This is a genomic window from Sedimentibacter hydroxybenzoicus DSM 7310 (genome assembly GCF_013403245.1).
Classification (GTDB): domain Bacteria; phylum Bacillota; class Clostridia; order Tissierellales; family Sedimentibacteraceae; genus Sedimentibacter; species Sedimentibacter hydroxybenzoicus.
This window is the reverse complement of sequence record NZ_JACBNQ010000002.1, coordinates 173,015-288,357: the sequence shown is the minus strand read 5'-3', so window position 1 is coordinate 288,357 and position 115,343 is coordinate 173,015. Positions and strand designations below refer to the sequence as shown.

Genomic DNA, 115,343 nt, shown 5'->3' with positions numbered 1-115,343 from the left:
TTACGACCAGAAATCCTTCGATCAAATTGTGAAATTTCAAAATGATAACTTTTTGTATTCTTACGGAACGATAGACATTGCAACACAAAATGCATTATACAACGCATTGGTAAATCATACACATAAAGATGTTGAAGATTTACAGCTTAAAGAAGCAATTAAGGCACTGAATAAATAAAAATGAGATCCTTCGCTGACGAAGGATCTCTCCTTTTTTATTACATACTAATCGAAGCTTCACTTAACTCATTTATATTGTAATTTATATTCAATGATGTTAATATACCTTTACTTATTATTTCAGCCATTTCATAAACAAAGCACAATCGTGTATCCTGAACCAAATCATGGAAATCTTTATCACTGGAATCTACGATTCCTATTATCGATACATCCCCTATTTCAGGAAGCATTTTTCCTATCCCCTTGCCGGGTGTTATAGGGCCATCTCTTACTTCAATAATTCCTTGATTTTTTTTGTTGCTTAAGCAAGCATCTATGGCAAATACCTTATCGTATTTTTTCTTTTTGATTATTCTTATGTACTCATTGATATTTAATGCGTGCACTGGTTTTTCAAGCGTACCGTAAATATCAATATCTAAGCCTGCTTTCGACAGTAAGGTTCCTGTCAAAGGTCCTAAACTGTCAATTATACATTTATCGGTACCGATACATACGATTGCAGAGCTGTTATTCAATTGATGGCTTAAATAGTGACCTATTTTTAATGATGCAAAGCTATTTTTGTAATGAACTTCAATCGGATTCAAAGGCAACACCCCCCATGTATATTAGTATATACAGGCGGGGGGTGTTTTATGTGTTAAAAATCATCTCTTCTATTGTAATCATCTCTGTAATAATCATCAAAGTCATTGAACTCTCTTTTTAAGTTTAAATCTTCATATGTACAGTACTGTGCTTCCAAAGCATTTTTTCTGAGAACTAAGTAAAGCTGAGCTTCTGTAGCGTAGAAGTAAGGATATACAAAAAATATTCCAACTACAAAAGCCAGTATTCCCAATAGGTACCATCCAAGAAAGGATAAATCCAAAACAAAAGCGTTGGCTTTATGACCATCCATCATTTTTCTGCTGAGGGTTATTGCATTTTCAGCTCCTATATTAGGATTATCAGCTAATATATAAGGTACCATCCTGTATGAATACCCTTTTATAATACCGGGAATAATAAAAAGTAAGGTCCATAAAATCGAGAAAATATCTCTTAAAAGCATTGTAAATATAATTCCTTTGTAATTAGCTGCGTCAAAAGCAAAGCTGAAATAACCTTTAATTTTTTTAAATTGTGCTAAATTAGCAAAGTATCTTCTTGCGCCTATTTCTAACGAATAGCCTAACAACAATCTGAATGCTAACGCTAAAATTAATATGGCAAGAACAATAATAACCATCTCAGGATTCCTTGAGATATATTCACTGGTTCTATTACCCGAACCTCCGGAGCTACTGCCTCCACCACTACCGGATACCAGCGCTAAAACCAACCCTATTAAAAAAGCCTGCCAGTAGTTATCCTTGAGGGATTGTTTCGCCAGTGATTTAAGTTCTACTCTGTCCCACATAAATACCTCCTCATTTTTCTATTATTATAATCATATCTGAGCCGAGTGCAACGCAAGCTCGCTTGCATTGCCGAGGCGATGGTATGATATATGCATTATACCATATTTATGCCATATTGAAACTATTTTGTCACAATCTTAACGACAATAAATTTCGTCATTGACACTTAATCTATAAACAAATATAATACATCCATAACATTGAAAGCTGGTGACACTTTGAAAAATTATTTAAAAAGAACCACAAAATTATTATTTGGTTTATTTCTTTATTCGGTGGGACTGCAATTAAGTGTTCATGCAAATGTAGGTCTCGCTCCCTGGGATGCATTCAGCATGGGCGTATCCTATATTACAGGTATAACCTATGGGAATGTAAGTATATTGACAGGAATTGTAATAATAATAGTAGTGGCAGGATTTCTAAAGGAAAAAATAGGGCTGGGAACTATATTAAACACAATATTAATCGGGGTATTTTTCGACTTAATACAATCTATTAATTTGATACCGTTCATGACAAATTTCTTTTCAGGAGTATTAATGCTTCTTTCAGGTCAGGTAATAGTGAGCTTAGCTACATATTTTTATATAAGCTCGGGAATGGGCTCAGGACCGCGAGATACTCTTATGGTTGCATTGATTAAATTATTCCCAAAGGTGCCAATAGGTGTAATAAGAGGCTCAATTGAAGGAACCGTGTTGATTATAGGTTTTTTATTGGGAGCAAAGGTTGGCATAGGAACAGTTATAGCTGTATTTGGAATCGGCTTTATGCTACAAATAACATTTAAATTATTGAAATTTGATATAAAGGCAGTCGTACATGAAAATATTTTCGAAACTTTTATTAATGTAAAAAATATATTAATGAAAAATACTATTGAAAACAGTGAAAGCAATGTATAAATAAGCGAAGAGATTCTTCTCTGTGTTCAGAATGACTAAATTACTTATCATTCTGAGTTATGCGAAGAATCTCTTCTTAATTTTTTATTCCGTAAACTCTCTGCATTTTTTTATAAATATATCAATATTTTGTTTTTCTTTATCCACATCAGGGTCCTTCCTGCCCATTCTGTCACAGTAGCCTAATAAAGCAACCTCGTGTATATCTGTTTCCTCCTTCATTGCTTTTATATCAGCAAAGGGCATGACCTTCACAACATGAAGTATCTGCATGTGCCATCTTATCAAAGCCGTAACCTTTTTTATAAAAAGTTCATCAGTAATAAATTCACTTAAGAATTCACGTGCCATTACGGCACCGACTTTCTCATGGTCATAGGATGTAATTTTTCCTTTTCTTATTTTAGTAGTGTCCGGCTTACCTATATCATGCAATAATGCTGCCCACATAAAAATCTTCTGATTTTCGCTTTTATGCTTTTCCTTGGAAGCATTATCTATAACGAGCATTGTATGGTTCCAGACATTTCCTTCCGGGTGATGTATAGGTGACTGTTCCGCTTTTGTCAGGTTGTAAAGCATATAAAAAGGATGTTTTTTCATTAAGGTCACATCAACTATGCTTTCAAAAAATTCCGACGGTTTTTCATCCATTAATAAATGATTATTTATTTCGAATAAAAAAATTTCTTTATTATCTTCATTAAGTAAGTTGTAATTTATTTTCTTTTGTTTTAATAATTGCATTTTAAATACCTCAAATTAATTTAGTCAATTTTATCTTCCCACTTCAAAAATAAAATATACTTTTATATAAATGGCATTAAAACCAATGAATTATTTGCATAAAAATGGAATATTTTCAAAAATATGATATTGACAAACCGGAACTATTAGTTTAAAGTTTATAAAAATTAAATAAAAACTTCTTATCAAGAGAGATGGAGGGAACGGCCCTGTGAAATCTCGGCAACCTACAAATGTTGTAAGGTGCTAATTCCGTCAAAGATTACTTTGAAAGATGAGGAGACGGTTAATACAAATTTTCCTCTCTTCACTTAGGGGATTTTTTTATTTGATAAGAAAACAGGAGGAAAATATGAAAAAAAACTTTAAAGTAGAAACAAAATTAGTTCAGTCATTGGAAGAATTTAAAGAAGGGGAACCAAGAGTCTATCCTTTGGTGCAAAGTACTACATACAATTATAAGGATCCGGATTTTGTAGCAGATTTGTTCAATTTAACCGAATCAGGTTACTTTTACTCAAGAATCGGAAATCCGACAGTCCAGGCATTTGAAAACAAAATAGCTCAATTAGAAGGCGGTGTAGGGGCAGTTGCAGTATCGTCAGGTCAGGCAGCAACAACCATGGCAATTTTAAATATTTGCAATTCCGGAGACCATATAGTTGCTTGCTCAACCATATACGGCGGTACATTTACATTGCTTTCATCAAGCTTGAAAAAATTAGGCATAGACATATCCTTTTTTGGTCCCGACAGCTCCGAAAATGAAATATTGGCTTTGTTTAAGGATAATACTAAAGCATTATTTGGTGAGTCAATCGGAAATCCGGGGTTAAATGTATTGGATTTCGAAAAATTATCTAACGCAGCAAAAAAGGCCGGAGTACCATTTATTGTTGACAATACAATTGCGACACCTTATCTTTGCAGACCTATAGAACACGGCGCAAACATAGTTATACATTCGGCTACAAAATATATTGACGGTCAGGCATCCTGCTTAGGGGGCATAGTTGTTGATGCAGGGAATTTTAACTGGAATAATGGAAAGTTCCCGGGACTGGTTGAACCGGACCCAAGCTACCACGGCCTGAGCTATCACGAAGCATTTAAGGAAGCTGCATACATTGCAAAAGCGAGAACTCATATACTAAGAGATTTCGGTGCGGCATTGAGTGCATTTAATGCGTTTATTTATTTAAGAGGTTTAGAAACACTGCATGTAAGAATGGACCGACATTCTGAAAATGCTCTTAAGGTTGCTGAATTTCTTGAAGGTCACGAAAACGTGGCTTGGGTAAATTATCCTAAGTTAAAAAGTGACAAATATTATGCTCTTGCAGATAAATATCTAGAGAAAGGCGGCAGTGGGATAATTTTATTTGGAATTAAAGGCGGAGCTAAAGAAGGACTGGAATTTACAAAGAAGCTTAATTGGATCAATAACGTTGTTCACCTTGGAGACGTAAGAACGTGTGTACTACATCCGGGAAGCACTACACACAGACAACTTACCGATGAAGAGCAAATTGCAGCAGGTGTCAGACCGGAAGCAATCAGGTTAAACGTAGGTATTGAAAACGTGGATGATATTATAAATGATCTTAAGCAAGCTCTTCAATAAATTCACCCTGCAACAAATTCAATTGAAAGGAAAAATGTAAATGCCTGTTATTATACCCTCAGATTTACCTGCTTACAAAACAATGGAGAACGAAAATATCTTTGTTATGAGCAAAGAAAGAGCCGAAAGTCAGGACATCAGACCTCTTGAAATTGCCCTTGTTAATTTGATGCCTACAAAAATAGATACGGAAACCCAATTTGTGAGATTGTTATCCAATTCTCCTATTCAGATTAATGTTGAATTTATTCATACCGGCACACATGAATCAAAAAACACATCAGAAAGTCACATGAAAAGCTTCTACAAGAGCATAAGCGAAGTAAGAAGCAAAAAATATGACGGCATGATTGTTACGGGAGCTCCGGTAGAGCTTATGGAATTTGAAGACGTGGATTATTGGGATGAATTGAAAGAAGTACTTGAATTTTCACATAATAATGTCACCTCTGCAATGTATATTTGCTGGGGTGCACAAGCCGCATTAAATTATTTTTACGGGCTTCAAAAAAAGAAGCTGACCGCAAAGCTGTTCGGGGTTTTCGAGCACGAGAAGAAGCACCGCACATGTATGCTTTTAAACGGATTTGACGATATTTTTTATGTTCCTCATTCGAGACATACCGAAATTCAAAAATCAGATATAGAAGCTGTTAAGGAACTTTTTATATTGGCGGAATCCGAAAAGGCAGGAGTACATATTGCCTCTACGGATAATTACAGCAAAATATTTATAATGGGGCATTCAGAATACGACCCGTTAACCTTAAAAAAAGAATACGACAGAGATATCAGTCAAGGTAAGGAAATTAATATTCCTATAAATTATTATCCGGATGATAACCCTTTAAAAACTCCCTTTGTGAAATGGAGAAGTCATGCAAACCTGCTTTTTAAAAACTGGATAAATGTTATATATCAGGAAACACCTTATGACATCAATGACATAGGAAAGCAATAAAAAATGTCATCCGGGACTACTGTCATTCTGAGCCGCAGGCGAAGAATCTCAAAAGATGAGATCCCTAGCTGACTCTCAGAATGACAAATTCTCAGATGACCTTTATCATTCAACGATTTATATCGCGTATTCCGTGTCTCTTTCTTCCCGCAGCTTGAATGTTTTAAAAATATGTCTTAACAATTCAAAGCAATTTTTAACTGTCTTTCCGTCTTCATCATCTATAACAGGATTCAATTCAACAAAGTCCATAGATGTTATATCTAGACGACTGATAAACTTTGTAAATATTTCCTTCCCTTCGTTTAAGCTGAACCCTTCTGATACTGCTGTACCTGTTCCCGGTACGATTGATTTATCAAGAGCGTCAATATCAAAGCTTAAATGAACTCCGTCCACACTTGAATTGTTTATTTTTTCAATAACCTGTTCTATAATATTCGCTAATCCTTTTTCGCGAACTGTTTCCATCGTATATAAATTAAGTTTTGTTTTTTCTGCAATTTCGAATTCTCCGGAATCAATATCTCTTGCACCTATAATATAAACATTTTCAGGTTTTACTTTTTGTCCCTTGTAATAAATATTTGTTAAACGTGGATTACCAACGTTCATTGATGCAGCTAAAGGCATACCGTGTATATTTCCGGATGGTGATGTATCTTCTGTATTTATATCTCCGTGAGCATCTATCCAGATTACAGCTATCTCTTCAAAATGCCTGCTTACACCGGCAATGCTTCCCATTCCAAGAGAATGGTCGCCTCCTAATACGAAAGGAAATGTGTCATCATTCAATGTATTATAAACAACCTCAGCTAAATTGTGATTATATTCGGCAATCGGTTCTAAATATTTTAAGTTCTCATGGCCTGAATATTTTTCTTCAGGAGAAACTTTAGGTATTTTTACATCTCCTGAATCCTGTACTTTGTGACCTTCTTTTTTTATTAAATCAGCTATATTATGTTGTCTAAAAGCTTCCGGTCCAAATTGCGCCCCGTTTCTGTCACATCCATAGTTGACAGGAACACCTATCAGATTAAATTTCATGCTGCATCCTCCTGTTAATAATATGACCATTATAAGATATTTGCATATTTATGTCAATATGAAATAATTATGCAAATAATGCTACTTTGACAAGTTGATATTCATGGCTTTCTTATATGCTTACTGCATACAAATTAATAAACTTTGATTATTAAAGCAAGCGACAGGAAGGATCTCGTACGACAAAAGATGAGATCCTTCACTACGTTCAGGATGACAATGGTGTCGGTTGCTTATACTGTAAATGCAAAACGAAAAAACTTCAACCCATATTGGATTGAAGTTTTTTCGTTTTATGCATCTTAATAATTACATCAGGATACTAAGTATATGTCTTTTATATTTAATAAAGCTTTCACTTACTTTAAAATCTTTGTCTCTTGGCTTTGGTTCGTCGATTATCACTTCTTCCTTTATTCTTCCCGGCTTGCCTGCCATCACATAAATTCTGTCCGACAATATGATGGCCTCATCTATATCGTGTGTAATCAAGAGAGTGGATAACCTTATTTGCTTCATTACCTGAAGGTACCATTCATGCATGACACTTTTAGTTATGCTGTCAAGTGCACTGAAGGGCTCATCCAGAAGAGCAACCTGATCGGAAAACAAATATGTTCTTAACAGTGCAGCTCTCTGCCTCATACCGCCTGACAGCTGGAAAGGATACTTTTTTTCTGTTCCTTCCAGTCCGAATTCCTGAAAATATTTAGCAGTGATATCTCTTGCCTTTGACTTTTTTTCACCCCTGATAACAAGAGGAAGTGAAACATTGTCTATTATGGTTTTATAAGGCATCAACATATCCTTTTGAAGCATGTAGCTTACGTTTCCGGCTTTACCGGTTATATTCCTGCCGTCGAGCTCAACAATACCTTCGTCCGGATTGAGGAGACCGGATATAACATTGAACAATGTTGTCTTGCCAACGCCACTTACTCCTAAAAGGCATACTATTTCGCCCTTATTCAATTCTATTGAAATGTCTTCAATTATGTTGGCACCTTCATAACTTACCGTTATGTTTTTTGCAATAAGCTTATCCATTTTCTCCTCCGGTCTTACTCAAAATATTATTCAGGAAGATATTCGTTTGTAAATCCCATTCCCTCCGGTATTTCTTTCTCTATAAGATTGTTCTCAAACAGCCAGCCATAAAATGCATCCCATCTGCTTTGATCGATATAACCCCATCGCTCTACTTCAGCTTTATACTGTCCGGCTAACCATTTCTGACTCTCTTTCACTATTTCTTCATCCAGCTCCGGAGCAGCCTTCATCAATATGCCGGCAGCTTCATCGGGATTTTCAATAGCAAATTCATACCCCTGTTTGATTGCTTCCAATGATTTTTTAACTACTTCGGTATTGCCCTTGGCATAATCATCATTTACGATTATAACAGGATTGTAATAATCAAGTTCAACTCCAAAATCCGCAAAATTTAAATAGTTCGTTTCCAGATTTTTTACTTTTGTGGCTATTCCATCCCATGCATAGTAAACCCACACCGAATCCACATCAGTTTGCAAAGCAGTTACAACATCGGTTACAGTGCTGGGTATCAGCTTAATATCTTCAAATTTACCACCGTCATCGGTAACTATTTTATCGATTATTGCTTTTTCAACAGGCAAGTCCCAGGTAGCATATGTATGCCCGGCTAAATCTGCGGGGTTTTCAATACCTTTATCCTTTAAGGAAATTATACCTGAAGTATTGTGCTGAATTATAGTTGCTACTGCCGTAAACGGCATAGGATTATTTGATGCATAGTTAGGTGCTATATAATCCTGGAAACTGATGCCGAACTCTGCTCCGCCTCCGCCTACCAGCATTTCTGCTCCACCTTCGGGTGGCTGCATAATTTCAACATCAATTCCTTTTTCGGCAAAGAACCCTTTTTCTGCTGCAACGTATAACCCTGTATGATTTGTATTTGGTGTCCAATCAAGAACTATTCTGATCTTTTCATTTCCTTCTGTTTTGTTTTGTTCGTTAGGCTGAGAGCATGCGGTCAAGGCCAATAAAGCTATCAGCAGAACAGATATGACAGTCGATATTTTTCGTTTCATATAATTTACCTTTCTTATTTCTAATTATTTAAATTTGGTTTTTTCTTTCTGTTTTTTTACTTCTATCCCAGGGCATAACTGCATCTTTGAGTAAAGTTACCCCAAGCATTAATAATAAGCTGATTAAAGATATAAAAAATATAACAGCAAACATCTTATCAAATGAATAAGATTTTCTTACTCTTGTCATATAGACACCAAGTCCATAAAATCCACCTAACCATTCAGAAATAACAGCAGCCACCACAGAATATGATACTGAAATTTTTAATCCCGCAAAAAAGTGGCTTAAGCTGCTCGGCAGTTTAATGTGTGTAAAAACCTGTAATCGGTTGGCACCCATTGCCTTTAACAGGTTTATGGAGTCAGGGTCAACTGTATGAAAGCCATCCAAAAGGCCTATAGCAATGGGAAAAAATGTTGTCAGCACAATCAGAGTGACCTTAGGCAGCAGCCCATATCCCATCCATAAAACCAAAAGCGGTGCAATCGCAACGGTTGGGACAGTTTGAGTAAGTACCATCAACGGGTACACGGACTTATAGGCAATGGGATAGTAATCCATTATTACTGCGATTGCAAACCCTAATAAGGTACCTATCATCAAGCCTAAAAACGCTTCTGTCAATGTTGTCGCAGCATGCTGCATCAGCAAAGGAAAATCTCCGATGAACGCCATAACAACATCAACAGGAGATGGCAGCATAAATTTCGGAACAATACCGGTTGCCGATAAAATCTGCCACAATATTAAAATTGCAAATATTACTATGAATGACGAAATTTTATTGATGATGCTTAGAAATTTTTTCTTCAATTGTTAACACACCACCATCCGGATTAAAGAATATTTTCACGTACGAAATTACAGATGGAGCGCCTTCTCTAACAGCTATCAATTGACAATTTTTCACAATTTCCATTAATTCCTCATAGTTTCCTTCAATTGTTGTTTCAAAGGGTCCAACGTAATAAGTAAGTCCTGTACCTTTAATATAATCAATAACCGCATCAACTACGCTCAAAACCTCTTCTGTTGACTTTACTTGCGGTAAAACCTGAATTGCTACACTTGCTTGCATAATTAAACCTCCAACAAATTATTTATGTAAGCAGATGACACAAATCTTTGATTTGGTGTCAGTCGCTTATACTGTAAGTAAAAATAGAAAACCTCTCCGGCAATGGAGAGGTTATATGTATCGCAGTATACATTACCTACGCCAGCATTACCTGGATCAGGTTTAAAGCAGTTATTTTTCCTGCTTCAGGGTCAAAACATTGTAGTAGTTTTATCTCAGCCTAATTCATTAAGCTCCCCTATTCAAGTAAATACTATCACAGTAAAATACAACTGTCAATAGATTGAGCAAATAAATTTGTCAAGCCTGTAAAGCATGTATATTAAAGGATTATTTGAATCACCAAATCAGGGATTTTGGCCGTCTGCTTAAAAGTTTGGGTCATCTGCGTATATTTTCTTTTTAAGCATAGTGTTTTGTGGTATAATCAATATATATACAATTAACAAATAATAATAAAGGAGATGCTATGGGAATTAGAAACTTGTTAGAAAAGTTAATGAATTTGCAAAATAAAGCAAACGATTATAAAAATCAGTTTGCTGACCAGCAGGATTTTGGTGAAAGACCGCCTAAGAAAAAAAGAAGTTTAAAAGGACTGATAATTTTACCATTATTGATTATAATCGGAGGTGTTATACTCTCCTGCCAATACACTGTAGAAGAAACAGAACAAGCGGTTGTAACGACACTTGGCAAGGTAACAAGCGTAGAGACAGCGGGATTACACTTTAAGCTTCCCTATCCTATACAAAGTGTTACAAAGGTAGAGGTAAACAGAACTCAAAAATTGCAGATAGGCTATTCAGGTTCAAATGAGCAAAGCAATACCGCGGTAGCAGCAGAAGCCAAAATGATTACAGGAGATTTTAACATAGTAAACATTGACTTCTTTATTGAATGGAAAATATCTGACCCTGTAAAATTCTTATATCATTCAGATAATCCTCCTCAAATATTAAAGATGATTTCTCAATCCTCAGCAAGAGGCATAATCGGCTCAAAAAATGTCGATGGTGTTTTAACTACCGAAAAATCTATTATACAAGCTGAAATTAAAGAAAAAATAATAACTAAATTAGAACATTATGATTTGGGAGTTCAAGTACTGGATGTTAAAATACAAGACAGTGAACCGCCTACATCAGATGTAATCAAAGCATTCAAAGAAGTTGAGACCGCAAAGCAGGAAAAGGAAACAAGAATAAATGAGGCCTTGGCATATAAGAACAAAACATTACCTGCAGCAGAAAGCCAGGCTGACAAATTAGTAAGAGAAGCTGAATCCTATAAGGAATCCAAAATAAACGAAGCAAAGGGAGACGTTGCGAAATTTAATGCTATGTACACCGAGTATGCTAAGAATAAAGATATAACAAGAACCCGAATGTATCTTGAGGTTATCGAACAAATATTGCCGGATGTAACAGTATATATCGACTCATCAGAAGGCGGAGTGCAAAAGCTGTTACCGCTAAAAGGATTTACTGAATCCAATGTAACTCAAGGAGGTGGAAATTAATGCAGGAAACTAAGAAAAAAAGTAAAATAGGCGGAATATTTAAAGTATTACTGCTGATATTATTGATTGTTTCAGTAAGCAACGCCACATATATGGTAAGAGAAAATGAATATGCATATGTAACAAGATTTTCAAAACTTGTTACAATCCAAGACACAGCCGGATTGCATTTTAAAATTCCTGTGTTAGATAAAGTAGAAAAACTTCCTCAATACAGAATGATGTATGACTTGCCTCCGTCAGAGGTTCTGACCGGAGACAAAAAAACATTGGTAGTTGACAACTTCGCTGTTTGGCAAATCGATGACCCATATACATTTATGAGAACTGTAAGCAGAATTTCCGAGATGGAAAACCGTATCGATGCGGTTGTATATAATGCAGTTAAAAATACATTGGGAACAATGAATCAAACAGATATTATAAATTCTGACAACAGCTCAATTGATGATGTTAATTCAGTAATAACTGATATGGTAAACAATCAGCTTAAAAGTTACGGAATTTCAACAGTTGCTGTTGAAATTAAACGCCTTGATCTTCCTAACGACAACGAAACAGCAGTTTACAACAGAATGATTTCAGAAAGAACTCAGATGGCGGAAAGTTACAGAGCAGAAGGAAATTTGGAAGCAAGCAAAGTTACTAATGAAACTGACAAAGAAGTGGGCATACTGTTATCAAGAGCAAAAGCTACTGCCGAGGAATTAAAAGGTCAGGGAGAAAGTGAATACATGAAAATTATCGCTGAAGCATATTCCACGGCAGAAAGAGTTGAGTATTATGAGTTTATCAGAAGTTTAGAAGCGTTAAAAGCAACTATGCAAGGAGATAAAACTGTCATATTGCCAGCCGACAGTTATATTGTCAGAGTGTTAAACGGATATTAATATAGAAAGACAGGTGATTAAATGAACACAAACAATAAAAAATCCAAAGTCAGTTACATTGTAGTCTTTATAATCGGCACATTAATTGGTTTTTTTGGTGTTTTTAATTCGGTGTTTTCCGACGGTTCAACTTACGAAAGAGCAGTTACAATTTTAGTAGTTTTGATAATATACGCTGTATCAGGTGTTATTATCGGGTTTATAAAACCAATAAAAACCATGCTGTACCTGCCATGTCTAAGCATCACCGGTTTAGTTCTCCTGTTGTTTTATATGTATAAGGAATTTAATATACTGTACTTAGTATATTTCATTCTGATTCTGATAATATCATATTTTGGCTTAAAAACAGGCAGTTCATTTATACGTCACAAAAAATAATACCAACCACCCGTTAGGGTGGCTCAGATTGATGACAAAGTCATCAAGATGATAGGCTGTTGAAAAAGTTCATCCTGCAAGGCGCCGTAAGACGGGCAACCGCAGCGTATTCAGACATACGTGAGGATTGACCGGTGCAGCGGCAACGAAGCAGGGGGACTTTTTCAGCAGCCTGAGCCACCCATTCGGGTGGCTATTATTATTCAATCTCTCTATCACGATATGCGAACAAAGCAATTATATTTAAAATGATTGTAACAATGAGAAGAACTACAGAAGCCATAGTAGAAGCACCCGATGTATCTAATAAAGCCGACCAGTCTTCAATTTTAACTAAGTGATTATTATAGATAATTTGAAAACATAACGAAATAGCACAAGAACTTAAACTCATGAAAAAACTAATTCCATTCCTATTGTTGTGTTTTTCACATCTCTTAAAACTAACAACAGGTACTATCCAAGCAATTAAACCGAGAACCAAGCTCCCAAGCATAAGAAAACTAATCATAATAATACCTCCTTAAACATCTACTTCAACAACAATTTTTCCTTATTCCCTTCCAAAAGCTTCTTAGCCTTATCCGCAGATAGATTATAGCTCTGCCAGTTATATTCCTGATTGCTGAGGTATTCATACTTATCTCGAAGATAATTTCTCGCTTTATGTTTTATTACAAATTTAATATCATCATCAACCAGCCTCATAATTTCGGGAGCAGTATCAGCAGACAAGCTTGTAAGATAATCCATATCCAATGATTCGGTCTGACCCGCTAAATACATATCTATATTTCTTTTAGCAATTACGGTGTCTATTTTGACTATGTTAATAGTTAAATAAAATCCGATTCCTATAACCGCATATACAAACAATAAATTAAAATTATGCTTCAGTATATAAATCAGTGTTGATATTAACCCGGCAGCTTCGAAGAATAAGAATAAATAAACTAAAATTCTTAATCTTGTAAAACCGTATGCCCCATCATAAAGAGACATCCTGTAGTAAGAAGAAATCAGCAATGTACCGGTTATTATACACAAATAAATCAGCATCATTTTAGTACCTATGGCCCACTTGTTCTTTTCAATGTATATTTTATCCTTAAGTAAATATGTAATCAATAATATCAAGCCAATATTAAGCACACTTAAAAATACCAATTCGAAAAATCCGCGCCTTGCATATTCTGCATAATTTAAGCCGTTTGGAAGCTCACCGGCTGAAAATAAATATCTGAATTGTATAACCATGAATATTGTATATATAAACAATATTGAAACCAATAAAATATTTAAAATTATAATATCCCCTTTAACCTTAAAAGGATTGGAATTCAAAGTTATTATATTTTCTATGCCATTATCTTTTTCTTCGAATACTGAATATAAATGACCAAATAAGTACAAGCCCGCTATTGTTCCCACTATCAATTTGAAAAAATTAAAAGCTTCAAATACTTTTTCTATCCATATCAGATAACTGTCAAAATTATTTTTGAATATCATATCAGCGGAAGAAAGCATAAACACAAGAAACAATACGCTTGGCACCGATATTAAAATGCCAATCAGAATTCTTTTTATAATCAATGTTCTTTCTGTATCCTTAGACCTTTCCGCAATCCACCTGAAGGGTGTTATAAAATGAATTATAGGTGCAAAAACGTTCAGTATAACCAATAATATTCCTTTTAAATTCAACTTATTTATAATCAAATTTCCCTTCAGCATCAGTATCATAACGCTGTAAAGACCAACGATTACTAAAAAATTTATCGGTGCCCACAAACTACTCGTACTTATAAACCTATTCAGAGATATAATGAAAATTGGAACCATCAACAAAATACCCCTGAAATTTTTCACTTCTCCCCTGTTTCTTATTACAAAATAAACAGCCGCAAGCTGAATTAAGAAAAACAAGGGTATACTTATTCCCGGATTAGAAGTCATTATCAAAAAAATAAATGTAATTGCTGATAAAGCTGCATATAACAGCAAGTTAAGCCTCGTTCTGTTTTCCATCAATATCCTCCACATATTCTATAATATCACCCGGTTGACAATTCAATGCCTTACATATTTCATCCAATGTTGATAAACGAATTGCTTTTGCCTTATTATTTTTTAATATTGAAAGATTTGCCGGTGTTATATTTATTTTCTCAGCTAACTCCATAAGTCCTATTTTTCTCTTAGCCATCATTACATCAAGCTGTATTATAATTGCCATAACAATACCCCCTACACCGTTAAATCATTTTCATCTTTGTAGTAAATAGATTGTTTGAACAAATCCTTTAAAGTTAAACACAAAAGACATCCAACAACAAATATAGCAATTATAACTATAGTCGAAATGGTAGGCATAAAAATCATTTTAACTAAGTAAATAATCGATATAACTAAGCAAGATATAGATATCTTTCTAAGACACGCAACATTAGCATGAATAAATGGATTGCCTTCCAATAAGGTTTTAAATATCACTTTCAGCTGCCATAAAATATATACGCAGCAAATTCCTGAACACAGTAATATTACCTTAACAAATAATTCCGTTTGATTTGCTACTCCATAATAATTCCATAATAACCTTGATGAAAACGGAATATAAGCACAGCATATAATTCCTGCAAAAAATAAAATATCAATGCAAATTTTTGTCATATAATGAATGATGCTTTTCTGATACATAACTGCCTCCTAGTTATTTGTAATCATAATTATATCAATTTTTTTATATAAGTCAATAATTATTTATCGTTTTACGATAATATTTTATTGTTATAAGAATATTTGCGAAAAACAAAAACCCTGCAGCATTTACTGCAAGGTTATATTATAATGCTTAATTACAAATATTTTTCTGAAAAATCCTTTTTAAATCAAATCGTTTATTAAAGAAATTTTAGCTGTAGTATTTCCGTCCTGATAGTATTGATGAGCTTTAGCTATTTCCGAAAAGGAAAATTCATTTTCGTCCCTATAAATAGTTAAATCCCCCGTCTCAATAAGCTTTTTGATTTCATTTAATGTATTTCCTATTTCATATCGGTGTTCATTGTTTACAATCGGTAATACAATATAAATTGTTTTAAATGTTATTGACTTGTGATGAATCAGAGTTAAATCTAAAGAAACCCTCGAATTGGTTGTTAGCACAAGACCTTCCGGTTTTACCGCCTTAAAGCTGTTGATTAGGTTTTCACAACCTATGGTATCAAAAACTACATCAAATCCCTTTCCGTCTGTGAATTCTTTCACATATTGATCCACACTTACTTTTTTATAATTTATAACGTAGTCTGCGCCAAGATGTTCAGCAATTTCCGCTTTTTCATCACTTGAAACTGTGGCATAAACTGTTGCATTCAACATTTTTGCAAATTGGACCGCCATATGACCTACTCCACCTGCTGCTCCGTGAATCAGAACCTTATCATTGGGCTTAATGTTGGATTTTTCCATAATTGCCCGATATGCAGTGATGCTTACCAACGGAAATAATGCTGCAGTTTTAAAATCCACATTATTCGGCTTCATGCACAAAAGCTCTTCGTCAACTATAGCATATTCTGTAAGAGCTCCACTTTCATCTAACAAACCGCCTATGAACCCAAAAACTTCATCTCCCGGTCTGTATAGTTCAACGTTTTCCCCGTTCTTAATAACTATCCCCGAAAAATCTGCATTTAATACAGCAGGAAACGGTGGAGTAATCTCAGGTAAAAGTCCTGACCTAAGCTTTACCTCAAATGGGTTTACACTGCTTGCCATAACTCTTACCAACACGTATCCGGGCTTTAGCTCCGGTTTAGGCATATCAACCAGCTCAAATACTTCGGGTCCTCCAAATTTATTTATTACCATTGCTTTCATCGCATCACTCTCCTTTTAAATATTATATAATGCTTATACCCAAAATATATTTCTTAATCAAAAAAATATGAAAAAGTTACTTTCTTGCTTTAATTAAAAAGATTGTATATAATAATATTAAATAAAAAGGCATACCATAGCAATGCTTGGAGGAAAATTACATGAAAAACTTTAAGAATGCCTATGTAAGATTGTTATCCTTATTTAATTATCCTTATATATCAAAGGAACTGTTGAAAGATATAAAAGGACCTATACTATTGCATATAAGTGATACTCCTGTAGATATTTACAGTTATATTTATAGAATTGTTGATATATTAAAGCCTCAATACATTATACACACCGGTGATATGGCGGATAATATTAAGCTTGAAATTTATAAAAACCGGATTGATTGTTATTTTAAAGGTATTAAAAGGTTTATTGAGAGATTAGAAAAAAATGAGTTTACAAAAATCTATTATGTATTGGGTAACCATGATGATTATAAAACAGTCAGTCAATTAACCAAAAAAGGTACAATACTGGAAGATGATACCCTGACAATCAATGGTTGTAATATCTCAGTCAGCCATTATTACAAAGATAATTCATATAATAATATTGATTTCAATCTTTATGGTCATAGCTTCGAGCCTGCTCATTACAATGAAAATGGGACGATTGGTCTAAACGGATTATTGAATATCAATATAATTGATTTGTCAGACAAGAGGGTATTCCATTTAGAATATCCTGTTAATACAAATGTTTCAAGAGGAATGAAGTTAAAAAGAATCGGATTGTAAGAAAGGGGATATTATATGCTATTATTCAGAATGGGACCACGTTATTTATTTATCAGGAGTGAAAAAATTGATGAAGTTGCAAATTTTTTAGAAACAAGTCTCAATGGTGAATTCACAGATTACAAGGAAGGAATGGAAAAATCATCAGAATATAGCACTCTTTGCTTCATAACGGATATCAATCATGAAAAAACTTATGTAGAGGATGCAAAAAAAATTGTTCTTGTCAATAATGCTTCGACAGTTATACTTTCTTCAATAATAAACAGCCACGCATGTCACCTTGTTCAAAGGTTGGATATGGGACCTGCATCAATAGTCGTGCGTATACATAGTAACGAAAACAAGCTAATAGATAAGCTTAAAGAAATATTTGCCGGTAAAGAAGTTGATTTGATAGGTGGAATTGGTCTGGGAGAAAAGGATGATACTATCATTTCTTTTACCGATAAGGCACTTAGCGGTCCGGTTGCAGATCTTTTGGATATTAAGCTGCTTATTCAACAACCGATAAAGGAAGTTCAAGAAAGATTACGATTAGAGGGATTACGGCTTGTTACCCAAAGCTTAAATGACAGCCAGTGGTATGAGCTTAGAATTAATATATATGATGCTGCCGATAAATATAAAGAAAACTATGACAGATTAATGTTCGTGTTCTCAAAGTTAGAAGTAGGAATGATTTTAGGTGAAAGCTGGACCAAAGACTATGCTGTAATGCTTTATTTTGTACTAACCTATCAGGTAAGATTATTTACATTTTTTACACCACAAGAGGTTAAAAAGATTTTAATGGCATTAGAATATACAATTGATGGCAAAAGACTTGTTGACTTTGATTTATATTACAAAAATAAAAAGGTTTATTGGTATGACATCAATACCGCTAAGGGCAAAAAAAACAAGCCTGACGAATCTAAAAAGTATAGACAAATTTTGTATGATAAATTAAAAACAGAAGATATTAAAACTTTGGAATTGATGGAAAAATCACTTGTTAAGCAGTAGGAAGACTATGAGAAAACTAAACGATATAAAAAAACAAAAAAATATTGCGTTAATAGCCCATGATGGCAAAAAAGTTCAGCTCCTTAATTGGGTTAAAAAAAATAAAGAAATATTGTCAAAGCATTTTCTGTGCGGAACAGGCACTACGGTAAGAATGATAGTTGAAGAAACATCTCTTCCAATAATGGCATTTGAAAGTGGTCCATTAGGTGGCGATCAGCAAATCGGGGCTTCCATAGTAGAAGGTAAGATTGATTTCATGATTTTCTTCTGGGATCCTTTATCATCACAACCCCATGATCCTGACGTAAAGGCACTGCTAAGAATAGCCGTGCTTTACGACATACCAGTGGCCACAAACGTATCAACAGCAGATTTTCTGCTGAATTCCAACTATATGGATACAGAGTATATTAGGAAAAATCCTGAAGACGGTTCTGTTTAATAAATAACACGACCGTCTTCAGGTCTAATGTAACTATTACAATTTTGTCCAAGTTTGAAACAATATTAAATCTTGCTTTAAGCCTCCTTAACATTAAACACGTATTTATCCAAGCGTTCAAACGCCTCAATAACCTTTGATTTTGGCAAAGCTAAATTTAAACGAATTGTATAAGGACGATTGAAAGGTCGACCGTCCTGCCACGCAACTCCTACATCAGTTCCTGCTTTATATAGCTGCTCAAGTGTCATATCATGTTTTTTACACCACTCCTCACAATCAAGATACAGCATGTATGTGCCTTGAGGTTTTAAAAATTTAATTCCTTTATAGCTATTATCGATGTGTTCACTTGCATAATCAATATTTTCAGCGAGCACTTGACACAATTCATCAACCCATTCATGACCTTCCTGCTTGTAAGCTCCAATCAATGCATGAACAGAAAGAACATTTGCTTCATTATAATGAGGTTTGCTGCTCTGTGCTCTCACGCGATCACGAAGATACGCGTTGTAAATTATATGATACGCACCCACCAATCCTGCAATATTGAATGTCTTGCTGGGTGCATAAACAGCAATAGTACGATTGCGGGCATCCTCACTTACACTTTGAGTAGGAATGTGCTTGTTTCCGTATAAAATAATATCGCTCCAGATTTCATCGGAAATTACGACACAATCATTCCTTTTATAAATTTCCATTGCCCTTTCTATTTCTTCACGCTCCCATACACGTCCGCATGGATTGTGTGGGGAACAAAATATTGCAATATGAATTTTATGTTTTTTCAGTTTAGCTTCCATATCATCGTAGTCCATACGCCATATACCTTTTTCGTCCAACACAAGGTCGCTGAGAATAATCTTGCGTCCGCTGTTTTCCACGGATGATGTGAAGCCAATATATGTAGGAGCATGAATCAAAACACAATCACCAGGAGCGGAAAACGCATTAATCGTCGATACCACACATCCAAGAACACCATTCTCATACCCTATATGTTCTGCCTCCAAGCCTTTCACTCCGTGGCGTGCTTCATGCCATCTGATTATAGAATCATAATATTCATCCCTCAACTCAAAATATCCAAACATAGGGTGCTTCGCACGCTCAATTATCGCCTCCTGAATAGTCGGCACAGTAGGAAAATTCATATCCGCAACCCACATGGGAATTACATCAAACCCTTCTTTCGGTGCCCCCGGATTGCGACCCTCCATCAAATCCACGGCAATAGAATCTCTGCCCCTGCGGTCAATTATACTCGTAAAATCATATTTCATTGTTTTTGTTCCTCCGCTATCTTAAAGTCATTTATTAATCGGCAACCCATGATACAGCATATTCCCAATCATTAGGAGCATAATCATTCTTTAGTTTCTGCCATCTGCCCTTTATTCCCAATTCATTCAGCGTTAAATCAAAATGACATTTTGCTATGCCTATATCATTCAATTGCAGGTCATACCCTGTAATTCCATAACCCTTAGTCCTGCAGACAAAAAAATGAATTATATTTTCATCCTTGATAACTCTCCAAGGCTGTTTGTTGGATGCTGACGGACCTAATCTTACCATTTCAAGAGGTATCTTATATTCACCCGCATCCTTTTCATCTAACGGCTGCATATTTTTATTAAAAAACAATTCTCTCCACGTCTTTCTTTTATCGGCACCGACTGCCGCTCTCATTGCTGTCTCAAAAACGCGCCTTTTATCCTTTTTATATCCCACCGGCGATATTATTGCTATAAATTCACTGTCATTTAATTCTGATATCTGGTGAAAATTTTCTTTATTGAATGTTCCTCCCAGCCAACAGGTCTGTATCCCCAAATCAGCGGCAAACAGAACTATCCTTTCAAATATATTGCCAAACTCTAAAGCATCATTCTCATCCTTATCCATGATTCCTATAACATATGAACCAGCACCTTGAATAAATCCATACGTTCCTAATTTTTTAGATTCATCTTTGCCAATTCCCAGATTTGAAACAATTTTAAACCTTGCTTTGATTTTGTTTTCATTATTTACTTCGTCTAAATAGGAATTAAATTTCTTTAAATCCACTTCTTCCAAAGTTCTGCCGTCATAAGTCCTTGTAGATTTTCTTTCTTTAATTAAATCAATTACTGATTTTTTGTATTCCATATTTGTCACCCAACTTAACCTCATAAATTTAAATCTGCTTACTTATTTTTATTCTATCATACAAAATATAATTTTCAATTTTATTTTGCTTAAATTTTCCTTAAATCTCTCTTTCTTTTTAATCTTCATATGGCACTAAGCTTTACAATTGTTTAGATTGAATACTTAAGGGTATAATCTATCACATAATTTATAACTATGAGGATGGAATATATTAATGAAAAGAATTTTGATAATACTATTTATAGTGACAATAATTTTTACAGGATGTACTAGCATGAATGATAATACAAGTAAAACAGTTTATAAAAAAATCAGTGCAGAAGAAGCAAAATCCATAATTGACAGTGAGGATGTAATCATACTTGATGTCAGAACCCAGGAAGAATACGACAGCGGACATATTAAAAATGCTATATTGCTGCCGGTAACTGAAATAGCAAGTAAGACAGGGGAATTTGTTCCTTACAAGGATGCTAAGATTCTTGTATATTGCAGGAGCGGAAACAGAAGTGCCACTGCCGCAAAAGACTTAATTAAAATGGGCTATACAGATGTGTATGATTTTGGCGGTATTAACGACTGGCCGTATGGAATTGTTAAGTAGAAATTTAAATATTAAACACCCTCTGATATTTATGAATTCAGAGGGTTGTTTTTTCTTTCATATTTTCTGAAGCCTTTGTCTATCACTAATCTTATTTTGCCTGTTTCATAAAGATAATCTGTATGGCATTGCAGCATTCTTCTAATCATGTCATATTTATATATGTTGCTTAAATTAACATTAAATTTTATAGAAGCTTGCTTAACTATTTCTCCCATTGTCATTCTGCCGTTAATTAATTCATATGTTTTTTCTGCCCGATGGATGTAAAAGGCAATATTGTCAGCTATAAGATTTGTTATATCATCATATATTCCTTTGTGTGCAACAATGTAAATATCACAGTCATAGCTTAATAGCTTGTCCTTGCTTTTCAAGTCCTCCAGCAACACAAAATCAAAGGGTATTTTGGCTGTTTCAATTATTTCATAGCTTACCAGAGCGTCTGCTACATAGCCAACATTATCAGGAGTTGTAATGCAAATATGTGAGGGACTATGGCCTGGAGTATGAAATATTCTAAATTCTACTCCGCAAAAATTTATCTCATTTTGCTTATCTGTTATATAAAAGTCTGTTTCAAACAGCATATATCCATATTTATCTTTTATTTCCGTAAGGGTGTTGTCATTATAATATGCCTTAAGATTAATGGCCGAGCTGCAAATTTGTGCTTCATACATTGGTGCAGCAATAAGACAGTTGTATTTATTCTTTAAATACTGGTTGTTTGCCACGTGGTCAGGATGACCGTGGCTGTTAATTATACCTTTTATATTAAATTCATTTTCTTCTATAGCTGATTCTATCATTTCTCTTTCATGTATGTGTCCTGTATCTAACAGGATGATATCTTTTTCATTTAATTTATAAAATGGTATATAAGAATTGCCCACATCAATGCAATACGTGTCGCCCATCACTTTTATTGTATTCATTTTCATCTCCAAATCATTTCTTCCTGCTTGATATTATTATAATACATTTAATTTGTCAACGAAATATTATTCAGCACTCTTATCAAATCGCTGAACACCCCATAAGCCGTTTGTTCTATTTCCGGCTCATGCTCCACTATGGATACAGTGCCCATCAAATCCGTCGTAATGCTGACTATTGATGTTGTACCTGTTATGGCTGCAAGCATGGAATTTTTATCTACTTCCTCCGGTTTCACTCTTGCTGTGACCTTGCCGTTCTCGATACCTCCATAACAAAGGAGCTTAATCACGTTTCCTCTTTTTTCTGCTTCTTTTATTTGTTCATACGTTATGTCCTCTATACCTTTTCTGTCAACGTCGTATGGAGTTATGTCTGCTCCCATGAGGACATTTAAAAGTGCTGCCGTCTTGGCTGCCGCATCCCACCCCTCTATATCCATAGAGGGATCTTCCTCAACAAAGCCCCTTTTCTTCCCTTCCTCTATAACCTCATCGTATAATTTGCCCTTTGCAATTTCTTCTAAAACAAAGTTTGTGGTTGAGTTTAATATCCCCTTTACTTCTGTTACCTTGCAGAATTTCAGGGTTTCATCCACAAGATTGAATACCGGTGTCCCATCCATTACCGTTGTTTCATAGTAAAAAAGAACTTCATTTTTCTTAGCTAAATCACGCAAGGATTCAAATGACCATGCAATCGGCCCCTTGTTTGCACTTACTGCGTGTTTCCTTCTGTTTAGTGCTGCTTTTATATGATCTGTTGCCGGCTGACCTGAAAATATCTGAAGAGGGGTTAACTCAAAGAGAATATCATAATTAACATTTTCGGCAACTTCCATTGAACTTATTTCCTTGTAATCTCTTTTACCTTCATCAAAATGATTATATTTTTCCAGGTCATTTAATGTACTGATCAGATCAATTCCATCTTCATTGACCAAGCATCCTTTTGACCTTGTTGAAACAGCCGTTACATCAACATTTAAATTGAATTTATTAAATATCTCTTCCTGTTTTTCCGTTAAAAGCTTAGCAAATGCTTTTCCCACGTTACCGAATCCTAATATTGCAATTTTAATATTGTCAGCCATAATAAACTCCTGCCTAAAATCTAGTTTATATATTAATTATACCACTTATTTATAGCATTATAAAGAATCAAAATATTTTTATTCGGTTCATCAAACAAACGTCAAATTTAAAAAATATGCCAATGTTTGATTTATGGAAAGGATTGTTAATATGAACGAAAAACTAATACTCTCTGACTTAAAAAAACAATTTGAATATAGACCTTTTTCAAAACAAGAGCTATACAATTTTTATTTATTATATGAACCCGAGTTAAAAGAATCAACATTCAGATGGAGAGTTCATAGGTTGAGAAATGAAAATATTATTATAGACGTAAAAAGAGGTATTTACAAGTTACATGACAATAATCACCTATATTATGTTCAAAATGTATTTGAAAAAAATGAATACAATCCATATATAGAAAATAAGACAATGATTATATTCAAAAACATAAAAAACAACTTCCATTATGCAAAATTTAGTATTTGGAACACTAAATGGCTACATGAATTTATGATACACCAGCCAATAAATAATACTACAATTATTGAAGTTGAAAAAATAGCTGCAAAATCCGTATTTGAAAGTCTTCAAGATTTATATGAAAATGTATATTTAAATCCAAGTAAATATGAAATTGATAAATATCTTCTATCCGGTAAAAGTAATATACTAGTAATAAACTTAGTAATGGATTCCCCTTTACAGGTTATAAATAAAATAACGGTACCTAAGATAGAAAAAATAATAGTAGATTTATTTGCAAATAAAAGCTTATTTGTTATGTATCAAGGTAAGGAATTAGCAAATATCCTTGAAGGTATATTTGAAAAGTACGACATAAACATGGCAACACTAAAAAGATATGCTACCAGGAGGAATGTAAAAAACAAAATCATTGAATTTCTTTCTTTGAGCACAAACATAGAATATGAAAAGTATATGTATCTAAGAGGATAATATTATGATTGATAAAGCAACTTATGAAAAGGAATGGATATACCATATAAGCAAATCTTTAAATCAATAAGGACTTATGTGTTTTCTGAGAGTTATTATATTGAGAGAGCTGTGAATAGTGCATCGAAGTCAGCTTATCTTTCTCTTTTACTAAAAAATAATATTAATACAATTGAACGATATAATTCAAGAATGAATGTTGAGGAACTGAAAATGTCCTCTAAGCGTCATAAGATGTTCAGGAATATATATAAGTACGACAAATAGGCCTACTTTTACTGGTATAAGTGTTTTGAACTTATTGAGTTAACAGAAGGCATAAAATCCAAAGCAACCGCTATATAGCAATCTTATGTTAAAAACATGTTAATTCAACTAATTAACATGCTTTTTATAGTATAATAAAGATATTAATCTCTTCTGCTGAATCTTGATACTATTCTTAGTACATAAATAAATATGTTGATAAAATCAAGGAACAGATTTAAGGCTATAGCCGGTACATCACCTTCCGTAAATGGTCTGTTTTTTATCATTGAAATATCATATAGTACATATCCGCTGAATATCAATATGCCAAGCCACGCTATAGCAAGATGATATATATCAGACCTGATGAAAAAGCCTACTAAGCTTATTAATATTAATGCAATTAATCCTGCAAACAATGTGCCGCCAAGAAATGTAAAATCCCTTTTGGTTTGTGATGAATATAATGCCAAGCCGCCAAATATAGCTGTAGTTATACCCAACGACACTAAAACCAGAAATGAACCCATAACTGACCAATAGTACATGAGTGTGGGATATAAGCTTATTCCCATCAAAAATGCTACAGAGAAACAATTTAATCTTGAGAGCGGCTTAAATTCTCTTCTTTTGGTTACTGCAGCTATTATCAAAACTATAAGCGAACCGATACCTGCTATAAATGCAAATTGCGGCGGTACAAACATCAAGCCGAATACCATACCTACAGTACATATTAAAAGCAAAGCAAAAAATTCTACTAATACTTTATTTATTAAGTTATTATTTGAATATTCGTTGTAATAATATCTATCCATAATTCCTCCTATTCCTAAAGACTTACCATGTAATAAAAAGGTGTCTCCCATCCTATAAATCTTTCAATCTTTATTATAATATATATTTCTTAAGAAATTATAAATGTTTTACAAAATTCGTTTAAAATTTTATTAAATTGGTATAAAATTAGTAAATATAATAAATTTAGAAAGGGTGGATGTTATGGCTTTTTTAAATAATTTAGGCAAGAAAATTAGTGATGCGGCCGGTACCGCAACTGAAAAAGCAAAGGATTTTGCTGAAACTACGAAGCTTAATTCAGCGATATCTTCTGAGGAAAAGCAAATTAATCAATATTTTAGAAATCGGTAAAATGATATTTGAGCAAGATAAAGATAACCCTGACAGTCCGATGGCAGATTTGATAGGTAAAATAGTTAATTCATTGCAAACTATCGATGATCTGAAAAGAAAAATAGAAGAAATTAAGCTCTATAATAACTAAATCATAAATATAGCACCCGTTTGGGTGCTATTCAAATTGATGACAAAGTCATCAAGGTGATAGGCTGTTGAAAAAGTTCATCCTGCAAGGCGCTGGAAGACGGGCAACCGCAGCGTATTCAGACATACGTGAGGATTGACCGGCTGAACAGCAACGAAGCAGGGGGACTTTTTCAGCGGCCTGAATATAGCACCCGTTTGGGTGCTATATTTATGATAAGTCGTTTATTAAAAGTATTTTCCCTGTTGCCTGCCCTGATTCATAATATTCGTGCGCCTTGGCAATTTCTGAAAACTTAAACTCCTCTTTATCTTTTAAAATTCTGAGATTACCTGCTTCTATCAAGCTTTTCATTTCATTTAAAATATTGCCTATTTCATACCTGTTAGCATTTGTTATAACAGGAAGTACCATAAATATTGCTTTAAGAGCTATAGATTTGCTGTGCATTAAGCTTAAATCAAGTGTTACTCTTGTATTGGTGGTTAAAACGAGACCGCCTATTTTAACCGCATTGAAGCTGTTTAATAGATTATTGCCTCCGATTGTATCAAAAACAACATCAAAGCCGGAACCGCCCGTATACTTATTTACATATTGTTCAACATCCTCTGTCTTATAATTTATTATATAATCAGCTCCAAAGCTTTTAGCAATTTCTCCTTTTTCTTTATTTGAAACAGTAGCATAAACTTTTGCATTCAATAATTTTGCCAATTGTACCGCAATATGCCCCACTCCTCCTGCAGCACCGTGTATAAGCACCTTATCATTTGTTTTTATATTGGAATTTTCAATAATTGCTCTCCATGCAGTGATGCCCACCAAGGGAAACATTGCTGCCTCATTAAAGTCTAAATTGCCTGGCTTGATACATAATAAATCTTCATCCACCAGTATATATTCTGCCAATGCACCCCATTCGTTTTTTATTCCACCGACGAAACCATAAACTTCATCACCTATTTTAACCTTTTGCACACCTTCACTGACCCGCATTACAGATCCTGAAAAATCTGCATTAAGAACTGCAGGAAATGGCGGAATAATTGCAGGGGTTAAACCGGATCTTATTTTGGTTTCTAAAGGATTTAAACTGCTTGCAACCACCTTTACTAATACATATCCCGGTTTTAATTCAGGAAAATCTATATCCATCATTTCAAAGACTTCAGGACCGCCTGTTTTATTTATTACCATTGCTTTCAATTGCATCTCTCCCTTTTTAATAGTATATATGTGTTATACCCAAAATTTATTTGTTTAACAAAATATTAGTTGTTTTAAAATAAATAATTTTATGAGTATACAAAGAAGATTTCTTCCTAATACCCGAAATCACAAAACCGTATCATTCAATGGAAAAATCAACATTTTACGTTTTTAACAATGTATGTTATAATACATATATCAATTATTTAAATTAAAAGCAATATCAAACAAAACTATGAATGGATAAGTTTATGAATAATAAACAAAAAATAAAAATTATAAAGAATGGCCCTTACAGGGTTACAGGCAATGTTCCTTTAAGTGAAAAAATCATTGTTTTAAAGGGCAATCAATACGAATATAAGGACGGCGAGCAATTAATAGGTACTGACAGCTACTTGCTGTGCAGATGCGGACGCTCTGAAAAGCATCCTTTTTGTGACGGAACTCATAGTAAAATTAAATTTGACGGAACCGAGACCGCTTCAAAAAAACCGTTTAAAGAGCGTGCAGAAGTATTTGAAGGACCTGAAATTACATTGCTGGATGACGGCAGATGCGCCTATGCCCGGTTTTGTCACAGAAACGACGGAGACGCATGGGAGTTGACAGAAAATTCTGATGATGAACATCTTAAAGAAGAAGCAATCATTGCCGCCGTGGAATGCCCTGCAGGAAGATTGCTTGCCGTCACTAAAAACAATGAAGAAATCGAGCCAAAACTGGAGCCTTCTATAGAAATACTTCAGGACGAAGAATTGAACGTCAGCGGTCCTATTTACGTTAAGGGCTATATTCCTATAGAATCGGTTGACGGTGTTATATATGAAGTAAGAAACAGACAAACACTTTGCCGCTGCGGGAAATCTAAAATCAAACCATTTTGTGATTCTTCCCATGTCAGAATAAAATTCAGAGACAAGTGTTAGGGTGAAAATTTGGAGCAAACAATGGAATTAGTCAATATAACAGATAAAGACAGAAAAAATTTTATAAACTTTTATAAAAATCAATATTTAGATAATCCACTTAAAAGGGATTCAATGTCAGGATTGTTGAAAGGCTTGGTTTATGGAACCTCTGAGCTATGCAAATCAGTAGATTTAGAGCCGTTGATGATTATGGACAATGGTAGGATAATAATGATTTGCGTTTTGGCATTTGCTTATAGAATGCAGGATTTTGTTCAGATTGGTTTTTTTGAAGCCACTGAATTAAACCAAAACGCGTTTAAGCTTATTTTGGATAGAGCTGAACAATTTGCATATGCAAAGGGTGCTTACAAATTAAGTGCCTCTTTGAATATACACGTTAATTACGGGCTTGGATTTCTGGCAAGCGGCTATGATAAAAAACAGAGCTTTGGTATGGCGCACAATCCTGAATTTTACCATGAATTCTTTACATCAAATAATTTTGAAGCTATAGAAATGGTAAGTTACAAAAAAGACATGCGAAATACGGACAAACTGTTAAGTGATGAAATTGTTGATAGATTAAATGGAATTTACACTGTAAGAGAAGCCGATTTTAGTAATTTAAAGCGTGAAGCAGAAATATATACCGATATAAATAATTTAAGCTTTAAAGAACACTTATTTTATTATCCAAGAAAAAAAGAAGAAGATTACGAATTGTTTAAGGACTTAAGATTTCTGATTAAGCCTGAGAACTTGCTTTTTGTTGAAAAGAACGGTACTCCCGTTGGCTTTATGCTCTGGTATCCGAATTTTAATCAAATAATGAGTTCAAATGAAACAGTCGGATTAAAAACAGTTATTAAAAACAGGTTGTTTTCTCATAAAATAGACACCTTTAAAATTGTAGAAATGGGTGTAATTCCGGGTGAAAGAAGCAAAGGTGCAATACTTTGCCTGTTCAACTATTGCTTCAAATGCATTAAGGGTAAGTATGATTATATGGAATCAGGTTGGATTTTATCTGATAATACTAAGTCTAAAAGCTTCGGCATCAAATGGGCTGACTGTGAATCTAAACGCTATAAGGCATACATCAAGGTATTGAATAATGAGCAGATATAAAACTATTAATAATTTTGAATCGAATCATTATCACTTCATATATGAAAATCGAATGGAAGAGCTTCTTCCTCTTTTAAAGCTGCTGGAAAAAGTCAATCCCTGCAATCAGGAATATGAGTTTACAGACAGCTGTTTGTTGATTTCATATTCTCATAAATTAAACTTATTCAATTTCAGCAATTTGTTCCCCTTAAAAGCTAATGTTCAAATAATCGGCTTGCCTGTTTCAGTCTGTATGAAGGGTTATTTAGGCAATCATGTTGAAATTGAAAGCCTAATAAAAAAGAAGAAGGGATTAAAAATCATTCTTAACGGCGATAACATTTTTAGTAGCGGCGGAAAAACTTTATCATCCTTTGTTTTTGATAACAAATTTTCAACCTTTGATGATTATTTAAACAGCTTAAGAAGTCCGTACAGAAGGCGGATAAACAAAGCTCTCGTTTTCAGAAACAAATTAAATATAAGAAAAATAGACAATGATGAATTCAATGAAGATCATTACAAGCTTTATCTGAGCATAATGAAAAGGACCGAAAACCCATTAGAAACATTACCATCGGACTTTTTCAGAGAATATGACGCTGAAATATATGAATTTTCAGATGTATATACTAACGATATCATAGGTTTCATTCAGTTAAAGTCAATAAATGATACTCTTTATTTTTTATTTGGCGGTTTTAATAAAGAAGATATAAAGCTATATGATATATACTATAATATGCTGCTGAAGATTATCGAGGTGGGAATTGAAAAGCAGGTAAGGACAATAGAATTTGGTCAGACCGCCGAAGAAAGTAAATTAAAAATCGGCTGCAGGGAGCAGTATAAATATTTGTATGTCCATCACAGCAATTTTCTTTTGAATTCTATCATTCAAAAGTTGCTGCCGTTGTTTTCATATAAGCCGTACAGTATAAAACACCATGTGTTTAAAGATAACTTATGTACAAAGGGGTAGGTAAGGATGAGCAATATTAAAGTGTGGGACTTCTGGGCAAATAAGTATGAAGGATTATGGGTGCAAAAGTATTCTCTTGCTCCAACAAGAAGAGACATAATTAAAGAACTTAAAAGTATCTTAAATATAGATAAATCATATAGCATACTTGATATGGGATGTGGAACCGGTCAGCTTATAACAGATATGAAGAATGAATTCAAAGATTACAATATAAAATATACAGGGGTAGATTTATCGGGAGAAATGATTAAATTAGCTAAAAGCAAAGATTCTGAAACAACATATATAGTCAGCAGTATTGATGACTTCCATATAGAAGAGAAATTCGACATAATAATATGCACTCATTCCTTTCCTTATTATCAAGATAAAATTGCTTCCTTAAAGAAATTTCACACAATGCTGAAGTCGTCAGGAACTTTATTATTAGCACAAGCATCGGCCAATACAGTTTATGACCATATAGCAATGTTTTTTGTTAAGTTCACCACCGGAAGTGCAATATATCCTTCTATTAAGGATATAAGAAATATAACAAAAGATATTTTTATATTACTAAAAATTCATAAGATAAAAGAAAAGTGGTATATGCCTACGATATGCTTGTTTTTACTTAATAAGGAGGAATAAAAAGTAATGGATATATTACTTATACGCCCAAAACCAGATAAAAAAACAATAGGTCTTCAAAATGTAATGATTTGTGAACCATTAGAATTAGAATACATAGGAGCCTATGTAGAGCCTATGGGACATAAAGTAACTATAATTGATATGATATTAGAAAAGAAACCTCTATCTTATTACATCAAAAAACATAATCCAAATATTGTTGGTATTACTTCATATATAGCACATGTAAATGTTGTTAAAAATTATGCAAAAGAAATAAAGCAGGTAAATCCATCATGTAAGGTTGCTATAGGCGGTGTGCATGCGGAAGTTGTTCCAGAAGATTTTGAAGACGATAATATCGATTACATCGTTGCATCTAATGGACTTAAAACCTTTGCTGAAGTATTAACCTCATTGAACAATAACGATAACAGGAAAATAAGTGGTGTCTGGAATGATGGTTATCAATTATGTACAAAGGAAACAACATTCAACTATCCGCATCCAAACAGAAGGTTAGTAGAAAAATATAGAAATAGGTACTATTATATGTTTCACAATCCTTGTGCATTGATGAAAACTTCATATGGATGCCCCTATCAATGTAATTTTTGTTTTTGCAGAAAAATAACAGACGGAAAATATTTTACGCGGGATTTAGAAGATATAATTGAAGAAATAAAATTAATTTCAGAAAGAGAAATTTATATAGTCGATGATGATTTTTTAGTAGACAGGAACAGAATACTAAAATTCTTCAGGCTTTTAAAAGAAAATAATTTAAATAAAAAGTTTCTGATATATGCAAGGGCGGATTTTATAGCTGAAAATGAAGACATAATAGATAAATTTTCAAAGATAGGTCTAAGAGCAGTAATAGTAGGACTTGAATCAAGTAATGAAGAGGAACTCAAAAAATATAATAAGAAAAGCAATGTGGAAATAAATGAGAAAGCTATTAATATCCTTAAAAGATATAATGTAGAATGCTACGGCACACTTATACTTGGTGTAGACTGGGACGACAATGATTTTAACAGATTATATAAATGGATAAGAAAAATAGATATAAAGTTCATAAATCTCCAACCCTTTACTCCCATACCCGGTACAGAGCTTTATGAAGAATATAAAGATAAACTTATTATTCCAAGAAATGAGTCTGAAAAGTGGGACTTAGCACACTTAACAGTACAACCATCTAAAATTTCAATACGCAGATATTATTGGAATATAATAAAGCTATATTATAAGGTAACTATGAATCCGCGAAATTTAATTAAAATGATCAGGGAATACGGAATTAGGGAAAACCTTAAATTATCTGTGGGAGCTTCTAACATAACTATACAATATTTTATAAAAATGTTTCGAAATTAAAAAATGAGGGGTTTATATGAAGGTTTTATTGGTAAGACCATGGGTAAACAAAAATATAACAACAGTTAAAAACTTTTTGTTTGGCGAACCTATGGGGATAGAATGTGTTTCGACTATATTAAAAGAAAATAATACAGAAGTATTATTGGTTGATTTCATGGTAGAAACAAACGGAAGGCTTGAAACATACTTAGAGAATTTTAAGCCGGACATAGTAGGTGTTACATCTCAGTGTACTGATGTTGAAAATGTTGTTCAAATAGCTAAGATGACAAAGCAATTTAACGAAGGAATAACTGTCTTGGTTGGCGGAGTACAGGCAGCAACTTATCCGGATAGTTTCTTTTTGGATTGTATCGATTATGTATTTAAATCTACCACAAGAAAAAATATAGAGGAACTGATACAGAATGTTGCAAATGGAAATGAACCTGTATTAATTGATGGTGTATACAGCAAAAACCTGCAGTTTATAAATGATGGGGAATTTTGTTTTAATGAATACATTGTTCCGGATAGAGAGTCTACATCAAGGTATAGAAAAGAATACAGCTATATAGGATATAAGCCTTGTGCTGTATTGCAAACAGCTTATGGCTGCAGAAACAGGTGTAATTTCTGTGTAAGATGGAAGTTAGAAGGATCAAAGGTAAGAGAAATCCTCATTGATGAAATAGTAGACCAAATTGAAAGTATCGATGAACCATACATTATGATTTGCGATAATGACTTTTTAATAAATGAGAAAAGGCTTACCAGGTTTTGTGAATTATTAGAAGAAAGAAATATCAAAAAAGAATATATGTGTTATGGCAGCGTGAACAGCATATTGGAAAAGTCAGATATATTAGACAGGCTGAGAAAAAATGGTATAGTTGCGGTAATTGTAGGATATGAAGCTTTTGATGATAACAGATTGAAGTCTTACAATAAAGCAGCTACAGTAGACGACAATATAACAGCTACTGAATTGCTCAGAAAAAACAATATAGCTTGTTGGGGTTCGTTTATAATTCATCCGGACTGGGAAAAGTCAGATTTTAAAAAATTAATAGAATATATAAACATATTAAAACCGGAGCTTATAACATTTTCACCCTTGGTGCCTCACCCATTAACTCCATTATACGATGAATTCAAAGACAGATTGATATATGAAAAAGAAGATTATGATAAATGGAATTTTGGGGATGTTTTAATATATCCATCTAAAATGAGTCTAAAAGCATATTACTGGGAAGTACTGAAATTGACATTAAAAGTAAATGGAAACCGGCACTCGGTTAAATATACTTTTAAAACATTCCCGATAAGGAACACACTAAAAATGGTTTTCGGATTCAATTCATTGTTCAAAGTCTATATTAAAAATTTTCTGACAAGAAGGTAGGGTATAAAAATGAAATTACTATTGGTAAGACCCAAGTCCCTTAATTTGATATCAAATGTTAATGTAATAGATTTAGAACCTCTTGATTTGGAATATTTATATACAATAGCAAAAGAAGAGAATGTAGATTGCAGGATATTTGATGCTCTTCATGATAATAGAAAATTAAAGGATATGCTTATAAATTTTCAACCTGATATAGTAGCTGTCTCCGGGTACATAACTCAGGAACAAGTAATGATTGATTGTTCAAAAATAGTTAAAGAGTATAATCCGTCAGTAAAAGTAATGATTGGAGGAGTACATGCTGAAATTAATTTTGAAAGATTTTATACGGATAACATAGATTATATAATGCATTCAAGTTCCCTTGAACCTTTTAAACGCATTCTAAGATTAGGGTTGGATTTTGACATAAAAGAATTAGAATCCATTGATGGAATATGTTATCGGAAAAATAAAGAGTGGATTGAAAACAAAAAACTATCGGCAGATCCCAATGATTTACCTATACCTGACAGGTCCCACTTTAATGAAAATAAAAACTTGTACAGATACCTCGGATATAGTCCTTGTGCAATAGTGAAAACAGCCTATAGCTGTCCTTATGAATGCAGCTTCTGCTTTTGCAGAAAAATTAATGAGGGAAAATATATTGCACGCGATATAAATTTAGTTGTAGATGAGATAGAAGGTATCGAATGTGATAATATTCATATAGTAGATGATACATTCCTGGTAAATAAACAAAGGGTAAATACGTTTATATCTTTAATAAAAGAGAGAAATATTAAAAAGAATTTTGTTATATACAGCAGAGCTGATTTTGTTGTAGAAAACGAAGAAATCATAAAAGAATTAGGTTCTGCGGGAGTAGCAGGAATCATAGTAGGACTTGAAGCTATTGATGACAATACTCTGAATTCATATAGTAAGCAATCATCAAAAAATGTAAATGAGGAATGCGTAAGAATACTTAAAAAACATGATATAGACTGTTTAGCACTTTTTATTGTGGATATGCAATCTACAAAACAAGATTTTGCAAAGTTATATAATTGGATTGAACAAGCAGAGTTAAAATATGCATCAGTATCTATATTTACACCAATTCCCGGCACTCAACTATATGAAGAATACAAAGATAAGCTTACTACTGACAAAATACACTACTGGGACTTCATACATTTAGTACTGAAGCCAACAAATCTGACAAAACAGGAATATTATATGGAATATTATAAATTAATTGTAAAACTCACACTGCTTGGAAAGAAACATGGAGTTTACGACTTTGTTGATTTGCAATATATAAGGGATACAGCAAAGAATTTCTTTGCAAGTTTGATGGAAGAATAAAGGGGGAGGAGTAATCTTGAATAAAAAAATATTACTTATACAGCCGAGCCCCTATGACCGGAATCATAAGCCAATAAAGAAAAGCCGATTGTACTTTGTGGGACTTGCAATGCCCTTATTGGCAGCAATGATGCCCGATGACTGGGAGTCAGAAATTATACTTGAGATATTAGAGGATATACCCTGGGATACCGATGCTGATATCGTAGGTATAAGCTCAATGGGGCACGGTGTCATAAGGTCTATAGATATAGCGAAGAAATTTAAGGAAATAGGAAAAACAGTGATATTGGGCGGCTACATGGTAAGCATTATGGCTGAAGAGGCATTAAAATATTGCGATGCGGTTGTAGTCGGCGATGCAGAATTGATATGGTCAGAACTATTGGAAGATTTTGAAAATGGCAAGCTAAAAAACATATACGAAAAAAACTTGGAAAAAGGATTTTTTTCAACACCTTTGCCTCGATTTGATTTAATTGTCAACAAAAAAATCGGAGATTTTCTTCCTGTACAAGCAGGCAGAGGATGTCCCAATATATGCAGCTTTTGTTCTGTTGCATGCTTATATAAGGGGCATTACATTAAAAAACCTCTTAATGAGGTGGTAAGGGATATAAAGCAAGTTAAGGAACTGGGTTTTAAAAAGTTTTTATTGCTGGATGACAATATATTTTCCGACAGAGAATATCTGCATGAATTGTTAAATGAAATAAAAAAGCTTAACATGGAATGGATGAGCCAATGTGATATAAAAATCGGCAAGGAAGATGAACTGCTGAAGCAATTGTCCGAAAGCGGTTGTACCACACTTAGCTTCGGGCTTGAGAGTATTTCCCGGGAAAGTTTAATAGGAATGAACAAGGGCTGGGCAAATCCTTCAAGATATCCTGAATTAATAAGGAACATACAAAGGCATGGAATTGATGTTTCCACTGAAATGGTGGTAGGTGGAGAGGGAGATACCTTGGAATCCATAAGAATGACAAAGAATTTTATAGAGGAAAATAAAATCTCTGTTCCCCGTTTTTATATTCTGACACCCATTCCGGGAACTAAATTTTTTAAAGATATTGTAGATGAAGGCAGATTAATTAACGATAATATATATTCCTTTGATGGTACTGAAGCTGTTCATAAACCCAGAAATATGACACCTGAGGAATTGACATCAGCCTACTGGGATTTATACGAATCTCTGTTCACTTATAAATCAATTATCAAAAGGAACATATTAAGAAAGGAATTTTTGAAAAATCCGGGAAAATATTTGTTTTATTGTTTTGTGAACTTATTTTACAAATATCAGATAAAAAGCAGAATCACACCGAATATATTTTAGAAGAGAGATCCTTCTCTACGATTGATATGACATAAAAGGTGTTATTTATGAAAATATTTAGAATAACGAAGGGATCACTTAAGGCGGTTGGTAAGTATGTAAAATTGATGATGGAATCTCAGTCTTGTTAAAATTATATTAATGATTGATAATATAATTTTAAGTGATATAATTGTTCTTATATTTATTTACTGAAAGGCTATTATTATGAAGAAAAAAGATATTTTGCTTGCAGCGTTGCTTGTAATCATGTGGGGTATTAATTTTACCGTAATTAAATTAGGTCTTAAGGGTGTACCTTCAATGCTGTTAATTGCATTAAGATATTTATTTACCGCTTTCCCTGCTGTATTTTTTGTTAAAAAACCAAAAACAGAGTTAAAATATATTGTGCTCTTCGGACTCTTTGTAGGTGTGGGGCAATTTGCTTGTTTGTTTTATGCCATGGAAATCGGGATGCCCGCAAGTATTGCATCCATAGTTTTGCAGATACAGGCTTTTATATCTCCTGTAATGGCAGTATTTTATTTAAATGAAAAAATAAAGACTAAGCAAATTATTGGTTTTGTAATTGCAGCTGCGGGACTCTTGATTATAGGTGCGGCAAATGCCAGAGACGGTATCAACGCAATACCTGTATTGGCAATCATACTAAATTTATTAGCTCCTGTTTTCTGGTCAGCATCAAACATAGTTGCACGAATTGCATCTGACAAGGAGGAAGCAAAGGGCGAAAAGCTTGATATGTTCAGTCTGGTTGTCTGGTCATCACTGATTCCGATTATACCGCTTACAGCCTTGGCATTCATTTTTGATACACCTCAGACCATACTCAATGTGCTGACTAATTTTAGCGGAATATCAATTTTTTCAGTTTTATACTTAGCGGTAGGAGCAACATTATTCGGATATGGAGTATGGGGTAAGCTTATCGGCGAATATCCCATGGGAAAGGTAGCACCTATTCCCCTGCTGGTTCCGGTAATAGCACTTATATCAGCGAGAATTGTACTTGATGAACAGCTTTCAGGTATGCAGTGGATAGGAGTTGTTATCATATTAATCGGATTAATAACTTCAAATTTAGATTTTGGAATGTTTAAAAAACATCTTGGACGCAAAGCTTTAGAGAATGAAAAATTATAAATAGGCGAAAAAAAGGGATTCCCCAGTCTCGGAATGACAGTTGTGCAATCCGTCATTCCGAGCAAAGAGAGGAATCTCATCAAATAATTAAATCTTCATCCTTAACTTCACCGATTGCAACTATATTTGTTGTACCTATGAGATACAGATTGTCAACATTATTGTTCGTTCTTTCTACTTCGACGAACAACTCTCCTCCGTCAACTACAATTTTTGCCCTATCTCCTGTTAAATAACCCTTAAGCATCAGAGCAACCGCAGTTGATGCTGAACCTGTTCCGCACGCTAAAGTGAAATCTTCAACACCTCTTTCGTAGGTTTTTACCAATGCGGAATTTTTATCCATCACCTCAAAAAAATTAACATTCGCTCCCTTGGGGAAGCCTTCATAATATCTTATCTTTTTTCCTGCTTCACGCAATTTGCTTTCATCTGCCTGCTGAAGATCATATTTAACAACAGCATGAGGCAGTCCCGGATTTCCTAACTCTATATATGAACACTCATATTTTATACCGTCTATTTCTATATCATTATCAAGCTTAATCACTTCTGGTTTGTTAAGCAAAACTTTAACCAAACGTCCTTCTATAACTTCAGAATGTATAATACCTGCTCCCGTTTCGAAGGTCATTTTTTTTCCTACTAAGTTGTTTACATATGCATATCGGGAAATGCACCTTGCTCCGTTGCCGCACATTTCACCTTCACTGCCGTCACGGTTAAAAAAACGCATTTTGAAATCTGCATCTCCCTCAGGGTAATCGACCACCATAAAGCCGTCAGCACCGATTGATAGTTTTCTCTGGCAAAGCTTCTTTGCGATTGAAGGTAATTTATATACAGGAATATTTAATTTCATGTTATTAATAATTATAAAATCATTTCCTGCACCCTGCATTTTATAAAAATCCATAATATCACTTCCTCGCATTTTTTATTTCAATGATTCAGGTATAACTTCATTTGCTATCATGTGATCATATGTCTGTCTTTTTACTATAATTTCTGATTTGCCGTCCTTAACCAACACAGTTGCAGGTACAGGGTTTTTATTATAGTTACTTGCCATGGAATAACCATATGCTCCTGTTGAAAAAACTGCAAATATATCTCCTCTTTCAGCGATAGCAATATGTGCATCCTTAATTAATATATCTCCCGATTCACAGCATTTTCCGCTTATTGTAACTAAATCCGTCTTAGCCATATCCGCTTTATTAGCAACAATACCTTCATATTTGGCTTGATACAATGCAGGTCTTATATTATCAGTCATACCGCCGTCAACAGACACATATTTTCTTATCCCTTTTATGTCCTTTATAGTACCGATTGTATAAAGTGTTATTCCTGATTCACCAACTATGCTTCTGCCCGGTTCAATAACAATTTCCGGTCTCGTGATATTCATTTCCTTTGAAAACTCTTCAATTCTTTCCATCATCGGATCTAAGAAATACGCATATGACTTTTTATCATCATCATCCGTATACTTGATTCCGAATCCGCCGCCTATATTTAATTCCGGTGTTACGTAATTATATTTGTCAATTATATCCTTTATTAGTTTTAATGCAGTTCCCAATGCTTTTAAATGTGATTCATTGTTAAGAAGCTGCGAACCCACATGAAAATGAAAGCCCATGAAATTTATATGCGGTGAATTTATTGCTTTTTCGATTGCAGGAAATATAACTTCATCATCTAAAGGAATACCAAACTTAGAATCTTTTTTTCCTGTAACTATATAATCATGAGAATCACTTTTAACTCCCGGCGTTATTCTGTACAGTATATTGGTTTTCTTCCCTTTTTTCTTACAAATGCCTTCTATAATATCTAACTCATCGAGACCATCCACTATTATTCGTCCAATGTTGTAATCAATCGCAAGCTCTAATTCTCCGATTGATTTGTTGTTGCCGTTAAACTCAATTTTTTCTGCAGGAAAATTCGCTTTAATAGCTGTATATAACTCTCCTCCTGAGACAACATCCAGGCAAAGTCCTTCTCTTTCAATTATCCTGCACATTGAAAGGGTTAAAAATGCTTTTGCAGCATATGCTGCTCTCGTTCTTTCATATTTGTTTAGAAATGTATCTCTTATTTCTTTGCATTTTTCCACAATAGCCGTTTCACTCATTACATATAAAGGTGTTCCGTATTTCTCAGCCAATTCTACAGTATTACATCCGTCAAAATACAAGATATTATTTTTAATTTCTTTAATCATAGTTGGTCTCCTTAAAAATAGATACTAACATTTTATCCTTATGCATTAAGGATTATTGTATTATGTTGCTGTCCACCGTCAATAACTGTTATTATTATATCACTAAATACTGTTTAAAACCACATAGCATTTACAATAACGGCTGAAGCAATCAAAGATGCTAAATCTCCTAACAACCCGGCGATAACAGAATGTCTTACGTTTGTAATACCTACAGCTCCAAAATAAACTGCGATAACATAAAATGTTGTTTCTGTGGAACCCAAAGCAACGGATGCAATTCTACCAATCTGACTTTGTGTACCATACATGGTTAAAAGATCACTCATCATACCCTCTGCACCACCTCCTGAGAAGGAACGCATAATTCCCATAGGAAGAATTTCGCCCGGAAGGCCAATCAAGCTTGTAATCGGATTGATGATATTAGTCAGCCAGTCCATAGCCCCTGAAGCACGAAACATTCCGATTGCACAAAGCATACATACTAAATATGGTACAATCATTGCAGAAACCTTTAAGCCTTCTTTTGCACCTTCTGTAAATACGGAATAAACCTTAACACCTTTTGCCAATGCATATACAGGTATAACTAGCAATATCAATGGTATTGCATATTTGGAAATAATATTTAAAACTTCTGTCATGAATATATCCTCCTTAATCTCTTCACTTATAACTTAATTGGGTCATTTCCGATGTAATCTTCATTAATTGTCAAAGTACCGGCTGCTCTTTCTCTTTCAATGACATTTTCCAGTTTATATTTCTTTGATTTGTTTAAGAGCAATGTAACTCCAACTCCGACAACTGTAGAAATAGTTGTAGCTAAAATAACCGGTCCTACAACTTCCGCTGCTCCTTCTACCTGGACTGCAGAACGCAATGCCAATACCGTAACCGGAATCAATGTAATTGAAGTAGTACTGATTGCAAGTATCATACATTGTGCATCCGTAGCAATGTGTTTCGTTTTGTTCAGTGTCTGCAAATCTGCCATCGCCTTTAAACCAAAAGGTGTTGCCGCATTACCAATACCTAAAATGTTTGCTGCAAAATACAAAGCCATAGAACTCATTGCAGGATGGTCTTTCGGCACATCAGGAAACAATAAGCGCATAACCGGGCTGATAGCCTTTCCTAATTTCTCACAAAGTCCTGCTTTTTCCATAACGGACATAAGCCCTGTAAAAAAGACCATGACACCTACTAGTCCAATTACAATTTCAACTGCTGTGCCTGCAAAACTAAATAAAGCTTCCTGAACTGCAGCTATATTTCCTGTTACAGTTCCGGCAATTACAGCAATAGCTACAAGTCCTACCCAAATAAAATTCATCATAGTAATAATTCCTCCTTAAAATGGTTTGTCTTTAGATACAAATAACAATATGCAATTTTCTTGCCACATCTGTATTTTTGCTTTTCCCTTGCACTTTTTATGTTTTTTCAAGCCTTCACATTAAGACATTATTCTTAGGAAGTTATTTTAGTACTGAATTACGCACTCCAATTCCTGATTTTAGGAATCAATGTAAAATAATATTTCCGCTTTACTTTTTTTAGACGGATATGTAGAATAGGATAAAGCATAAAAAAGGAGAACAAAATGAAACGAATCAAATACTATTATTCCACCATGTCAAGACAGGTCTTCCTGATACTTCTTATGTTTCTCGTTTTGGCACGTTTTGTCATATTTTATGAAGTTATTGTATTCGACATAAATAATTATGCCGATTCTTACAATATAGGTGCATCTATTCTTCTCTATACTGTATATTTGGGAACATGCCTTTTCTTTTTTTTCGGGCACAAATTATTTTATACAGATTATAACGAAACCGAAATTATTTATTATAACCGGATTTTAAGAAAAAAAAATATAATGAGGATTGAAGAAATTTCAAAAGCTATTTTGGGTAAACGAGGAATTTCATTATATGCTGCAAATAACGAAAACGCTTCCTTATTTATTCCTTTTTTTCGACTGGGCATAGTTTCTCCTGTTGGAGTTGACGAATTTTACAAACTGTTAAAAACAAAAAACATCTCCATAGAAAAGAAATTTACAAAACTTCCTGGGCACGGTTCTTCAAGAAAAGCTTTTTCCCTAATTTACTCCTGCCTGGCACTTTTAATCTTAGCTTCCCTTACACAATCTATTGCCTTGGCACGTGCTATTTTCATGAGTCATCCATAAACACAAAATTTTAATACACTTATCAGAGCGAAAAGAAATTCGGACAGGAATGATTCCTGTCCGAATTTCTTTTAACTTTCTTTTATAAACAATCCTTAATAATACGCATGGCGTTATCTTTACATATTTTATCTAGCTGTGCCTGGCTGAAATGCTTGCTCAAAGCATCTAGCAGTATAGGATACCCTGCATAATCCTTCATTTCAAGCTCGTCCTCAATACCATCAAAATCAGAACCAAATCCGATGCTTTCCACACCGGCTTTATCTGCCATATATACTGTATGGGAAACTATGTCTTCAATTGCGGAATATTCAGCACCTTCTCTTAAAAATCCGGCGCAGAAATTTACACCGACTAAACCGCCTTTATCACCAATAACCTTCAGCTGTTCATCTGACAGATTCCTTTGGTGATTGCATAAAGCTCGAGCACAGGAATGCGAAGCAACAAACGGCTTTTTTGAATACTTAGCCACATCGTAAAATCCACCTTCTGAAAGATGTGACACATCAACCAGCATACCTAACCGATTCATTTCGTCAAGTACATCAAACCCAAATGGCTTTAACCCTAACCGGTGTGCTTTTTCATCCTTACTGCATGGAAACCCTATTTCATTTTCAAAATTCCATGTAAGGGTTATAAGACGTACACCTTTTTCATAAAATTCTACCAAGCGTTCTGTTTTATTGCTTACAGCAACGCCATCTTCAATGGAAAGGAATGCGGACATCTTCCCTGAACTTTGATTTTTTTCAACATCATCTGCACAATAAGCCGGAAGAATCACATCCTTATTCTTTTTCATCTCTTTTTGGTAAACCTCGTAAACTCCTTGGAAAATTTCATAAGGATCCATTGTCTTCATTTCATTTCTGGATATGTAAACAGCAAAAAATTGCGCAAGTGCTCCTCCCTGTTGCATTTTCTTTAAACTGATATGACCTGAATTATCGAAAAGTCCGCAGTTATTGTCACGGTATAAGTTTAATAAAGTGTCACAGTGTAAATCAATCAATCTCATATAATACACCTATTTCCTTTCAACTTAATTTATATAACATAATTTTATGCAAGTATTATGCCAACAGAATCATTCATCATACTCTAATTTGATATAGCGTGTTTCTTCAATTTCTCATAAAAAACAGATTTTGACATGCCTAAATCCTTCATTGCCTGAGCCTTATTTCCATTTGCCCTAATCAATGCATCCTTCAAAAATTTTTTCTCCGCTTCTTGCATCTGCTCCTGCATAGAAGTTGCGGCTTGGCTGAAATCATTAATATTAATCTGTTCCGGATAAATCCAATTAGTTTCGCATAGTGTAATCGCCCGCTCAATGATGTTCTCCAACTCACGAACATTTCCCGGCCAGTTATATCGGAGAAGTTTGTCTAAGGCTTCGCCGGATAATTGCTTTTGTGGAAAATCATAACGAGTACAAATTTTATTCAAAATTTTGTTAATCAACATGTACAGATCTGATTTACGCTCACGAAGAGGAGGAATCGTAATTGGAAATACATTAATACGAAAATAAAGATCCTGTCTAAACCTTCCGTTCATCACTTCTTCTTCAAGATTTTTATTTGTTGCGGCAATTACCCTGACATCAATTGGAATTGGCTTTGATGATCCAACCCTGTAAATTATTTTATTTTGCAAAACATACAGTAATTTTACCTGAATTTCTAAAGGAAGGTCTCCAATTTCATCTAAAAAAATCGTGCCTCCATTTGCATTTTCAAAATAACCGGAGCGTCCGGAAGAAAGAGCTCCTGTAAAAGCACCCCCTACATATCCAAACAGTTCGCTTTCAAAAAGTGTAGGCGCAATAGCATTACAATTTACCTCTATAAAGGGAGACGATTTATTATATTCTTCGTGAATCAATCGGGCTAAAAGCGACTTTCCTGTTCCGCTTTCTCCTGTTATAATTACGTTAAATTTTGTTTTCGAAGCTTTATATGCAAGATACTTCAATTGGACCATTGAATGACTATTCCCTATAAACTCTGCAAAAGCATCTTTCGAAATGTCTCCGTATATCGGCGTTCGGTTCGTGTAGCTTTTCTCAACCTCCATTAAAATCTGATTACGGTAATCCAACAATTTTTCCAGCTCAGACACATCCTGTATGTTAAGTAATACGCCCTGCACGCCTTGCTTATCTTCAATGGCTCTCATTGAGCACAGCACCAGACGCTTATTAATCTCAAAAAAATCATTCGGAATAAAAGGTTCATTCCCTGATAGTACTGAGTTTATACTCTGCAGCAGCTTATCCCCCATAAAAAGATCATCAATTTTCTCTCCTATGACGTTAGGATCTTCTTTACTGTCCTTTGAAAAAAATTTACGCCCATGTAAAATTTCTTTAATCGATTCTTTTCGTATGGTATAACCCTTTGCCTGAAAAAATTTTATTACTCCACTTTTACCGTCAATGATGACCATATGACCGAAAGATCCTAAAAAAGATACACTATATGAATCTCCATTCACCCTGATATGTATTTTTTTCTTCATTGTCTCAATGCATATCTGAATTTGAAAACCCAGATAATTTGCTTCTAACACAAAATCTTCATTGAGGTTTGCACCACGAAGATATTTATAAACAGGCAATATTTCCGCATTTCCATAAACACCTATTCCTAAAATACAATCATTTGCCCGAATATCAGAATCCTTAATATTAATCAACGACAAATCTTTTGGTGACAAACACCCATCGTCTTCTCCAATTGCGCTATCTGCAAGAATAACAATATCTCCTTCTTCAATTTTTCCTGCATCATGTGAGGCATATTTATCAAAGATAATCCCGGTAATTCTCTTTGCATTTTGATTAAAAAGCTTCACCTTGTAATCTTTATCTACAAATATAATTCCGTCTTCCAGACAATCTGTAATAAGTTGAAGCAACTGAAAATTTTCTATCATTTCTTATATCTCCTAAACAACATTAGCCTTAATACTAAAAAGAACAGATCTTACATCTTCATCGTTGTAATCCTGCCCTTTTTATTTTTGCCCTGATTCTAAAGCTTCTGACAGATCTTTTAGAATTAATTTTTTCTCTTATCCTGTTTATCATTCTATTATGAAATTTTTTTCATTTCAATCAATTCAAAGTTTACTCTGAATTCTTCTCTTCTTATTGCTCTGTCTTCATACTCACATTCGCCTACCTGATTGTCGTAGGGATCGTGTCTGAAATATTGCTTAGGCGGATCAAATTCATGCTGAAGCTCCGAATTGGCTACCATTCTGAATGGGTCTAAGTTTGCAAAATAGAAATCCCATTTATCCGTATTTCCGTTTCTGTAGCCGCCTCCCCCAAATGACGGGTCGGCAAACAGCCATCCATACGGCTCCACATAGAATTGAGCCCAGTCGTGAGGTCCTACATGGTATGGTGTTACAGCCAAACCTGACTGCCACTTAGCAGGTATGCCTGTATATCTGCACAATGTAATAAATAAAAGCGCCTGAACTCCGCAATCACCCTTTAAATTTAACGCACAATATTCAGGAATATTGATGATCGTAGAATATGTTCTCATGTATGAATATTTTATATTTTGTGTTATATAATCGTATATTTTTCTCGCTTTTATTAAAGGATTCGTTTCATCACCGATTATTTCATTTGCAAGCTCCTTAATATACGGTGTAAACATAATTTGAGGTTCAAATTCATTGGTATCGAATGCCGGCTGCTGTACCGATACCTTTTCCGTGTCCGGTTCATTGTATTTTAAATGACTTTCGTAGGAGTATTCCACTGAAAACTCCATATTTTCCTGTAATACGGTTTCAAAATATGCCGTCCTGCTTGGGTGGTCTTCATCGGATATGAACTTTGCCGCAGGTGTTGTTTTTATTATTTTTATATTTTTCTGCTGACAATTTGCGGGAAGAGGCATGTGAACCTTTATTTTTTCTCCCGTCCTTGCGCATTCGCCTTTTATCTTAAGAGATGTTTTTAAATGTATATAGTATGAAGCTTCTTTGTTTTCCTTCATATCTTTAATATTTGCATCTAAATATTCAGCTCTTTCATTGCGTGATTCCTTCTGTTCAATTAATCTTTCATTTAAATCGGCTCTCGTAACGAGCAAGGAACCGTAGAAGCTATCATTAAATTTAACCTGACCGTCTATCAATATCCAATCTGCCTGACTGTCTTCCTGTAAAAATATTAATTCTTCTTTAGTAAAATCCTTTATGTTATCCTGACATTTTTTTAAAGCTTCATCAAATGTATATGTGTATTCATTCTTGATCGTATTTATAATTTCTTTTTCTAACTCTAATCTCTTTCTCATAGCAACAGGAATTTGCTTATTTAATCTTAAATTGATTAACTTAATTGCGTCGGTAAAATTACCGTTCATTTTCATTTTAAGTACATCTTCGGGAAGATTCACTTTTAAATACTTTAAATCCTTCAATAACATTTTTGCCCCCTATAAAAATTATAATCCTTTATTCTTCGTCCTTCACTCTTTTAATTTTCGCTCCAAGATTCATAAATTTATTTTCTATGTGCTCATATCCTCTGTCTATATGGTGTATATTTATAATTTCTGTTAAGCCATCGGCAACTAAGCCTGCAATTATCAAAGCAGCTCCTGCTCTTAAATCCGTGGCTTGTACCACCGTTCCCTTCAGTTTGTCAGTACCGATTATCCTTGCCTGCTTCTTGGTAAACTCTATGTTGGCGCCCATTCTGTTGATTTCATTCACATACTTAAATCTATCCTCCGATACCCCTTCAACAACTGTACTTTCACCAATTAATGTTGATAACAACACTGTCATAGGTTGTTGAAGATCGGTTGGAAAACCCGGATAAGGCAAGGTCTGAATATTAACGGGTATTAGCTCACGGTTGTAAAAAACTCTCATAGAATCACCATATTCCTCTATGCCTAAGCCCATTTCTTTCAGCTTAGCTGTAATCGGTTCAAGGTGCTTCGGTATAATATCATCTATAATAATATCTCCCTTTGTGGCCGCAGCAGCTATCATGTATGTTCCTGCTTCAATTTGATCGGGAATAACTCTGTATGTGCATCCCGTAAGCTCTTTTATACCGTTTATTCTGATGACATCCGTTCCCGCACCCTTTATATCGGCCCCCATAGAATTCAAAAAATTTGCAGTATCAACTATATGCGGCTCTTTTGCAGCATTTTCAATCGTAGTCCTGCCTTCTGCATATACTGCCGCAAGCATTATGTTAATCGTAGCTCCAACGCTTACCTTATCTAAATATATTTTATTTCCTGTTAATTTGTCAGCCCGTACGTTAACCCTCCCGTCAGGAGTGATATCAACAGTGGCTCCCAGCGCCTCAAAGCCTTTTATATGCTGGTCTATCGGTCTCTCACCAATGTCGCATCCACCGGGAAGCAATGACGAACTGCTTTTAAATCTTCCAAGTCCTGCCCCGAGCAAGTAATAGGATGCTCTCATTTTTTTGGATAAGCCGTTTTTTAAATAGCAGCCCTCAACATTTGTCGAATCGACATAAATAGTAGTATCATCTATGTATCTCGCTTCAGCTCCTAATTCTCGCAAAATGTCTAAAAAAACATTAACATCTTCTATATTGGGTACGTTTTGAATGGTGCATTTGCCGGGACATAGCAATGTTGCGGGAATTATTGCAACGGCAGCATTTTTAAATCCACCTATATTAACCTTTCCCTTTAGCTTTGATCCACCTTCTATAACGAATTTTGACATATATAATTCCTCAATTCTTGTTTATTTAAATAATATAACTAAGTTTACATTAAAATAATTCCTTAAAAAGTTTAAAAAGCGCAGCCTTATTCACCAATGTATTTACTCCCTCCGGTCGTATACATTGGGAATTCGTTGCGAATGACCTACTGCTATTTTTTCTTTACTTTAACCCGAAAAAATAGGGTTAGGGCATCTTTCATCATATAATGATATAATATAACTGTAACTTTTTCAATAAAAATAAATGTTGGGGCTGATTAAATGTTTTTGTGTTCCGTCACTAAAAATAACTTTCCACACAGGGTATGAATTTATTCCCGAGATAACCTGCCAATTCTCATCTTCTATACTATAATATGACATATCGATTTTTATAATTTCCTTATTGTTTACATCATCATAGGACAACAGCTTTAGTAAGCTTTCGGCAGCCGTGAATGTATTTACTTTTTCGCCTATTTCTTTTATGGAAATTATTTTTTGCATTTCAAATTTATAGATGCCATTTCTATCAAAGTAAAATTTCATGTAGGAATTGTCAACGCTTACGTTATTATAGTATCTTGTATACATTATGAAGCCTGAGTCATCTATAATGATTCTGTAATTCTCGCTAAAGCCTGACCCGTCAATATTTTTGTTTTTTAAGAAATTATTTATTTCATCCGTAATTTTCAAATTATCTTCTAAATTACCGTTTACTTTTTCTCTCAGAGTGTAAATAAATTTTTTACCTTCGATTATTTCAATTGATTCTCCCTTTTGATTGCTATATGAAAAAACATTTTCAACCGGATCAATTCCTTCACCTAAAAATTTCTCCAGCATTTTTTTATCTATATTAATAATTCTATATTCTGTGTCCAATACAGGAAGAGTATATATTTCCTTCGGTATTTCACAATTAATTGCAATGTTTTTTTCCTTTAAAATATTTTCAACATCTTCAATAAAATCCTTATCGGACATTATATTATATTCTTCGGAAAAAATATCGTTAAAAGAATATGAAAGAAGAAATATATTCAAAATTATAAACGCAACTATAAATATTATATTTGATTTGTTCCAATCCACTCAGATCACATCCTTGCTACCATTCTTCTATCAGGCTTCCTGTTATTGCATTAAATATAAACGTCTTATCCTTAACTTCAATTACCCAGCACACTCTCAGCAGTTGTTCTCCCGAAACCCTGGACAAGTCAAAGTATCCTAAGTATATATTGCTTATATCCTTAATCATTTCTTCTTTTAAAGGTCTGAGTTCAGGTGCCTGATCTGAGCCCTCATCAGATGTATCATAATCTAAATTTTTATTAATAACATCAATAGCGGGAATTATTGCAATTTCATTCATCTGACTTGATTGTGATTCATTTATATTTCTTATAAATCTCTTATATACTACTACATCGTCTCCTACAACATCTATTTGCAGTGCTGAATTTGCCCTTACTCTACTAAATAAAATTGGTCTGTCAATAATTTTATAAGAAAATGTATATCTGTAGCCATGATTTCCGTCATGATCTATACTTTCTACATCACTTAAATAAACATCCTTTGGAAATCCTAAAAATCCCTCTGTAAATCCCACTGCGGCTACAAAACTTTCATACACGTCCGAGGAATTTTCCAATTCCGTTGTTGCATCATAAAAATCCAGCAGCCCTTCTCCTGTTATCCGCAATAACTTTTGTGTTCGGTACATATACGAAACATTACCGTTTACTTCAACCGATTTTCTCACATAATCATAATCTTTTTTGAAGTATCCCCTGGCAATTCTATTGATTGCTTCTGTATCAAACACATCAAGCTCCGACCTTACAAATATAGGATTTCGGGCTACTGTTTCCAATGGGATGGGTACCTGGATGGTTTCATTGCCTATTTTTTGATAATATGCAAATTGTGTTGAATTTTCAAAGCTATACTGTTTTATAATATCGGCTAATTCTGTTGTATCTATTGCACTGCTGGTAATTTTAATAGTATTTTCACCGTTATATATATATATTGAATTCGCATTATCTAAATCTATAATTACATTTTTTATATATTTAATTGTATCTGAAATATTTCTGTTGTTAATCTGCATTTGTCCTGTAAAAATTCCGACAGGAATATTATCAGAAAAATCAAATTTTAAATATTGAGTAGGAAATGCAGGTGTAAGAGAAATATCTGCATTATTAAAAGCGGCAAATACATTGTTCAAAACCTGTACTGCCTTGCCCCACATATTATTTTCATCAGAATAATCAACTGTATAATTCTCATTGTAATTTATAACATGCTTAACGGGTTTTACTACATTCCAGATTTGGATGATGACGTTACTGATATCATCATTTTCTTCTGCCGATGTTTCATATTTTATAAAATCCGGTAATTTAAGCCATACGTTACTGCTTAAATATACACAGCATATTACCATTACAGTTAATATAATATTTTTTATTTTACCATGCTTCATGAACTATCCCCTTTTTTCAGATTAACTCAGGAATTGTTATGATAATTTCAGTTCCTACCTTTAGTTCTCCGTTAATGGTTATGGTGCTATCATGAGCTTCCGCTATTTGTTTTGCAATTGACAGCCCAAGACCTGTTCCGCCTAATTCACGGCTTCTTGCCTTATCTACTCGGTAGAATCTTTCAAAAACTCTTGCCTGATCCTCCATAGGTATACCAATTCCGTCATCCTTAATGCTGATACTGATCTTGCCGTTATTTTTAGATGCGCTCAGCCACACATTCCCTCCATCGGGAGTGTATTTCACAGCGTTTCCGGCAATATTGAGTATTATTTGTTCAAAGCCGTCTCTGTCAAAACATATATTCATGTCATAAGGCAAATCTACATGAAGTTTAATATCTTTGTTTTTTGCTTGTATCTGAAGCTTCTTACTTATTTCGTTAATCGTTTCCGTTACATTTAATTTGTCTTTTTTCCATTTTGTCTGCTCATAATCCATTCTGGATAATTTCAGAAGGTCGCTGACAAGCCTTGACATACGATCGCTTTCCGAATTTATAACATTCAAAAAGTCCTCTGCCAATTGTCTTTCCTCTATAGCTCCTTCAAGCAATGTTTCTGTGTAACTCTTTATGGTTGTAATAGGTGTTTTCAGCTCATGCGAAACGTTAGCGACAAATTCTCTTTGAAGCTTATCAATTTTATACTGTTCAGTTATATTTTTAAATACAATAATAACGCCGCCTACCTTATTCTGATTATTCATAAACGGTGCATAGTCAATATTATATGTTTCTCCGTTTTGCTCTAAAATTTCGGTGCCGTGATATTTTTTTGCTTTTAATTTAGATAGAAGCAACTTATCATCTATACTTTCCACAACATCATCATATTTTTCATCTTCGCTATGCAAGGATAAAAGCTTTTTGGCAACCGGATTTGAATGTATTATATTTCCGTCAATACCGACCGTCAAAATTCCATCTGCCATATACTTAAATGTGGTTTCTAATTTGCTTTTTTCCTGCACTAAGCTGGACATGGATTGCTTGAGCTCATCAATCAGAAAGTTGAACATATTACCTAACTGCCCGATTTCGTCATTTGATTTGACGCTTACTTTCTGATCAAAATCTCCTTTGGACATTTGCTTTGCTTTAAATGTAAGCTCTTTGATTGGCTTTGTGATGCCGGATGACAATATCAAACCGAGAAATACGGTCAATGCCAATGCAATAATAGTTGCTTGTGTCATTATTTCCTTGGATTGGTCCACGGTTTCATATATATGCTCTATATTGTTTACTAAATAAATGAATCCCTTTATATTTCCGTCAGAATATACAGGAAAAGACATGTGGTAAGAGCTTGGGTTTTCATTTTCGTTTTCATATTGATTTTGGTCCGGCGGTGCTATGTGTTCAGGACTTCCGTCAAAAGATTTAGTCAATACGTAATTGTTTATCTGGTTTGCATTAAAAGCACTTTGTCCGACAGTGTCAGGGACACTGCTTGCAATAATTGTCTTCTTTTCATCATTTATAATAACATAGACATATTCATTATATCCGACCTGTATACTGTTGATATTCTGTTGGATTCTATCTGTATTATCATCCCAGTTATCTGCTTTTATTGAATTTGATGTTTCTATAATAGTTTTAATTCTTGAGCTCATATTTTTTATATTCATATCAAGCTGAATCTGTTCAAGCTGGCTTACAATATAGATTCCCACCACTGACATGGCAAGAAATACAAGCAAAAAATAAATTAAAATTAATCTCCATCTAATACTTTTAAACATAACGGCTCCTCTGAATATAAAACGTCTTATTTGCTTTTAAAATAGTATCCCGTTCCTCTTTTTGTAATTATATATTTATCTTCTTCTGTTTCAATTTTTTCTCTCAACCTTCTTACAGTAACATCAACCGTTCTTAAATCACCGAATTCATATCCCCAGACTTCTTTTAACAAATGTTCTCTGTTAAAAACTCTGTCGGCATTCAAAAACAAATACTTTAATAAGTCAAATTCCCTGTTTGTCAAATCTATTATTTTATTATCTTTACTTACTTCATAGGTATTCATGTCTATCGTTAAATTACCTGCTTCAATTATTTTAGACTTCATTTCTTCATTTACATTTGAAAGCTTCACTCTTCGAAGATTAGCTTTAACTCTTGCTATCAGTTCCTTATTGCTGAAAGGCTTCGTGATATAATCGTCGGCTCCCAATTCAAGCCCCGTAATTTTATCATTTTCTTCCTCCTTAGCAGTAAGCATTACAACAGGCATAACATATTCCATTCTTATTTCCTTTAATACGTCAAAGCCGTTTTTCTTTGGAAGCATAATATCGAGTATTACTAACTCTGGATTCGTTTTATGAACCATCTTAATTGCTTCATCACCGTCATATGCAGTTTGAACTTCGTAGCCTTCTTTTTGAAGATTATATTTAATTATCTCTGCTATTGGTCTTTCATCGTCTACTACTAATATTTTAGGCATACTTTCCTCCTGTTCACTATTCATTGTTCATTGTTCATTGTTCACTGTTCACTGTTCATTCTTATACTATTGTAAATTATTATACCATGTTTTTAAAAAATGAACACCATCTTTAATTAAAAGCATAAATTAATTTAAGGTAGGTGAATTAAATGAGAAATTATTTTGACTATAATAAGTTGTGTCCTACTATTAAAGGACAAATTTACTCCAACGACAATAATGTCATACCCGTAATAATAAGTTATAAAGATAATAAAAAAATCAAAGAAAGTAAAATTTCTTCTTTATCAAATAAATTAAATTATACCCTGCCAATAATTAACGGATGTGCATGTGAAATGAGCATGAGCTCTATACTAGAGCTTACCGCTGATGAGGATGTAGAATTTATCAGCTACGATTCCAAGGTATTTGCAGTTATGGATTTGGCAAGAGAGGCCGTAGGTGCCGAATTAATAACTACTACCAACTATACCGGAAAAGGAGTAACTGTGGCAATTATTGATACGGGCATATCTCCACATACAGATTTAATTTATCCAACAAACAGAATTGTTGGTTTCAAGGATTTTGTAAATGGTGAAACTAAAGTATATGATGATAATGGCCACGGCACGCATTGCGCCGGAATTCTGGCAGGAAGCGGATACTCATCCAGAGGAAAATACAGAGGTATAGCACCGGAAGCAAATATTTTAGCTATTAAAGTTTTAGATGAAATCGGAAACGGAAATACATCAGATATATTGGAAACGGTCCAATTCATTATTGACAGTAAGGAGGATTACGATACAAGAATTATTAATTTTTCATTAGGTGCTATTGCTCAATACAGAGAAAAGAGAGATCCTCTCGTTAAAGCTGCAAATCATGCTATTGAAAATGGCTTTATAGTGGTTGCAGCCGTAGGCAACAGTGGTCCTATGAAAAATACTATTTTATCACCCGCTACCGGAAGACATGTTATTTCAGTAGGTGCATTGGATGACAGAGAATCAGGCAGAGAAAGAATTGCTGAATTTTCAAGCAGAGGACCCACAATAGACAGAATCAGAAAACCCGATTTAATTGCACCGGGAGTTAATATCAAATCGCTGTCCAATGAAAATTTAAGCGGATATACCTCCTTAAGCGGCACATCTATGTCGGCCCCGATGGTATCAGGAGCTGCAGCGTTGTTATTAAATGAAAACCCTAATTACAGCCACTACGATATAAAAAGAAAGCTGGTAAATGCCTGTTCAAGAATTAAAGCATCCTCTTATGACCAAGGAGCAGGAGTATTGGATATAAGCAAAATTTTTTCATAAGAAAAAAGCTTGACAAATCGACCATCTTGGTCTATTCTGATAATATAGACCAAGATGGTCGATTGTTTTATTTACAAGGAGGTTTATTTTGAAAGATTTTTTTGAAAAACTGGATGAACAAAAAAGAGAACGAATACTGAACGCAGCTATTAAGGAGTTCGCCTATAAAAAATATGAAGATGCATCAACAAACAACATTGTATCTGCAGCCCAAATAGGAAAAGGAATGTTGTTTCACTATTTCGGTAATAAAAAAAATTTGTATCTTTACCTATATCGCTATGTCCGGGAAGTTATGGACAAGGAAATTTATAGTCGTATTGATTATGAAAGCGGCGTTCTGCCAATTATTTTAAAACAATTAGCAAAATATAATCTGGAAACATTTAAACGGCATCCGAGCATTACCGATTTTATAGCACAATGCAATCGTGAAACATCACCGGAGGTCCATGATGATATCCAAAATATACGGAATGAACGGGGAGTAAAGATAAAAGAGGATATCATTTATAAAAACTTAGATATGAAACTTTTAAAACCTGAGTTCCGGGAAAAACAAACAATAAAATTAATTCACTGGGCTCTTGATGGATATATTTCAGAAATCAAAGGCAGCTACAATGGTGAAAATCTGGATCAATTGCCTGTAGAGGAAATTATGACTGACTATGATTCGTATATGGATATTATTTGCAAAGCTTTTTATCTATAACCGACAAGGAGGATAATATAAAATGGAAAAATATTTGATTGGTCTAAAAAATAAAGAGGCACAAAGCATATCCGTTTCAGGCGGCAAAGGAGCAAATCTCGCAAGATTACATGGTATAAATGATATTCCTGTACCTGACGGGTTTGTTGTTACGGCTCAATGCTATGCAGAAATTGTTACTGCTGTTCCTGAGGTGCAAAGATTGTTGGACACTTTATCGGAGATCTCTGAAGAACAGACGGATACAATCAAGCAATTGAGTATTCAAATAAAAAAAATTATTGAAAATATCACTTTTCCCTCATCATTTATCAACAAATTGGATAAAAAACTTTCGGATTACGGCATTTCCTTTTCGTACGCTGTGCGTTCAAGCGCTACAGCTGAGGATTTACCCGGGGCATCTTTCGCGGGACAGCAGGATACGTTTTTAAATGTAAGAGGAACAGTGGATATCTGCAATGCAATAGCAAAATGCTGGGCTTCATTGTTCAACGAGCGAGCTATAGCATACCGTATCAAAAATGGATTTGAGCATGACAAGGTAACAATAGCCGTTGTGGTTCAAAAAATGGTAATTTCGGAGGTTTCAGGAGTAATGTTTACAGCTGACCCAATGACATCCGACCGTTTTACAACTGTTATTGAAGCAGTCAGAGGATTGGGAGAGGAATTGGTGTCCGGTCGTAAAAACCCCTTCGAGTGGAAGCTCCGCAATGGTAAGCTGCAAAAAACAAGCGACGGAGAAGGAGGAGCACCGATCAATGAAGCGCGCCTTTTGGAACTGACCGCAATAGGCAAGCATATTGAAACGGCATTTGATTGTGAGCAGGATATTGAATGGTGCTATGCCGATGAAAAATTTTATATTGTACAGGCACGACCCATCACAACATTATTTCCTCCACCTCAAAGCCCTGACGGATATAAGCATTGCGCCATATCAGTCGGTCATTTGCAAATGATGACAGATACAGTCTTGCCTCTTGGAATTTCCATGCTGCAAAAATCCAATTTCTTTTCGGTGAAGGAATTGGGTGGACACATGTTTATGGATATCACATACGACATTGCCAAATCCGGAGGACGCATGAGGGTCTTATCCGAAGCAAGAATAAAGGATCCACTTATGCATGAGGCATTAAAGAAGATTTTTGACAGGAAAGAATATTTACGCAGTATACCTGACGGACCCAAGGGCTTAACAACGGTCGTTGACAGATGGGGTGTCTTGACGGGCGCATTTAAAATATATCATCGTAATAATGAATCAGATATTGATTCTTATATAGAGCGGCAAAATGCTGAAATTGAAGCTGTCCGAGGTAAACTGGAAAAATTGTCGGGAGCGGATATCATTAAATTCATCATTAACGAGCAGGAACATTTCAGAAAGGTCTTATATGACCCTGCGGGTGCGGGAACTACGCTCATGGCAATGATGGTCGGACACTCCGTTGACAAATCAGTGGAACGCCTGACGGGTGAAAAAGCAATAACAAACCGATTGTCAAAATCCGTAAGACATAATGTGACATCGGAAATGGGTTTAAAACTCTGCGAGATATCTGATGTGACAAGAAATTATCCACAGATCGTTGCATATTTAGAAAAGGCTGGCGAAAACCTTTCCCTTGATAAATTGCGTCAAGTGGAGGGTGGTGCAGAAGTTGCCGACAAATTGGAGAAGTTTCTGTCAGAGTACGGTATGCGTTGCACAGGAGAAATCGACATTACCCGGGAGCGATTCCGTGAGCGTCCGGGGCAGCTTTCCACCGCGTTAATCAACAACATCAAAAATCTACCGACAGGACACGCAATAACCGCCTTTTCTCAAGGCAAAGAAGAAGCCGAGCAGCTTGCGGCAGAACTCGTGTCAAAAATGGAAGGGGCGCACGGTCGATGTAAGGCACAAAAGCTTCGTAAACAAATTGAGATATACCGTAATTTTATCGGTGTACGGGAATACACCAAGTATTTCTGGATGTGCCACTACGATGTATATAAGCAGGCTATTATGCGAGAGGTTCAACGCTTAGTGAATGATAAAGTGTTGAATGAAGCAAGCGATGCCTATTATCTTTCATTGGAAGAATTGATGGAAGTGATAAAAAGCAAAAAAGCAGATGTAAGCATTATTTATGAGCGCAGAAAAGCCTATCAATCTTATCAGGCACTCACACCACCGCGCATTATTTTTTCTGACGGAGAGGTGCCGCCCGTTTCTTATTCATCTAATATTCCAGACAGGGCTCTTGCAGGGCTTGCGGTGTCAAGCGGTATCATAGAAGGACGCGCTCGCGTAGTAGAAAGCTTATCTGACGCGCATATTGAAAAGGGAGATATTCTTGTAACAATTTTTACCGATCCAAGCTGGACTCCGGTATTCGTATCATTATCCGGTCTGGTTACGGAAGTCGGAGGCATGATGTCACATGGTGCGGTTATTACGCGCGAATATGGTATGCCTGCAGTAGTTGGAGTTGTTGGCGCTACAAAACAAATTAAAGACGGACAGAGAATACGTCTGAACGGAACGGAAGGATATATCGAGATTTTAGAAGATAATTAGGTACATTATGAAGAACTTAAATAAAAAAAATAATAATAACCTCGTATTGCTTTTATTAGGCCGCGGGGTGTCCGATATGGGCGCGAGCATTCAGATGATTGTCATGCCGTTATACATCATTGATATTGGAGGTTCGGCTGCTACTGTCGGCTTGTACTCTTTTCTGTCCCTGGCAACTGTTTTTGTTTATCCGATGGCCGGTGTGCTGGGGGATAGATTAAACCGGAAGACAATCATGGTATCAACAGATTTTGCCAGCGCAGGTGTTGTCCTAATGCTGTCTGCCTGTGCTTATTACAAATTAATCAGCCTGCCAATATTGCTGATTGCACAAGTATTAATTGCCACTCTGAACGGAATTTTTGATCCTGCTACAAAAGGGATGGTACCGCAAATTGTAGAGCACTCACAATTGACAAAGGCTAACTCCGTAATTTCGGCACTCAGGACAACATCGGTTTTACTTGGCTCTGCAATCGGCTCCATGCTGTATGTGAACCTTGGGGTCACAGTGCTATTCTTACTCAATGGCATTTCCTTCTTTCTGTCCGGATGCAGCGAGATGTTTATTTCATATCAGCATATCAGAAGCAATAATGATGGAAAAAGCCTTGGTATGTTATCTGATTTGATGGATGGAATCAGATTTATATTACAAAACAAAATTATTGGAAAGCTGTGCGTATATTTTTTGATTACTTATGCCTTAGTACAGCCTATATTTAATGTTGTTTTGCCAGTTTTTTTCAGAAGCAGCTTGAGCTATTCCGATGTACAATATGGTTATCTTCAAATGTTTGTTATTACCGGTGCGTTATTGGGAAGCATCCTTGTTGGAGTGTTATTTGGCAAAGGACATCAGGTAAAAAAATCGCTTTTCACCGGCTGCACATTAATGGTAATAGTTTTATCTTTATTGACGACACTAATATTCCCATTCTTTATAAGCCTTTTTGGTAACAATACGACAGCATATTTTTTACTGCTTTCGGGAGCACTTTGTCTTTTAAGTGCCGTACTGATGCTTATTCACATTCCGGTGCAAACATATATTCAAATGTCTACACCAAATGAATATATGTCTCGTATATTCTCAATAGTAGGTATGATTACCAAAGGCGGGATGCCGTTGGGCGCATTACTTTACGGAGTAATTCTTGAAAAGGTTGCTGTTCATTGGACGATGCTGTTCACCACGCTGCTGACTATGCTAATTTCTGCCTTTTTCTTAATATCAGTATCAAAAATGCAAGTCAAATAGATAAATATTACTGACATATAACAAACTGACAGGGAACTAAATGTTCCCTTGAAGGCTGTTATGATAATATTATTCCTTTTCCTATCGATTGTGCCTTTTTCAAGAGCGATTCTGATCTTTCAATAAATTGCTCTATGGTTTCACCTTCATATTCAACTATGGAGCAGCATATGCTTAATTTGCTTTCATAATTTAAGCTGTAATTTTCTATCTCCATCTTAATTCTTTCCATCATAATTTTAGCAATATCTAAGTCTACATTATTTAGTATAATAGTAAACTTATCATTTCCATACCTTCCGACCACATCTATTTTACGTGCATTTGAGCTTAATATTTTAGCAACATCCTGAAGCATGATATCCGCTTTTTGCATGCCGAATAATAAATTTATTTTCTTAAAATCGTCTATATCTATTGTTATAAGACAGAAGTTTATTCCTTCTTCTTTATAATTTGTAACACTGCTCTTTATACACTCATTAATAAATTGAAAATTATAAAGCTTAGTCAGCGGATCAACATTTGCCCTTGATTTTAATTCATTTTCCAAAAATTTGATTTCTCTGTTTTTTTCAAGCTGTAGTTTCTTTGCTTGCTTTTGCTCGGTTAAATCCTGCATTGCAAGATAGAATGTATCATCCTTAAAACCAAATATACTGAACCTTACATATTTTTCGATGCCTGTAACATATTGCTCGATAATTTTGTGATCGCTGGTCATTGCAGCTTCACTTAATATTTGGGGCCAGTTAAATATGGAATCCACAATCACCGGGTAAACCTCTGTCATTCCTTTATTTAATATTTCCTCAACCGGCCTTCCTGTTATGGCTTCTGACTGTTTGTTTGCATAGATTGCTACAATGTCTATTTTCCCTGAATCTTTTCTTACTATTTTACACTGTACTATACCATCTGATATATATTCAGCGAATTCCTTCATACAAACCCCCTATAATTTTAGAATTTTTTCAATAACCTTTTTTACTGTGTCGTAGTCAAAACCTCTATAAATTAGATGATTCGACAATTTACCGCTTTTTTTTCGGGTATCTTCTTCATTGATTGATTTTAGTTTCTTCAATCCTAATTCATATGCTCTTTCAAACTCTTCTTCATCGGAAATTTCTTTGAGCTTGTCATCGGTTATTTCTCTATCTACCCCTTTATCATATAATTCTTGTGCTATTCTTCTTTTACCGTATTTAGCACCGTTAATCCTTGAGTTAACCAAGCAATCACAATAATATTCATCATTTATATATCCGCGGTTCTTTAATTTCTCAATTGCCCTGTCAATAAGTTCAAGGTCATAGCCCTTGTCCAACATTTTTTCTTTAAGCTGCTTTTCACTTTTTAAACTTCTTGATAGAGCGACTAAACCATAATTATAAACATTTATTTCTTCCTCTGATTTTAATATGTCCTCAATAAATTCATCACTCAATTCCATATTCTTTGTCAATGAATATTTAATTAAAATATTTAAATCAATACCAAAGCCAAAACTGTCGTCTATGTATACATTTACTCTGTCTTTGTTTTTTTTCTGGTATTCTATCTTTGTAATTTTTTTCATAAATACCTCTTAATCAGATATTATTTATTTTATCACATAGGTCGACTTTTGGCAACTTGTGTCAAAAAATATCAAGCAATATGCAAGTATATGACCCAAATTTGTAAGCAAACGGCAAAAAACCCTGATTTTGTGTCGGTTGCTCATGCTGTATGCGAAATTTGGCATCAGTCATTTATGCTGCAAGTGCAAAAATGTCATTCTCAGATTTAGTCTAAGAATGACATCATATTTATAATAATATTATTTTTTATTCAGATTTTTCGCCGTTTCTCTTAATTTTAATTCTTCTTCATCCGTTGTTTCATCCAAAGATAAACTATGAACAACCTTATTTCCTTTGCAATCTACTGAAATAAAGGTAATGAAGCCATCGACCGGCGTTGTCTTCGCCAACTCTGTGGTCATTTTTGTATACACTACAATACTGGATTTCCCTAAATGAACAACCTTACTTGTAAATGTGACTATATCGCCTTTATCAACAGGGCTTCTGAACAATAAACCGTGTATGTTCAAGCATACTACATGTTTAGGATCTCCCAAAGTTGATGCTGCCGCAACGAATGCCGATTCTACAAACCACTCTGCTGTCCTTCCCGCAAATAAAGTACCGTGATGATTTAACTCTTCTGATTTAACTAATCTTGAACAAATATATTTCTTCATAAATACCTCTTTTTATATCGTTGAACTTAAATTCTTATTATGCCACATTACAAGCATAGGTCCTGCTAAGCAAACTGTTGAATAACATCCGCTTATAACCCCTACGAACATTGGTATAGAAAATGTCTTTATTGATTCTATATTATAAAGAAAAGCGAGGAAATATACTATCAAAATACTTATAGCCGTTGTAGCACTTGTATTTATTGATCTTGATAATGATTGATTTATACTTACATCCACTAATTCCTCAAATGATTTTTTTGTATAATAAGGCTGATTTTCTCTTATACGGTCATAAATAACTATTGTATCGTTTATTGAATAACCTATAATAGTTAAAGTTACAGCTATGAATGAATCATTAATAGGCATTTTTAAAATTGTAAATACAAAGAATACAACCAATACATCATGCAGCATAGCTATAAGTCCTATAACGCCTGCAGATAAACCTGAGAGCCTTTGAAATCTGAACCTTACATATAGTATAATAAATATGGAAGTAAGCCCTATTGCTATCATACCATTGGTTAAGAATCTTTTACCTATGAACGGCTCAACTACGTTTGATTCAGCCAATGTAATATTTGAATTTGGAAATTCCTTCTTTAAAGCTTTTTCTAATTCACCCTGCTCGCTTGCTTCAAGTCCTGAATTTCCTGAAAGATTCAACACTAATTTTTTACTTTGGGTCACCAAATCTTCAGTTATCTGAACCTCAGTATTTCTGTTTAATACTTCAGTTGATATATTTTCTGCCTTTATTGTATCCATTTCACCTTCGAAAGAATACTTAAGGATTGCCCCGCCTTTAAATTGAATTGACAAATTAACTCCGTTTACAAATATCGAGATTATACCTGCCAACATAATTATCAATGAAATAGTAAAGAATATTTTTCTTTTCTCATAAAATTTGATCATTTATTTTGCCTCCTTTACTTTCATTCCATAAAGGGATTTTTTTGAAAATGCATCATTCATACAAAGCGATTTTGTCATAAGCCTAGAAGCAGAAACACCTGACAAAAAGTTTAATACACAACCTACCATAAGCGTGTAACCAAATGACAGCATGGAACCTGTTCCAAAAATCATCATTATTACTGCCGCTGCTATAGTTGTTATATTACCGTCAAACACTGCTGAAAAAGCCCTTTTATATCCTGTATCAATAGAGTATCCTAAAGACCTGCCTTCGTTTAATTCTTCTTTTATTCTCTCTGATATTATAACGTTGGCATCAACACCCATGCCTATTGATAGAATTATACCTGCAATACCCGTAAGTGTAAGTGTTATCTGTGGTATTGAAAGTGCCAGCATCTGGACAGACACCTGCAAAAGCAATGCTAAGCACGCTATTACACCTAATAGCCTATAGTATACAATCATAAACAAACACACAAATATAAAAGCAATAATACCGGCTTTAACCATAACGTTCAAAGCACCTGAACCCATCGTAGGAGTTATGGTACTGTGATTTTTTGATAGCAGTGAAAACGGAAGCGCACCTGAATTAATTTTATCCGATAACGCCTTTGCTTCCTCTACGCTTCTAATATTCTCAATAACAGCATTTCCTCCTGTTATTTTGTTGTTAACATACGGTGCAGAAATTAATGTTTCATCCATATAAATTGACATCTGTTGATTTATAAGCTTTTCCGTGGCATCAGCAAATTGCTTAGCACCTGTATCGGTAAAGGTTAAAGTAACAACAGGTTGATTTGTTCTGTTGTCTAATTGTACCTGACTTTCCTTAACCTCTTTACCTTCAACCATAATATTTCCTTCAGGATCTCTGAATGTAAGCTTAGCAGTTTCTCCAAGCTCTGCTATTGCTTTTTGAGGGTTAAAATCGGTTTCTCCGGATTTCCAGGGAAATCTGACTATTATATGACCGCTGTTTTTATCAACCGTTATTTCTCTGTCTAAAATATTCTGAGCATCCATTCTTGTTTCCATTATTATTCTTGCGGATTCAAGCTCGCTTTCAGTAGGCGGTCTGTCAAGATTAGCAGGCTCAAATACGGCCTCCACTCCGCCCCTTATATCAATTCCAAATCTTATATCCTTCATTCCTCTTACATTAAATGAACCTGCGTGTATACCAAAAACGGCTACAAATACTACGCAGATAATAAAAAGCATAACAGGAATATACATGTGTTTATTAATTCTCATTTTTTTCTCCTTTGAAAAAATCGAAAGAATAATGATAAATAATAAATTAAATCATTATTCTCTTTATTAGCTTATTTTACTTTTTTTCACTTGTCAACCTTAACATTATATTTACAGATAAATATATTACTATTATAACTAAAAATATGGCGGACATTCCCATACCCATAAGCTTTAAGGAATTAATTACATTTATATTCATATTTAACCTCCTACATTAGTCCCGGAACAAGACCGATTATTACACCACCTGCTATAACCGATGCAATCTGACCTGACACATTGGCTCCGACAGCATGCATCAACAAGTGATTTTGAGAGTCTGCTTCAAGTCCCATTTTTTGAATTACTCTTGAAGACATCGGGAATGCAGAAATACCTGCTGCTCCAACCATAGGATTAATTTTTTCTTTAAGGAACAGATTTAAGAATTTGGCAAACAATGCTCCTGCCATTGTATCAAAAATAAATGCCAATAAACCCAGACCCATAATCAGCAATGTGTTAAGTGATATAAATACATCTGCTTTCATACTTGCTGAAATAGTAATTCCAAGAAGTAATGTGATTAAGTTTACTAAATCCTTTTGCGCTGTTTCCGACAGAGATCTTAAAACTCCGCATTCCCTTATTAAATTACCAAACATCAAAAATCCAACAAGCGCTATTGATGCAGGTGCTACTAAGCCGGCGATAATTGTAACTACTATGGGGAATAACAACCTTGTCATTCTTGATACACTTTTAGGATTATATTTCATTTTTATCTTTCTGTCTTTTTCTGTAGTGCATATTTTTATAGCAAATGGCTGAATTATTGGTACAAGAGCCATATATGAATACGCTGCTACCGCTATGGGTCCGATATAATTACTTTTCAGCACCTGAGAAACCAATATAGATGTCGGTCCGTCCGCAGCTCCTATTATACCGATTGCTGCTGCATCATGTATAGGAAACTTTAACAATGACGCAACTGTTATTGTTGCAAAAATACCGAATTGTGCCGCAGCACCAAACAATAACAATCTTGGATTTGATAAAAGCGGACCAAAGTCAATCATAGCTCCGATTCCTATAAAAAGTAACAGCGGCATCATTTCTGATGATTCAATACCAACCTCAAATAACCAATCAATAATTCCATGAACCTCCCCTATGCCCGGCAATATCTGATTTAAAACTCCCGACATCGGAATATTCACCAATATTGCTCCAAATCCCATAGGAAGCAAAAGTGCCGGTTCCAACTCTTTAGCTATAGCTAAATAAATCAGTATACCGCCTATTATCCACATTAAAATTTGTTGCCATGTAATTTGTGTAATACCTTGAACTAAAAATTCCATTTTCTGCTCCTTGTAGTATATTCCTGAGTATTCTAATACATAAAATAATTCTAAGCAATTATTCACAATGCGAAGAATTATTCATTTTCTTTCGAATTCAGCTTAATTAGCTACTATTTAGTTATTCTATCCCTCAATCACTCCTGTATTCTAACAAATACTAATCAGACCGCTAAAAATGCAAGGACATTGTTTATCCCTGCATTTTTCAACCTTTTTCTGCAAATACATATTCTGTTTTGTATCCGTTATCTTTCATGCCTATCGTAATATTTTGCTCTTTTTCATTTATTTTAATTGTTACTTCTGCTTGCTTGTTTTTCAAAAGCGAAGCAGCAATTTCCTTCGTTAATGTAACTCCTCTTTCAGATAATAATTTATCTTCCTTCCACAAGGAGAATCTGCAAGAAGGAAAATTTCTATATCCTGCACAAAAAAAACTTTTTTTGCTTTCAAAAATTTCTCTGCCGCATCTTGGACATGTGCCAATAATCTCTCTTTTACTTTTCTTTCCTGTTTGTTCAAAGCTTACATTTTTGGTTGAGCTTATTTTGCCCTCGTTTATAATTTCAGCCACATATTTTTTTATATCCACAATAAAGTCCTTGGACGAACTTTCCTTCTTGGCTATTTTACCTAATTCACTTTCCCATTCACCTGTTAAATCAGGTTTTTTAAGCTTGTCATGAACAATTTCTATAAGCTGTATACCATTTTGCGTTGGAATTAAGTTTTTCTTATTTCTCTTAATGTAACCGACAGATATGAGCTTTTCTATGATACCGGCTCTCGTTGCAGGAGTACCTAAACCGATTGATTTCATTTCCTCTCTTAATTTTTCATCCTCAATCTGTTTTCCTGCTGTTTCCATAGCCGTGAGTAAAGTTGCCTCCGTATATGGCTTGGGAGGAGATGTTTTTTTTGTTAAAACCTTTATTTCCTTAGGCGTTATTTTATCTCCCTCCATAAGGTTTATATTTATCTCGCCATCCTCCGACTCTTCCTTAACCTTGCCGAGCATTATATCTTCCACCTCCTTCCAGCCGGGAATTACAATCTTCTTTCCTCTCGCTTTAAATTTTTCTTTGTCTATATTCAGCTCAATGTCAGTTTGATCGTATTCCTGCTTTCTGTCCAATACAGCTATAAACCGGGCAACTATCAGTCTTAAAATATTAGCTTCTCTTTCCGGAAGTTTGATATTATAAACATTTCGTATGTTAGGCGTAACTATAATGGCATGGTGATCAGTTACCTTTGAATCGTCAATAACTCTTTTATCAGCATTTATTTTTTGTTTGATAATTTTATCCACACAATATTTTGCATCTTCAGAATCCTTCCACCCATCCTTTATATTCTGCAGTAAGACTGCTAATTTTGGCTTCATATCCTTTGTTAAATATCTTGAATCGGTTCTCGGATAAGTTGCTAATTTATATTTTTCATATAAATTTTGTGCTGCATCCAAGGTTTGCTCCGCCGAATACCCATATCTTTTATTGCCGTCCCTTTGCAGCTCAGTCAAGTCATACAGCAATGGACGTTCTGTTGTTGCTCTCTTAGTGTTTAATTTTGTGATGGTTCCTTCCTTGCCTCTGCATCTTTCGGCTATTGCTTCTGCTTTTTCCAAATCATCAATTCGAGTGACCTTCTTATTGAACCAGGTAGCCGTAAACATTTCACAGTCTGCGGCAACTTCATAAAAAGGCTGCGAAACAAAATTATCTATTTCCTTTTGCCTTGCTACTATCAGTGATAAGGTTGGAGTCTGAACCCTGCCTATTGTGAGCATACGATTGTATTTAACGGTAAACAATCGGGTAGCGTTAATTCCCACCAGCCAGTCCGCTTCCGAACGCGCCCTAGCTGATTGATACAGAGGAAAATATTCCTTATTATCCTTAAGGTTATTAAAACCCTCAGCTATTGCTTCATCAGTCATACTGCTTATCCATAATCTTTTTACAGGCTTTGTACATCCTGCATTTACATATACATAACCAAAAATCAGCTGACCTTCGCGACCGGCATCCGTTGCACATATTAATTCATCAACGTCATCTCTGTTCATGAGAGATTTTACAATTTCATACTGTTTTTTTGTAGATTCGTTGACAGAATATTTAAATTGCTTTGGAAAAATTGGCAAATCATTAATGTTCCAAGCCTTGTACCTAGAATCATATTCTTCGGGATATGAAAGCTGAATTAAATGTCCCACGCACCATGTAATTATGTATTCCTCTCCCTGTATATATCCGTCTCTTGATTGCTTAATGTTTAAAACCCCGGCTATATCCTTAGCCACTGAAGGCTTTTCGGTAACTATTAATTTCATAAAAATCTTCCTTTTTTAACCTATTGCCAAAATATTATAGCATAGGATTATTAATTTGTCCATTTTTTCAAGTTATTGACGCATATCTTAAAGCATATGCCATTTGACAAACTCTTACCTCAATGTCAACCCCAACTTTTCATTAACAAGATTTATACACCCACATATAATAAAAACATCATTAAAATTGGGGGGTTATTATTTGAAAGAGAGACATTTTTTTGCAGGAAGTAACGCATCTAAAGGATTATCAAGCTATTTTGAATCAATTTTAAATCCGGAAAAATTAAATCGGCTATACATCCTCAAGGGAGGACCGGGAGTAGGAAAAAGTTCATTTATGAAAAAATTTGCAGATAAGATGAAAGAAAAGAATTATTCCGTAGATTATATACATTGCGCCAGTGACAACGACAGCTTAGACGGTATAATCATACACGAGCTGAAAGTTGCTTTCGTTGACGGAACAGCACCTCATACGATTGACCCGGTTCTTCCCGGTGCTGCAGATGAAATCCTTAATTTAGGTGAATTCCTCGATGGAGAGCAATTACAAAAACATAAATGTCAAATTATCAGGATAAACCAAAACAAATCTTTTCTTTACAAAAGCGCATTCAAGTATTTTCAGGCAGCCGCAATTATATCCGAAGAAATTAATTCCTTATACGACCAATTTATAGATAATAAAAAGTTTAATGAAATGTGCAATCAAGTAATAAATAAACTATTCCCTGTTTATTTTTGGTCCGATAACAAAGGAAAAACTGTTAATATGTTCTCCGAAGCTTATACGGCAAATGGATTTATAAGCTATACTCCGACACTTTACCAGAATAAAAAAGTTTGGGCTGTTGTCGGCGAGGATACTAATTACACCTCAAAATTATTAAGTATAATAGCTGATGAGGCCGTAAAAAGAGGATATGATATCGAATGCTGTTACAGACCATTGGCAGCAGAAAAATTGCAGCACCTTTGTATTCCTGAAATGAATTTGATGATAATCAGCACTGAAAATCCAATGCACAATGGATATGAAGAAATTTTTGATATTCATGAATTTATGGATCCGGATAAATTAAAAGCTCACATTTCTGAAATAGAAAACAACCTGTACCTGCATGATTTATTAATTAACAAGGCACTTGATAAATTAAATGAGGCTAAAAAGCAGCATCAGCTTTTAGAAGTATTTTATATTAACGGCATGGACTTTGATGGAGTTAACAATGTTTTTGATAATACCTTAAATAAGTACATATGAGGAATTTCCTCGTACTTAATTCCAAGGAGGTATATTTATGATTTTAACTTCTCTTCACTATCTTTATATAGTTATGGTAGTGATTATACTGGGTATTATGCTTATGAAAAAGGATATTGTTATCCCATGTATTATAGGTATTTTTGCAATGGGTTATCTTTATTCGGGAAATGCTGTTTTTGCCATCCAATCCATATTTAATGCCATTATTTATTCCGGCAGCGAATTTTGGGGCATTATTGTTATTATTTCACTGGTTGTGGCAATGTCTAAAGGATTGCAGGAAATCGGCTCCGACGTTTTAATTATGTCACCGATTAAAAAGGTTATGATTAACCCGTCAATGGCATTCTGGGCTGTAGGTCTGACCATGATGATTATATCATGGCTGGTATGGCCAAGTCCGGCGGTTCCTTTAGTAGGAGCAGTCCTGCTTCCTGCGGCGGTTGCTACCGGCCTGCCCATATTGTATGTTGCCGTTGCCATGAACCTGTTTGGACACGGTGTTGCATTATCAAGTGACTTCTTTATTCAGGGGGCGCCCACCATAACCGCATCAGGTGCAGGAATCGAGGCAGCAGAAGTAATATCTGCATCCGTTCCCATTTGGTTTGCCATGTCGGCAGTAACCATAGCCGTTGCATTCTTTATGATGAGAAAGGATTTGAAAAGAAATCCTACTCTGTTCCAGCCTGTAGCAATGAATGAAGCAGTTGAAGTTAAAAAAATGAAAAGTACAAAATTCATTTCATTCTTAACTCCTATTGCATTTTTAATCGATATAGCCGCAATGTTGAAGTATGATCTGGCAGGCGGAGATGCAACAGCACTTGTTGGAGGAACTGCAATTCTGATAATGCTTATAACCGTTTTGACTTCCTTTCCAATCAAGGTAGGCTTTGACAAAATTGTTGATTATATCAAGGAAGGTTTTAAGTTTGGAATTACAGTATTTGCACCTGTTATATTTATTGCGGGATTTTTCTTCATAGGAAATGAAGGCGGAGCAATCGCTGTATTTGGAGAAGGTGCTCCCGGAATACTCAATGACATCAGTATATCCTTATCCCAGAGCATCCAGATGAATAAGCTGACGACAATTTTAACCCAGACAACGGTAGCAATAATCACAGGACTTGACGGCTCCGGTTTCTCGGGACTTCCGATTGTAGGCACCTTAGCATACACATTCTCCAACATAATTGACATCAACATGGCGGGACTGGCTGCTTTAGGTCAGGTTATCACCGTGTGGGTAGACGGAGGAACCATAATTCCTTGGGCTGTTATTCCTGTTGCGGCAATTTGTAATGTAAGCCCACAGGAGTTGGCAAGAAAGAATTTAATTCCGGTTCTCTGCGGAATCGCAGCAGCAATAATAGTAGCATTATTTATATTGTAAAAAAATACAGAGGTTATGCTATTACTTCATAAAAGATAACAGCATAATCTCTCTAAGTAATACACGGTTTAATCCAAATATTATAATAATTTAAATTGTTTCTTAATTATACTTTTATTTATAGATTATTACAATATATGTGTTTGTTTATTATTGCCGTTAATCGGTAATTTTTCATCCTAAGTGTTTATTAACGTTAAAAACTGAGATTTTTCGCTGACGCTCAGAATGACAGAGAACGTAAGATGTTGGTATATTTATGGCAATACAAAAACAAATTATATTATTTATTTAGCTTATCGAAAATGCAAATCATTTTTATCGAATTGTTTTGTTTTCATTTCTTTTCATTTGCTTTTTACGACTCGTGCACTTTTTTCACATTACAGGAATAACTATTATAGTTTCCTCATCATTTAGCGAGGTATGAAATGAATATACTGGTTGCAGAAATCCTTTGGAATCAAGCATATAATCTAATACTACTTCAGTTATATGAATTGTCTTAATATTGTTTGATAAATTGCTTAACTTAAATTTCCCGGTTTTTAATTTTTCATAAGCCTCTACTTCGCTAATAATTTCTATATCTTTTACTTTTTTATAGGTAACTAAATTATTCGATATATATTTAATTTCATCATCCCTGTAATATGTACATAACAAAATCCCATTTACCCAAGAATCATCTTTTCTTTTCATATCAACAGTCCATTTATAAGTTCCCGTCCCTGATGAACTTAACGTTGCACTTGCAGGAACATTTATACCATACTGTTTTAATTTTTTTATTAAAACATCATTTTCAACATTCGCTGCTTTTTCTTCGTCTAAATAAGAAAATTTACTGTATCTATAACTTCCATCTAAATAATTGACCCAAATATTATATGACGGTTCTCCTCTAATCCAATAAATAGAAGTATCACTATAGTCAATTGTTTCAAAATTATCTAATTTTATATTTAAATTTTCATAGAAATCTATAGCAAATTTTTTTGCTGTTTCTCTGTTGTGCGTTGGTGCTTTATATATAGGAACTTTCACTTTGTCACTGCTAAGTTCTAAATCTGTAAAAATTTCTGCATTTCTCATATTAACTCTATAATTATATGAAAATGACAGATTTCCGTACTCACGCAAATTATAATAAGCAAAAATCCCAATAAAAATAACTAATGTAACTACCGTTGGAAAAAGATACATAAAAATATTTAACCCATTGTTCTTTTTTTTATGTAACATTTCAGAAATACTCATTTTAATACTATATCCAATAGCTGTTCCTAAAATGTTATTAAAAATATCGTCTAAATCGAAAATACCAAACCCGGTTAAATACTGCAGGCATTCAATTGTTACGGTAATCATAAGACCCACAAATAGGGTGCACAGCATATTATTAAATCTTTTATTCATTAAGGGCAAAAGAATTCCTATAGGTACAAATATTAATATATTTAAAATAATAAACTGCCAATTTCTTTGATTAAAAGAATTCCAAGCTTCCATGTATGTACTTAAAAAGTGTAAATTCACACTTCTATAAATACCAGAACTCCTATTTAAAAAGGTAACTCCTATAACCATACTTATATATCCGATAAACATTACAACAACCATTAATTGTTTTTTATTAATCTTTTTACTACCGCCTATTTTTTTTTTATAAACAATAAAATAACCAATATACATTATTATGGACAACACCAAGACTACAGTGATCCCAAATAAAAAATTCCTTTTTATTATATTTATTATCTCGCTAATCCTCATAGTTTTTACCTCTTCTCTTTTAGAATATTTCAAATGAGTTTTATGTTTGAAATCAGGAAAAGAATATTTTTTTAATATACCTTAATTTTCTGCTAAATTTATTTTTTTTACTTTCATTGTACAAAATAAACATACAAAAAAACATTCAATTATGAGAATGACGATTTGATTTAAAAGTGTAGTAAAGTTAAATGAAATGTTTATATATTCCTGTAAATAATAATTAAATATATTTATTGTAAATATGGATAAAATATTACCTATTATGAAGGATGCCGCTATTATTATTAATAATTGAATACTTACCATAATTACAACATCTATTGTTTTATATCCCATACATTTATTCTTATCTAAACTGTTAACAATTTCATTATAATACATCTCTATTTTTTCTTCTTCCGTATATTCTACACAATTATTTTCACAAGATGTAAAAAATAGTACAAGTATTAAACTTATTAATAATAATGATTTTAATTTCAAAAGATACCTCCCGTTTAATATTCTTTAGTAATCAGAAAGTAATTATTCTTTTGTAAAATAGTCCAGTGCTTTCTTTTCAGTTTCTTTTAATTGAGATTCAATAAACTGTTGCGTATCTAATGCTTTATCCCATGTTGATTCAGGAAATCTACCTCGAATTGAATTAGCATACTCATTACCCCCAAGAGGTCTCCAATATTCAATTAAACTATAATAACTATCCTTTTTTAAAAAAGTAATAGCGACAGGATAATGACCTTCGCTAACATTTTTGAGCAATTTGGCTTTAAACGTATATTCAGTGTATAATGCCATAGTATAAACCGTCACTACGTCATCATTTTCATCAATCAATAAATTAACATGGGATTCCGTTTGGTATTCACCCTCAGTATATCTCCCAATATTATTTTCAATAATTGCATTAGAAATCGCATCTTCTAAATCAGAATACAACTTTGATTCCTCATTATTATTCTCTAAAGAATTATCTTCCAAATTTTCATCAAATAAAGTATCTGTATTTTCATTTTCTGTATTTGTGTTATTTAATGTAGCTTCACTTTCATCTTCCAATTTTAAATTATTACAGCCGCTGAAAATTGTTAACATTAATACAATTAGCAAAATATATTTATACATGCTTTTATTTAAACCTCCTGTTTAATAATATGTAGTTATATTATCCCATAAAAGTATTTTATTGTTTTCACATTAAAGCGCAAATGTTTACGTGTGATATTTTCTATCCCACTCTCTCATTTACTTTGTCTTTTTATATTTAATTTAAAGGCTTCCTATACTTTTATTTTACCACAGAAAGCCTTTTTATCCCTAATTGTTATTATAGACTTTTTTTTACAGACTCAATTAATATTATATAACTTAAATTACCAATTCCATCCTTGTGTGCAAAGTGTTCTGTAATAAGAATTTGGTAAATTTAATTTAAAACCTTTCTGGTTGGCAGTATGCCCGCATACCGTTATATCACTAGGAGTCCTACTGCCTAATGTTCCAGTTACTGCTGTGACAACATAAGTATGATTAAAGGTTGAGTTTCCATTCCAAGACACTTGAACAATATCTCCAACTCTAGCATAGGCAACACCATTATATTCCACAGCGGTTAAACCACTATTTATTCTAACATAATTACGGTAGTATGTAACACCTGTCCATGCCCAGTTACTACCTGTGTCATATTTTGTTCCTCCATGATACCATGAATTACTACTATTCACTCCATCATCAATCATTGGTGATGAATGGCTATTAATATATGTACTGGAATTAACACCGCCAAATCCATACCAAACACACTGGCTTCCAAAATTTTGACAATCTCCATTGTCACTGTCATTAGCATAACTAGGAAAGTTACTGTTATAACTTAAAGCATATGTATTAGCATATGATGTACAAAATGAAGGAATATACGGAATGGAAGCTGTTATAGACGCATCTTGTGTTTGTTCTAATAATTTTTGTTGTTTTAAAGCTGATTGATTTTCATCTAACTTTTCTTTGGATAAAGGTTTTTTTAAGTCATTTACTGTTTCTTCAACATTTATTTCAATTTTATTGTCTAGATAATAGCTTTCTTTAAGGCTATTGTCTCTAATATCATCTATCAACCATTTTCCGTCTATATTAGTTAACTTGATTGTATGGTTAATTAATGAAATACCAATTGTTTCATCAGGATATAAGTTTATGTTATCAGCAGTTACTTCTGCAGTAGCATTACTACCATTTATATTAATTTCATCTATCGTGACAAATATTTTGTATTTGTCATTTTTATTGATGTATTCTGGCTCTTTCATTCGTTCATTTTCTAAGCGTTTTTCAAGCTTAATGCTATCAATAAAATAAAGCTGACTATCACTTAAATCACCTGGGTTAGTCATAAAAAATTCGAAATCATAATCATCATTGTCTCGATAATTTAATTCTTTAATCCAAAATAAATTATTTATTACTGTTTCAATTTTGTTCGACTCATCAATATCCAACATGGGCAACTAATTTAAAACCTCATAAATATAATTCTGAATCTGATTATGATTTTCTTGATTCAATCCTAAATTATTATTAAGGTTTTTTATATCTTCAGTTGATAGTTTTACTAGGCTCATTAATTTATTTGTATCTTCAATTTGTTTTGCTTTAAATTCATTTGTTTTTTGTTCTTCCCACTTAGATACCTTAACATAGTCCTCTAATAGTTGGCTATGCTCTTTTAATATTGATTCTTGACTTTTTCCACTTGCTTTTGCAAGTTCATCAACTAAATTATATTTTAATTCACTATATTTGTCATTACTTAATGCAAAAGCTGAATAACTTACTAATATTGATAATATTAGTAAAAATGAAATCATTCTCTTAAACATAATTTTCTCCTTTCCCTTTTTTTTATAAAAGTTAATTCTCCAATGCTTAGTAAAAACGTATATATTAACATAAAAATATTGAAAATATATATTACATAATATATACTACAGATAATAAGACTCTACAAATCTCTTCAATTTGGCTTTTGTGGTATTAAGTTCTCAAGTTGTAAGATATTATAGGGTCTTTCAATTTATTTGGCGACCTTATATGTAACATTTCCCTAACCCCCTTCTGTTTAATTCTATAACAAAGTATGCTTATTTCTCCCCCTATATTTAAACATACTGTCATGTCTTTGCTACTTCTTTGGTATAAAAACTTATACTCGCTATTCTCCCATTATTTAATATGTAGCAGTAATTGAATTCTCAACATTTTCATATGTTGTACCAACATAGACTTGACCGGTTACTGTAACTTTGTATGTCTTTCCTTTTACAAAGCTATATGTATTTGATTTTGTAACAAAATTTGAATTTTCAGTCTTACTTGTTCTACTTACCTCGGAATACGTACCATTTGTATTTTTTACACTTAGAACCACTGTCATAGATATTTGGGTAACGTCCGAATTACCGCTTATTTGTCCCGAATATATTCCACTACTAAAATACATGGTAGGTGTTACCTTTTGTGCATGCTCCCAAAATGGAACAATAACCATATCTTTATTATCTGACACATTCCCACTACCCGCTACAGCATAAACATTTGATGCCCCCAACAATATGGCTAAAATTATCATTATTATAGCTGTTTTTCTAATCATACTTTAAAGCCTCCCAATTATATTTTTTCTTTCTACTATTAGTACGATAAAAATTGGACAATCGTTACAAGTTTTGTTATGAAGAAATATTAAAAAATCGTAATATTTTATCAAGTTTTAGTCTAAGCTTTTTGCTATTCTTATGACCTCAATAACACCTATCCATGAGTCTATTTCATATTTAATATTTCCTTCTGTCCAAATTACTGAAGCATAATCATAATCTCTACCCTTCCCTGAAAATAAATATACCTCATTGCCGTTAATTTCAATAATTTCATAATCTGTATATTCGTTATCTATAAATGTTTCATTTTTATCTGTAACAACCGCTGCATTAAATACAAGATTTATTCCTTCTTTATTCTTGTATAGATACAATTTAAAGCTGTCATAATCCTCGGATTCAGATAGCTCAAAGCCTTCGGGTATATATGAGGGCAGCTTTATTTTTGCTTCATTCAGTATTTCCTCATCTGATTTGCTGCTTGTATTTTTGAAAATAAATCCGTTGTGATCCTCGTACCATTCAACAACCGTACTTATAACTGCATTTTGTACCGCTTCCGCAGTCATAAGTGTTCCAAAGCCCAGAGATACAATAATGGATACAAATACTGCAACCTTTTTTCCGTACTTGTATGTACTTTTTAAAATTCGTTTATTCCTTCTCCTTTTAATCAAGCCTTGCATCTTGCTTTCAAATGCTGCGGAAAAGCTCATATCTTCCTTGATTTGTTCTTCGGTTGGCATTTCATTAATTTCATTTATTGCATTTTCTTTTACTGCGTAGGTTAATAATGCATCAAAAAGAGATTCCTTCTGCTTTTTATCAAGCTCCATTATTCATTCTCCTGCTCATATTTTTTTATAATCTGCTGTCGTGCTCTGAAAATCCTGATTCTCACATGACCTTCAGACAAGTCTAATATTTCTGCAATTTCTTTATTGCTGTACTCATGAAACAGCTTTAATTCCAATGGGATCTTGTATGCATCCTCAAGTTCTGCGATAATTCCCATCATATGCCTTACTCCATGAATGGATAAAACCTTGTCTAAAACTTCATCATGAATTTCCTCATTTTCATCCTGTATCTTTTCTATATTCTCCACATAATCGGTTTCTTCTTTTTCATTCTTCCTGATCATATCTATGGATTTTTGCTTCACTATTAATACGAGTAAACTTCTTAGTCTGTTACGGTTTTCTGTAGAAATTTTTGAAATATTTTTAATTATTTTTATAAATGCTTCATGAACCGCATCCTCAGCCATATCCTCGTCTCTTAATATATACTTTGCTTCGTACAGCATTGTGTGCCTGAAGTTTGTATAAATGTATTCAAATTTGTCCTTGTCCTCCTGATTATCTATAAGTGATAAATAAAATATCATAGTCCCTCCCTATGCAAATTAATTTTAAGCTTGTATTAATTATACTTTTGTTTGCAGATTATTACAATTATATATGTGCTTGGTTATTATTTGCAGTTAATCGATAATTTGTCATTCTAAGTATTTATTAACGCTATTGAAAAGTTAAGATTTTTCGCTGACGCTCAGAATGACAGAGAACGTAAGATGTTGGTATATTTATGGCAATACAAAAACAAATTATATTATTTATTTAGCTTATCGAAAATGCAAATCATTTTTATCGAATTGTTTCGTTTTACAAATACAAGGATTTCATAGTAGTATGTTCATATCTTAATGAAATTTAATTAAATTAATATATGGAGAAATAATATGGAATTAATAAAAAAGGAACACGATTTAACGGAAGGGGTCATATGGAAAAAGCTTGTAATATTTTTTATACCCATTCTTTTGGGAAATTTATTTCAGCAGCTTTATACTACCGCTGATGCGGTTATTTTAGGGCGATTTGCAGGTGTTGACGCATTAGCATCCATTGACGCTATTTACAGCCTGACGAAGCTTCCTGTAAATTTCTTTGTGGGACTTTCAAGCGGTGCAACAATTATAGTTTCTCAATACTTTGGAGCAAAAAATCAGGAGGATCTGTCCAAGACGGTGCATACTGCCATAGCATTTGCTATCTCCGGCGGGCTCGTTTTGTCAATAATGGGAATTGTTTTATCTCCATACTTTCTTAAGCTGATGCAGGTTCCGGATGATATATTCAATTACAGCTTATCATATGCACGAATATTTTTTGCAGGTATGGCGGCATCCATGGTTTATAATGTGGGAACGGGAATTCTCAGGGCTGTGGGAAATTCAAAATCGACCTTTTATTTCCTTCTCGTGGCAAACATTGTAAATGTAGTACTGGATTTACTGTTTGTTGGATTATTCCGCTGGCATGTAGTAGGTGCGGCATTTTCTACCGTAATTGCACAAATTCTAAGTGCCGCCTTAGTAATTATTGCTCTTATAAAAACTGCCCTGCCCTGCAAAATTATACCTAAAAAAATACGATTCCACAAATCCGTACTGAAAAGCATCTTCAGACTGGGACTTCCTATAGGTGTCCAGTCATCTCTGTATCCACTTGCAAATATGCTGATACAGTCAAATATAAATCAATTCGGTACAAACAGCATTGCCGCATGGGCATTATGCGGAAAACTGGATTTACTTATATTTCTTATTATAGATTCCTCCGGAGTTACAATTTCTACATTTACAGCACAAAATTACGGTTCCCGTAATTATTCAAGAATCAGAAAGGGTGTAAATATATGTATGTGTATTTTTTTAACTCTGATTTTTGCTGTAAGTGGTGCTTTGTACGTCTGGTGCAGAGATTTGAGCTTTTTGTTTATAAGTGATGTTGAAGTAATTGAATTAACCACTGCACTCATGAGATTTTTATCTCCCTTGTATTTTCTTTACATAGGAGGAGAAGTTTTTTCAGGAGCAATACGCGGTACAGGGGAAACATTCAAGCCAATGGTTTTAACCCTTATAGGAACATGTGCATGCAGGGTATTATGGATATTGCTTGCAGTTCCGTTAAATCCCACACTTATTATGGTGCTGTGGAGTTATCCTGTTTCATGGCTTATAACCTCCGTGATGTTTACGGTGTATTATCAGATATATAAGAAGCAAAAAATATCGGTAGGATTGTATTGACATTCATGGTTATTGACCTATATAATATTTGTATAATAAATAATAATATAGTTATTAATCAATTTTGTCGATAGGAGCACGGAATGAATATTGAATATTTAAAGACCTTTGTGCTTTTAGCTGAAAACGGCAGCTTCTCCAAGACAGCCAAGGAACAGATTCTGGTGCAATCCACTGTCAGCAGTCGAATCAGCGAGCTTGAAAGAGAGGTAGGTCAGAAGCTTTTTGTCCGTAATAAAAATTATTCTGAACTCACACTGGCAGGAAAGGCATTATTTGAATATGCCGAAAAAATTATCAGCCTTGAATCCAGTGCAATTGCTCAGGCAAACTTAGCGGGAGATTATTCCGAAAGACTCATAATAGGCGCAGTATATTCCCTGTATGATTCACACCTGTGTAATTTTATACAGAGCTTTATGGAAGAAAATGAGGATGTTTCCATAAGAGTTGTTTTCGGACATTCAAGGAGAATTATTTCAGGACTCAGCAACGGCAGCATAGATATAGGTTATTCACATAATCCTTATCGCAACCCCGGCTATGTTTGCACGCTTTTCAACGAAGATGATGTTCTTTTCGTTACAGGAAGTCAGAATAAGCAATTTGCTCAAGGGATTCCTGTGAGTAAAATTAAGGAGCTTCCGGTATATTACTCTAATTTTCTGTATTCTACAACCCATAACTGGATATTTCCTAAGAATAAATTATTCCGTCTCGATATTGATATTGCTTCAAAAATTATACCTTTTTTAAAATCCGGAGAAAGCTATACATTTCTGCCGAGAAAAATTATAGAGCCGGAAATAAATAACGGCTCTGTCATAGAAATACCTGTTTTAGACGGTAAGATTCCTCCGGTGCAAAATTATATAATATACAAAAAAGAAGCTGAAAAATCAAATGCTATTCAAAAATGGCTGAAAGGAACATATTGTTTTTGAAAACAATATGTTCCTTATATAATTTATAATTATTTCTTTAACATCTTCTTCAAATATTGTCCCGTGTAAGATTTTTTTACTTTGGCTACTTCTTCAGGAGTTCCTTCTGCAACGATTGTTCCTCCGCCGTCTCCGCCTTCGGGACCTAAATCGATAATATAATCTGCCGTCTTAATTACGTCTAAGTTATGCTCTATAACTACTATTGAGTTTCCTTGCTCCACAAGCTTGTTCAGAACGTCTATAAGCATGTGTATGTCTGCCATGTGAAGTCCCGTTGTAGGCTCGTCAAGCACATACAGCGTCTTGCCCGTTCCTCTCTTGCTCAATTCATATGCAAGCTTTACACGCTGTGCTTCTCCGCCTGATAACTCGGGAGATGGCTGCCCAAGCTTGATATAACCAAGCCCCACATCTTGAAGCGTCTTGATTTTATTGTATATCTTAGGGATATTTTCAAAGAATTCCAAGGCTTCATCTATTGTCATATCCAGAACTTCAGATATATTTTTTCCCTTATATTTTACTTCCAGGGTTTCTCTGTTATATCTTTTACCCTTGCATACCTCACATGGTACATATACGTCAGGCAGAAAGTGCATTTCTATTTTTAATATACCGTCACCTCTGCAGGCCTCACATCTTCCGCCCTTAACGTTAAAGCTGAATCTTCCCTTTTGATATCCTCTTTCCTTTGCTTCAAGTGTCATAGAAAATACATCACGTATATAATCAAATACCCCTGTATAGGTTGCAGGATTTGACCTTGGTGTTCTTCCGATAGGTGATTGATCTATGGTAATAATCTTGTCTATATTTTCAATACCAAGCATTTCATCATAAGCTCCCGGGCGGTTGCTGTTTTTGAATAATTTCTGATGAAGTCCCTTTGACAATATTTCATTTATCAATGAACTTTTACCCGAGCCGGAAACGCCTGTAACAGCACACATCAACCCTAACGGTATTTTTACATCAAGATTCTTTAAGTTGTTTTCTCTTGCACCTCTTATTTCAATAAATTTATCTGCTGTTCTTCTGATTTTGGGTACATCTATTTTCTTTTTGCCGCTTAAATATTGGCCCGTTATAGAATTTTCATTGTTTTTTATTTCCTCATATGAACCAAACGCTACAACCTCTCCACCATGTACTCCTGCTCCGGGGCCGATGTCCAGAATGTAATCTGAACTTTCCATGGTTTCTTCATCATGCTCAACCACTATGAGGGTATTACCTAAATCGGTGAGATTTCTAAGTGTTTTAATGAGCATGCTGTTATCTCTTTGGTGCAGTCCGATGCTCGGCTCGTCAAGCACATACAATACTCCCACCAAGCTTGACCCTATTTGAGTCGCCAATCTTATACGCTGAGATTCTCCTCCTGACAAAGTACCTGCGTTTCTTTCGAGTGTTAAATAATTCAACCCAACATCTGATAAAAATTGTAATCTTGAATTAATTTCTTTTATTATCTGGCTTCCTATTATTTTGTTTACCGGGCTTAGCTCTAATTCGTCAAAAAATTTTAAACTCTTTATGACTGAAAGCTTTGTCACTTCATATATGTTTTTATTTCCAACCTTTACGGCTAAGCTTACAGGGTTTAGCCTTGCTCCGTGACATTCGGGGCAGGGATTTTCCTGCATATATTCCTCTATCCATTCTCTCATTTCGGGAGATCTTGTTTCCATGTATCGTCTTTGGAGGTTGTTAACAACTCCTTCAAATTCTCTGACATATGTTCTTGGTCCCTGAAATTTACTTACAAACTCAACAGTCATTTCTCTGCCGTTTGTACCGAATAAAATTTCATCAATAAATGCTTGCGGAGCTTCGGATAGTGGCTTATCGATATCAAATCTGTGATAATCTGCTATGGCCTTAAATATCTGATAGTAATAGCCGTCCTCTTCAGAACCGAAAGGCGCTATCGCTCTTTCTGCTATTGTCTTTGTGTAATCCGGAATAACTAAGCTTGGGTCGATTTCTCTGTTTACTCCCAAGCCGTTGCAAACCTTGCATGCACCAATAGGATTATTGAAAGAAAACATCCTTGGAGATATTTCCCCAAAACCTATACCGCAATCCGTGCATGCAAATTTTGTACTCATTAACAGCTCTTCCTGACCCATAACATCAATGAGAACCATACCGTTTGAAAGCTCAAGTGCGGTTTCCACCGAGTCAACAAGGCGTTTTTGTATTCCTTCTTTAATTATTAATCTGTCTATAATTACTTCTATTGTATGCTTTTTATTTTTTTCTAACTCTATTTCTTCTTCTAATTCATATAGCTCGCCGTCAATTCTTACTCTAACGTATCCGTCTTTTTTGATGTTCTCAAGAAGCTTTTTATGTGTACCCTTAGCCCCCTTAACCATGGGAGCCAAGATTTGTATTCTTGTTTTTTCCTCGTATTCCAAAACCTTATCTGTTATCTGGTCCACTGTTTGTGTTGTTATGGGCTTCCCGCAATTCGGGCAGTGAGGTGTTCCCACTCTTGCAAACAGCAATCTGTAATAATCATAAATTTCGGTAACCGTACCTACTGTTGAACGGGGATTTTTACTTGTTGTTTTTTGGTCTATGGAAATTGCCGGTGACAATCCTTCGATGAATTCTACGTCCGGTTTATCCATTTGTCCTAAAAACATGCGTGCATAAGAGGATAAGCTCTCAACGTAGCGTCTTTGCCCTTCTGCATATATGGTATCAAAAGCAAGGGATGTTTTTCCCGAACCGCTGACTCCCGTAAAAACAATTAATTTGTCTCTTGGAAGCTCAACATTAATGTTCTTAAGATTGTTCTCCTTCGCTCCCCTAATTATAATTTTATCCATTTGTTATCCTTTCGTTATGAGATCCTTCGCTACGCTCAGGATGACACTGTATTTAAGCTAATAGCTTCAACTCTTTTATTTCGTCTCTAAGCTTTGCAGCCTTTTCAAACTCTAAGTTCTCAGCCGCAATTCTCATTTCTTTCTCAAGTTCTATGATATAAGCAGACAAATCCTTGATTGCTTCGCCCTTTACAGCATACTTTTCTTCATCTTCCGCAACCTTGGTTGCTTCAATTACATCACGTACACTCTTAATAACCGACGTAGGAGTTATATTGTGCTCCTCGTTATATTTATCCTGTATTTCCCTTCTTCTGTTCGTTTCCCTGATTGCTCTGTCCATGGAGCCGGTAATTTTATCTGCATACATTATAACTCTGCCGTCTACATTACGGGCAGCTCTGCCTACAGTCTGTATAAGAGATGTCTCTGAACGCAGGAAGCCTTCCTTATCGGCATCAAGTATTGCAACAAGTGATACCTCGGGTAAGTCCAATCCTTCTCTTAACAGGTTGATTCCAACCAATACATCGAATTCGCCCAACCGCAGGTCTCTTATTATTTCCATTCTTTCCAACGTATCTATATCGGAATGCAGATATCTTACTTTTATGCCTGTATTTTTAAAGTAAAATGTCAAATCCTCCGCCATTTTCTTTGTGAGCGTAGTTACCAATACTCTTTGTTTTTTATCTGTTGAAATTCGTATTTCATTAATTAAATCATCTATTTGGTTTTCAACAGGTCTCACATGAATAGGAGGGTCAAGCAAACCGGTAGGTCGTATAATTTGCTCCGTTACGTTTTGTGAATGTTCTCCTTCGTATGGCCCCGGTGTTGCACTTACGAATACAACCTGATTTATGATTTTTTCAAATTCGTCAAATTTCAAAGGTCTGTTATCAAGTGCCGACGGCAATCTGAAGCCATAATCGACCAGAGTTGTTTTCCTCGCTCTGTCTCCGTTATACATTCCTCTTACCTGTGGAATGGATACGTGTGATTCATCTATTATCATTAAGAAATCTTTTGGAAAATAATCCAATAAGGTAAATGGTCTTGTTCCGGGTTTTAAATTATTGATATGTCTCGAATAATTTTCTATACCGTTGCAATATCCCATTTCCGTGAGCATTTCCAAGTCATAGTTTGTCCTTTGCTCTAATCTTTGCATTTCCAAAAGCTTATTTTCACGTTCAAAAGTCTTTAATCTTTCTTCTAATTCTTCTCTGATGCTTACAACGGCTCTTTTTACATTTTCTTCTGTCGTTGCATAATGAGTTGCAGGAAAAATTGAAATATGATTTCTTCTACCTAATATTTCTCCCGTAACCGTGTTTATTTCCGTTATCCTGTCTATTTCATCTCCAAAAAACTCAATTCTTATGGCATTTTCCGATGAGGATGCAGGGAATATTTCCAATGTGTCTCCCCTCACTCTGAAGGTTCCTCTGGTAAAGCTTATATCGTTTCTTTTGTATTGGATTTCAATGAGCTTTCTCATTGTTTCATCTCTGTCCTTCTGCATTCCAGGCCTGAGGGAAATAACCAGATTTTCGTAATCAACCGGGCTTCCCAATCCATATATACAGGAAACACTTGCTACAATTATAACGTCTCTCCTTTCAAAAAGAGATGCTGTAGCAGAGTGTCTTAGCTTATCTATTTCGTCATTGATTGATGCATCTTTTTCTATAAATGTATCGCTGCTGGGCACGTATGCTTCCGGTTGATAATAGTCATAATAGCTGACAAAATATTCAACCGCATTGTCAGGGAAAAATTCCTTAAACTCTGAGCATAGCTGAGCAGCCAATGTTTTATTGTGAGCCAAGACAAGGGTGGGTTTTTGTACTTTTTCAATTATATTAGCCATCGTGAATGTCTTACCTGATCCGGTTACACCTAAAAGAGTCTGATATTTTAAATTATTATTTAATCCTGCAGCAATACTTTTTATCGCCTCAGGCTGGTCTCCGGTTGGTCTGAAATCTGATTTTATTTTGAATTGACCCATAGTTCACCTCATCTCTCTAAACGTATGTTCGTATTATATATCTTTTGAATATATAAGTCAATAAAAAAACTTTCGCAAGAATTTCAAAAAATGGTATTAAAACTTAAAGAACCGACAGGATATGTTCCTGTCAGTTCTCTTTTAATCTTAATTGAAACTTATTTAGTTAAAGCCTTTTTAATTCTTTCTATTGCATCGTCCATTTCTTCGTAGGCTATTGTAATAGGTGGCGCAAAGCGAATCGTTCTTTCATGAGTTTCTTTAGCAAGAACCCCGTTTGCCATAAGCTTCTTAACATATGGTGCAGCATCCATCTTAAATTCAACGCCAACTAAAAGTCCTCTTCCTCGTATATCAACAATATCATCATTTTTAATTTCTCTTATTTTAGACATGAAATAATCGCCTTTATCTTTAGCCATCTTAGGATAATTATCTCTTACCAATATTTCCATAGCCTTTATCGAAACGGCTGCTCCTAAAGGATTGCCGCCAAAAGTAGAACCATGTGTTCCGGGCTTAAACACTCCAAGAATATCCTCGTTTGCTGCTATTGCTGATACCGCAATTATTCCGCCTCCTAATGCCTTGCCAAGAACATATATATCAGGTACAACACCTTCATATTCACAAGCAAACATATTACCTGTTCTTGCAAAACCTGTCTGAACCTCATCAGCTATGAATAATACATTGTTTTCTTTACAAACTTCATATGCTTTTTTGAAGAATCCTGCCGGAGGAATTATAACTCCTGCTTCACCTTGTATTGGTTCGGCTATAAAAGCAACCGTATTTTCATTAATTGCTTCTTTAAGCTGTTCAACATTTCCGTATTCTATAACCTTAAATCCGGGAGTAAATGGACCATATCCTTTTCTTGCTTCTTCATCAGTACTCATTGAAACTATTGTAATTGTTCTGCCGTGGAAATTTTCTGAGCATACAATTATCTCTTGTTTTCCATCCTCTACACCTTTAACGAAGTTGCCCCACTTTCTTGCTGTCTTTAAAGCGGTCTCAACAGCTTCGGCACCGGTGTTCATAGGTAATACCATTTCTTTGCCTGTAAGTTCACACAGTTTTTCCATCCAATCGCCCAATACACTGTTATAAAAAGCTCTTGATGACAAAGTTAGTTTGTCTAATTGATCTTTGGCAGCTTGTATTAATTCAGGATGATTATGCCCAAAATTCAAAGCAGAATATGCACTGAGCATATCATAGAACTTTTCACCTTCCGGATTTGTTACATTAACATTTGCCGCTGCATCAAATACTACTTCCTTTGGTTTGTAATTGTGAGCACCGTATTTTTCCGTCTTTTGTATTACTTCTTTTGATTTACCCATTTAATGACCTCCTGATTTAAATTTATATTTATTTCTTTTCCAGAATGTTTATACGTTATTATTAAGTTAATTATATATAATCTTAATATCAATGTCAATACGTAATACACAATACAAAATAATGCAACTTATGGTAATAAAACCAATAAGTAATCAAACTAATCATAAAATGAATAGGTTATAATTACCAAACTATTTACTTAGCGAAATTATATTGCTTTTAATCAAAAAGAGCAATTAAATTATAATAGAATTAAATGTAGACTTGCTTGCATTGTTTATTACAAAATCTTCCGAATATTTCAATTTGTAATTATCATCAGTTAAATTCTCAATAGTTTTTATATCTTTAATTAACTCAACAGCCCCTATTATCTTACCATTACGAATCAGAGGAATAGTTATATTATGTGTGCAGTACTTATTTCCATTAAAGTCCTTGAAATTCTGAAACTTTTTAACTACAATCTCCCCTGTAGTAATACATCTAACAATAGAGGACGTATTAGCATCTTTTTCAATAGATGGATAAATTTCAAATAAATTTTTATTTAGATATTCTTCACTTTCAATTAAGCTAAAGTCAGTATTAACTCTTTTATCAAAACGAGTATTGTAAGTAACAGTAAATTCCTTATCCACAATTAAAATATAATCAACGCTATTTACTTTAAAACCGTTAATGTTTAGCATTTATTTCACCCTATCTCTTCTTCATGTTTAACTAATTTTTTAATGAAATTATTGAACTCCTAATATTATCTGATTTTATTTCAATTATTCCAAAGCTTTCATCACCGCACTTCGGAGATATGGTGCTGCCGGGATTAAAAAATAATATGTCATCTATAATTTCATTATGTGCACAATGTGTATGACCGTACAAAACAATGTCTGCATTTGCTTCTTCAGCATAATCCTTTATATTATCTATTCCCGACTTAACACCATGAAGATGACCGTGTGTTATTATTATTTTTTTGCCTTCAATTATTTCAGTCAATATTAACGGCAAATTATTTGGAGCAATATCACAATTTCCGGGAACGCGGTATACTTTTTTAATATTCAGCTTGCTTGCAAACTTATCAGCATCTTTATATTTGTCACCGCAATGAACTAGCATATCAAAGCTGCCGTAACCTGAAATTGTTTCCAGCTGCGAATTCAACACCATGTTATGACTGTCGCTTACCACTAATATTCTCATATATATTCCTCTAAGCTTTTCTTTAAATTTTGCAGTGCTCTTGCCCTATGACTGATTTTATTTTTTTCATAATCTGTCATTTCTGCAAATGTCCTGCCTGTATCTTCAGCTATGAATAAAGAATCATAACCAAATCCGTTTTTTCCCTTTTCTTTAAAGCCAATTGTTCCGTCAACCTTTCCTTCGGCCGTCATTTTGCTGCCATCTTCAAGGACAATTGCTATGACCGTTTTAAAGTATGCTGTTCTCTTTTCAAAAGCAACATTCTCTAAATTTTTAAGAAGAAGCTCCCTATTATTTTTGTCTGATGTAGGTTCACCTGCATATCTTGCCGAGTATACCCCTGGGTCTCCGTTCAATTCATCTACGAATAACCCCGTATCATCTGCAATTACTATTCCTTTTGTCAGATTATGCAGCTCTGTTGCTTTTTTTAACGCATTTTCTTCAAGGGTAGTCCCATTTTCTTCTACATCAAAGTCATTGTATCCTAAGTCATCCTTCGATATTACCTCAAAGGGCATGTCTTTTAAAATGCCCTTTATTTCACTTACCTTATGTTTATTTCCGCTTGACAATATTATTCTTCTGTTCATTTTCCTATTTCTCCACTGATTTCTTCTCCTAAGACTGTACGCTGCAGACCATTTAATTCTCTGCATCCCTTCGTTGCCAAAGAAATTAAGCTCATTAAATCATTATGAGTAAATGTTGCTTCCTCACCGGTTCCCTGAACCTCTATAAATTCACCTTTATCAGTCATAACTATATTCATATCAACATCGGCACTGCTGTCTTCCTCATAGTTCAGATCTATTATGGCTTCTCCGCTTATCATTCCCACACTTACTGCAGATACAAAGCTTTTTACAGGCATATTTTCAATTTCATTGTTTTTATATAATTTATAGATTGCTTCCGCCATTGCAACAAAGCTTCCTGTAATGGAAGCCGTCCTTGTTCCTCCGTCAGCCTGTATAACGTCGCAGTCAATCCAAACTGTTCTTTCGCCTATGCTTTCCAAATCAACTACAGATCTTAAGCTTCTTCCTATTAATCTTTGAATTTCCTGTGTTCTTCCGTCAATTTTTAATTTGTTTATATCTCTTGTCTTTCTTGTTTTAGTCGAACCGGGTATCATCGAGTACTCTGCGGATATCCATCCTTTACCTGTTCCCTTTAAAAAAGGAGGAACCTTATCCTCAACTACCGCTGTGCATATAACCTTTGTATTTCCTACCTCTATTAATACCGAGCCATCCGGATGTATTATGTAATTTCTTGTAATTTTAACCGGTCTTAATTCTTCTTTCGTTCTGTTGTTTTCTCTTTTCATGTTAACTCCTAAGCATTTTATGGAATTATTATATCATATCTGAGCCGAGTGCAGCGCAAGCTCGCTTGCATTGCCGAGGCGATGGTATGATATATGTATTATACCCGATTAGCACTGTATTAACAATTAAAAAAATATGCTCCCCCTTACAGCAGGCATTTTTTATTTTTCTAATATTGATTTTTTTATCATGAAAAACAAAAATATAATTCCTGCATATCCGTTAATAACGTAAATAATATTAACGAGCCGATTGAAGGGAACCTTTAATCCGATTGCCGCACCTGAAACAGCCAATATAATTGTTGCTGCTTTAAATTTATACGTGTCTTCGTGGGCAATTCTCGAGGAAACTATCCACAACAGGGGAACAGCGGTAGTAAATATTTCAGCAAAAATGCTTAAAGAAAATATTATTGCAACAGAAGAACTAATTCCTGAAGCCAGCATAAGTGAAGGTATTTGAGAATATGCAGTTTTTTCTATGTTGGCCATTAAACCTACAGCTATAACCGCTATGGCTAAGGAGTATCCTGCTGCTCCAAAAATTGCTCCTGTGGAAGCAACCTTAATACTCTTTGTTCTCGCTCCTATGGATGACATAAAAACCGAGAGCAAAAGTATATTGAATCCGACGTATAAAAATGCTGAAAACAACCAATTACCCGATGCCTTCATAATATCCAGCTCAGGTATTACATTTGCATTTCTTAAGCCGTCAATATTTTGAAATATGGCTGTCAAGCCCAATAAAATAGCCATGGTTGCTATTACCGGACCTATCTTGCTGATTATATTGACTATGTTGTCTAAGCCGAATATCACCGTAACGATTGAAAGCGCTGCCATTGCAATGCAACCGAAGGATACATCCAATCCAAACTGCTGACTTAATGTCGCACCTGCTCCTGCAATCATAACAAAGAAGGACATATAGGCGAATATTACGGAAAAATAATCATATATCCGACCGATATTTTTGCCGCAATAATATAAAAATATGTCATTTCCTTTGTTAAATTTATGTATATGCCCTGCCGTAACAAAGCTGACCCCTGCATACATAAATAGAAAAAGCACAATTGCGGCACTTATTAAACCCATGAATCCATATGCGGCAAAATATTGCATTATTTCCTGACCTGTGGCAAATCCCGAGCCTATTAAAAAAGCAATAAACGCGCCTGCAATGGAATATACTTGTTTTACGTCATTATTAATCAATATATCCTCCGCTACTGAAATAATATTAAGTACTAAAGCTATATGATTAAAAAAGAAGTTTTATGCCATATAAGAATCCGGCAGAACATTTCCCCTCTGCCGGATTCGCATTTGTTTGATGACATTTCCTCTAAAACTATATTAAATTTACGGGGACATTCCTCTAAAGCTATCCCCATAGGCTATCTCCACTTTAGAGGTGTGTCCCACCTTTTATCCTTTTAAATTCCTGTTTCGTCAAGCTTATTTAAATCGTAACTGTTTATTAAATTCACAAGCTTTATAGCATAAACAGGATCTGTTGCATAGCCGCATCTCTTAAGTGCCCATGCACCCTGCATACTGTTATACATAACCTCTCTGAACGGTTGATATCTGTCTCGTGTAAGCAAAAGATCCTTGTGATCATCCCACGCTTCATTAACATTGTTGTATGCTCTAAAACTATCATCCACTCTGAAAGAAACGCCGTTGTATACCTCCCACGTGTTAGACGTTACAGAACCGTTTGTTGACGAACCCTTAATACCAAACATATTGTATGAGAACTTTCCGTTATATTTATCAACCGGAACACTTTGACCCCATCCTGTTTCAAGAATTGCCTGAGCTGTCTGCAACGCCGCAGACATTCCTGACTTCTTCTGAGCGTCTACCGCAAGCTTAGAAGCAAAATCTAAAAATTTATCTTTTTCAATTATAGCCTGGGCTGGATAGAGCTTACCTGTATAAATTGTAAATTTAACATCTTCCGTCTTAATAACCTTTCCTGCATATGATGACTCCGCTCTCAGACTCCATGACCCTCCGTCGCCTGCAGCAGGAGTGAATGTTTGTCCTGTTAAAACTTTCTGCTCTCCCGTGTCTGTATTAGTTAAAATATATTTTACACTATCTAATGTTACATTGCTTCCTACCTTTAAATTTACCGTATCTGTGACCACTTGCCCCGGGGCAACGCTTTGTAACGATACCTTAGGATTTCCAGCAACATTAACATTTATTTTATTGCTCACAAAAGTATTCCCTGCCGCATCCTTAACTCTTACGTAAAGCTGTTTGCTTCCCGCCATATCAGGACCGGGGAACCATGTATAATTTCCGTATCCTGCTTTGTATAAAACAGTTTCGGATCCTGTATTAGCATCGACAACAACGTATTCGGTTTCCGACACTCTGAAATTTCTGACAGTTCGAAGCGTCACGGAGCCGTCAATTGTTTGATTTTGTGAAACACCTCCAAGTGAGAATATTCTGTTTGCTTCAACTTTCACCTTTGTGTACGGGCCGTAATAGGGGTTTCCCTTAGTGTCATATGCAATTACGCGCAAAGACATATTACCGTTATCCTCCATTTCAGGAACCATGGTAAATGACCCTAACGGATCTTGCTCTGAAGATATATAGTATGCTCCGGTATCAGGGTTTATTATTTCGTATTTGACATATAATGCTGCAAAATTCAATTCTGCAGTTAATGGGACGCTATCAATTGTTACCAGTTGACCTTCCGTCAATCCCTTAAGCTTAATATCGGGTATAATATTGACCTTAACGGGAATCGAATCTCCTGCCAAAAATTTGCCGTTTTTATCATATATTGCGGCAACAAGAACCTTAGATCCACTATCCTCCATAGCCGGAATCCATTTATATGAACCTGTTAAATTAGCTCCTTTTGCTATAACAAATCCTTTTTTGGTATCCGGGTTAAGAAGCAGGTATTTTATTTCAGCCGCACCTTTAATTTCACTTTTCGTTGTTATACTTAAGTTTGATGTGCCTGTTATAACTTGTCCCGGTTTAACAGATGAAATGCTGACATCAAAAAACGGCTCTACACTTGACTTTTCTTTTGGATTAATTACAACCGCTCTTTTATCATTATCCCAATCAATTCCTACTCCTAAGGCATTACTGACCAATCTGATCGGAACGAAGGTACGGTCATCTTGAATTAAAGGCGCCACATCACTTAAGTTGTAAATCGTTTCATTGTCTATCGTATATTCTATTAAATGGCTGTCAATTACAAGAGATACTTGCATATCATCCTTGGAGATATGTACTATTCTTTTTTCATTATCCCAACTCACTTCCGCATCCAATTCTTCAGCTATTATTCTAATCGGAACAAAAGTTCTGTCATTTTTAATAAATGGCTCCGGATCTGAAGTAACCCTCTTTCCGTCAATTATAATTCTGATAGGCCCGTCTGCATATGCCCTTGGCACAACATTAAACAATGCTATCACTAAAAATATAGCAATCAGAATACCACTAAATACTTTTTTTCTCATATTTTCACCTCTTTTATTACTTTTCTGCATTCAGTTATCAATCAAACGCTCATTGTCTTGCTTCTGATTAAATAAATACTTGTCCAACAAAGGTGCACACCTTTGCATCATTGATGGATACATTATATCATATAAATCGACATCTTTTGTTACGGATATATTGCAAGGTTAAATTAATGTAGAAGTCCCAAGAGTATTATAATCCGTATAGCAACTGTACCAGTTGTTACAAACTAAACCGGTACCCGACTGCCCTGTCGCTTTTAATAAAGCTTCCCTGAACGAATGAGTTGTTGGCATCATAACAGGATCTCCGGGCATCCAGTTTGCGGGGGTATAAGCATTATAAGCATCCGTTACTTGGAGAGAATCTATAATTCTTAACATTTCATAAGTATTTCTGCCACATGAATTAGGATATGTCAATATGCAGCGTATCCTTCCGTCGGGGCCGATTATAAACACATCTCTGACACTTTGCTCATAAATTCTGTCAGGATTTACAATATTATATCTCTTTGCAATATCTGCATTCCTATCCTCCAAAAGCGGGAATGGTACAAAAACCCCATAAGTTCTGTATATATCTACCAACCACTCTATGTTTGCAAAATTGTTATCTATTGTTAAGCATAAAATCTGTACATTTCTCTTTACAAATTCTTCATAATGATTAGCCAGTGCTAAAAGAGATGAAGTTGAAGTAGAAGCAAAGTTTCCCGGTTCATCTACCAGAACCACCCATTTACCCCTGAATTGCGACAATGTTATAACTCCTTCGGTTGATAAGGTAGTAAAATCAGGAGCCATCCTTCCGATAGTAATACAACCGGTATCTATATTATTATGATTATCTATACCCATATTTGCCTCCGTCAATAAGTAATACTATATACTATGAAAACGAATGGATAAAGTGAGATAAAATAAAAAGAAAAAGTGACAAATAAAGAATCATAATCTTTATTGTCACTAAATATACTAGTTAATTATATTAATCGGTTCCCCTTTTAAAAATGTTTCAAGATTCTCTATGGCAAAATCCATTAGACGCAATCGGCTTTCCTTTGGAGCCCATGAAATATGCGGTGTTATTATGCAATTTTTTGCTTTAAGCAGAGGATTGTCAGCTTTAATCGGCTCTGAGGACACTACATCAAGTCCTGCTGCATACACCTTTCCTGAATTCAGCGCATCTGCAAGATCCTGCTCCACAATAAGCTGTCCCCGGGAATTATTTATAATTATTACCCCGTCTTTCATTTTCCCTATAGTATCTCTATTTATTATCCCCTCTGTAGACGGAAACAATGGGCAGTGAAGAGAAATTACATCTGATTTGGCAAGAAGCTCATCCAAGGAGGCATATTTTGAGCTTCCGTCATATGCTACTATATTCATTCCTAAGGCTTCGGCAATCTTAGCAGTATTCTGACCTATACGACCATATCCGATAATTCCCATGGTCTTGTCTGCAAGCTCTATGAGAGGGTAATTCCAATAGCACCAATCCGCATTGTTCGTCCAATCTCCACTATGCACAGAATTCGAATGAGCACCTGCATGATGACAAATTTCCAAAAGTAACGCAATTGCCATTTGTGCCACAGCCGTCGTTCCATATACGGGAATGTTGGACACCGGTATGTTTCTTTCCCTTGCTGCCTTTACATCTACAATATTGTAACCGGTCGCAAGCACTCCGATATATTTTAAATTGGGACACTTTGAAATAACTTCTGCACTTAACGGTGTTTTGTTTGTAAATACCACATCTGCATTTTTAATTCTCTCATAAACTAATTCTACCGATGTTCTGTCATGGACAGTGACATCTCCAAGCTTCTTTAATCCTTCCCAGCTTAAATCTCCGGGATTCAATGTGTATCCATCTAATATAACTATTTTCAAATTGGTCACCTCTTAATCTTTTGAATTAAATCCTGAAACCGTTAATATTTTTATTCCTAAAAAGGAAGCTACGTCTATTATAACATCATTGTCCGGCAAATTAACAAGCTTGGATAAAAAAATATTAATTTCATCTAAAGATATTATATTATAATCTTCTTCCTTTTTTGGTTTTTTGGCAAATATCTCAGGTACCTGCACGAAAGCACAATCATTACCGGTCCTGTACTCCGGATATTCAATACATACATTTAATTTGTTTTTCTTATGTAAATAATTCTTTGCTGCATCAGTAATTTTAATAATATTTGCTACATCTCTAGACAACCTATTTCTCCTTTTCAAAATTATTTCATTTATACTTCTTGGTAAATTCAATGTTATTCTCCTTATGTCGTTTCTAAGTTGATTTATTATACCACTAATTACCATAAATTCATATGCTTTTCAATAAAATTATTACCCTGCCCCCCATTGGTTAAAATATCAAAAAAGACACCAACCCGTTACTGTTGATGTCTTTCATTAAGTATCTAATTTTAAAATCTTACTTTGTTTTTCTCACACCGTTTTCGTCCAAATTGTAGCCATCGATGGTGGCATTTCTTGCAAGGGAACCATCATCATAAAAATAATACCATTTATCTCCGATATCCTGCCAGCCCGTGAGTATCTGATTGTCGAAATAATATCTCCAGACTTCTCCGTCCTTAACCCAGCCGGTTTTTAAGGTATAATCATCATTGAAGAAATACCTCGCACCATCAATGTCATGCCAGCCGGATAAAGCCTTTCCATCTCTGTAGTAGTAATACTGTCCGGCATCATTCAGTGTCCAACCCTGTGCTGTTGCAGGATTAATGGTCAGCTTGATATATCGGTAAAGCATGACAGAAACTTCAGCACGTGTTGCGCTTGACTTGGGGTTAAACATATTTCTGTTATCTCCCGTCATAACACCCGATTGCTGCATTTCTGTAATAGCGTCTTTATAGACAATGCCTATGCTGCTGTCATCCGCATATGCAATAACTTCGCGTACCATCGGCAGCCTGTAGCCTACAGCTTTGGCATAGTTTGCAAATATGACCGCTATTTCCTCACGCGTAACGGCCCTGTCCGGTGCAAATTGCTGATTACCTGTACCCCTGACAATGTCATTTTTATATGCCCATTCCACATACGGCATATAATATTTGTCCGCCGGCACATCGGTGAAGCTGCTTGCAGTGTATTCATCGTCATCAACGCTGACCGTCCTTCCGAGTACAGTAACCAGCATTCCACGCGTCATTGCGGTTTCCGGTGCAAAAAAAGTATCCGAAGTGCCGGAGAGAAGTCCGCGCCCGACTGCATAATCAATATATTCCTCAGCCCAATGACTGCCGATGTCAGTAAATTTTGCACTTGGCTTTGTATAGCCCACACCGTATAATGATAAGTGGTCTGTAGTAATAATCAGGCACCTGCTGTCGTTATCATAAGTTGAACCGGGTATGCGGCTTACATTACCCTCTTCATCCACATATACGCCGAACAGATAACCCACAGCTTCATTTTCGCCTGGTGTATAATGTATGGAAAGAGTGGCTGTTCCGTTGCCAAGACTACTGACATTTACAATTTTTCGGTCACTGAAATAGCTTATGGTTACATTGTACACAGGTCGATTACCAATAAGTGACTGTGCCTGTTCGGAAAGCCCTGTAGCCGGAGCAATTGTTATAGTTACATCTCCCGAGCTCTGATTCAGAATTTCCTTCAGTGCTTTCAGGTCAAGTCCGAGAGAAACATTCGTGCCGTTTATTGCAAGCTCGGTTACTCCCGCACTGACAAGACTGTTTAAAGCTGTTCTGCTCAATGTCACCGACATTAAATCTCCCATATCCAGTACCACAGAAATACCGTTTGCGGTCTTGCCATGCTCTTTTGCATATAACTGTGCCTTTGCAATTGCATCCGAGATATCCTTATCCTCTATATTTTTATTTTCAACAGGAATAACTACAGTCACGGGATGTACCGGACTTTCCTCAGGTGCAATTACAATGCCTGATACAGCAGGTGCTGCCGCTCCCGTCGGTCCGGAACCCTGTGATTTTCCTCCCCGCACTATCTGTGCGGAAGCTGCTTCGGAAGCATTGCCTGCGGCATCCTTTGCCTGAAGTATAATAACCCCACTGTCTGCCGCCGTAAAGTTGTTTGATGCCGGATTCAGATGCCCCTTCAGAGTAAATGCTCCATTCTCATCTGCTTTTATCTGATCATTGCTGAGGTTGTCGATACTTACACCGTTTGTTCCGTCCGCAGTGATAACCGGTGTTGCCAGTACCACTGCGGCATTTGATTCTGTTGCTCCCGTAATACTGAACTCACCTGTATTATAGTTTGCAACAAAGGAATCACTGTCCAGCGTAATCATCGGCGGTACATCGTCGAGCCTCAGTCCGATATAATCCACCGTAATATCTCCCTGTGCGCTTGTCGCCGTAACCATAAGATTGAGTGCACCTTCAAAGTCTTCTGGAGTATAGAAGGAAAGCATCGGGCTCATATCATCCACACCATCCGTTTCGGCTATGACAGCATCCGTATCCATGCGTGCAACAACCATACGCGTCGGAGTCCAGTTTCCGTTTACAAAGGAGTTTATTTGTAATAAGCTGCTGCCGTTAATATAAAAGAGCTTCATAGAGTTTTCACTTTCCACGAAGGGTTCAGGCAGGTAAGTAAGCTTTGGGAAAACAGCCTTGGGAAGACGACATTCAAAGCTTTCTGCTTCCTCACTTTCCACAGGGAAATTGCCGTCAATGTATTTGAAGGCCGTTATACCGATTTTATAGTCCTTATCCGCTTCGAGAGGAGATAAGGTATCATCGCCGTTGCCTGCGGTGACAGCCATATCAAGGGTGTATTCACCGCCTGCATTTTCATCAAGATCATCTGACTTCAGCAGATAATTTGCTCCTGTTGAAATCCATTTGCTTCCGTCTTTCTGATACAGCCTGATGTAGTAGCCGTCCACTGGATCACCTGCAGGCTTCTTCCAGCTTGCGCGCATTACCTCGCTGCCTATGGATTTGAGTCCTACATTTAAGGGCTTCTTTGGCTGAATGTCGTTGTTATAGTCAACCATATTATCAAATTCATAAGCATGTGTCCTGATGAAAGCAATTTCATCCTCATCAACAGCTTTGTTCCCGTCAAAGTCATCATTAATTTCCTCCAGCAGCACCGTGGTTACATAGTAGCTTCCCGTCGGAACCGCACCACCGATAAGCGGAATACTTTCGTTTATTTCGCCATTTACCGGAACATCACTCTGAGATAACAGATAATCCGTAGCACCCTTTTCATCTCCTAAATATGTTCTGAGAATGTATGATGCGCTGCTGTCCATATCCTCTACCTGCCCGGTCATTTTCCCGTCAGCGTTGATACTCATGTTGTCAAGAGATGCGTAAGGGCTCGCATAATAGCAGACAATATCAAAGGGCTCTCCCGATGAATCAAAAGTCCATGTTCCTCCCACCGGCAGCTTGACCGTTACATAATTTTCTCCTAAGAAGGTATTTGCCGTACCCTCATTGGTTATCTCACCGTCGCTGTTAAATTTTGCACGGATTGCAGAAAATGTTGTGTAATCGGGATTCGTTATTTTATTTTTTATATCTTCAAAAAGCTCCTCGGAAGTTGCACCCGAACCATTCTTCAATATCAAGGAAACCGCAAGCAGATTAGGGTCAACGCTGTCCGAGATTTCAACCTCATACTTTTTACCCGTTGTGCCTATCTCATTTATATCAACACCCGTAATTCCCGAAGCATATGCACTTTTGGCAGTTATACCCGAAGGAGTTGTGCTGCCGGAAATTCCCATGATATCCGGACGGCTTGAAGCAAGCAGAACAAAGTTGTCATTCATTACAAGAATTCCCGTCTGCTCTCCGGTGCTTTCATTCAGCAGCGCTTGTTTGTAAGGACCGGGATTAAAGGGTTCAAATTTTTCCCACCATGCTCCCACCTTAATTCCCACATTTTTATCCTGGAATATATAATAAATACGGAAAGGAAGCCCCACGAAAGTTCCTGTATACGCAACCCCGCCATATCCCGAAATATTGCGGAATGCATTTTTAGCCGCTTCCTCTACGGTCGTGTTGGCAATTGAAAATTCAGTCTGCCCTCCCAAGGCAAGGTCTATTTGCGCGCTCATAAGAGTCATATCTCCCAAAGCCCATGCTTCTTCCGGAATCTGCACCATTCCATAAATTTTACCGTCCGCACCGAGCATTACATACATATTTTTACCGTCATTGCTTATACCTGAAAATGCCGATGCATTAATCGCACCACCGGCCCTAATGAAGGGCTTATCCTTGGTAATCGCAACATCCAGCTTCATGCCTCCGTTTACCGAAAGACCTTTGTACTCTTTATTACTGTATTTGCGAACATCCCCTCCGAGACCCACGTACCAGCTGTATTCATCAATAATTTCCATTTCAAAAATTTTCCCATCCGAAAGCTTTGCCTCGTAATATCCTGCTCCCACGGTGATGTCATACCAACCCTCGATAATTTCCAGCACGCTCCCTTTTGCCCCCACCGTAAGTCTCAAGGGCGGAATTGCCGAATAATCACCGTTTATTGTCTTTGCCAGGTCCTTGAAGCCTCCCCTTAAACCGTTGAACTCTCCGACCACAATCGGAGGTACAAGGGGTACACCCACCTCGGATGACGCACCAAGTATTAGTGTGTTTGGAATAAGTGCTCCCGTATAAATGCGTGTAAGCTCCAGCTCACCCTCCGCCTCAAACAAATCAAACACATTTACCTCAAGCTCAAATGCATAACGTTCCTCACCTTCAAAGGTGTTGATTTCAGCGGAAGCACTGCCTATCTCAAGCCCCATGAGCTTTTCCGTGTCAATGCTGCCGGATGCTTCCACCCCGTTAATCACGAAGGCACTGTTTTTTGTTCCCATGCCTAAACGCTTCATTTCTATTTTGGCAGCGTCAATAAACGGTGTGGATATACCCATATCCCCGGTAAAAATCAGATTTCCCAGCATATCTGCCGTGACGCTTTCCAGCCTGCACCTGGCTCCGGGTATATCGATGTGAATAATTGCGGCATTTTTATCCGGCTCCATTTCTATTTTAAGCTTGCCGTCAGTATATGAAAATTTGAGGCTGCTGTCGGGAGCCGTATTAGGCTTGTAGCATTTAAACGTAGGTGTGGAAAGATGAACATTTTTTGCTGTTACCGACCCGTTTGATGCCACGATGAACTCTCCGCTCCCATCCCATGTGGCAGTCAGCGAAGGTGACAGCTGAACCGCACCATTTTTAAAAACAAAATTGCCGGAGGACTGCTCAAAGGTACCCCGGAAAACCGCAACCAAATTGCTGCCGTAACGAGTTTTCAATTCCGTCTCATTTTCCCCGGGCTGAGCCGAAAATGCATTTGCGTTTTTGACTATTCCGAGGCAGGCCGCATTGGTAGGAATAGTTGCGGGGTCCGGTGGAATATTTGTGGCTCCGAACTCATACAAATCGCGGAAGCCCCAGAGTGCCCAGGATGATTCATCAAAACCAAAATCGTGATTAACGCTCACTGTGGAATTAACCGGAGAGTAATGAAACGAATGAGCATATCCTCTGATACCGCTGTGCAAATGTCCCCGTATGCCGGAATGCAAGGTTGGTATCCAATTTCCATGACCGTCCCACGCTTCTCCCATAATGTTTACATAACCTCCGAGAGCTACAAACTGATTGGCATAGGAAAAGGAATCCGTATACACCTCGCTAATGTAGCGCTCACCCTGAACAGGTTTAATTGCATCGCTTGTGGGATACAACAAAGACGAATAATGTGTTCTGGTAGTTTTATCACTAGGATAGTCATAGGTATGCGTATAGAAGCCCATACGGGGGCTTCCCGCAATATTGTGTCCGACACTGCCAAAGCCGTTATGACGGGTTATCACGCGTATGCTTGTGTTTTTGGGAGCGTTGCTGATTTTCACCTGGGCAAGCACTCCCCAGGTTCTTCCCGAATCAGAGTCATCATATTCTATTATCTTCCCGTTGTTTCCTGTCTGCGCTCCCTTGTCAAGCCTTACAAGCTCATATGTGATGTCAATCCTTGTTCCGTTATCAAACAAAAAATTCTGCGATAGCTTGGGATTTTCTGCATCCTGTATGATAGTCGCTCCTTTGCTGCGAGGATATATGGGTTGGCTCACATCCGTCTTTATCGGATCAATTTCTCCTCCCGTAAATGTCTGGGCATAAAAGGAGTAGGTTTCCGTTGCCCCCATTTTTTTAACATCCTCCAATGTCTTTTGAGAAGGAACAGTAATCATATTACCGTCCTGCAGTCTGATATAAAATCCTATGTAAGAATTTTGGAGATAATAATAACCGTCCTTACTTCCCACAGCAATTCCGCCTACATCCCTTCTCATTGCTCCCACATAGGCAAATGCGGAAGCAGGGAACAGGGTAAAAAACATAACCACAGTCATAACTGCCGCCATTACCCTCCTGAACATAAATTTTTGTTTCATTGTTTGCTCCTTTCGTAAAAGGGCATAAAAAACCCCTATTATAGTTTTCAATACTATTATAGGGGTAAATTCCTTTTTATGGTAGTAACTGACAGGTCTAAAAAAGTCACTTTTTTTTAATCAGAAAACATATTTGACAAGCTCTTCTCTTCCTGAAATGAAGAGCTTTTCGTACACCTCAAGCATAATATTCTTAACCCTCCCCACTGAAATACATTGCTGCTCAGCAATCTTCGCATATGGAATGCGACGCGCCACCATCTGTGCGATATGGTATTCCCTCAAGGATAATACAAGCGTAAGGTTATCCTTCGTAAAGTGGTTATGGAAAATAATCCAGTTTTGAAATGTTCGCATCCATTGTCTGATTATAACATCATACTGATTAGGAAACTCCTTTAAGATGCACTTTTCCATCAAACCTCCGAGAGCAGTCAAGTTCTCCGCAAATGGTGTAATGAAGCCGTGAGGCAGAGCTATTCCCATTGCCTCAAGCAAAAATCTCTTTGCCTTGTCCTCCTGTTCCAGCGCATGACAAGCCGTTGCACAACACAACCGAAGATATATGCCTGTGAACGTAAAGGTATTCTCAGGCTCATCAAGAGTCAATGCAGTCTGTGCCACAGAAAGCATTGCTTCATACTTGCCTATACATTGCAAATATTTTGCCCTGAGATAAAGAGCATAATAACGAAACTGCATGGGTACATCGTCGAAATTTCCTTCCCTCAGCCACTCAGGGGCAAGATTAGGTACTATACAGCTAACTGATGCGGCTGCAAGGGAAAGCTCAGCGAAAACAGCTACATCACCGCCACCTATTATTTTATCCTTAAGATACGCTTCTATTTCCATGTATGTATGATAATCTCCCAAGCTGATAACGGCAGCAACTGCTACGATGCTGGCACGAAGCTTTACGGCATCGTTGCCCTTTATACTATGAAAGTAGTCCATCGACTGCTGAAAATCCCCTCGAAAATAGGCAAACTCCGCCTCGTATTGAAGCCTTGCACAATCCTCCTTTACAGTATCCAGAATCGCTTCTGCGTTGTGCATAGGCATCGGTGCATTGGTCATTGAGACTACATGTGCCAATTCGGAAGACAGGGTATTTTGAGCGCATTTTTTCCCCCTGCGCGGGTCTGTGGGTTTTTCTGTGCCGGCAGGAAGCATCCAGGCTCTTCCAAGCTTCCTGGCTCCGAGAATGCGCTCCTGCTCACAAAGCTTCTGTACCCTTCGCAAGGATATATTCCATTTTGCTGCCGCTTCCCCTACAGTAATATACTCCATATGTTCCATAAATAATTTCACCGACTTTGCAATAAATTTAATCAACTATATTTTATACGCAATTACGAATAGAATCAAGCAGGGCTGCAAATTTTTTTTATGCCGTATAAAGCAATTTTATATTTTACTCAAGAAACACAAAAGACACCAACCATTACAGTCAGTGTCTTTCATCAAGTGGTTAATTACATATTGCTAACTTTGTCGTGCTCATGTGCTTCTTTATATTTTAAGCGAGTTGCTTTTCCTCCTCTGATATGCCTTTCAGACTTGTTTTTCAGCAAAACTTTTTTTACTTCGCTTGCAGCTGGAGGGTTCAGTTTGGGAAGACGTTCTGTTACATCCTTATGGACAGTGCTTTTGCTCACGCCGAACTTTTTCGCCGTCTGCCTCACGGTAGATTCAGTACTTATAATATATTCCGCAATCTCCATGGCTCTCCGTTCTATGTAATCTTTCATTATTAACCCCCTTTGGCTATACCGTCTTATTTACATTTTTATGCATTTCTTTGTCCTATTAGAACCTTATTGTGCTATTTAATATAGTCCAATGGATTAACATTTTTACCGTCTACAAGTAACTCAAAATGCAAGTGTGCTCCGTCTGCTGATTCAATGCTTGCTATTTTACCTACATTTCCTATCACATGTCCCTGCTGCACCTGCTCTCCCACTTTTACAGAAGCTGTTACTAAATTGCTGTAAACTGTTTTAATGTTGTTTCCATGGTCTATAATTATTTCCGTGCCCATTATTTCTGATGTGTTGACCGATTCTACGGTGCCTGCCAGTGCAGATTCAATCATCAACGTATCATTAGGCTTAATATCCACTCCTCTATGTACTCTCCATTCTCCGATTGCTTCATAATAAATTAGGTCATCCATTGTAAACTCTCTGATAATTTCCCCATCCAGCGGCAATTTCATCGTATTGAGATTATCAGAATTCTCACTGTCTTTCTCGTCTTCTTCATCTTTAGCATTCTCGTATCCTTCCATTATACTTCTATTTTCTTCCTCGACAGGGTCAAGATTAACTCCGATGTTTTCATCTTCGTTCCTATTGTCTGCCACGTTATTTTCCTTACCGGAATTTGAAGTATATCTCCATACGATTGCTGTTGATAGTAAAACAATGCAAAGGGCAATGATAAAAAAACTTGTGTCCTTGTGTTTTAATCTAATAAAGAAATTTTTCATTTTTGTTCTTGCATTTTTAAATCTGTTTTTCATATAAACCTCCGTTACATGCTTCTTTATTATCTGAAAATAGTGTGTCCCATTTTTTTTATTTAATACAAAATTGTTCTAAAAAATTTAATTAATTCATAGTATGATAGTAAACTTACGATGAAGGGGTTGATTTTTTTGTTAAACCGTCTGATTTATGCATTACTTATATTTATAATGCTTTTAGCTATTCCAAATTTATCACTGAGTTTTTTGGAAAGTAAAATGAATGTAAATAATGCATCAACTGAGGCAGAGGATAAGATTTATGATAATAGCAAAAATATAAGCAAAAAAAACGAAGAGTTATTAAAAAAATCAAGTATTGAAGAACCGGAGCTTATAAAAGTCTATAATACAAAGACCAAAGAAATTATGGTCATAGATTTTGAAGAATATATAAAAGGTGTAGTCGCTTCCGAAATGCCTGCAGAGTTCAGCTCCGAAGCCCTTAAAGCTCAAGCGGTTTCAGCAAGGACATACCTATTATACAGATTAAAAAAATACCCGAACGGTCATCCCGACCATCCAGGTGCACCTGTTTGCACTGATATACATTGTCAGGCGTGGCATTCAAGGGATGATTTAATCGCTTTACATGACGAAGGCTGGTATGAACAGTATTGGGGCAAAATAGAAAGTGCTGTTACATCTACAAAAGGACAGATACTGACCTATGATAACAAGATTATTGAGCCGTTATTTCATTCTACCAGCGGAGGAAGAACCGAAAATTCTGAGGATGTTTTTTCGGCACCTGTTCCGTACTTAAGGAGTGTCGAAAGCCCTTACGAAGATGAAGCACCGCGAATGCATGGTTCAATCAAGCTGAATGTTGACGATTTTATCAGTAAGATAAAATCCGTATACGGTGATTTAAATATTTCAAGAAATAACTTAGGTGAAAAAATTATACTTGGAGAAGTAAGCGAAGGCGGTAAAATTAAAACAATCTATATCGATGACAGAGAAGTATCGGGGCGCGAAATAAGATCCCTTTTCAATTTAAACTCAACCAATTTTAATTTCATACAATCAGGCAATGAAATAGAAATTGTAACCACAGGATACGGTCACGGTGTGGGCATGAGTCAATGGGGCGCAGAGGGGATGGCTGATGAGGGCTATGATTATACAGAAATCCTGAAGCATTATTATACCGGGATTGAAATTGTCAGCATGAAATAAGAAGTAAGATCAAAAAAGACTCTGAGAAGTGGGTTTAGAGCATCTTTCGATTGCGCTCAGGATGACAATATGATATTATTAGTTTATAAAAATTAAATTATGAAAGGATAATGTAATGATTTTTATAAACGAAACAGCTTATAAAGAATTCAAGGAACTGCTGGATGAAGCTAATGTTGAATCATATAATATAAGAATTGATTTGGATAGATATGGCTGCAACGGTCCAATCTTTGGAGTTTATCCGGGAGAAGCGACAGAAGATGATGACGTTGACACAATTAATGAAGTAAATTTTATAGTCAATAAAGCGGTAAATAAGGAATTTGGCGGCTTCATAATAGTTTCAAACGAAGAAAATGGCGGTCAGGGAGTAGGGCTGAAGCCCATAGTGCAACCTGCATCAACAGGCGACAACGGAGGATGCAAAAGCGGCGGAGGATGCGGCGGATGCACCGGGTGCAATTAAAGAAAGGATTTGTGCAATTGCACAAATCCTTATTTTAATTATAGTTATTAGTCTGCTACGTATGGAAGTAAAGCAATAGTTCTTGCTCTCTTTATAGCTCTTGTTACCATTCTTTGATGCTTAGCACAAGCACCCGTAATTCTTCTCGGTAATATTTTACCTCTTTCAGTCGTATATTTTTTTAACCTTCCAAGGTCCTTATAATCTATATGTGTAGTCTTTTCCTGACAAAATTGACAAACTTTTTTACGAGGTCTTCTTTTTTGACCCATTCTGTCATTCCTGTCGCCTTTATCGTATCCTTGTCTTGAACTCACTTGATTTCCTCCTTCCCGGATTTCTAATTTATGCTAAAATGGGATATCTTCATCATCTACCGGTTGGAAAATGTCATTGTCTTCATCAGGAAAATCTCCGAAAAAGCTGCTATCCGGTTGAACGGGTTTTCCTTGCGGTGATGATTGACCTTTTCCGCCTCCGATAAATTCTACTCTATCTGCTATAATATCTGTTGTATATCTTTTCTCGCCTGCTTGTGTAGTATAACTTCCTGTAGAAATTCTGCCGTGAACCGCACATTCTCTGCCTTTTGCAAGATAGTTTGCACAGTTTTCTGCCTGCTTTCCAAAAACAGTTACGTTAATAAAATCCGCTGTAGGTTTACCTTGGCTTATCGCTTGTTGCTTTTTTTCACCAAATAATTCCTTGTCTACCGCTAATGTCAATCTTGTTACAGCCATACCTGAAGAAGGTATGAATCTTAGCTCCGGATCTCTGGCCAATCTTCCAATTAATACAACACTATTCATATCTTATCCTCTTTTTTTATTAATTTGATTCATCTACAGTGATCATGTGTCTAACAAAGTTGTCGCTGATTTTACAAATTCTGTCTATTTCATTAACAGCATCTGCTCCTGCAGTAAATTCAATAAATACATAGTAACCTTCTCTTTTTTTGTCAATTTCATAAGCAAGTCTTCTTTGACCCCACTCATTGACTTTTTCTATAGTACCTTGTCTTTCAGTTATTATGTTTTTTACTTTTTCAATTTCTGCATTTCTTACATCTTCCTCTAAATTAGATAGTAAGATAAAAGCACCTTCGTATTTCCTCATTCTGAGTCACCTCCCTTTGGACTTTCGGCTCCTACTTGCATAGGAGCAAGGATAGCGTAAATATTATAGCATTTAGCCATATCTAATACAAGCATTTTTTTCAAAATGTTTATTTCCCTATTCTATATTCAGCTTTTTCATTGCAATAGCTGCAAATTTCATTATCAGTTACCGTTATTTGCGGCGCTGCTTCCATGTCATTTACAAAATCGTCTATTGCGATTTCAACATGTTCTCTGCATGCATACATAATTATATCTTCCATATTTTTCACCTCAATAAGGCATTGTTCGTCATTCAACGATTATATTTCATACACCCTGCTTGATTTATCCCTGTAGGTCATATCCAGAAAAATTCCGGGATTTACATCTATTCCGTTTTCCTTCAGTATATTTTCCACAGTCTTATATGCCAATTGAGGAAAATTATTTTCTTTGCTCAGATGGCCTAGGAGAACTATTTCTTTTCCTCTTTTTACAACCCTTGAAATTAAATTTCCGGCAGTATCGTTGGACATATGACCGAATTCTCCCAACACTCTCCTTTTCAAAGGCCACGGATACGGACCGATGAGCACCATATCCTCATCATGATTTGATTCAACCAGCATTAAATCCGAATCCATCAGTCGATTGACAATTACTTCATTTATACAGCCGGTATCAGTTACCAGGCTAATTTTTTTACTGTTGTAAAATATATTGTATCCCACGGGATGAGCCGCATCGTGGGATATGTCAAAAGGCATTATCGTTAAATCACCGACCTCCTGACATTCCTCTAAAATCTTTATATTGTGTGATTTTATTTCACCTATTAACGGAAACATTGCTTCCCAGGTTTTTTCATTGGCATATACAGGCACATTCAGACGCCTTGACATTATACCTGCTCCCTGAATGTGGTCGATATGTTCATGGGTAACGAAAATAGCGTCAATATTTTTGGGGTCCTCTCCAATATTAACTATTTCCTGCTGAATTTTTTTGCCGCTTAAGCCTGCATCAACAAGAATTGTAGTATTTTCAGTTTTTATGTATTGGCAATTGCCGCTGCTTCCGCTGTATAATGAACAAAATTTTAACCTCAATTCGTCCTCCCCTTATGTAACTCAAACATCAAATTAATTCAATATATACTATCATAATTAATCGAAGTTTACAAATAATTTTATTTCATTAAACAGGTTCGTCCGTTACTAATACTTTTTAATCATATAACAAATTAAATAATCATATAAATGTAAATGAGAACATTATTTTAAAAGGATATATTATGATTATTAAATTGAAATTTAAGTCATTGTTTATATTTTCCGCCGTTATTTTAATAGCGGGAATTGCTTTCAATACGCTGTATAGCTCCGCACAATTAGTTTCAGCGGGAGAAGAGAATGATTTTATTAAATGGGTTGATTTCAGAGTGTCATACGAAGCAATGGATAAGGCATTAAAGGCAGACATAAACAGTATAGATGAGGAGGTAAAATTAAATTGGGTTGAAATATTGGCGTATCTGGGGACGAGGTACGGAGGTAATTTTGCCAGATACAAATCCAAAGACATGGATACTCTCATAAATAAGTTGAAAAACGGAGAAAGTATAGAAAGCTTAACTAAGGATTTAAAATATTACGACTACTACTATGAAGCGTATTCCGCAGTATTGGGTAACTTCGTCGGTCCATATGAAATTCAGGTCAAGGATGAAAATGACCCCAGCAAAAAAATATGGGTTAAGAAATACGGCCTGAAGGTATTTTCTCCAATAGCTGCCGGCTATAGCTACGGTCATTACGATGACTTCGGGAATTCAAGGAGCTACGGCTTCAGGAGGGTTCATCTCGGCAATGACTTAATCGGCTCCGTGGGTACTCCAATAGTGGCTGTTGAAACAGGAAGAGTAGAAGCATTGGGATGGAATCAATACGGCGGCTGGAGAATAGGAATCAGAAGCCTTGACAACATGAGATATTATTACTATGCACATCTGAGAAAAGGGCATCCCTATGTAAAATCTCTGAAGGAAGGAGATATCGTCTATGCAGGTGACGTTATCGGCTACTTAGGTATGACCGGTTACAGCACCCGCGAGGACGTAAACAATATAAATACTCCTCATCTTCATTTCGGCATGCAGCTCATATTCGACGAATCACAAAAAGAAGCCTTGGCTGAAATATGGATAGATGTTTATAAAATTGTAAAGCTTCTGTACAGAAACAGGTCAGCTACGGCATACAATAAGGATATCAATGAGCAGGAAAGGATATACGATATAAAATTTCATAATGTAGAATAAAAGATGGGAGTTTAATGACCTCCCATCTTTTCTATCTTTGAACTGTACTATATTTTCCTAATATTTTTATCATTATGGCTGCAGCTTCGGCTCTTGTGAGGTAATCATCAGGACTGAAGCTTCCCGAGCCTTTTCCTGATATGGCTCCGTTGATGTATGCTGTTTTAATTGCTTTGACCTCATTGTCACTCAATGAAGTTAAATCCTTGAAAATAGAATGGATGTCTAAATCCTTGTATTCATTGTTGTCTGTAAATATGCCATCTATTATACATGCGGCTTCTTTTCTTGTTATGGTACCTAAGGGCTTTAGTTCATGTTCGTAATTGTTTAAGAGCCCATAGTTTGCTAAATGCTGAATATATTCTGTTGCCCATGGATTTATGTCCTGAGCGTCTGTAAATGGTAACTCACCGTTTTTGAAAATTGTCGGTCCTTCATTTCCTATGATTTCTTCAGTTCCGATTACTTTTTCACCTTCTGCCACATTATTTTTTTGATTAAATTCATCAAATTTATCCAATGACTTGCTGACTAAAATTAAAAACTCTTCTTTAGTTATCAGATTTTCAGGATAGAAATTTGCTGATTCACTTACGATTCCTTCATGGTAAAGGTCCATAATTAATTTTCTTGCCCAATGGTACGCTATGTCTTCGAATACGTACCTGCCATGCTCAGTGTCACCGGTACGGGTTAGCCAGTTTCTTTCGATCCAGCCACTTTTATCATCGTTAACTATTACCTTGTACCAATAGTATCCGTTTTGCAATACGGGTCCTTCGTCAACTACAGCCAATGTATTAACTGCAACATCATAAATATATTTGCCTGACGGTACGTCTCTTAACTGATAAACGTCTCTTACACCGTCGATACGAACATAATCTCCCTTTTCATAGAGAGCAATGTTTCCTGAATTTGTATAAACAGGTGTTGGAACAACTAATGATCTGCTGGGTTTTCCGGTACTTGGTAAATACGAGAAATCAATGTTATTTATTGTTTGTCCATATTCTTTCTTGGCAATGTCATATATTAATTGCTGATACGTGTATTTTTTTGCATATGATGACAGCATATGAGGGTTGTTGCTCTGTGCCCAGCCATTGTATGCCCAGAGAGCAAAATACCAGTTTTCCAGCACATTAGGATCCATATTTCCTACACAAGCTACACTCTGATATGAGCTCATGCTCCATTTGCTGAGAAGAACGTCTGCGCCTGCCTCAATATTGTACATAATGTCATATTTCAGCTTGTTTGTATCATATCCGCCATTTTTGTTGTTTATCTGCATCAATCCGATACTTGTACCTGAAATTTTCGGACTTCCGTCCTTGTTAAAATGCTGATAAACCGACTCCACTCTCGCTATAGATTTCAAAATAACCGAAGGAATTCCTCTTTTCAAGGCAACTTCATCAATCATTTTTTCTATTTCCTCGCGGGACGGATTATAATCAGCATATACGAATGTGTTTAATACTAACACTGAAACGAATATTATCAAAATTATTTTTCGGGCATTTTTTAATATTTTCATATTTCTGCCTCCCTGATTTTGATTTAAACCTCTTAGCTGTGAATCTGTACTCGGTCAATTAGGTTTAACACTTCTTCTTTTACTCTTTTTAATACATTCATAGAATCAATTTTGTTTACACCCTTTATTGAAAAATAAATTTTCAGCTTCGGCTCTGTTCCTGATGGTCTCAGCACCAGCCACGAGCCGTCCTCAAATAAAAATTTTAATACGTCTGATTTTGGGTAATTTAACTTTTCAACGTTTCCGTTTGTAAGATTTAGAACTATACCTAATTTATAATCATAAAAATATGGTATATTCTTGCCCGCCAATATTCTGAGCTTGTTTTCTCTGAAATCATCCATAATGGCTCTCATTTTATTCAGACCTGTAAGACCTGCAAAGCTCAGTGATATTGTTTCTTCTATGTAATATCCGTGTTCTTCGTATATATCCTGAAGTATATCTAATAGTAGTTTCCCTTTTGTCTTATAATATGCAGACATCTCACAAATGAGCATAGATGCAATTACCGCATCCTTATCTCTCACGAATGTGCCTGCCAGGTATCCATAGCTTTCTTCGTACCCGAATAAAAAGCTGTGGTCCCTTGTTTCTTCAAAGTTTTGCATTAACTCTGCTATATATTTAAAACCTGTCAACGTATTAAATGTTGACACGTTGTATTTTTCCGCTATTGCTCTGCCTATTTCACTGGTTACTATTGTGTTGACAACAGCACCGTTATGAGGAAGCTTATCTTTTTCTTTCAACGAACCGAGGACGTAATTTATCAGAAGCGCACCTGTCTGATTTCCGTTAAGGGGTTCGTAGTCCCCTTCTGCGTTTTTTACGACGAGACCGACTCTGTCACAGTCCGGGTCAGTTCCTAAAATAATATCCGCGTCCGATTCCTGCGCCTTTTTAATTGCCATTTCAAACGAGCTGATTTCTTCCGGATTTGGAGATTTTACTGTTGAAAACTCGGGGTCCGGATTTTCCTGCTCCTTAACAACAAAAATATTTTTATATCCAAGCTCTGCAAGAACCCTTCTTACCAACATGTTGCCGGTTCCGTGCAGTGGCGTATAAACTACCTTGATATCCTTTTCTACATCAGAATTTAAGCTTAATTTCTTTATTTCATCTATGTATGATGTATCTACATCGTTTCCTATTACTGTAATCTTTTCGTTATTTTCAAGGTCAGAGCAAATTATATCCCTGAGCATAACCTTTTCGATGCTGCTTATGATGACGTCTGCATCTTCAACCACTTGTCCGCCGTATTGGTCGTAAACCTTGTATCCGTTGTAATCTGAAGGGTTGTGACTTGCCGTTATTACAACACCGGCCTTGCATTTAAAATGTCTCACCGCATATGACAGCTCGGGCGTAGGTCTTAAACCTTCAAACAAATATACGTTAATATTGTTCGCAGCAAATACACATGCCGCCTTTTCCGCAAACTCTTTTGACATATATCTTGAGTCATATGCAATAGCTGCACTTATTTCTTCATCTTTGTACTTTTCTTTTAAAAAATTACTGATTCCCTGTGTTGCTTTTGCAACAGTAACTATGTTAATTCTGTTAGATCCGGCACCGATTTTTCCTCTCATGCCGCCGGTTCCGAATTCTAATTCTCTATAAAATCTGTCTTCGATTTCATGATCGTCATTTTCTATTAATTTTAATTCTTCTTTTAATATATCGTCAACATATGGACTGTCAAGCCACATTTCATATTTTTCTCTACTCATAAAAATCTCCCTAATTTAAATTAATACCCTTTAAATAGTTCTTAAAGCTGTCTCTCAATTCTTCCCTTTTAAGTGCAAAATCAACGGTTGCTTCAAGAAAACCTATTTTACTGCCCACATCATACCTTCTGCCTTCAAATATATACGCATAAACCTTTTCTAATTCACACAGTTTTTTTAATGCATCGGTAAGCTGTATTTCTCCCCCTACCCCTTTACCGGTATTTTCAAGAATTTCAAAAATTTTGGGGGTGATAATATACCTTCCGAGTATCGCTATATCGGAAGGTGCTTTGTCAACATCAGGTTTTTCCACAAGATCACTGACGGAATAAACTTTATCGTTGATTTTTTGTCCCGACACTATTCCGTACTTGCCGACATCCCCTCGTGCTACAGACTGAACTCCTAAAATTGTTGAATTATATTCATCGTATACTTCAATCATCTGTTTTAAACACGGCTTTTGTGAATCCACAATGTCATCGCCCAATAAAACAGCAAAGGGTTCGTCACCTACAAATGATTTTGCACAGTATACTGCGTGACCGAGGCCTAGAGGGCTTTTTTGTCTCACTGTATGGATATTAATCATCTGAGAAATTTTTCTTATTTCTTCTAAAAGCTCCTCTTTATTTGTTTGCCGCAGATTGTTTTCGAGCTCAACGGCTCTGTCGAAATGCTCTTCTATAGAACCCTTGTTTCTGCCTGTTATAATTAATACGTCTTCTATGCCGGATCCTATAACTTCCTCTACAATATATTGAATTGTGGGCTTATCTACAATTGGCAGCATTTCTTTTGGAATTGACTTGGTGGCCGGTAAAAATCTTGTGCCCAGCCCTGCTGCAGGTATAATTGCCTTTTTAATTTTCATTTTTAACCTCTATTTATTCTATTTCACGGTCATAGCCGTCAATATATTTAATTGATATGGAAACAATAATCAATAGATTAAATAACCTATTGACTATTGTTTATATTCTTACAATATTTGTTTTTAAAGTGATCCGTAATTTGTTTTTATATTGTCTGTAATCAAAGAATCCTTCAATACATCCATGTGCTCAAGACTCTGTCCCGTACCCTTTGCAACACATGAAACAGCATCCTCAGCGATATGGACAGCTAAGCCGGTTCTTTTTTCAAGCAGCTTATCCATACCCTTAATAAGGCATCCGCCGCCTGTCATTATAATACCTTTTTCGCTGATATCCGCGGCCAATTCCGGTGGCGTTTTTTCCAGTACGGAATGAACTGCATCTGCTATGGACGTTATGGTTTCTTCTAATGCTTCAAGCATATCTGAGGTGGAAATAGTTAAGTTAACCGGAAGTCCTGTTACGAGATTCCTTCCCCTTACCTCCATATACATTTCTTCGTCGGCAGGGAATGCAGCTCCTATGCTCATTTTAAGCTCTTCCGCACTCCTAAGCCCGATCATAACATTGTATTTCTTTCTTACGTATCTTACGATGGCATCGTCACATTTATCTCCCGCAACCTTTATCGATCTGCTTACAACGATTCCTCCAAGGGATATAACTGCTATGTCTGTTGTACCACCGCCCATATCTATAATCATATGTCCCGATGGTTTTGTAATATCAAGTCCTGCACCGATTGCTGCCGCCACCGGCTCTTCGATTAAGTATGTCTTTTTAGCTCCCGCATTCATGCTTGCCTCTAAAACTGCTCTTTTCTCAACCTCGGTAACACCGCTTGGAACGCAAATTATTACTCTCGGCTTCATAATTGAATTTCCTACTGCCTTTTTGATAAAGTATTTCAACATTTTTTCTGTTATGTCAAAGTCAGATATAACACCATCTCTCAACGGTCTGATGGCAACGATGTTTCCGGGTGTACGTCCCAGCATTTTTCTTGCTTCTTCACCAACCTCAAGTATTTTATTGGTATTGATATCAATTGCAACAACAGAAGGTTCATTAATCACTATACCTTTGCCCTTGATGTATACCAACACGCTTGCAGTTCCAAGGTCGATTCCAATATCCATTCTGAACCCCATCTTATCCTCCTGTTCAATAAATGCATTTATTATATTATAATTTTAGTTCAATAAGGGTCATGCCCGTCATTCAACGATTTAATGATAAAAATTATAACATACAACCATATTTATTTCAATTTTTTTGTTCCTTAAATTAACATTAAAATAAATGCCTGTTTAAAAAACAGACATTTTGTTTTTATTAGCATTTTTTTAGTAGTTTTTTGATTTTTTGTACAGGATCCAGCAATTCGCTTAACGATCTGTCATAATTAAGTGTATCTACGATATTTGCAATATATTTAGACATATCTACTTCTATATACCAAGGCTTAGTGATTAATTCAGGTCTTCTGTATATCAGGTTCGTAGTAAATATTTTTGTAATAGTTCCTTCTTCGTAAGCCTTGTCAAATTTAGCAAATCCTTCGGTAAATAAACCAAAGGCAGAAAAAACATATACATTTCTTGCTTTTCTTTCTTTAAGCTTTTTGGCAACGTCAATCATTGAATCGCCTGATGCAATCATATCATCAACTACTATAACGTCCTTGCCTTCTACGTTATCGCCTAAAAACTCATGGTTAATAACAGGATTTTTACCGTTAATTATTACTGAATAATCTCTTCTTTTATAGAACATACCGAGATCTAATTCCATAACGGACGAATAATAGATACATCTCGACATTCCGCCTTCATCCGGAGAAATAATCATCATATGATTTCTATCTATTTTGGAATCCGGAAAAGCTCTTACAAAGGCTTTTATCATCTGATAATGAGGATGAAAATCTTCAAATCCGTGTAATGGTATGGCATTTTGAACCCTCGGGTCATGAATATCAAATGATATTATATTTTCTACTCCCATGGATGTAAGCTCCTGCAACGCCAATGCGCAATCAAGAGACTCTCTGGTAGCTCTCTTGTGCTGTCTGCCTTCATAAAGCATCGGCATAATAACTGTTATACGCTTTGCCTTACCGTTCATGGCAGCAATTATTCTTTTCAAGTCCTGATAATGATCATCCGGACTCATCGGTACTTCCATACCATACATTTTAAAGGTTACTCCGTAATTAAAAACGTCTACTATGATATATATATCCTTACCTCTGACTGTCTCATTAATCACACCCTTTGCTTCGCCTGATCCGAATCTCGGACAAACAGCATCAAGCAAAAATGTCTTTTCCTGCTGATAATCCTCTGAATATATGACCCCGTTATTGTCTTGTCTCCAAGCCTTTAAATAGTAGTCTATCTTTGATGCAATTTCTTCACAGCCTTTCATAGCAATAATTGATATATCGCCGAAAGGATGTGGCTCTTTGTACACATAATCATTTATATCCATTTTTCCTCCTGTTATCATTGCCATGTATCTGACTGTTAATTTCTTTTACATTCTATCAAAAATTTAATAATTGTCAAAAGAAAGTGGGTTAAATTTTGTTAAGTTATCTTAACAAAGTTGAATACGTAGTTATGTTGCAGAAAAATGGATAGTGGGTCAATTCATAAAAAAAACTATAACATCTATTCTCTTCGCTGTTATAGTTTTAAACTCATTCTTACATATATATCTTCGCTATTTGTGTAGATAAATCTTCACATGTAAATGGTTTTTCAATTATTATGGAACCTCTTTTAGTCAACTCTTCATAATCTGCCTGTTTTGCGTAACCGGTTATAAAAAATGCTCTTGTAGTTTTATTAATCTGCCTCATTTTTTCAAAGAGCTGCTTACCGGTCATTATGGGCATACATAAATCTATTACCGAAAAAGCAATTGCCCTATGATTCTGCGAGTAGTAGTCCAACGCATCTAAGGGTTTGTTGAATTTAACTACTTCATAGCCTAAATCCTCCAGAAGCTCTGCTTCTACGTCCAATACATGTTCATCATCATCCACAAGCATAATCAGATTACTCTTAAATTCAATCTTAGATCTTTTTATAATTTGCTTTTTTGAATGTACCGGAAGAAAAATTTCAAATCTTGTTCCGCTATTTACATTACTCTTTACGTCTAAAAAACCGGAATGAGACTTTACTGTCCCGAAAACAACGGAAAGACCTAATCCGGTTCCGTTTGACTTTTCTTTAGTTGTGAAATACGGCTCAAATATTTTCATGAACACATCTTCACTGATGCCGACACCATTATCCTCAACATAAATTGTAATGTACTTCCCCGGTTTTAATATTTCTCCATGGCTTAACACCATCGGAGAAAAAACAACCGTGTCAACGGTACCTACTTGAATTTTGCCAAACTGATTTTCTACCGCATCCTTGGAATTTAATATCAGATTGACTAATAAATTCTCAATTTGTGCTTCATCTCCAAGTATAATTTTGTCTTCAGCTCCGTAATTGTATTGTACTTCAAATTCTGAGCTGATTATGGATTCTACCATCCTGTAGGTTTCATCCATCACCTTTTTTAAATTGATTGGTTTGTTAGTACTGCTCTCCTTTTTTGCAAACATCAATATTTTTCTTGTCAAGTTAGCGGAGTTCTGTGATATGTGGATGATTCTTTCGGCATATTCTTTTATTTTATCCAAATCATCCGTCTTTTGAATCATGGTAGCATT

109 protein-coding genes and 1 riboswitch (2 of these 110 running past the window's edge) are annotated in these 115,343 nt (G+C 35.4%); of the genes, 35 read left to right on the top strand and 74 right to left on the bottom strand.

Going from position 1 to position 115,343, the window contains the following annotated elements:
• Window positions 1-178, top strand: partial view of a S41 family peptidase gene (locus HZF24_RS03945; protein WP_179236969.1) — the end only. 1,196 nt of this gene lie to the left of the window's left edge; 178 of the gene's 1,374 nt are visible here — the last part of the coding sequence; its start codon lies off the left edge, out of view; the stop codon is at window positions 176-178.
• A 40-nt stretch (window positions 179-218) separates the two neighbouring features.
• Here the strand turns inward: HZF24_RS03945 and yyaC are convergent, their stop codons facing one another.
• The gene (gene yyaC / locus HZF24_RS03940) at window positions 219-773 is read right to left on the bottom strand and encodes a spore protease YyaC (protein WP_179236968.1); all 555 of its coding nucleotides are present in this window, start codon (window positions 771-773) and stop codon (window positions 219-221) included.
• A gap of 53 nt (window positions 774-826) precedes the next feature.
• The gene (locus HZF24_RS03935; protein WP_179236967.1) at window positions 827-1,588 is read right to left on the bottom strand and encodes a DUF975 family protein; all 762 of its coding nucleotides are present in this window, start codon (window positions 1,586-1,588) and stop codon (window positions 827-829) included.
• 219 nt (window positions 1,589-1,807) lie between these two features.
• On the opposite strand from HZF24_RS03935, the gene HZF24_RS03930 reads away from it, so the two are divergent.
• A complete protein-coding gene (locus tag HZF24_RS03930; RefSeq protein WP_179236966.1) occupies window positions 1,808-2,497 on the top strand; it encodes a YczE/YyaS/YitT family protein in 690 nt (229 codons plus the stop codon).
• Between the two features lie 84 nt (window positions 2,498-2,581).
• On the opposite strand, the gene HZF24_RS03925 is transcribed toward HZF24_RS03930, so the two are convergent.
• Window positions 2,582-3,244, bottom strand: a complete 663-nt coding sequence (locus tag HZF24_RS03925) for an HDIG domain-containing metalloprotein (RefSeq protein ID WP_179236965.1) — start codon at window positions 3,242-3,244, stop codon at window positions 2,582-2,584.
• Window positions 3,245-3,423: 179 nt separating this feature from the next.
• Window positions 3,424-3,525, top strand: a riboswitch (SAM riboswitch).
• Between the two features lie 71 nt (window positions 3,526-3,596).
• Here HZF24_RS03925 and HZF24_RS03920 point away from each other — a divergent pair.
• The gene (locus HZF24_RS03920) at window positions 3,597-4,868 is read left to right on the top strand and encodes an O-acetylhomoserine aminocarboxypropyltransferase/cysteine synthase family protein (protein WP_179236964.1); all 1,272 of its coding nucleotides are present in this window, start codon (window positions 3,597-3,599) and stop codon (window positions 4,866-4,868) included.
• 40 nt (window positions 4,869-4,908) lie between these two features.
• The gene (gene metA / locus HZF24_RS03915) at window positions 4,909-5,829 is read left to right on the top strand and encodes a homoserine O-acetyltransferase MetA (protein ID WP_179236963.1); all 921 of its coding nucleotides are present in this window, start codon (window positions 4,909-4,911) and stop codon (window positions 5,827-5,829) included.
• A 117-nt stretch (window positions 5,830-5,946) separates the two neighbouring features.
• On the opposite strand, the gene rocF is transcribed toward metA, so the two are convergent.
• The 5 genes from rocF to HZF24_RS03890 form a co-directional block, all read right to left on the bottom strand.
• Complete coding sequence (rocF, locus tag HZF24_RS03910; protein WP_179236962.1) at window positions 5,947-6,882, bottom strand: arginase; 936 nt, start codon at window positions 6,880-6,882, stop codon at window positions 5,947-5,949.
• Between the two features lie 309 nt (window positions 6,883-7,191).
• Entirely contained in the window at window positions 7,192-7,929 is a 738-nt protein-coding gene (locus HZF24_RS03905) for an ABC transporter ATP-binding protein (protein WP_179236961.1), read from the bottom strand.
• 26 nt (window positions 7,930-7,955) lie between these two features.
• Window positions 7,956-8,957 (bottom strand): ABC transporter substrate-binding protein, encoded by a 1,002-nt coding sequence (locus HZF24_RS03900; RefSeq protein ID WP_179236960.1) that lies wholly within the window; start codon window positions 8,955-8,957, stop codon window positions 7,956-7,958.
• Window positions 8,958-8,985: 28 nt separating this feature from the next.
• Complete coding sequence (locus HZF24_RS03895; protein ID WP_179236959.1) at window positions 8,986-9,774, bottom strand: ABC transporter permease; 789 nt, start codon at window positions 9,772-9,774, stop codon at window positions 8,986-8,988.
• Complete coding sequence (locus HZF24_RS03890) at window positions 9,743-10,039, bottom strand: thiamine-binding protein (protein ID WP_179236958.1); 297 nt, start codon at window positions 10,037-10,039, stop codon at window positions 9,743-9,745. Before HZF24_RS03890 ends, HZF24_RS03895 begins: the two co-directional genes overlap by 32 nt.
• Before the next feature lie 469 nt (window positions 10,040-10,508).
• Between HZF24_RS03890 and hflK the strand changes: the two genes are divergently transcribed.
• Genes hflK through HZF24_RS03875 form a run of 3 tightly spaced genes read left to right on the top strand, consistent with a single transcriptional unit; the run spans window position 10,509 to window position 12,832 of the window.
• On the top strand, window positions 10,509-11,561 hold the full coding sequence (gene hflK / locus HZF24_RS03885) for an FtsH protease activity modulator HflK (RefSeq protein WP_246345944.1): 1,053 nt from the start codon (window positions 10,509-10,511) through the stop codon (window positions 11,559-11,561).
• The gene (gene hflC / locus HZF24_RS03880) at window positions 11,561-12,451 is read left to right on the top strand and encodes a protease modulator HflC (protein ID WP_179236957.1); all 891 of its coding nucleotides are present in this window, start codon (window positions 11,561-11,563) and stop codon (window positions 12,449-12,451) included. Before hflK ends, hflC begins: the two co-directional genes overlap by 1 nt.
• Before the next feature lie 21 nt (window positions 12,452-12,472).
• Window positions 12,473-12,832, top strand: a complete 360-nt coding sequence (locus tag HZF24_RS03875) for a DUF6954 family protein (protein WP_179236956.1) — start codon at window positions 12,473-12,475, stop codon at window positions 12,830-12,832.
• Window positions 12,833-13,031: 199 nt separating this feature from the next.
• Here HZF24_RS03875 and HZF24_RS03870 read toward each other — a convergent pair whose 3' ends face one another.
• From HZF24_RS03870 to HZF24_RS03850, 5 genes are all read right to left on the bottom strand, one after another.
• Complete coding sequence (locus HZF24_RS03870; RefSeq protein ID WP_179236955.1) at window positions 13,032-13,343, bottom strand: hypothetical protein; 312 nt, start codon at window positions 13,341-13,343, stop codon at window positions 13,032-13,034.
• A gap of 20 nt (window positions 13,344-13,363) precedes the next feature.
• Window positions 13,364-14,863 carry a DUF4153 domain-containing protein gene (locus HZF24_RS03865; protein WP_179236954.1) on the bottom strand — a complete coding sequence of 500 codons (1,500 nt, stop codon included), beginning with the start codon at window positions 14,861-14,863 and terminating at the stop codon, window positions 13,364-13,366.
• Window positions 14,841-15,071 (bottom strand): helix-turn-helix domain-containing protein, encoded by a 231-nt coding sequence (locus tag HZF24_RS03860; protein ID WP_179236953.1) that lies wholly within the window; start codon window positions 15,069-15,071, stop codon window positions 14,841-14,843. Before HZF24_RS03860 ends, HZF24_RS03865 begins: the two co-directional genes overlap by 23 nt.
• An 11-nt stretch (window positions 15,072-15,082) precedes the next feature.
• The gene (locus HZF24_RS03855; RefSeq protein WP_179236952.1) at window positions 15,083-15,535 is read right to left on the bottom strand and encodes a DUF2975 domain-containing protein; all 453 of its coding nucleotides are present in this window, start codon (window positions 15,533-15,535) and stop codon (window positions 15,083-15,085) included.
• Window positions 15,536-15,721: 186 nt separating this feature from the next.
• On the bottom strand, window positions 15,722-16,720 hold the full coding sequence (locus HZF24_RS03850; RefSeq protein WP_179236951.1) for a zinc-dependent alcohol dehydrogenase family protein: 999 nt from the start codon (window positions 16,718-16,720) through the stop codon (window positions 15,722-15,724).
• 161 nt (window positions 16,721-16,881) lie between these two features.
• On the opposite strand from HZF24_RS03850, the gene HZF24_RS03845 reads away from it, so the two are divergent.
• The 3 genes from HZF24_RS03845 to HZF24_RS03835 are packed head-to-tail and all read left to right on the top strand — an operon-like array spanning window position 16,882 to window position 18,964.
• Window positions 16,882-17,511 (top strand): metallophosphoesterase, encoded by a 630-nt coding sequence (locus tag HZF24_RS03845; protein ID WP_179236950.1) that lies wholly within the window; start codon window positions 16,882-16,884, stop codon window positions 17,509-17,511.
• A gap of 15 nt (window positions 17,512-17,526) precedes the next feature.
• A complete protein-coding gene (locus HZF24_RS03840) occupies window positions 17,527-18,519 on the top strand; it encodes a hypothetical protein (protein ID WP_179236949.1) in 993 nt (330 codons plus the stop codon).
• Window positions 18,520-18,526: 7 nt separating this feature from the next.
• Window positions 18,527-18,964, top strand: coding sequence for a methylglyoxal synthase (locus tag HZF24_RS03835; RefSeq protein ID WP_179236948.1), 438 nt, complete (start codon window positions 18,527-18,529; stop codon window positions 18,962-18,964).
• 77 nt (window positions 18,965-19,041) lie between these two features.
• On the opposite strand, the gene HZF24_RS03830 is transcribed toward HZF24_RS03835, so the two are convergent.
• Window positions 19,042-20,253: a MalY/PatB family protein gene (locus HZF24_RS03830; RefSeq protein ID WP_179236947.1), complete on the bottom strand. Its 1,212-nt coding sequence runs from the start codon at window positions 20,251-20,253 to the stop codon at window positions 19,042-19,044.
• A 34-nt stretch (window positions 20,254-20,287) separates the two neighbouring features.
• The gene (locus HZF24_RS03825) at window positions 20,288-21,124 is read right to left on the bottom strand and encodes a nitroreductase family protein (RefSeq protein ID WP_179236946.1); all 837 of its coding nucleotides are present in this window, start codon (window positions 21,122-21,124) and stop codon (window positions 20,288-20,290) included.
• Window positions 21,125-21,401: 277 nt separating this feature from the next.
• On the opposite strand from HZF24_RS03825, the gene HZF24_RS03820 reads away from it, so the two are divergent.
• The gene (locus HZF24_RS03820; RefSeq protein WP_246345943.1) at window positions 21,402-21,731 is read left to right on the top strand and encodes a rhodanese-like domain-containing protein; all 330 of its coding nucleotides are present in this window, start codon (window positions 21,402-21,404) and stop codon (window positions 21,729-21,731) included.
• 29 nt (window positions 21,732-21,760) lie between these two features.
• On the opposite strand, the gene HZF24_RS03815 is transcribed toward HZF24_RS03820, so the two are convergent.
• Both HZF24_RS03815 and HZF24_RS03810 read right to left on the bottom strand, forming a co-directional pair.
• Window positions 21,761-22,669: an MBL fold metallo-hydrolase gene (locus tag HZF24_RS03815; RefSeq protein WP_179236944.1), complete on the bottom strand. Its 909-nt coding sequence runs from the start codon at window positions 22,667-22,669 to the stop codon at window positions 21,761-21,763.
• 47 nt (window positions 22,670-22,716) lie between these two features.
• Window positions 22,717-23,763: a homoserine dehydrogenase gene (locus tag HZF24_RS03810; RefSeq protein ID WP_218835247.1), complete on the bottom strand. Its 1,047-nt coding sequence runs from the start codon at window positions 23,761-23,763 to the stop codon at window positions 22,717-22,719.
• 151 nt (window positions 23,764-23,914) lie between these two features.
• On the opposite strand from HZF24_RS03810, the gene HZF24_RS03805 reads away from it, so the two are divergent.
• Window positions 23,915-24,709, top strand: coding sequence for a DUF6577 family protein (locus HZF24_RS03805; protein WP_179236943.1), 795 nt, complete (start codon window positions 23,915-23,917; stop codon window positions 24,707-24,709).
• Between the two features lie 410 nt (window positions 24,710-25,119).
• Here HZF24_RS03805 and HZF24_RS03800 read toward each other — a convergent pair whose 3' ends face one another.
• Window positions 25,120-25,776: a Bax inhibitor-1/YccA family protein gene (locus HZF24_RS03800; protein ID WP_179236942.1), complete on the bottom strand. Its 657-nt coding sequence runs from the start codon at window positions 25,774-25,776 to the stop codon at window positions 25,120-25,122.
• Between the two features lie 184 nt (window positions 25,777-25,960).
• Here HZF24_RS03800 and HZF24_RS03795 point away from each other — a divergent pair, with 184 nt between their 5' ends.
• Together HZF24_RS03795 and HZF24_RS19175 are read left to right on the top strand one after the other, a co-directional pair.
• Window positions 25,961-26,110 (top strand): hypothetical protein, encoded by a 150-nt coding sequence (locus tag HZF24_RS03795; RefSeq protein WP_179236941.1) that lies wholly within the window; start codon window positions 25,961-25,963, stop codon window positions 26,108-26,110.
• Between the two features lies 1 nt (window position 26,111).
• Window positions 26,112-26,243, top strand: a complete 132-nt coding sequence (locus HZF24_RS19175) for a hypothetical protein (protein WP_281372242.1) — start codon at window positions 26,112-26,114, stop codon at window positions 26,241-26,243.
• A 210-nt stretch (window positions 26,244-26,453) separates the two neighbouring features.
• Here the strand turns inward: HZF24_RS19175 and HZF24_RS03790 are convergent, their stop codons facing one another.
• Complete coding sequence (locus HZF24_RS03790) at window positions 26,454-27,443, bottom strand: zinc-dependent alcohol dehydrogenase family protein (protein WP_246345954.1); 990 nt, start codon at window positions 27,441-27,443, stop codon at window positions 26,454-26,456.
• 263 nt (window positions 27,444-27,706) lie between these two features.
• On the opposite strand from HZF24_RS03790, the gene HZF24_RS03785 reads away from it, so the two are divergent.
• From HZF24_RS03785 to HZF24_RS03745, 9 genes are all read left to right on the top strand, one after another.
• Window positions 27,707-28,384, top strand: a complete 678-nt coding sequence (locus HZF24_RS03785) for a CDGSH iron-sulfur domain-containing protein (RefSeq protein WP_179236939.1) — start codon at window positions 27,707-27,709, stop codon at window positions 28,382-28,384.
• Between the two features lie 21 nt (window positions 28,385-28,405).
• A complete protein-coding gene (locus tag HZF24_RS03780; protein WP_179236938.1) occupies window positions 28,406-29,497 on the top strand; it encodes a hypothetical protein in 1,092 nt (363 codons plus the stop codon).
• Complete coding sequence (locus tag HZF24_RS03775) at window positions 29,484-30,461, top strand: hypothetical protein (protein ID WP_179236937.1); 978 nt, start codon at window positions 29,484-29,486, stop codon at window positions 30,459-30,461. Before HZF24_RS03780 ends, HZF24_RS03775 begins: the two co-directional genes overlap by 14 nt.
• A gap of 6 nt (window positions 30,462-30,467) precedes the next feature.
• On the top strand, window positions 30,468-31,094 hold the full coding sequence (locus HZF24_RS03770; RefSeq protein ID WP_179236936.1) for a class I SAM-dependent DNA methyltransferase: 627 nt from the start codon (window positions 30,468-30,470) through the stop codon (window positions 31,092-31,094).
• Between the two features lie 6 nt (window positions 31,095-31,100).
• Window positions 31,101-32,459, top strand: a complete 1,359-nt coding sequence (locus HZF24_RS03765; RefSeq protein ID WP_179236935.1) for a B12-binding domain-containing radical SAM protein — start codon at window positions 31,101-31,103, stop codon at window positions 32,457-32,459.
• Window positions 32,460-32,475: 16 nt separating this feature from the next.
• Window positions 32,476-33,849 carry a B12-binding domain-containing radical SAM protein gene (locus tag HZF24_RS03760; RefSeq protein ID WP_179236934.1) on the top strand — a complete coding sequence of 458 codons (1,374 nt, stop codon included), beginning with the start codon at window positions 32,476-32,478 and terminating at the stop codon, window positions 33,847-33,849.
• A 9-nt stretch (window positions 33,850-33,858) separates the two neighbouring features.
• Window positions 33,859-35,208 carry a B12-binding domain-containing radical SAM protein gene (locus HZF24_RS03755; RefSeq protein ID WP_179236933.1) on the top strand — a complete coding sequence of 450 codons (1,350 nt, stop codon included), beginning with the start codon at window positions 33,859-33,861 and terminating at the stop codon, window positions 35,206-35,208.
• A gap of 13 nt (window positions 35,209-35,221) precedes the next feature.
• Window positions 35,222-36,550 (top strand): B12-binding domain-containing radical SAM protein, encoded by a 1,329-nt coding sequence (locus HZF24_RS03750; protein WP_179237143.1) that lies wholly within the window; start codon window positions 35,222-35,224, stop codon window positions 36,548-36,550.
• Between the two features lie 207 nt (window positions 36,551-36,757).
• A complete protein-coding gene (locus tag HZF24_RS03745; RefSeq protein ID WP_179236932.1) occupies window positions 36,758-37,696 on the top strand; it encodes an EamA family transporter in 939 nt (312 codons plus the stop codon).
• A gap of 79 nt (window positions 37,697-37,775) precedes the next feature.
• Here HZF24_RS03745 and dapF read toward each other — a convergent pair whose 3' ends face one another.
• From dapF to HZF24_RS03725, 4 genes are all read right to left on the bottom strand, one after another.
• Window positions 37,776-38,612 carry a diaminopimelate epimerase gene (gene dapF / locus HZF24_RS03740; RefSeq protein WP_179236931.1) on the bottom strand — a complete coding sequence of 279 codons (837 nt, stop codon included), beginning with the start codon at window positions 38,610-38,612 and terminating at the stop codon, window positions 37,776-37,778.
• Window positions 38,613-38,633: 21 nt separating this feature from the next.
• Window positions 38,634-39,932 (bottom strand): diaminopimelate decarboxylase, encoded by a 1,299-nt coding sequence (lysA, locus tag HZF24_RS03735; RefSeq protein ID WP_179236930.1) that lies wholly within the window; start codon window positions 39,930-39,932, stop codon window positions 38,634-38,636.
• Between the two features lie 113 nt (window positions 39,933-40,045).
• The gene (locus HZF24_RS03730) at window positions 40,046-40,579 is read right to left on the bottom strand and encodes a spore maturation protein (protein WP_179236929.1); all 534 of its coding nucleotides are present in this window, start codon (window positions 40,577-40,579) and stop codon (window positions 40,046-40,048) included.
• Window positions 40,580-40,605: 26 nt separating this feature from the next.
• Window positions 40,606-41,274, bottom strand: coding sequence for a nucleoside recognition domain-containing protein (locus tag HZF24_RS03725; RefSeq protein ID WP_179236928.1), 669 nt, complete (start codon window positions 41,272-41,274; stop codon window positions 40,606-40,608).
• A gap of 267 nt (window positions 41,275-41,541) precedes the next feature.
• On the opposite strand from HZF24_RS03725, the gene HZF24_RS03720 reads away from it, so the two are divergent.
• Window positions 41,542-42,135 (top strand): hypothetical protein, encoded by a 594-nt coding sequence (locus HZF24_RS03720; protein ID WP_179236927.1) that lies wholly within the window; start codon window positions 41,542-41,544, stop codon window positions 42,133-42,135.
• A gap of 82 nt (window positions 42,136-42,217) precedes the next feature.
• Here the strand turns inward: HZF24_RS03720 and HZF24_RS03715 are convergent, their stop codons facing one another.
• The 8 genes from HZF24_RS03715 to HZF24_RS03680 form a co-directional block, all read right to left on the bottom strand.
• Window positions 42,218-43,162: a dipeptidase gene (locus tag HZF24_RS03715; protein WP_179236926.1), complete on the bottom strand. Its 945-nt coding sequence runs from the start codon at window positions 43,160-43,162 to the stop codon at window positions 42,218-42,220.
• Between the two features lie 83 nt (window positions 43,163-43,245).
• A complete protein-coding gene (locus HZF24_RS03710) occupies window positions 43,246-45,087 on the bottom strand; it encodes a sigma-54 interaction domain-containing protein (RefSeq protein ID WP_179236925.1) in 1,842 nt (613 codons plus the stop codon).
• Between the two features lie 158 nt (window positions 45,088-45,245).
• Window positions 45,246-46,607 (bottom strand): transglutaminase-like domain-containing protein, encoded by a 1,362-nt coding sequence (locus tag HZF24_RS03705; RefSeq protein ID WP_179236924.1) that lies wholly within the window; start codon window positions 46,605-46,607, stop codon window positions 45,246-45,248.
• 28 nt (window positions 46,608-46,635) lie between these two features.
• Window positions 46,636-47,901 carry a UDP-N-acetylglucosamine 1-carboxyvinyltransferase gene (locus HZF24_RS03700; RefSeq protein WP_179236923.1) on the bottom strand — a complete coding sequence of 422 codons (1,266 nt, stop codon included), beginning with the start codon at window positions 47,899-47,901 and terminating at the stop codon, window positions 46,636-46,638.
• 234 nt (window positions 47,902-48,135) lie between these two features.
• Window positions 48,136-48,981 (bottom strand): two-component system regulatory protein YycI, encoded by an 846-nt coding sequence (yycI, locus tag HZF24_RS03695; RefSeq protein WP_179236922.1) that lies wholly within the window; start codon window positions 48,979-48,981, stop codon window positions 48,136-48,138.
• Window positions 48,982-48,997: 16 nt separating this feature from the next.
• The gene (locus HZF24_RS03690; protein ID WP_179236921.1) at window positions 48,998-50,386 is read right to left on the bottom strand and encodes a hypothetical protein; all 1,389 of its coding nucleotides are present in this window, start codon (window positions 50,384-50,386) and stop codon (window positions 48,998-49,000) included.
• Window positions 50,387-50,402: 16 nt separating this feature from the next.
• The gene (locus tag HZF24_RS03685; RefSeq protein WP_179236920.1) at window positions 50,403-52,196 is read right to left on the bottom strand and encodes an ATP-binding protein; all 1,794 of its coding nucleotides are present in this window, start codon (window positions 52,194-52,196) and stop codon (window positions 50,403-50,405) included.
• Window positions 52,197-52,222: 26 nt separating this feature from the next.
• Complete coding sequence (locus tag HZF24_RS03680) at window positions 52,223-52,906, bottom strand: response regulator (RefSeq protein WP_179236919.1); 684 nt, start codon at window positions 52,904-52,906, stop codon at window positions 52,223-52,225.
• A 152-nt stretch (window positions 52,907-53,058) separates the two neighbouring features.
• On the opposite strand from HZF24_RS03680, the gene HZF24_RS03675 reads away from it, so the two are divergent.
• The 4 genes from HZF24_RS03675 to HZF24_RS03660 all read left to right on the top strand — a co-directional run bounded on the left by HZF24_RS03675 (window position 53,059) and on the right by HZF24_RS03660 (window position 58,767).
• Complete coding sequence (locus HZF24_RS03675) at window positions 53,059-54,219, top strand: S8 family peptidase (protein WP_179236918.1); 1,161 nt, start codon at window positions 53,059-53,061, stop codon at window positions 54,217-54,219.
• 88 nt (window positions 54,220-54,307) lie between these two features.
• Entirely contained in the window at window positions 54,308-54,934 is a 627-nt protein-coding gene (locus HZF24_RS03670; RefSeq protein WP_179236917.1) for a TetR/AcrR family transcriptional regulator, read from the top strand.
• A gap of 22 nt (window positions 54,935-54,956) precedes the next feature.
• Window positions 54,957-57,506, top strand: coding sequence for a phosphoenolpyruvate synthase (locus HZF24_RS03665; RefSeq protein WP_179236916.1), 2,550 nt, complete (start codon window positions 54,957-54,959; stop codon window positions 57,504-57,506).
• A 7-nt stretch (window positions 57,507-57,513) separates the two neighbouring features.
• Entirely contained in the window at window positions 57,514-58,767 is a 1,254-nt protein-coding gene (locus HZF24_RS03660; RefSeq protein ID WP_179236915.1) for an MFS transporter, read from the top strand.
• Window positions 58,768-58,825: 58 nt separating this feature from the next.
• Here HZF24_RS03660 and HZF24_RS03655 read toward each other — a convergent pair whose 3' ends face one another.
• From HZF24_RS03655 to HZF24_RS03630, 8 genes are all read right to left on the bottom strand, one after another.
• Window positions 58,826-59,713 (bottom strand): GGDEF domain-containing protein, encoded by an 888-nt coding sequence (locus tag HZF24_RS03655; RefSeq protein WP_179236914.1) that lies wholly within the window; start codon window positions 59,711-59,713, stop codon window positions 58,826-58,828.
• A 9-nt stretch (window positions 59,714-59,722) separates the two neighbouring features.
• A complete protein-coding gene (locus HZF24_RS03650; protein WP_179236913.1) occupies window positions 59,723-60,349 on the bottom strand; it encodes a regulatory protein RecX in 627 nt (208 codons plus the stop codon).
• 243 nt (window positions 60,350-60,592) lie between these two features.
• On the bottom strand, window positions 60,593-61,018 hold the full coding sequence (locus tag HZF24_RS03645; RefSeq protein ID WP_179236912.1) for an acyl-CoA thioesterase: 426 nt from the start codon (window positions 61,016-61,018) through the stop codon (window positions 60,593-60,595).
• 12 nt (window positions 61,019-61,030) lie between these two features.
• Window positions 61,031-61,945, bottom strand: coding sequence for a protein translocase subunit SecF (gene secF / locus HZF24_RS19335; protein WP_322790714.1), 915 nt, complete (start codon window positions 61,943-61,945; stop codon window positions 61,031-61,033).
• Window positions 61,946-63,211, bottom strand: coding sequence for a protein translocase subunit SecD (secD, locus tag HZF24_RS19330; protein ID WP_322790713.1), 1,266 nt, complete (start codon window positions 63,209-63,211; stop codon window positions 61,946-61,948).
• 76 nt (window positions 63,212-63,287) lie between these two features.
• Window positions 63,288-63,413 carry an OadG-related small transporter subunit gene (locus HZF24_RS19170; protein WP_281372241.1) on the bottom strand — a complete coding sequence of 42 codons (126 nt, stop codon included), beginning with the start codon at window positions 63,411-63,413 and terminating at the stop codon, window positions 63,288-63,290.
• Window positions 63,414-63,423: 10 nt separating this feature from the next.
• Complete coding sequence (locus HZF24_RS03635) at window positions 63,424-64,560, bottom strand: sodium ion-translocating decarboxylase subunit beta (RefSeq protein ID WP_179236911.1); 1,137 nt, start codon at window positions 64,558-64,560, stop codon at window positions 63,424-63,426.
• A 208-nt stretch (window positions 64,561-64,768) separates the two neighbouring features.
• A complete protein-coding gene (locus HZF24_RS03630) occupies window positions 64,769-66,901 on the bottom strand; it encodes a DNA topoisomerase 3 (protein WP_179236910.1) in 2,133 nt (710 codons plus the stop codon).
• Window positions 66,902-67,103: 202 nt separating this feature from the next.
• Here HZF24_RS03630 and HZF24_RS03625 point away from each other — a divergent pair, with 202 nt between their 5' ends.
• Complete coding sequence (locus HZF24_RS03625; RefSeq protein WP_179236909.1) at window positions 67,104-68,168, top strand: P-loop NTPase fold protein; 1,065 nt, start codon at window positions 67,104-67,106, stop codon at window positions 68,166-68,168.
• Window positions 68,169-68,205: 37 nt separating this feature from the next.
• Window positions 68,206-69,570, top strand: coding sequence for a hypothetical protein (locus HZF24_RS03620; protein ID WP_179236908.1), 1,365 nt, complete (start codon window positions 68,206-68,208; stop codon window positions 69,568-69,570).
• Window positions 69,571-69,948: 378 nt separating this feature from the next.
• On the opposite strand, the gene HZF24_RS03615 is transcribed toward HZF24_RS03620, so the two are convergent.
• The 8 genes from HZF24_RS03615 to HZF24_RS03580 all read right to left on the bottom strand — a co-directional run bounded on the left by HZF24_RS03615 (window position 69,949) and on the right by HZF24_RS03580 (window position 76,401).
• Window positions 69,949-71,346 carry a VanZ family protein gene (locus HZF24_RS03615; RefSeq protein ID WP_179236907.1) on the bottom strand — a complete coding sequence of 466 codons (1,398 nt, stop codon included), beginning with the start codon at window positions 71,344-71,346 and terminating at the stop codon, window positions 69,949-69,951.
• Window positions 71,347-71,427: 81 nt separating this feature from the next.
• Complete coding sequence (locus HZF24_RS03610; protein WP_179236906.1) at window positions 71,428-71,832, bottom strand: FtsX-like permease family protein; 405 nt, start codon at window positions 71,830-71,832, stop codon at window positions 71,428-71,430.
• Window positions 71,833-71,874: 42 nt separating this feature from the next.
• Window positions 71,875-72,474: a hypothetical protein gene (locus HZF24_RS03605; RefSeq protein WP_179236905.1), complete on the bottom strand. Its 600-nt coding sequence runs from the start codon at window positions 72,472-72,474 to the stop codon at window positions 71,875-71,877.
• A 248-nt stretch (window positions 72,475-72,722) separates the two neighbouring features.
• Window positions 72,723-73,853: an amidase domain-containing protein gene (locus tag HZF24_RS03600; RefSeq protein ID WP_179236904.1), complete on the bottom strand. Its 1,131-nt coding sequence runs from the start codon at window positions 73,851-73,853 to the stop codon at window positions 72,723-72,725.
• 6 nt (window positions 73,854-73,859) lie between these two features.
• Window positions 73,860-74,231, bottom strand: coding sequence for a hypothetical protein (locus tag HZF24_RS03595; protein ID WP_179236903.1), 372 nt, complete (start codon window positions 74,229-74,231; stop codon window positions 73,860-73,862).
• A gap of 347 nt (window positions 74,232-74,578) precedes the next feature.
• Window positions 74,579-75,004: a hypothetical protein gene (locus HZF24_RS03590; protein ID WP_179236902.1), complete on the bottom strand. Its 426-nt coding sequence runs from the start codon at window positions 75,002-75,004 to the stop codon at window positions 74,579-74,581.
• A gap of 117 nt (window positions 75,005-75,121) precedes the next feature.
• Window positions 75,122-75,847 carry a DUF4367 domain-containing protein gene (locus HZF24_RS03585; RefSeq protein WP_179236901.1) on the bottom strand — a complete coding sequence of 242 codons (726 nt, stop codon included), beginning with the start codon at window positions 75,845-75,847 and terminating at the stop codon, window positions 75,122-75,124.
• Complete coding sequence (locus HZF24_RS03580; protein WP_179236900.1) at window positions 75,847-76,401, bottom strand: RNA polymerase sigma factor; 555 nt, start codon at window positions 76,399-76,401, stop codon at window positions 75,847-75,849. The genes HZF24_RS03585 and HZF24_RS03580 overlap by 1 nt, the downstream gene beginning before the upstream one ends.
• A 354-nt stretch (window positions 76,402-76,755) precedes the next feature.
• Between HZF24_RS03580 and HZF24_RS03575 the strand changes: the two genes are divergently transcribed.
• Together HZF24_RS03575 and HZF24_RS03570 are read left to right on the top strand one after the other, a co-directional pair.
• Window positions 76,756-78,111 carry an MATE family efflux transporter gene (locus HZF24_RS03575; protein ID WP_179236899.1) on the top strand — a complete coding sequence of 452 codons (1,356 nt, stop codon included), beginning with the start codon at window positions 76,756-76,758 and terminating at the stop codon, window positions 78,109-78,111.
• Window positions 78,112-78,194: 83 nt separating this feature from the next.
• Window positions 78,195-79,055 (top strand): LysR family transcriptional regulator, encoded by an 861-nt coding sequence (locus HZF24_RS03570; protein WP_179236898.1) that lies wholly within the window; start codon window positions 78,195-78,197, stop codon window positions 79,053-79,055.
• 29 nt (window positions 79,056-79,084) lie between these two features.
• On the opposite strand, the gene uvrA is transcribed toward HZF24_RS03570, so the two are convergent.
• From uvrA to HZF24_RS03490, 16 genes are all read right to left on the bottom strand, one after another.
• On the bottom strand, window positions 79,085-81,898 hold the full coding sequence (uvrA, locus tag HZF24_RS03565) for an excinuclease ABC subunit UvrA (RefSeq protein WP_179236897.1): 2,814 nt from the start codon (window positions 81,896-81,898) through the stop codon (window positions 79,085-79,087).
• Window positions 81,899-81,950: 52 nt separating this feature from the next.
• A complete protein-coding gene (uvrB, locus tag HZF24_RS03560) occupies window positions 81,951-83,915 on the bottom strand; it encodes an excinuclease ABC subunit UvrB (RefSeq protein WP_179236896.1) in 1,965 nt (654 codons plus the stop codon).
• A 158-nt stretch (window positions 83,916-84,073) separates the two neighbouring features.
• Window positions 84,074-85,267, bottom strand: a complete 1,194-nt coding sequence (gene rocD, locus HZF24_RS03555; RefSeq protein ID WP_179236895.1) for an ornithine--oxo-acid transaminase — start codon at window positions 85,265-85,267, stop codon at window positions 84,074-84,076.
• Window positions 85,268-85,504: 237 nt separating this feature from the next.
• The gene (locus HZF24_RS03550) at window positions 85,505-85,960 is read right to left on the bottom strand and encodes a transcriptional regulator (RefSeq protein WP_179236894.1); all 456 of its coding nucleotides are present in this window, start codon (window positions 85,958-85,960) and stop codon (window positions 85,505-85,507) included.
• Between the two features lie 31 nt (window positions 85,961-85,991).
• Window positions 85,992-86,477: a YfcE family phosphodiesterase gene (locus tag HZF24_RS03545; protein WP_179236893.1), complete on the bottom strand. Its 486-nt coding sequence runs from the start codon at window positions 86,475-86,477 to the stop codon at window positions 85,992-85,994.
• On the bottom strand, window positions 86,474-87,073 hold the full coding sequence (gene rdgB, locus HZF24_RS03540) for an RdgB/HAM1 family non-canonical purine NTP pyrophosphatase (protein WP_179236892.1): 600 nt from the start codon (window positions 87,071-87,073) through the stop codon (window positions 86,474-86,476). Before rdgB ends, HZF24_RS03545 begins: the two co-directional genes overlap by 4 nt.
• Window positions 87,070-87,813 (bottom strand): ribonuclease PH, encoded by a 744-nt coding sequence (rph, locus tag HZF24_RS03535; RefSeq protein ID WP_179236891.1) that lies wholly within the window; start codon window positions 87,811-87,813, stop codon window positions 87,070-87,072. Before rph ends, rdgB begins: the two co-directional genes overlap by 4 nt.
• 162 nt (window positions 87,814-87,975) lie before the next feature.
• Entirely contained in the window at window positions 87,976-89,037 is a 1,062-nt protein-coding gene (locus HZF24_RS03530; RefSeq protein WP_218835245.1) for a YkvI family membrane protein, read from the bottom strand.
• Between the two features lie 221 nt (window positions 89,038-89,258).
• Entirely contained in the window at window positions 89,259-91,337 is a 2,079-nt protein-coding gene (locus HZF24_RS03525; protein WP_179236890.1) for a stalk domain-containing protein, read from the bottom strand.
• A gap of 168 nt (window positions 91,338-91,505) precedes the next feature.
• Window positions 91,506-92,201 (bottom strand): redoxin domain-containing protein, encoded by a 696-nt coding sequence (locus HZF24_RS03520; protein WP_179236889.1) that lies wholly within the window; start codon window positions 92,199-92,201, stop codon window positions 91,506-91,508.
• A gap of 117 nt (window positions 92,202-92,318) precedes the next feature.
• Window positions 92,319-93,248, bottom strand: a complete 930-nt coding sequence (locus HZF24_RS03515; protein ID WP_179236888.1) for a D-2-hydroxyacid dehydrogenase — start codon at window positions 93,246-93,248, stop codon at window positions 92,319-92,321.
• Between the two features lie 12 nt (window positions 93,249-93,260).
• The gene (locus HZF24_RS03510) at window positions 93,261-93,680 is read right to left on the bottom strand and encodes a CC/Se motif family (seleno)protein (protein WP_179236887.1); all 420 of its coding nucleotides are present in this window, start codon (window positions 93,678-93,680) and stop codon (window positions 93,261-93,263) included.
• A gap of 115 nt (window positions 93,681-93,795) precedes the next feature.
• Window positions 93,796-99,825, bottom strand: coding sequence for an S-layer homology domain-containing protein (locus HZF24_RS03505; protein WP_179236886.1), 6,030 nt, complete (start codon window positions 99,823-99,825; stop codon window positions 93,796-93,798).
• 120 nt (window positions 99,826-99,945) lie between these two features.
• Window positions 99,946-101,118, bottom strand: coding sequence for a hypothetical protein (locus HZF24_RS19325; RefSeq protein ID WP_322790712.1), 1,173 nt, complete (start codon window positions 101,116-101,118; stop codon window positions 99,946-99,948).
• Between the two features lie 185 nt (window positions 101,119-101,303).
• Window positions 101,304-101,579 (bottom strand): sporulation transcriptional regulator SpoIIID, encoded by a 276-nt coding sequence (gene spoIIID, locus HZF24_RS03495; protein ID WP_179236885.1) that lies wholly within the window; start codon window positions 101,577-101,579, stop codon window positions 101,304-101,306.
• Window positions 101,580-101,653: 74 nt separating this feature from the next.
• Window positions 101,654-102,355 (bottom strand): M23 family metallopeptidase, encoded by a 702-nt coding sequence (locus tag HZF24_RS03490; RefSeq protein ID WP_179236884.1) that lies wholly within the window; start codon window positions 102,353-102,355, stop codon window positions 101,654-101,656.
• Window positions 102,356-102,472: 117 nt separating this feature from the next.
• Between HZF24_RS03490 and spoIID the strand changes: the two genes are divergently transcribed.
• Entirely contained in the window at window positions 102,473-103,540 is a 1,068-nt protein-coding gene (gene spoIID / locus HZF24_RS03485; protein WP_179236883.1) for a stage II sporulation protein D, read from the top strand.
• A gap of 115 nt (window positions 103,541-103,655) precedes the next feature.
• On the top strand, window positions 103,656-104,009 hold the full coding sequence (locus HZF24_RS03480; RefSeq protein WP_179236882.1) for a HesB-like protein: 354 nt from the start codon (window positions 103,656-103,658) through the stop codon (window positions 104,007-104,009).
• Window positions 104,010-104,056: 47 nt separating this feature from the next.
• Here the strand turns inward: HZF24_RS03480 and rpsR are convergent, their stop codons facing one another.
• The 5 genes from rpsR to HZF24_RS03455 form a co-directional block, all read right to left on the bottom strand.
• Entirely contained in the window at window positions 104,057-104,281 is a 225-nt protein-coding gene (rpsR, locus tag HZF24_RS03475; protein ID WP_179237141.1) for a 30S ribosomal protein S18, read from the bottom strand.
• A 78-nt stretch (window positions 104,282-104,359) separates the two neighbouring features.
• Window positions 104,360-104,818, bottom strand: a complete 459-nt coding sequence (locus tag HZF24_RS03470; protein WP_179236881.1) for a single-stranded DNA-binding protein — start codon at window positions 104,816-104,818, stop codon at window positions 104,360-104,362.
• A gap of 19 nt (window positions 104,819-104,837) precedes the next feature.
• Window positions 104,838-105,128 (bottom strand): 30S ribosomal protein S6, encoded by a 291-nt coding sequence (gene rpsF, locus HZF24_RS03465; protein ID WP_179236880.1) that lies wholly within the window; start codon window positions 105,126-105,128, stop codon window positions 104,838-104,840.
• A 109-nt stretch (window positions 105,129-105,237) separates the two neighbouring features.
• Window positions 105,238-105,393, bottom strand: a complete 156-nt coding sequence (locus HZF24_RS03460) for a CxxH/CxxC protein (protein WP_179236879.1) — start codon at window positions 105,391-105,393, stop codon at window positions 105,238-105,240.
• 39 nt (window positions 105,394-105,432) lie between these two features.
• Window positions 105,433-106,221 (bottom strand): MBL fold metallo-hydrolase, encoded by a 789-nt coding sequence (locus tag HZF24_RS03455; RefSeq protein WP_179236878.1) that lies wholly within the window; start codon window positions 106,219-106,221, stop codon window positions 105,433-105,435.
• 185 nt (window positions 106,222-106,406) lie between these two features.
• Between HZF24_RS03455 and HZF24_RS03450 the strand changes: the two genes are divergently transcribed.
• Window positions 106,407-107,432, top strand: a complete 1,026-nt coding sequence (locus HZF24_RS03450) for a M23 family metallopeptidase (RefSeq protein WP_179236877.1) — start codon at window positions 106,407-106,409, stop codon at window positions 107,430-107,432.
• A gap of 31 nt (window positions 107,433-107,463) precedes the next feature.
• On the opposite strand, the gene HZF24_RS03445 is transcribed toward HZF24_RS03450, so the two are convergent.
• The 6 genes from HZF24_RS03445 to HZF24_RS03420 form a co-directional block, all read right to left on the bottom strand.
• Window positions 107,464-108,978 carry an S-layer homology domain-containing protein gene (locus tag HZF24_RS03445; RefSeq protein ID WP_179236876.1) on the bottom strand — a complete coding sequence of 505 codons (1,515 nt, stop codon included), beginning with the start codon at window positions 108,976-108,978 and terminating at the stop codon, window positions 107,464-107,466.
• A gap of 32 nt (window positions 108,979-109,010) precedes the next feature.
• On the bottom strand, window positions 109,011-110,723 hold the full coding sequence (locus HZF24_RS03440; protein WP_179236875.1) for a phospho-sugar mutase: 1,713 nt from the start codon (window positions 110,721-110,723) through the stop codon (window positions 109,011-109,013).
• Window positions 110,724-110,733: 10 nt separating this feature from the next.
• Window positions 110,734-111,600, bottom strand: a complete 867-nt coding sequence (gene galU, locus HZF24_RS03435) for a UTP--glucose-1-phosphate uridylyltransferase GalU (protein WP_179236874.1) — start codon at window positions 111,598-111,600, stop codon at window positions 110,734-110,736.
• Between the two features lie 123 nt (window positions 111,601-111,723).
• Window positions 111,724-112,755 carry a rod shape-determining protein gene (gene mreB / locus HZF24_RS03430; RefSeq protein ID WP_179236873.1) on the bottom strand — a complete coding sequence of 344 codons (1,032 nt, stop codon included), beginning with the start codon at window positions 112,753-112,755 and terminating at the stop codon, window positions 111,724-111,726.
• A 184-nt stretch (window positions 112,756-112,939) separates the two neighbouring features.
• Window positions 112,940-114,097, bottom strand: a complete 1,158-nt coding sequence (locus HZF24_RS03425; RefSeq protein ID WP_179236872.1) for a ribose-phosphate pyrophosphokinase — start codon at window positions 114,095-114,097, stop codon at window positions 112,940-112,942.
• 217 nt (window positions 114,098-114,314) lie between these two features.
• Window positions 114,315-115,343: the 3' portion of a hybrid sensor histidine kinase/response regulator gene (locus HZF24_RS03420; protein WP_179236871.1), read on the bottom strand. 192 nt of this gene lie beyond the right edge of the window; 1,029 of the gene's 1,221 nt are visible here — the last part of the coding sequence; the start codon falls outside the window, past its right edge; its stop codon occupies window positions 114,315-114,317.

Coding starts and splice junctions, on each gene's coding strand:
- HZF24_RS03935 (WP_179236967.1), bottom strand. CDS start 1,588: ATGTGGGACAGAGTAGAACTTAAATCACTGGCGAAACAATCCCTCAAG.
- HZF24_RS03925 (WP_179236965.1), bottom strand. CDS start 3,244: ATGCAATTATTAAAACAAAAGAAAATAAATTACAACTTACTTAATGAA.
- HZF24_RS03920 (WP_179236964.1), top strand. CDS start 3,597: ATGAAAAAAAACTTTAAAGTAGAAACAAAATTAGTTCAGTCATTGGAA.
- metA (WP_179236963.1), top strand. CDS start 4,909: ATGCCTGTTATTATACCCTCAGATTTACCTGCTTACAAAACAATGGAG.
- rocF (WP_179236962.1), bottom strand. CDS start 6,882: ATGAAATTTAATCTGATAGGTGTTCCTGTCAACTATGGATGTGACAGA.
- HZF24_RS03905 (WP_179236961.1), bottom strand. CDS start 7,929: ATGGATAAGCTTATTGCAAAAAACATAACGGTAAGTTATGAAGGTGCC.
- HZF24_RS03900 (WP_179236960.1), bottom strand. CDS start 8,957: ATGAAACGAAAAATATCGACTGTCATATCTGTTCTGCTGATAGCTTTA.
- HZF24_RS03890 (WP_179236958.1), bottom strand. CDS start 10,039: ATGCAAGCAAGTGTAGCAATTCAGGTTTTACCGCAAGTAAAGTCAACA.
- hflK (WP_246345944.1), top strand. CDS start 10,509: ATGGGAATTAGAAACTTGTTAGAAAAGTTAATGAATTTGCAAAATAAA.
- hflC (WP_179236957.1), top strand. CDS start 11,561: ATGCAGGAAACTAAGAAAAAAAGTAAAATAGGCGGAATATTTAAAGTA.
- HZF24_RS03875 (WP_179236956.1), top strand. CDS start 12,473: ATGAACACAAACAATAAAAAATCCAAAGTCAGTTACATTGTAGTCTTT.
- HZF24_RS03870 (WP_179236955.1), bottom strand. CDS start 13,343: ATGATTAGTTTTCTTATGCTTGGGAGCTTGGTTCTCGGTTTAATTGCT.
- HZF24_RS03865 (WP_179236954.1), bottom strand. CDS start 14,863: ATGGAAAACAGAACGAGGCTTAACTTGCTGTTATATGCAGCTTTATCA.
- HZF24_RS03860 (WP_179236953.1), bottom strand. CDS start 15,071: ATGGCAATTATAATACAGCTTGATGTAATGATGGCTAAGAGAAAAATA.
- HZF24_RS03855 (WP_179236952.1), bottom strand. CDS start 15,535: ATGTATCAGAAAAGCATCATTCATTATATGACAAAAATTTGCATTGAT.
- HZF24_RS03850 (WP_179236951.1), bottom strand. CDS start 16,720: ATGAAAGCAATGGTAATAAATAAATTTGGAGGACCCGAAGTATTTGAG.
- HZF24_RS03845 (WP_179236950.1), top strand. CDS start 16,882: ATGAAAAACTTTAAGAATGCCTATGTAAGATTGTTATCCTTATTTAAT.
- HZF24_RS03840 (WP_179236949.1), top strand. CDS start 17,527: ATGCTATTATTCAGAATGGGACCACGTTATTTATTTATCAGGAGTGAA.
- HZF24_RS03835 (WP_179236948.1), top strand. CDS start 18,527: ATGAGAAAACTAAACGATATAAAAAAACAAAAAAATATTGCGTTAATA.
- HZF24_RS03830 (WP_179236947.1), bottom strand. CDS start 20,253: ATGAAATATGATTTTACGAGTATAATTGACCGCAGGGGCAGAGATTCT.
- HZF24_RS03825 (WP_179236946.1), bottom strand. CDS start 21,124: ATGGAATACAAAAAATCAGTAATTGATTTAATTAAAGAAAGAAAATCT.
- HZF24_RS03820 (WP_246345943.1), top strand. CDS start 21,402: ATGAATGATAATACAAGTAAAACAGTTTATAAAAAAATCAGTGCAGAA.
- HZF24_RS03815 (WP_179236944.1), bottom strand. CDS start 22,669: ATGAATACAATAAAAGTGATGGGCGACACGTATTGCATTGATGTGGGC.
- HZF24_RS03810 (WP_218835247.1), bottom strand. CDS start 23,763: ATGGCTGACAATATTAAAATTGCAATATTAGGATTCGGTAACGTGGGA.
- HZF24_RS03805 (WP_179236943.1), top strand. CDS start 23,915: ATGAACGAAAAACTAATACTCTCTGACTTAAAAAAACAATTTGAATAT.
- HZF24_RS03800 (WP_179236942.1), bottom strand. CDS start 25,776: ATGGATAGATATTATTACAACGAATATTCAAATAATAACTTAATAAAT.
- HZF24_RS03795 (WP_179236941.1), top strand. CDS start 25,961: ATGGCTTTTTTAAATAATTTAGGCAAGAAAATTAGTGATGCGGCCGGT.
- HZF24_RS19175 (WP_281372242.1), top strand. CDS start 26,112: ATGATATTTGAGCAAGATAAAGATAACCCTGACAGTCCGATGGCAGAT.
- HZF24_RS03790 (WP_246345954.1), bottom strand. CDS start 27,443: ATGGTAATAAATAAAACAGGCGGTCCTGAAGTCTTTGAAATGATGGAT.
- HZF24_RS03785 (WP_179236939.1), top strand. CDS start 27,707: ATGAATAATAAACAAAAAATAAAAATTATAAAGAATGGCCCTTACAGG.
- HZF24_RS03780 (WP_179236938.1), top strand. CDS start 28,406: ATGGAATTAGTCAATATAACAGATAAAGACAGAAAAAATTTTATAAAC.
- HZF24_RS03775 (WP_179236937.1), top strand. CDS start 29,484: ATGAGCAGATATAAAACTATTAATAATTTTGAATCGAATCATTATCAC.
- HZF24_RS03770 (WP_179236936.1), top strand. CDS start 30,468: ATGAGCAATATTAAAGTGTGGGACTTCTGGGCAAATAAGTATGAAGGA.
- HZF24_RS03765 (WP_179236935.1), top strand. CDS start 31,101: ATGGATATATTACTTATACGCCCAAAACCAGATAAAAAAACAATAGGT.
- HZF24_RS03760 (WP_179236934.1), top strand. CDS start 32,476: ATGAAGGTTTTATTGGTAAGACCATGGGTAAACAAAAATATAACAACA.
- HZF24_RS03755 (WP_179236933.1), top strand. CDS start 33,859: ATGAAATTACTATTGGTAAGACCCAAGTCCCTTAATTTGATATCAAAT.
- HZF24_RS03745 (WP_179236932.1), top strand. CDS start 36,758: ATGAAGAAAAAAGATATTTTGCTTGCAGCGTTGCTTGTAATCATGTGG.
- dapF (WP_179236931.1), bottom strand. CDS start 38,612: ATGGATTTTTATAAAATGCAGGGTGCAGGAAATGATTTTATAATTATT.
- lysA (WP_179236930.1), bottom strand. CDS start 39,932: ATGATTAAAGAAATTAAAAATAATATCTTGTATTTTGACGGATGTAAT.
- HZF24_RS03730 (WP_179236929.1), bottom strand. CDS start 40,579: ATGACAGAAGTTTTAAATATTATTTCCAAATATGCAATACCATTGATA.
- HZF24_RS03725 (WP_179236928.1), bottom strand. CDS start 41,274: ATGATGAATTTTATTTGGGTAGGACTTGTAGCTATTGCTGTAATTGCC.
- HZF24_RS03720 (WP_179236927.1), top strand. CDS start 41,542: ATGAAACGAATCAAATACTATTATTCCACCATGTCAAGACAGGTCTTC.
- HZF24_RS03715 (WP_179236926.1), bottom strand. CDS start 43,162: ATGAGATTGATTGATTTACACTGTGACACTTTATTAAACTTATACCGT.
- HZF24_RS03710 (WP_179236925.1), bottom strand. CDS start 45,087: ATGATAGAAAATTTTCAGTTGCTTCAACTTATTACAGATTGTCTGGAA.
- HZF24_RS03705 (WP_179236924.1), bottom strand. CDS start 46,607: ATGTTATTGAAGGATTTAAAGTATTTAAAAGTGAATCTTCCCGAAGAT.
- HZF24_RS03700 (WP_179236923.1), bottom strand. CDS start 47,901: ATGTCAAAATTCGTTATAGAAGGTGGATCAAAGCTAAAGGGAAAGGTT.
- HZF24_RS03690 (WP_179236921.1), bottom strand. CDS start 50,386: ATGAAGCATGGTAAAATAAAAAATATTATATTAACTGTAATGGTAATA.
- HZF24_RS03685 (WP_179236920.1), bottom strand. CDS start 52,196: ATGTTTAAAAGTATTAGATGGAGATTAATTTTAATTTATTTTTTGCTT.
- HZF24_RS03680 (WP_179236919.1), bottom strand. CDS start 52,906: ATGCCTAAAATATTAGTAGTAGACGATGAAAGACCAATAGCAGAGATA.
- HZF24_RS03675 (WP_179236918.1), top strand. CDS start 53,059: ATGAGAAATTATTTTGACTATAATAAGTTGTGTCCTACTATTAAAGGA.
- HZF24_RS03665 (WP_179236916.1), top strand. CDS start 54,957: ATGGAAAAATATTTGATTGGTCTAAAAAATAAAGAGGCACAAAGCATA.
- HZF24_RS03660 (WP_179236915.1), top strand. CDS start 57,514: ATGAAGAACTTAAATAAAAAAAATAATAATAACCTCGTATTGCTTTTA.
- HZF24_RS03655 (WP_179236914.1), bottom strand. CDS start 59,713: ATGAAGGAATTCGCTGAATATATATCAGATGGTATAGTACAGTGTAAA.
- HZF24_RS03650 (WP_179236913.1), bottom strand. CDS start 60,349: ATGAAAAAAATTACAAAGATAGAATACCAGAAAAAAAACAAAGACAGA.
- HZF24_RS03645 (WP_179236912.1), bottom strand. CDS start 61,018: ATGAAGAAATATATTTGTTCAAGATTAGTTAAATCAGAAGAGTTAAAT.
- secF (WP_322790714.1), bottom strand. CDS start 61,945: ATGATCAAATTTTATGAGAAAAGAAAAATATTCTTTACTATTTCATTG.
- secD (WP_322790713.1), bottom strand. CDS start 63,211: ATGAGAATTAATAAACACATGTATATTCCTGTTATGCTTTTTATTATC.
- HZF24_RS19170 (WP_281372241.1), bottom strand. CDS start 63,413: ATGAATATAAATGTAATTAATTCCTTAAAGCTTATGGGTATGGGAATG.
- HZF24_RS03635 (WP_179236911.1), bottom strand. CDS start 64,560: ATGGAATTTTTAGTTCAAGGTATTACACAAATTACATGGCAACAAATT.
- HZF24_RS03630 (WP_179236910.1), bottom strand. CDS start 66,901: ATGAAATTAATAGTTACCGAAAAGCCTTCAGTGGCTAAGGATATAGCC.
- HZF24_RS03620 (WP_179236908.1), top strand. CDS start 68,206: ATGATTTTAACTTCTCTTCACTATCTTTATATAGTTATGGTAGTGATT.
- HZF24_RS03615 (WP_179236907.1), bottom strand. CDS start 71,346: ATGAGGATTAGCGAGATAATAAATATAATAAAAAGGAATTTTTTATTT.
- HZF24_RS03605 (WP_179236905.1), bottom strand. CDS start 72,474: ATGTATAAATATATTTTGCTAATTGTATTAATGTTAACAATTTTCAGC.
- HZF24_RS03600 (WP_179236904.1), bottom strand. CDS start 73,853: ATGTTGGATATTGATGAGTCGAACAAAATTGAAACAGTAATAAATAAT.
- HZF24_RS03595 (WP_179236903.1), bottom strand. CDS start 74,231: ATGTTTAAGAGAATGATTTCATTTTTACTAATATTATCAATATTAGTA.
- HZF24_RS03590 (WP_179236902.1), bottom strand. CDS start 75,004: ATGATTAGAAAAACAGCTATAATAATGATAATTTTAGCCATATTGTTG.
- HZF24_RS03585 (WP_179236901.1), bottom strand. CDS start 75,847: ATGGAGCTTGATAAAAAGCAGAAGGAATCTCTTTTTGATGCATTATTA.
- HZF24_RS03580 (WP_179236900.1), bottom strand. CDS start 76,401: ATGATATTTTATTTATCACTTATAGATAATCAGGAGGACAAGGACAAA.
- HZF24_RS03575 (WP_179236899.1), top strand. CDS start 76,756: ATGGAATTAATAAAAAAGGAACACGATTTAACGGAAGGGGTCATATGG.
- HZF24_RS03570 (WP_179236898.1), top strand. CDS start 78,195: ATGAATATTGAATATTTAAAGACCTTTGTGCTTTTAGCTGAAAACGGC.
- uvrA (WP_179236897.1), bottom strand. CDS start 81,898: ATGGATAAAATTATAATTAGGGGAGCGAAGGAGAACAATCTTAAGAAC.
- uvrB (WP_179236896.1), bottom strand. CDS start 83,915: ATGGGTCAATTCAAAATAAAATCAGATTTCAGACCAACCGGAGACCAG.
- rocD (WP_179236895.1), bottom strand. CDS start 85,267: ATGGGTAAATCAAAAGAAGTAATACAAAAGACGGAAAAATACGGTGCT.
- HZF24_RS03550 (WP_179236894.1), bottom strand. CDS start 85,960: ATGCTAAACATTAACGGTTTTAAAGTAAATAGCGTTGATTATATTTTA.
- HZF24_RS03545 (WP_179236893.1), bottom strand. CDS start 86,477: ATGAGAATATTAGTGGTAAGCGACAGTCATAACATGGTGTTGAATTCG.
- rdgB (WP_179236892.1), bottom strand. CDS start 87,073: ATGAACAGAAGAATAATATTGTCAAGCGGAAATAAACATAAGGTAAGT.
- rph (WP_179236891.1), bottom strand. CDS start 87,813: ATGAAAAGAGAAAACAACAGAACGAAAGAAGAATTAAGACCGGTTAAA.
- HZF24_RS03525 (WP_179236890.1), bottom strand. CDS start 91,337: ATGAGAAAAAAAGTATTTAGTGGTATTCTGATTGCTATATTTTTAGTG.
- HZF24_RS03520 (WP_179236889.1), bottom strand. CDS start 92,201: ATGGGTATAGATAATCATAATAATATAGATACCGGTTGTATTACTATC.
- HZF24_RS03510 (WP_179236887.1), bottom strand. CDS start 93,680: ATGGTAATTAGTGGTATAATAAATCAACTTAGAAACGACATAAGGAGA.
- HZF24_RS03505 (WP_179236886.1), bottom strand. CDS start 99,825: ATGAAACAAAAATTTATGTTCAGGAGGGTAATGGCGGCAGTTATGACT.
- HZF24_RS19325 (WP_322790712.1), bottom strand. CDS start 101,118: ATGGAGTATATTACTGTAGGGGAAGCGGCAGCAAAATGGAATATATCC.
- spoIIID (WP_179236885.1), bottom strand. CDS start 101,579: ATGAAAGATTACATAGAACGGAGAGCCATGGAGATTGCGGAATATATT.
- HZF24_RS03490 (WP_179236884.1), bottom strand. CDS start 102,355: ATGAAAAACAGATTTAAAAATGCAAGAACAAAAATGAAAAATTTCTTT.
- spoIID (WP_179236883.1), top strand. CDS start 102,473: ATGAAGGGGTTGATTTTTTTGTTAAACCGTCTGATTTATGCATTACTT.
- HZF24_RS03480 (WP_179236882.1), top strand. CDS start 103,656: ATGATTTTTATAAACGAAACAGCTTATAAAGAATTCAAGGAACTGCTG.
- rpsR (WP_179237141.1), bottom strand. CDS start 104,281: ATGGGTCAAAAAAGAAGACCTCGTAAAAAAGTTTGTCAATTTTGTCAG.
- HZF24_RS03470 (WP_179236881.1), bottom strand. CDS start 104,818: ATGAATAGTGTTGTATTAATTGGAAGATTGGCCAGAGATCCGGAGCTA.
- rpsF (WP_179236880.1), bottom strand. CDS start 105,128: ATGAGGAAATACGAAGGTGCTTTTATCTTACTATCTAATTTAGAGGAA.
- HZF24_RS03460 (WP_179236879.1), bottom strand. CDS start 105,393: ATGGAAGATATAATTATGTATGCATGCAGAGAACATGTTGAAATCGCA.
- HZF24_RS03450 (WP_179236877.1), top strand. CDS start 106,407: ATGATTATTAAATTGAAATTTAAGTCATTGTTTATATTTTCCGCCGTT.
- HZF24_RS03445 (WP_179236876.1), bottom strand. CDS start 108,978: ATGAAAATATTAAAAAATGCCCGAAAAATAATTTTGATAATATTCGTT.
- HZF24_RS03440 (WP_179236875.1), bottom strand. CDS start 110,723: ATGAGTAGAGAAAAATATGAAATGTGGCTTGACAGTCCATATGTTGAC.
- galU (WP_179236874.1), bottom strand. CDS start 111,600: ATGAAAATTAAAAAGGCAATTATACCTGCAGCAGGGCTGGGCACAAGA.
- mreB (WP_179236873.1), bottom strand. CDS start 112,755: ATGGGGTTCAGAATGGATATTGGAATCGACCTTGGAACTGCAAGCGTG.
- HZF24_RS03425 (WP_179236872.1), bottom strand. CDS start 114,097: ATGGATATAAATGATTATGTGTACAAAGAGCCACATCCTTTCGGCGAT.